Origin of the sequence: Streptomyces sp. NPDC001890, from assembly GCF_042891445.1 — a bacterium.
Classification (GTDB): Bacteria; Actinomycetota; Actinomycetes; order Streptomycetales; family Streptomycetaceae; genus Streptomyces.
Genome location: NZ_JBIATE010000001.1, coordinates 1236175 through 1349702, shown reverse-complemented (window position 1 = coordinate 1349702; position 113528 = coordinate 1236175). Strand labels below are relative to the sequence as shown.

General features: G+C 71.9%; 106 protein-coding genes, 1 tRNA gene and 1 riboswitch (2 of these 108 only partly in view). Of the genes, 51 read left to right on the top strand and 56 right to left on the bottom strand.

The genetic code is table 11. The annotated features are described in order from the left end of the window. Window positions 1-690 carry the start of an FHA domain-containing protein gene (locus ACFYY1_RS05975; RefSeq protein ID WP_388581360.1) on the bottom strand. The gene continues 1878 nt to the left of window position 1, outside the view, so only the first 690 of its 2568 coding nucleotides appear in the window; its start codon is at window positions 688-690; its stop codon lies off the left edge, out of view. Between the two features lie 421 nt (window positions 691-1111). Between ACFYY1_RS05975 and serB the strand changes: the two genes are divergently transcribed. Beyond that, window positions 1112-2398 carry a phosphoserine phosphatase SerB gene (gene serB, locus ACFYY1_RS05970; protein ID WP_388581357.1) on the top strand — a complete coding sequence of 429 codons (1287 nt, stop codon included), beginning with the start codon at window positions 1112-1114 and terminating at the stop codon, window positions 2396-2398. A 146-nt stretch (window positions 2399-2544) separates the two neighbouring features. Here the strand turns inward: serB and ACFYY1_RS05965 are convergent, their stop codons facing one another. The 4 genes from ACFYY1_RS05965 to ACFYY1_RS05950 all read right to left on the bottom strand — a co-directional run bounded on the left by ACFYY1_RS05965 (window position 2545) and on the right by ACFYY1_RS05950 (window position 4968). Beyond that, a complete protein-coding gene (locus ACFYY1_RS05965; protein WP_388581354.1) occupies window positions 2545-3063 on the bottom strand; it encodes a SixA phosphatase family protein in 519 nt (172 codons plus the stop codon). A gap of 74 nt (window positions 3064-3137) precedes the next feature. Then, complete coding sequence (locus ACFYY1_RS05960; protein WP_388581351.1) at window positions 3138-3344, bottom strand: hypothetical protein; 207 nt, start codon at window positions 3342-3344, stop codon at window positions 3138-3140. A 170-nt stretch (window positions 3345-3514) separates the two neighbouring features. Beyond that, window positions 3515-3625, bottom strand: a complete 111-nt coding sequence (locus ACFYY1_RS05955) for an SGM_5486 family transporter-associated protein (protein WP_323185911.1) — start codon at window positions 3623-3625, stop codon at window positions 3515-3517. A gap of 26 nt (window positions 3626-3651) precedes the next feature. After that, entirely contained in the window at window positions 3652-4968 is a 1317-nt protein-coding gene (locus ACFYY1_RS05950) for a CynX/NimT family MFS transporter (protein WP_388581349.1), read from the bottom strand. A 181-nt stretch (window positions 4969-5149) separates the two neighbouring features. Here ACFYY1_RS05950 and ACFYY1_RS05945 point away from each other — a divergent pair, with 181 nt between their 5' ends. Continuing rightward, window positions 5150-5824 (top strand): FadR/GntR family transcriptional regulator, encoded by a 675-nt coding sequence (locus ACFYY1_RS05945; protein ID WP_388581346.1) that lies wholly within the window; start codon window positions 5150-5152, stop codon window positions 5822-5824. 94 nt (window positions 5825-5918) lie between these two features. On the opposite strand, the gene ACFYY1_RS05940 is transcribed toward ACFYY1_RS05945, so the two are convergent. From ACFYY1_RS05940 to fabG, 3 genes are all read right to left on the bottom strand, one after another. Continuing rightward, window positions 5919-6296: a hypothetical protein gene (locus tag ACFYY1_RS05940; protein ID WP_388581343.1), complete on the bottom strand. Its 378-nt coding sequence runs from the start codon at window positions 6294-6296 to the stop codon at window positions 5919-5921. 167 nt (window positions 6297-6463) lie between these two features. After that, window positions 6464-7231: an enoyl-ACP reductase FabI gene (gene fabI, locus ACFYY1_RS05935; RefSeq protein WP_388581341.1), complete on the bottom strand. Its 768-nt coding sequence runs from the start codon at window positions 7229-7231 to the stop codon at window positions 6464-6466. A gap of 5 nt (window positions 7232-7236) precedes the next feature. Then, window positions 7237-7956 (bottom strand): 3-oxoacyl-[acyl-carrier-protein] reductase, encoded by a 720-nt coding sequence (fabG, locus tag ACFYY1_RS05930; protein ID WP_259931067.1) that lies wholly within the window; start codon window positions 7954-7956, stop codon window positions 7237-7239. A 231-nt stretch (window positions 7957-8187) separates the two neighbouring features. Between fabG and ACFYY1_RS05925 the strand changes: the two genes are divergently transcribed. The 3 genes from ACFYY1_RS05925 (at window position 8188) to tyrS (ending at window position 12543) form a co-directional block, all read left to right on the top strand. Then, a complete protein-coding gene (locus ACFYY1_RS05925; protein ID WP_388581338.1) occupies window positions 8188-9711 on the top strand; it encodes a TldD/PmbA family protein in 1524 nt (507 codons plus the stop codon). Window positions 9712-9817: 106 nt separating this feature from the next. Continuing rightward, window positions 9818-11212: a metallopeptidase TldD-related protein gene (locus tag ACFYY1_RS05920; RefSeq protein WP_388581335.1), complete on the top strand. Its 1395-nt coding sequence runs from the start codon at window positions 9818-9820 to the stop codon at window positions 11210-11212. Between the two features lie 65 nt (window positions 11213-11277). After that, window positions 11278-12543, top strand: a complete 1266-nt coding sequence (gene tyrS / locus ACFYY1_RS05915) for a tyrosine--tRNA ligase (RefSeq protein ID WP_388581332.1) — start codon at window positions 11278-11280, stop codon at window positions 12541-12543. Between the two features lie 75 nt (window positions 12544-12618). On the opposite strand, the gene ACFYY1_RS05910 is transcribed toward tyrS, so the two are convergent. Further along, window positions 12619-12894 carry a GlsB/YeaQ/YmgE family stress response membrane protein gene (locus tag ACFYY1_RS05910; RefSeq protein WP_388581329.1) on the bottom strand — a complete coding sequence of 92 codons (276 nt, stop codon included), beginning with the start codon at window positions 12892-12894 and terminating at the stop codon, window positions 12619-12621. 247 nt (window positions 12895-13141) lie between these two features. Between ACFYY1_RS05910 and ACFYY1_RS05905 the strand changes: the two genes are divergently transcribed. Then, entirely contained in the window at window positions 13142-13507 is a 366-nt protein-coding gene (locus tag ACFYY1_RS05905) for a DUF3099 domain-containing protein (protein ID WP_388581326.1), read from the top strand. Between the two features lie 239 nt (window positions 13508-13746). Continuing rightward, window positions 13747-14010 carry a hypothetical protein gene (locus ACFYY1_RS05900; RefSeq protein ID WP_388581323.1) on the top strand — a complete coding sequence of 88 codons (264 nt, stop codon included), beginning with the start codon at window positions 13747-13749 and terminating at the stop codon, window positions 14008-14010. Between the two features lie 8 nt (window positions 14011-14018). Here ACFYY1_RS05900 and moaA read toward each other — a convergent pair whose 3' ends face one another. The 3 genes from moaA to ACFYY1_RS05885 all read right to left on the bottom strand — a co-directional run bounded on the left by moaA (window position 14019) and on the right by ACFYY1_RS05885 (window position 17266). Beyond that, entirely contained in the window at window positions 14019-15008 is a 990-nt protein-coding gene (moaA, locus tag ACFYY1_RS05895) for a GTP 3',8-cyclase MoaA (RefSeq protein ID WP_388581320.1), read from the bottom strand. Window positions 15009-15263: 255 nt separating this feature from the next. Then, window positions 15264-16904, bottom strand: coding sequence for a cation acetate symporter (locus ACFYY1_RS05890; RefSeq protein ID WP_388581317.1), 1641 nt, complete (start codon window positions 16902-16904; stop codon window positions 15264-15266). Then, window positions 16901-17266, bottom strand: a complete 366-nt coding sequence (locus ACFYY1_RS05885) for a DUF485 domain-containing protein (RefSeq protein ID WP_388581315.1) — start codon at window positions 17264-17266, stop codon at window positions 16901-16903. The genes ACFYY1_RS05890 and ACFYY1_RS05885 overlap by 4 nt, the downstream gene beginning before the upstream one ends. Window positions 17267-17556: 290 nt before the next feature. Here ACFYY1_RS05885 and ACFYY1_RS05880 point away from each other — a divergent pair, with 290 nt between their 5' ends. Then, window positions 17557-19092: a S8 family serine peptidase gene (locus tag ACFYY1_RS05880; protein ID WP_388581312.1), complete on the top strand. Its 1536-nt coding sequence runs from the start codon at window positions 17557-17559 to the stop codon at window positions 19090-19092. 84 nt (window positions 19093-19176) lie between these two features. Beyond that, window positions 19177-20709 (top strand): CoA transferase, encoded by a 1533-nt coding sequence (locus ACFYY1_RS05875; RefSeq protein WP_388581310.1) that lies wholly within the window; start codon window positions 19177-19179, stop codon window positions 20707-20709. On the opposite strand, the gene ACFYY1_RS05870 is transcribed toward ACFYY1_RS05875, so the two are convergent. Genes ACFYY1_RS05870 through ACFYY1_RS05860 form a run of 3 tightly spaced genes read right to left on the bottom strand, consistent with a single transcriptional unit; the run spans window position 20699 to window position 23328 of the window. Next, window positions 20699-21742 (bottom strand): zinc-dependent alcohol dehydrogenase family protein, encoded by a 1044-nt coding sequence (locus tag ACFYY1_RS05870; RefSeq protein WP_388581307.1) that lies wholly within the window; start codon window positions 21740-21742, stop codon window positions 20699-20701. The genes ACFYY1_RS05875 and ACFYY1_RS05870 overlap by 11 nt on opposite strands. 21 nt (window positions 21743-21763) lie before the next feature. Next, window positions 21764-22453 carry a lysoplasmalogenase gene (locus tag ACFYY1_RS05865; protein WP_388581306.1) on the bottom strand — a complete coding sequence of 230 codons (690 nt, stop codon included), beginning with the start codon at window positions 22451-22453 and terminating at the stop codon, window positions 21764-21766. Further along, window positions 22450-23328 carry a sterol desaturase family protein gene (locus ACFYY1_RS05860; RefSeq protein WP_388581304.1) on the bottom strand — a complete coding sequence of 293 codons (879 nt, stop codon included), beginning with the start codon at window positions 23326-23328 and terminating at the stop codon, window positions 22450-22452. The genes ACFYY1_RS05865 and ACFYY1_RS05860 overlap by 4 nt, the downstream gene beginning before the upstream one ends. A gap of 149 nt (window positions 23329-23477) precedes the next feature. Between ACFYY1_RS05860 and ACFYY1_RS05855 the strand changes: the two genes are divergently transcribed. Continuing rightward, entirely contained in the window at window positions 23478-26573 is a 3096-nt protein-coding gene (locus ACFYY1_RS05855; RefSeq protein ID WP_388581303.1) for an NACHT domain-containing protein, read from the top strand. Between the two features lie 5 nt (window positions 26574-26578). Here the strand turns inward: ACFYY1_RS05855 and ACFYY1_RS05850 are convergent, their stop codons facing one another. The 8 genes from ACFYY1_RS05850 to ACFYY1_RS05815 all read right to left on the bottom strand — a co-directional run bounded on the left by ACFYY1_RS05850 (window position 26579) and on the right by ACFYY1_RS05815 (window position 37725). Further along, the gene (locus ACFYY1_RS05850) at window positions 26579-27292 is read right to left on the bottom strand and encodes a VIT family protein (protein ID WP_388581300.1); all 714 of its coding nucleotides are present in this window, start codon (window positions 27290-27292) and stop codon (window positions 26579-26581) included. 51 nt (window positions 27293-27343) lie between these two features. Then, window positions 27344-27958 carry a hypothetical protein gene (locus ACFYY1_RS05845; protein ID WP_388581297.1) on the bottom strand — a complete coding sequence of 205 codons (615 nt, stop codon included), beginning with the start codon at window positions 27956-27958 and terminating at the stop codon, window positions 27344-27346. After that, window positions 27955-28263, bottom strand: a complete 309-nt coding sequence (locus ACFYY1_RS05840) for a hypothetical protein (RefSeq protein WP_388581294.1) — start codon at window positions 28261-28263, stop codon at window positions 27955-27957. The genes ACFYY1_RS05845 and ACFYY1_RS05840 overlap by 4 nt, the downstream gene beginning before the upstream one ends. Then, a complete protein-coding gene (locus tag ACFYY1_RS05835) occupies window positions 28260-33437 on the bottom strand; it encodes a caspase family protein (RefSeq protein WP_388581291.1) in 5178 nt (1725 codons plus the stop codon). The genes ACFYY1_RS05840 and ACFYY1_RS05835 overlap by 4 nt, the downstream gene beginning before the upstream one ends. Window positions 33438-33526: 89 nt before the next feature. Next, window positions 33527-34756, bottom strand: coding sequence for an amidohydrolase family protein (locus ACFYY1_RS05830; RefSeq protein ID WP_388581288.1), 1230 nt, complete (start codon window positions 34754-34756; stop codon window positions 33527-33529). Next, on the bottom strand, window positions 34756-36033 hold the full coding sequence (locus ACFYY1_RS05825; RefSeq protein ID WP_388581285.1) for an amidohydrolase family protein: 1278 nt from the start codon (window positions 36031-36033) through the stop codon (window positions 34756-34758). Before ACFYY1_RS05825 ends, ACFYY1_RS05830 begins: the two co-directional genes overlap by 1 nt. 10 nt (window positions 36034-36043) lie before the next feature. Next, window positions 36044-36928 carry an SDR family NAD(P)-dependent oxidoreductase gene (locus ACFYY1_RS05820; protein WP_388581283.1) on the bottom strand — a complete coding sequence of 295 codons (885 nt, stop codon included), beginning with the start codon at window positions 36926-36928 and terminating at the stop codon, window positions 36044-36046. Beyond that, window positions 36925-37725, bottom strand: coding sequence for an acetoacetate decarboxylase family protein (locus tag ACFYY1_RS05815; RefSeq protein WP_388581280.1), 801 nt, complete (start codon window positions 37723-37725; stop codon window positions 36925-36927). The genes ACFYY1_RS05820 and ACFYY1_RS05815 overlap by 4 nt, the downstream gene beginning before the upstream one ends. A gap of 126 nt (window positions 37726-37851) precedes the next feature. On the opposite strand from ACFYY1_RS05815, the gene ACFYY1_RS05810 reads away from it, so the two are divergent. From ACFYY1_RS05810 to ACFYY1_RS05785, 6 genes are all read left to right on the top strand, one after another. Continuing rightward, window positions 37852-38523 carry a TetR/AcrR family transcriptional regulator gene (locus ACFYY1_RS05810; RefSeq protein ID WP_388581277.1) on the top strand — a complete coding sequence of 224 codons (672 nt, stop codon included), beginning with the start codon at window positions 37852-37854 and terminating at the stop codon, window positions 38521-38523. 29 nt (window positions 38524-38552) lie between these two features. Further along, window positions 38553-39551, top strand: a complete 999-nt coding sequence (locus ACFYY1_RS05805; protein ID WP_388581275.1) for a DEDDh family exonuclease — start codon at window positions 38553-38555, stop codon at window positions 39549-39551. 63 nt (window positions 39552-39614) lie between these two features. Further along, complete coding sequence (locus ACFYY1_RS05800; RefSeq protein WP_388581272.1) at window positions 39615-39848, top strand: hypothetical protein; 234 nt, start codon at window positions 39615-39617, stop codon at window positions 39846-39848. Between the two features lie 68 nt (window positions 39849-39916). After that, window positions 39917-40729: an SURF1 family protein gene (locus tag ACFYY1_RS05795; RefSeq protein WP_388581269.1), complete on the top strand. Its 813-nt coding sequence runs from the start codon at window positions 39917-39919 to the stop codon at window positions 40727-40729. Between the two features lie 97 nt (window positions 40730-40826). Further along, entirely contained in the window at window positions 40827-42626 is a 1800-nt protein-coding gene (locus ACFYY1_RS05790) for a glycoside hydrolase family 15 protein (RefSeq protein ID WP_388581267.1), read from the top strand. A 5-nt stretch (window positions 42627-42631) separates the two neighbouring features. Further along, window positions 42632-43387, top strand: coding sequence for an SDR family oxidoreductase (locus tag ACFYY1_RS05785; RefSeq protein ID WP_388581265.1), 756 nt, complete (start codon window positions 42632-42634; stop codon window positions 43385-43387). A gap of 36 nt (window positions 43388-43423) precedes the next feature. On the opposite strand, the gene amaP is transcribed toward ACFYY1_RS05785, so the two are convergent. From amaP to ACFYY1_RS05760, 5 genes are read right to left on the bottom strand one after another with little or no spacing between them, the layout of a single operon-like run. Next, window positions 43424-44002, bottom strand: coding sequence for an alkaline shock response membrane anchor protein AmaP (gene amaP / locus ACFYY1_RS05780; protein WP_388581540.1), 579 nt, complete (start codon window positions 44000-44002; stop codon window positions 43424-43426). A 5-nt stretch (window positions 44003-44007) separates the two neighbouring features. Beyond that, entirely contained in the window at window positions 44008-44694 is a 687-nt protein-coding gene (locus ACFYY1_RS05775; protein WP_388581262.1) for a DUF6286 domain-containing protein, read from the bottom strand. Then, window positions 44691-45053: a hypothetical protein gene (locus tag ACFYY1_RS05770; protein ID WP_388581259.1), complete on the bottom strand. Its 363-nt coding sequence runs from the start codon at window positions 45051-45053 to the stop codon at window positions 44691-44693. Before ACFYY1_RS05770 ends, ACFYY1_RS05775 begins: the two co-directional genes overlap by 4 nt. Continuing rightward, window positions 45050-45241, bottom strand: coding sequence for a hypothetical protein (locus tag ACFYY1_RS05765; RefSeq protein ID WP_351255172.1), 192 nt, complete (start codon window positions 45239-45241; stop codon window positions 45050-45052). Before ACFYY1_RS05765 ends, ACFYY1_RS05770 begins: the two co-directional genes overlap by 4 nt. A 32-nt stretch (window positions 45242-45273) precedes the next feature. After that, a complete protein-coding gene (locus ACFYY1_RS05760; RefSeq protein ID WP_388581256.1) occupies window positions 45274-45747 on the bottom strand; it encodes an Asp23/Gls24 family envelope stress response protein in 474 nt (157 codons plus the stop codon). A 92-nt stretch (window positions 45748-45839) separates the two neighbouring features. Between ACFYY1_RS05760 and ACFYY1_RS05755 the strand changes: the two genes are divergently transcribed. After that, complete coding sequence (locus ACFYY1_RS05755) at window positions 45840-46541, top strand: hypothetical protein (protein WP_388581253.1); 702 nt, start codon at window positions 45840-45842, stop codon at window positions 46539-46541. Between the two features lie 179 nt (window positions 46542-46720). Here the strand turns inward: ACFYY1_RS05755 and ACFYY1_RS05750 are convergent, their stop codons facing one another. From ACFYY1_RS05750 to ACFYY1_RS05740, 3 genes are all read right to left on the bottom strand, one after another. Further along, window positions 46721-47512 (bottom strand): enoyl-CoA hydratase/isomerase family protein, encoded by a 792-nt coding sequence (locus ACFYY1_RS05750; protein WP_388581251.1) that lies wholly within the window; start codon window positions 47510-47512, stop codon window positions 46721-46723. Between the two features lie 150 nt (window positions 47513-47662). Continuing rightward, window positions 47663-47884, bottom strand: a complete 222-nt coding sequence (locus tag ACFYY1_RS05745; protein WP_018518904.1) for a helix-turn-helix domain-containing protein — start codon at window positions 47882-47884, stop codon at window positions 47663-47665. A 341-nt stretch (window positions 47885-48225) separates the two neighbouring features. Beyond that, window positions 48226-49824: an ABC-F family ATP-binding cassette domain-containing protein gene (locus ACFYY1_RS05740; protein WP_388581248.1), complete on the bottom strand. Its 1599-nt coding sequence runs from the start codon at window positions 49822-49824 to the stop codon at window positions 48226-48228. Between the two features lie 276 nt (window positions 49825-50100). Between ACFYY1_RS05740 and ACFYY1_RS05735 the strand changes: the two genes are divergently transcribed. Continuing rightward, the gene (locus ACFYY1_RS05735; RefSeq protein ID WP_388581245.1) at window positions 50101-50991 is read left to right on the top strand and encodes a neutral zinc metallopeptidase; all 891 of its coding nucleotides are present in this window, start codon (window positions 50101-50103) and stop codon (window positions 50989-50991) included. Between the two features lie 112 nt (window positions 50992-51103). Next, window positions 51104-51517, top strand: a complete 414-nt coding sequence (locus ACFYY1_RS05730; RefSeq protein ID WP_388581242.1) for a VOC family protein — start codon at window positions 51104-51106, stop codon at window positions 51515-51517. Between the two features lie 43 nt (window positions 51518-51560). On the opposite strand, the gene ACFYY1_RS05725 is transcribed toward ACFYY1_RS05730, so the two are convergent. From ACFYY1_RS05725 to ACFYY1_RS05715, 3 genes are all read right to left on the bottom strand, one after another. Further along, window positions 51561-52871, bottom strand: coding sequence for a hypothetical protein (locus ACFYY1_RS05725; protein WP_388581538.1), 1311 nt, complete (start codon window positions 52869-52871; stop codon window positions 51561-51563). A 184-nt stretch (window positions 52872-53055) separates the two neighbouring features. Further along, a complete protein-coding gene (locus tag ACFYY1_RS05720; protein WP_388581239.1) occupies window positions 53056-54183 on the bottom strand; it encodes an alpha/beta hydrolase in 1128 nt (375 codons plus the stop codon). Between the two features lie 51 nt (window positions 54184-54234). After that, the gene (locus ACFYY1_RS05715) at window positions 54235-54924 is read right to left on the bottom strand and encodes a class II aldolase/adducin family protein (RefSeq protein WP_388581236.1); all 690 of its coding nucleotides are present in this window, start codon (window positions 54922-54924) and stop codon (window positions 54235-54237) included. A 255-nt stretch (window positions 54925-55179) separates the two neighbouring features. On the opposite strand from ACFYY1_RS05715, the gene ACFYY1_RS05710 reads away from it, so the two are divergent. The 7 genes from ACFYY1_RS05710 to ACFYY1_RS05680 all read left to right on the top strand — a co-directional run bounded on the left by ACFYY1_RS05710 (window position 55180) and on the right by ACFYY1_RS05680 (window position 63749). Then, window positions 55180-56451, top strand: a complete 1272-nt coding sequence (locus tag ACFYY1_RS05710) for an anion permease (protein ID WP_388581233.1) — start codon at window positions 55180-55182, stop codon at window positions 56449-56451. Between the two features lie 34 nt (window positions 56452-56485). Further along, the gene (locus ACFYY1_RS05705; RefSeq protein ID WP_124718378.1) at window positions 56486-56716 is read left to right on the top strand and encodes a hypothetical protein; all 231 of its coding nucleotides are present in this window, start codon (window positions 56486-56488) and stop codon (window positions 56714-56716) included. A gap of 151 nt (window positions 56717-56867) precedes the next feature. Next, a riboswitch (cobalamin riboswitch) is annotated at window positions 56868-56999 on the top strand. Window positions 57000-57143: 144 nt separating this feature from the next. After that, window positions 57144-58157 (top strand): cobalamin biosynthesis protein, encoded by a 1014-nt coding sequence (locus tag ACFYY1_RS05700; RefSeq protein WP_388581230.1) that lies wholly within the window; start codon window positions 57144-57146, stop codon window positions 58155-58157. Then, window positions 58154-59689 (top strand): cobyric acid synthase, encoded by a 1536-nt coding sequence (locus ACFYY1_RS05695; protein ID WP_388581227.1) that lies wholly within the window; start codon window positions 58154-58156, stop codon window positions 59687-59689. The genes ACFYY1_RS05700 and ACFYY1_RS05695 overlap by 4 nt, the downstream gene beginning before the upstream one ends. Before the next feature lie 58 nt (window positions 59690-59747). Then, on the top strand, window positions 59748-61766 hold the full coding sequence (locus tag ACFYY1_RS05690) for a putative cobaltochelatase (protein ID WP_388581224.1): 2019 nt from the start codon (window positions 59748-59750) through the stop codon (window positions 61764-61766). Further along, window positions 61766-62365, top strand: a complete 600-nt coding sequence (gene cobO, locus ACFYY1_RS05685) for a cob(I)yrinic acid a,c-diamide adenosyltransferase (RefSeq protein ID WP_388581221.1) — start codon at window positions 61766-61768, stop codon at window positions 62363-62365. The genes ACFYY1_RS05690 and cobO overlap by 1 nt, the downstream gene beginning before the upstream one ends. Before the next feature lie 10 nt (window positions 62366-62375). Beyond that, on the top strand, window positions 62376-63749 hold the full coding sequence (locus ACFYY1_RS05680) for a cobyrinate a,c-diamide synthase (protein WP_388581218.1): 1374 nt from the start codon (window positions 62376-62378) through the stop codon (window positions 63747-63749). Between the two features lie 14 nt (window positions 63750-63763). Here the strand turns inward: ACFYY1_RS05680 and ACFYY1_RS05675 are convergent, their stop codons facing one another. After that, window positions 63764-64486 (bottom strand): ZIP family metal transporter, encoded by a 723-nt coding sequence (locus tag ACFYY1_RS05675; protein WP_388581215.1) that lies wholly within the window; start codon window positions 64484-64486, stop codon window positions 63764-63766. 172 nt (window positions 64487-64658) lie between these two features. On the opposite strand from ACFYY1_RS05675, the gene cobC reads away from it, so the two are divergent. Then, on the top strand, window positions 64659-66356 hold the full coding sequence (gene cobC / locus ACFYY1_RS05670; RefSeq protein ID WP_388581212.1) for an Rv2231c family pyridoxal phosphate-dependent protein CobC: 1698 nt from the start codon (window positions 64659-64661) through the stop codon (window positions 66354-66356). A gap of 59 nt (window positions 66357-66415) precedes the next feature. Here the strand turns inward: cobC and ACFYY1_RS05665 are convergent, their stop codons facing one another. Together ACFYY1_RS05665 and ACFYY1_RS05660 are read right to left on the bottom strand one after the other, a co-directional pair. Next, a complete protein-coding gene (locus ACFYY1_RS05665) occupies window positions 66416-67519 on the bottom strand; it encodes an SCO1860 family LAETG-anchored protein (protein ID WP_388581209.1) in 1104 nt (367 codons plus the stop codon). Between the two features lie 324 nt (window positions 67520-67843). Next, complete coding sequence (locus ACFYY1_RS05660; protein ID WP_388581536.1) at window positions 67844-68920, bottom strand: amidohydrolase family protein; 1077 nt, start codon at window positions 68918-68920, stop codon at window positions 67844-67846. A gap of 146 nt (window positions 68921-69066) precedes the next feature. Here ACFYY1_RS05660 and ACFYY1_RS05655 point away from each other — a divergent pair, with 146 nt between their 5' ends. The 8 genes from ACFYY1_RS05655 (at window position 69067) to ACFYY1_RS05620 (ending at window position 77145) form a co-directional block, all read left to right on the top strand. Beyond that, window positions 69067-70173 carry a pyridoxal-phosphate-dependent aminotransferase family protein gene (locus ACFYY1_RS05655; RefSeq protein ID WP_388581207.1) on the top strand — a complete coding sequence of 369 codons (1107 nt, stop codon included), beginning with the start codon at window positions 69067-69069 and terminating at the stop codon, window positions 70171-70173. Window positions 70174-70523: 350 nt separating this feature from the next. Then, complete coding sequence (gene ectA / locus ACFYY1_RS05650) at window positions 70524-71054, top strand: diaminobutyrate acetyltransferase (protein WP_388581204.1); 531 nt, start codon at window positions 70524-70526, stop codon at window positions 71052-71054. A 45-nt stretch (window positions 71055-71099) separates the two neighbouring features. After that, window positions 71100-72368 (top strand): diaminobutyrate--2-oxoglutarate transaminase, encoded by a 1269-nt coding sequence (ectB, locus tag ACFYY1_RS05645; RefSeq protein ID WP_388581201.1) that lies wholly within the window; start codon window positions 71100-71102, stop codon window positions 72366-72368. Window positions 72369-72435: 67 nt separating this feature from the next. Beyond that, window positions 72436-72834 (top strand): ectoine synthase, encoded by a 399-nt coding sequence (locus ACFYY1_RS05640; RefSeq protein ID WP_093539722.1) that lies wholly within the window; start codon window positions 72436-72438, stop codon window positions 72832-72834. 3 nt (window positions 72835-72837) lie between these two features. Further along, window positions 72838-73731: an ectoine hydroxylase gene (gene thpD / locus ACFYY1_RS05635; RefSeq protein WP_388581198.1), complete on the top strand. Its 894-nt coding sequence runs from the start codon at window positions 72838-72840 to the stop codon at window positions 73729-73731. 128 nt (window positions 73732-73859) lie between these two features. Further along, the gene (locus tag ACFYY1_RS05630; RefSeq protein ID WP_388581195.1) at window positions 73860-74885 is read left to right on the top strand and encodes a VOC family protein; all 1026 of its coding nucleotides are present in this window, start codon (window positions 73860-73862) and stop codon (window positions 74883-74885) included. 212 nt (window positions 74886-75097) lie between these two features. Further along, window positions 75098-75856 (top strand): GntR family transcriptional regulator, encoded by a 759-nt coding sequence (locus ACFYY1_RS05625; protein ID WP_388581192.1) that lies wholly within the window; start codon window positions 75098-75100, stop codon window positions 75854-75856. 50 nt (window positions 75857-75906) lie between these two features. Further along, window positions 75907-77145 carry an MFS transporter gene (locus ACFYY1_RS05620; protein ID WP_388581189.1) on the top strand — a complete coding sequence of 413 codons (1239 nt, stop codon included), beginning with the start codon at window positions 75907-75909 and terminating at the stop codon, window positions 77143-77145. 402 nt (window positions 77146-77547) lie between these two features. On the opposite strand, the gene ACFYY1_RS05615 is transcribed toward ACFYY1_RS05620, so the two are convergent. Next, window positions 77548-78624, bottom strand: a complete 1077-nt coding sequence (locus ACFYY1_RS05615) for an alkene reductase (RefSeq protein ID WP_388581186.1) — start codon at window positions 78622-78624, stop codon at window positions 77548-77550. 147 nt (window positions 78625-78771) lie between these two features. Here ACFYY1_RS05615 and ACFYY1_RS05610 point away from each other — a divergent pair, with 147 nt between their 5' ends. After that, complete coding sequence (locus ACFYY1_RS05610) at window positions 78772-79293, top strand: MarR family winged helix-turn-helix transcriptional regulator (protein ID WP_388581184.1); 522 nt, start codon at window positions 78772-78774, stop codon at window positions 79291-79293. 16 nt (window positions 79294-79309) lie between these two features. Here ACFYY1_RS05610 and ACFYY1_RS05605 read toward each other — a convergent pair whose 3' ends face one another. The 5 genes from ACFYY1_RS05605 to ACFYY1_RS05585 form a co-directional block, all read right to left on the bottom strand. Beyond that, entirely contained in the window at window positions 79310-80371 is a 1062-nt protein-coding gene (locus tag ACFYY1_RS05605; RefSeq protein ID WP_388581182.1) for an aminotransferase class V-fold PLP-dependent enzyme, read from the bottom strand. Window positions 80372-80499: 128 nt separating this feature from the next. Then, window positions 80500-81219: a DsbA family oxidoreductase gene (locus tag ACFYY1_RS05600; protein WP_388581179.1), complete on the bottom strand. Its 720-nt coding sequence runs from the start codon at window positions 81217-81219 to the stop codon at window positions 80500-80502. 516 nt (window positions 81220-81735) lie between these two features. Continuing rightward, the gene (locus ACFYY1_RS05595) at window positions 81736-82251 is read right to left on the bottom strand and encodes a hypothetical protein (RefSeq protein WP_388581176.1); all 516 of its coding nucleotides are present in this window, start codon (window positions 82249-82251) and stop codon (window positions 81736-81738) included. After that, the gene (locus ACFYY1_RS05590) at window positions 82251-82862 is read right to left on the bottom strand and encodes a DUF1349 domain-containing protein (protein WP_388581173.1); all 612 of its coding nucleotides are present in this window, start codon (window positions 82860-82862) and stop codon (window positions 82251-82253) included. The genes ACFYY1_RS05595 and ACFYY1_RS05590 overlap by 1 nt, the downstream gene beginning before the upstream one ends. Next, a complete protein-coding gene (locus ACFYY1_RS05585; protein ID WP_388581170.1) occupies window positions 82859-84379 on the bottom strand; it encodes an aldehyde dehydrogenase (NADP(+)) in 1521 nt (506 codons plus the stop codon). The genes ACFYY1_RS05590 and ACFYY1_RS05585 overlap by 4 nt, the downstream gene beginning before the upstream one ends. 219 nt (window positions 84380-84598) lie before the next feature. Between ACFYY1_RS05585 and ACFYY1_RS05580 the strand changes: the two genes are divergently transcribed. The 7 genes from ACFYY1_RS05580 to ACFYY1_RS05550 all read left to right on the top strand — a co-directional run bounded on the left by ACFYY1_RS05580 (window position 84599) and on the right by ACFYY1_RS05550 (window position 91806). Then, window positions 84599-85369, top strand: coding sequence for an IclR family transcriptional regulator (locus ACFYY1_RS05580; protein WP_388581167.1), 771 nt, complete (start codon window positions 84599-84601; stop codon window positions 85367-85369). Between the two features lie 2 nt (window positions 85370-85371). Further along, window positions 85372-85845, top strand: coding sequence for a GNAT family N-acetyltransferase (locus ACFYY1_RS05575; protein WP_388581164.1), 474 nt, complete (start codon window positions 85372-85374; stop codon window positions 85843-85845). A 90-nt stretch (window positions 85846-85935) separates the two neighbouring features. After that, window positions 85936-86979 (top strand): hypothetical protein, encoded by a 1044-nt coding sequence (locus ACFYY1_RS05570; RefSeq protein ID WP_388581162.1) that lies wholly within the window; start codon window positions 85936-85938, stop codon window positions 86977-86979. Then, window positions 86976-88232 (top strand): sensor histidine kinase, encoded by a 1257-nt coding sequence (locus tag ACFYY1_RS05565; RefSeq protein WP_388581159.1) that lies wholly within the window; start codon window positions 86976-86978, stop codon window positions 88230-88232. Before ACFYY1_RS05570 ends, ACFYY1_RS05565 begins: the two co-directional genes overlap by 4 nt. Beyond that, window positions 88229-88900 carry a response regulator gene (locus ACFYY1_RS05560; protein WP_388581156.1) on the top strand — a complete coding sequence of 224 codons (672 nt, stop codon included), beginning with the start codon at window positions 88229-88231 and terminating at the stop codon, window positions 88898-88900. Before ACFYY1_RS05565 ends, ACFYY1_RS05560 begins: the two co-directional genes overlap by 4 nt. A gap of 64 nt (window positions 88901-88964) precedes the next feature. After that, entirely contained in the window at window positions 88965-90416 is a 1452-nt protein-coding gene (locus ACFYY1_RS05555; protein ID WP_388581153.1) for a peptidoglycan D,D-transpeptidase FtsI family protein, read from the top strand. Window positions 90417-90573: 157 nt separating this feature from the next. Further along, window positions 90574-91806, top strand: a complete 1233-nt coding sequence (locus ACFYY1_RS05550) for an MFS transporter (protein WP_388581533.1) — start codon at window positions 90574-90576, stop codon at window positions 91804-91806. Here ACFYY1_RS05550 and ACFYY1_RS05545 read toward each other — a convergent pair. Both ACFYY1_RS05545 and ACFYY1_RS05540 read right to left on the bottom strand, forming a co-directional pair. After that, entirely contained in the window at window positions 91789-92967 is a 1179-nt protein-coding gene (locus tag ACFYY1_RS05545) for a hypothetical protein (protein ID WP_388581150.1), read from the bottom strand. The genes ACFYY1_RS05550 and ACFYY1_RS05545 overlap by 18 nt on opposite strands. Further along, window positions 92964-93923, bottom strand: coding sequence for a 5-dehydro-4-deoxyglucarate dehydratase (locus ACFYY1_RS05540; RefSeq protein WP_388581147.1), 960 nt, complete (start codon window positions 93921-93923; stop codon window positions 92964-92966). The genes ACFYY1_RS05545 and ACFYY1_RS05540 overlap by 4 nt, the downstream gene beginning before the upstream one ends. Window positions 93924-94170: 247 nt before the next feature. Between ACFYY1_RS05540 and ACFYY1_RS05535 the strand changes: the two genes are divergently transcribed. Together ACFYY1_RS05535 and ACFYY1_RS05530 are read left to right on the top strand one after the other, a co-directional pair. After that, window positions 94171-94980, top strand: a complete 810-nt coding sequence (locus ACFYY1_RS05535; protein ID WP_388581144.1) for an NAD-dependent epimerase/dehydratase family protein — start codon at window positions 94171-94173, stop codon at window positions 94978-94980. A gap of 125 nt (window positions 94981-95105) precedes the next feature. Further along, window positions 95106-96320: a TerD family protein gene (locus ACFYY1_RS05530; protein WP_388581142.1), complete on the top strand. Its 1215-nt coding sequence runs from the start codon at window positions 95106-95108 to the stop codon at window positions 96318-96320. Between the two features lie 121 nt (window positions 96321-96441). On the opposite strand, the gene ACFYY1_RS05525 is transcribed toward ACFYY1_RS05530, so the two are convergent. From ACFYY1_RS05525 to ACFYY1_RS05505, 5 genes are all read right to left on the bottom strand, one after another. Then, window positions 96442-96672: a hypothetical protein gene (locus ACFYY1_RS05525; protein ID WP_037711258.1), complete on the bottom strand. Its 231-nt coding sequence runs from the start codon at window positions 96670-96672 to the stop codon at window positions 96442-96444. Window positions 96673-96750: 78 nt separating this feature from the next. Continuing rightward, window positions 96751-98331, bottom strand: coding sequence for a TROVE domain-containing protein (locus ACFYY1_RS05520; RefSeq protein ID WP_388581139.1), 1581 nt, complete (start codon window positions 98329-98331; stop codon window positions 96751-96753). Window positions 98332-98684: 353 nt separating this feature from the next. After that, a tRNA-Asn gene (locus ACFYY1_RS05515) sits at window positions 98685-98754 on the bottom strand. A 127-nt stretch (window positions 98755-98881) separates the two neighbouring features. Next, window positions 98882-100342 carry an alkaline phosphatase PhoX gene (locus ACFYY1_RS05510; protein WP_388581136.1) on the bottom strand — a complete coding sequence of 487 codons (1461 nt, stop codon included), beginning with the start codon at window positions 100340-100342 and terminating at the stop codon, window positions 98882-98884. Window positions 100343-100568: 226 nt separating this feature from the next. Further along, on the bottom strand, window positions 100569-102032 hold the full coding sequence (locus ACFYY1_RS05505) for a hypothetical protein (protein ID WP_388581134.1): 1464 nt from the start codon (window positions 102030-102032) through the stop codon (window positions 100569-100571). Between the two features lie 273 nt (window positions 102033-102305). Here ACFYY1_RS05505 and ACFYY1_RS05500 point away from each other — a divergent pair, with 273 nt between their 5' ends. After that, window positions 102306-104162, top strand: a complete 1857-nt coding sequence (locus tag ACFYY1_RS05500; protein WP_388581131.1) for an endonuclease/exonuclease/phosphatase family protein — start codon at window positions 102306-102308, stop codon at window positions 104160-104162. A 5-nt stretch (window positions 104163-104167) separates the two neighbouring features. Here ACFYY1_RS05500 and ACFYY1_RS05495 read toward each other — a convergent pair whose 3' ends face one another. Beyond that, on the bottom strand, window positions 104168-104881 hold the full coding sequence (locus ACFYY1_RS05495; RefSeq protein WP_388581128.1) for an antibiotic biosynthesis monooxygenase: 714 nt from the start codon (window positions 104879-104881) through the stop codon (window positions 104168-104170). A gap of 137 nt (window positions 104882-105018) precedes the next feature. On the opposite strand from ACFYY1_RS05495, the gene ACFYY1_RS05490 reads away from it, so the two are divergent. Beyond that, window positions 105019-106152: a lipid II:glycine glycyltransferase FemX gene (locus ACFYY1_RS05490; RefSeq protein WP_388581125.1), complete on the top strand. Its 1134-nt coding sequence runs from the start codon at window positions 105019-105021 to the stop codon at window positions 106150-106152. A 60-nt stretch (window positions 106153-106212) separates the two neighbouring features. Then, window positions 106213-106656, top strand: a complete 444-nt coding sequence (locus ACFYY1_RS05485) for a GNAT family N-acetyltransferase (protein ID WP_388581122.1) — start codon at window positions 106213-106215, stop codon at window positions 106654-106656. A gap of 9 nt (window positions 106657-106665) precedes the next feature. Here ACFYY1_RS05485 and ACFYY1_RS05480 read toward each other — a convergent pair whose 3' ends face one another. Then, window positions 106666-107325, bottom strand: coding sequence for a DUF4232 domain-containing protein (locus ACFYY1_RS05480; RefSeq protein ID WP_388581119.1), 660 nt, complete (start codon window positions 107323-107325; stop codon window positions 106666-106668). 153 nt (window positions 107326-107478) lie between these two features. On the opposite strand from ACFYY1_RS05480, the gene dapA reads away from it, so the two are divergent. Continuing rightward, complete coding sequence (gene dapA, locus ACFYY1_RS05475) at window positions 107479-108363, top strand: 4-hydroxy-tetrahydrodipicolinate synthase (protein WP_388581116.1); 885 nt, start codon at window positions 107479-107481, stop codon at window positions 108361-108363. Here dapA and dapD read toward each other — a convergent pair. Together dapD and ACFYY1_RS05465 are read right to left on the bottom strand one after the other, a co-directional pair. Then, window positions 108360-109349, bottom strand: coding sequence for a 2,3,4,5-tetrahydropyridine-2,6-dicarboxylate N-succinyltransferase (dapD, locus tag ACFYY1_RS05470; RefSeq protein ID WP_388581113.1), 990 nt, complete (start codon window positions 109347-109349; stop codon window positions 108360-108362). The genes dapA and dapD overlap by 4 nt on opposite strands. A gap of 88 nt (window positions 109350-109437) precedes the next feature. Further along, the gene (locus tag ACFYY1_RS05465) at window positions 109438-110667 is read right to left on the bottom strand and encodes an MFS transporter (RefSeq protein WP_388581110.1); all 1230 of its coding nucleotides are present in this window, start codon (window positions 110665-110667) and stop codon (window positions 109438-109440) included. Window positions 110668-110775: 108 nt separating this feature from the next. Here ACFYY1_RS05465 and ACFYY1_RS05460 point away from each other — a divergent pair, with 108 nt between their 5' ends. Beyond that, window positions 110776-111663, top strand: coding sequence for a winged helix-turn-helix transcriptional regulator (locus tag ACFYY1_RS05460; protein ID WP_388581107.1), 888 nt, complete (start codon window positions 110776-110778; stop codon window positions 111661-111663). Window positions 111664-111688: 25 nt separating this feature from the next. Here the strand turns inward: ACFYY1_RS05460 and ACFYY1_RS05455 are convergent, their stop codons facing one another. Both ACFYY1_RS05455 and ACFYY1_RS05450 read right to left on the bottom strand, forming a co-directional pair. After that, window positions 111689-112225 carry a TetR/AcrR family transcriptional regulator gene (locus tag ACFYY1_RS05455; RefSeq protein ID WP_388581104.1) on the bottom strand — a complete coding sequence of 179 codons (537 nt, stop codon included), beginning with the start codon at window positions 112223-112225 and terminating at the stop codon, window positions 111689-111691. After that, on the bottom strand, window positions 112225-112545 hold the full coding sequence (locus tag ACFYY1_RS05450) for a DMT family transporter (RefSeq protein ID WP_388581530.1): 321 nt from the start codon (window positions 112543-112545) through the stop codon (window positions 112225-112227). Before ACFYY1_RS05450 ends, ACFYY1_RS05455 begins: the two co-directional genes overlap by 1 nt. 187 nt (window positions 112546-112732) lie before the next feature. Here ACFYY1_RS05450 and ACFYY1_RS05445 point away from each other — a divergent pair, with 187 nt between their 5' ends. Next, on the top strand, window positions 112733-113528 hold the 5' portion of the coding sequence (locus ACFYY1_RS05445; RefSeq protein ID WP_388581101.1) for a hypothetical protein. The gene runs 233 nt beyond the window's last position; 796 of the gene's 1029 nt are visible here — the first part of the coding sequence; it begins with the start codon at window positions 112733-112735; its stop codon lies beyond the right edge, outside the window.

Here is a 113528-nt window from a genome sequence, read left to right as displayed (position 1 = left end):
GGGGGTCGCGTGGAATTCGGCGTGGTGGCGCGAGACCTGGAGGTCGGAGACGACCAGTTCGTTCTCCAGCGCACGACCGATGCGCATGACGCGGCCGAGGGCCAGCTGGTGGAACGTGGTCGGGCTGCGGTCTCCGTACACCGGCGGAGCCCCCGCGGCTCCGCCCGCGCCGGGCGTCCTCGCCATGCCCTGCTGCTGCGGGACATGCGGTTGTACGGGCTGCTGCGGCGGCACTCCCTGGGGTGCCTGCTGCGGCCAGCCCTGCTGCGGCTGGGCGGGGGCCTGCTGGCCGGGCCAGCCGGCGCCGCCCTGCTGGGGCTGCTGGGGCTGCTGGACCGGTGCCTGCTGGGCACCCGCGCCCTGCCCGCTGTACACATCGGCACCCGCCGTGGCGGTGAGGCTCAGCCGCGGGCCGTCAGTGGCGTTACCCAGGTGCACGACGGAGCCGGGGCCGATCTCCAGCTGCTGGATCCGGCTGCCCTGCGCATAGGTGCCGTTGGTGCTGCCGTGGTCCTCGATGAACCAACTCCGGCCATTCCAGCTGATCGTGGCGTGCCGCCACGACACCCTGGCGTCGTCGATCGTCAGGTCGCCCTGCGGGTCGCGCCCGAGGGTGTACGACCTGGACGGATCGAGCGTCCAGGTCCTGCCATTCAATTCCAGTACGAGTTCCGGCACTCCGCGCCCCACTAGTTGTCCCCCGAGTCGCCCCCGTCACAGGGGGCCTAGGGATGCTGAACATCGTGAGGAACTATTCCAGGAGCAGTCCCCGATACGAAAGTCGGGCGGGGTGAAGACCCTGCCGAGACCTGCATCGTTACGGTGCCGACACGAATCCGGGCGGCGGCGCGCGGCCAAAGGGAGCAGGGCGCGGCAAGCGGCCCGAGTACGTACGAATCATCGGCGACCGGGGCATCCCGGTCACCCCTGCCCACCGCGTCCCGGCGGCCCCCCGGGTCCGCCGCACCCCCTCCGCGACCACTGGCTGGATCCGGACGCGCGCGGTCCGTCACCGCGGGCGTGCGCCGGGCCGGGTACGGGTCCGCCGCGCTGTCCGGTCCTCGGGACGGGCGCCCGGAGCCCCGGCGCGGACCGATACGGTGGAAGCACCATGAGCGCATCTCAGCCACCTCGGTCCTCTTCGTCTCCTGAGTCCCCTGAGTCCCCCGGGTCCCGCAGTGAGCCCCCCGAGTCCTCTCGGGGCGCCGACACTCCCACCCTTCTCGTGAAGATCTTCGGGAAGGACCGGCCCGGTATCACCGCCGGGCTCTTCGACACCCTCGCCGCCTACTCGGTCGATGTCGTCGACATCGAGCAGGTCGTCACCCGTGGCCGCATCGTCCTGTGCGTACTGGTCACCGCCCCGACCGCGGGCGGCACCACCGAGGGCGACCTGCGGGCGACCGTGCACAGCTGGGCCGAATCGCTGAAGCTCCAGGCCGAGATCATCTCCGGTACCGGTGACAACCGGCCGCGTGGCCACGGGCGTTCCCATGTGACGGTGCTCGGGCACCCGCTGACCGCGGAGTCGACCGCCGCCATAGCGGCCAGGATCACTTCCACCGGCGGCAACATCGACCGTATCTTCCGGCTCGCGAAGTACCCGGTCACGGCGGTCGAGTTCGCGGTGTCCGGCGCCGCGACCGAGGAGCTGCGGACCGCGCTGGCCACGGAGTCCGCCGGAATCGGTGTCGATGTCGCGGTGGTGTCGGCCGGGCTGAGCCGCCGGGCGCAGCGGCTGGTCGTCATGGACGTCGACTCGACGCTCATCCAGGACGAGGTCATCGAGCTCTTCGCCGCCCACGCGGGCTGCGAGGACAAGGTCGCCGAGGTGACCGAGCAGGCGATGCGCGGTGAGCTCGACTTCGAGCAGTCGCTGCACGCGCGGGTGGCGCTGCTGGCCGGGCTCGATGTGTCGGTGGTGGACAAGGTGCGCTCCGAGGTACGGCTGACACCGGGCGCGCGCACCCTGATCCGTACGCTGAAGCGGCTCGGCTACCAAGTCGGCGTGGTCTCGGGCGGGTTCACGCAGGTCACCGACGATCTGAAGGAACGGCTCGGGCTCGACTTCGCCTCTGCCAACACCTTGGAAGTGGTCGACGGAAAGCTCACGGGACGGGTCGTCGGCGACATCGTCGACCGGGCCGGCAAGGCCCGGCTGCTGCGCAGTTTCGCCGAGCAGGCCGGGGTGCCGCTGGCCCAGACCGTCGCGATCGGTGACGGCGCGAATGACCTGGACATGCTGAACACCGCCGGGCTCGGGGTGGCCTTCAACGCCAAGCCGGTGGTCCGCGAGGCGGCGCACACCGCGGTGAACGTGCCGTTCCTGGACACCGTGCTGTATCTGCTCGGCATCACCCGCGAGGAGGTCGAGGCCGCCGACGGTCTCGTCGACTGACGCCGTCCGGCACGATCGCGGGCGTGTCCGGCACGATCGGCACGGTCGCGCGTACGGAGCAGGGCCCCGGTGCTTACGCATCCGGGGCCCTGCTCCGTACGACGCGGTACCAGTCGTTGTCCGGTCAGCTGCGGTCCAGTCGTTGCTCAGTCGTTGGGCGTCCAGTACTCGACCAGCTTGCCCACGCCGTGCTCCACGCCCTTCCAGGAGCCGGAGAACTCGACGACGGCGAAGGCGGCGGTGGGAAAGCCACCGCGGGTCATCCGGGCCAGGGCGTCGCCCTCGGACGATTCCGAGAGCGCGTCGGCGATCGCGTGCATGCCGGGGTTGTGGCCGACGACCAGGAGGTTGTGCACGTCGTCGGGGGTCTCGTTGATCAGCGCGATGAGCTCGCCGAGGGACGCCTCGTACAGCCGGTCCTCGTACACGGTCCTGGGGCGCTGCGGCATCTCGTGGACGGCCAGCTTCCACGTCTCGCGCGTCCGGGCCGCGGTGGAGCAGAGGGCCAGATCGAGGACGATCCCGGAGTCGACGAGTCTGCGGCCCGCGACGGGGGCATCCTTGCGGCCCCGCTCCGCGAGCGGTCGCTCGTGGTCGGAGTCCTGCGACCATTCCGCCTTTGCATGCCTGAGAAGGACGATCCTGCGAGGTGTATCGACGCTCATACACCTCAGCTTCGCATGAAATGTGCCGCCCGGCGCAGGGTGTTGATGGGCTTCCACGGGGCGCGCGGGCGAGGTCAGCCGGTCACCAGGGCCGTGATTCGCGCGAGCAACCGGCTGATCGCCGGGTCGGCGGTCGCGGCGTGCGCCTCGCCGGATCCCATGATCAGCAGCAGCAGTGCGGCGAACGCGATCGCGGGCAGCGCGATGGCCCACCACGGCAGCCTGACCTCGACGCTGCCCGTGGCCGGGTGGGTGGTCGGGGTGTGCGTTCGGGCCGGCATGTCCGCCTCCGTGGGTCTTCGGTACCGATACCGAAAAGCTACGGATCCGGGGCCGCCGGCCCCATCCGGCGACCCACCCACTTCACCCTGAGCCCTGCCCCCTAGGGGATGGTGGTGCCAGCCCTACCATCGAGGGCCGGCGGCCGCGCGGCTCGGCGCCCGGCTCGGGCTCAGGGGGACGCGATCGAGGCGATCACTGCGACGATCACGGTGATCAGCAGCATCGCGCCGAGCACGGCGAGGAGCTTCTTCTGACCGTTCTGGGGATTCGGGTCGAGCACAGGAGACATGGGACCAGTCTCGCACTTCAGCATTCGTCCTCGATGGTCCGGTCCCGCCCGGCCAGGATTCCGACCGCCATCTGCGGCACCATGAGGCCCGCCATCAGCGCGATCGGCAGCTCCCAGCCGCCGCTGTGCTGGTAGAGCACACCGATCAGCAGCGGTCCCGGGATCGAGATCAGATACCCGACGGACTGTGCGAACGCGGACAGCCGGACCACTCCCGCGCCGGTGCGGGACCGCATGCCGATCATGGTCAGGGCGAGCGGGAAGGAGCAGTTCGAGATGCCCAGGAGCACCGCCCAGGCCCAGGCCCCGCCGGACGGCGCGAGGTAGAGGCCCGCGTAGCCGATGAGGCCGCAGCTGCCGAGGAAGACGACGATCGCGCCCTGGTTCTTCATCCGGGTCGCGACCCCCGGGATGACGAAGGCGAGCGGCACGCCCATCGCCATGGTCACGGCGAGCAGCACACCCGCCGTACCGGCCGAGACCCCGGCGTCGCGGAAGATCTGCGGCATCCAGCCCATGGTGATGTACGCGGCCGTGGCCTGCAGCCCGAAGAAGCAGGCGAGGGCCCAGGCGGTACGGCTGCGCGTGATCTTCAAAGTGGGGGCGCCCGGCTGCTGGGCGGCCTGCTGCGCAGGGGCGCCGCGCCGGTCCCGTACCACCGGGATCCAGGGCACGATCGCGGCGGCGGAGAGCACGGCCCAGACGCCGAGCCCCAGCCGCCAGCTGCCGCCCATCGCGCTGGTCATGGGCACGGTGACCGCGGCGGCGAGCGAGGTGCCCAGGGCCAGGGCCATCGAGTAGAGCCCGGTCATGGAGCCCACCCGGTCCGGGAACCAGCGCTTGACGATCACCGGCATCAGGACGTTGCTGACGGCGATCCCCATGAGGGCGAGGGCGCTCGCGGCGAGGAAGCCGGCCGTACCGCCGACGAGCGGCCGTATGACCAGACCGGCGGTGATGGCGGTCATGCCGGCGCAGACCACCGCGCCCGGACCGAAGCGGCGGGCCAGGCGCGGCGCCATGATGCCGAAGATCGCGAAGCAGAGGGGCGGTACGGAGGTCAGCACACCGGCGACGCTGCCGCTCATGTGCAGCCCGTCGCTGACCTCTTCGAGGAGGGCGCCGAGGCTGGTGATGGCGGGGCGGAGGTTGAGCGCGGTGAGGACCAGCCCGACGACGACCAGCCGGAGGAGCCAGGGCGAGGCCCCGTCGGCGGCGGGTGCCGTCCGGGGGGCCTGCGGGATTTGTGCGGTTGTTGGGGTTTTCGTAGGGCCGTCCACCGTGGCGGCGGGGGTCAGGGTCCGGGTCTGGGGCCGGGTCTCGTCGTCGGGCATGAGGCCCATCATAGAATCATGGGATGATTGATTGTCCAATCAGCCGGGAGCCCTTCTGAGACGATTCGCCCCAGGCACCGCAACCGAACCCCCGGGCGACTCCCGTCCCCGTCACCGCCCTCGCCACCCCCTCATCTCCCGCCTCCCCTCATCACCACCAGCAACCCGACCAAGGAGCACCATGACGCTGACGTCTCCGCGGCGTTCGGCCCTCGCCGACCAGGTGATTGCCCAGCTCAGGAATCAGATCACCTCGGGCGAGTGGCCCGTGGGTTCCCGCATTCCCACCGAGCCCGAGCTGGTGGAGCAGCTGGGGGTGGCCCGCAACACCGTCAGGGAGGCCGTGCGCGCCCTCGCGCACAACGGCCTGCTCGACATCCGGCAGGGTTCGGGCACCTATGTCGTCGCCACCAGCGAGCTGGCCGGGGTGATGCACCGCCGCTTCGCCTCCGCCGATCCGCGCCATGTCGCCGAGCTGCGGTCCACCCTGGAGTCGTCGGCGGCGAGGCTCGCCGCCGCCCGGCGCACCGAGCGGGATCTGAAGCAGCTGGACGCGCTGATGGCGCGCCGGGAGGAGACCTGGGCCGCGGGTGACGCCGAGGCGTTCGTCGAGGCGGACGCGACGCTGCACCTGGCGGTGGTCGCCGCCTCGCACAACGACGTGCTGACCGGGCTCTACGCCGATCTGGGCGATCTGCTGCGCGACTATCTCCGGGGCGACATCGGTCAGGAGCTGCGGCCGGAGAACCACATGGACCACGGCCGGCTGGTCGAGGCGATCCGGGCGGGTGACGGGGAGGCGGCGGCGGCCGAGGCCGCGAGCCACGCGCTGAGCTGTCTGGTCGACCAGGTCTGAGACCTGGATGCGTGGGCTGTCCGGCGGGCAGGGTCTGGGGGCCTGAATGCGCGGGACTGTCCGGTGGACCGGGCCCCATGCCCGTCCGGCGGCCCTAGACCGCGTCCTGCACCTGGTGCGTGACCCAGGCCGAGCCGACTTCCTTCCAGCAGCGGTCGTCGATCCGCACGGTCCGTCCGGGGCCCACGTCGACCGGGATGGCGTCGGCGTCTATGTCCCACCAGCGGCGGCATTCGGTGTGCAGCTGTACGCGGTCGGTGGAGGGGTACGGGTTGTGGCAGTAGGCGACGACCCGGGAGCCCCGGACCGTCGTACGGCATTCGGCTCCGGCGGGGTCGGGGGTGGGAGCGGCGGGGGTGGGCGCCCCGGCTCCCATCCGCCCCGCCACGGATATCCCCACCGGGGCGGCGAGTCCGGCGACGGCTATGGCGGCCGCCAGCAGGGCGCAGGTCCGGCGGCGTACGGCGCGCACGGCGACCTCCTCCCCGTAGCCTGACCCGAAGTCCGGTTCACCACATTCTGCGGTGGATCGACCGTCTTTTCGACTTGAGCGGGCCGGAGCCGGGCCCTTACACGACACAGCCGCGTACCGCCTGTTCCCAGGCGATACGCGGCTGTGTCAGGGCCCGTCGTGCTCGATCAGGCACCCATGATGTGCACGCCGCCGTCGACGTGGATGATCTCGCCCGTGGTCTTCGGGAAGAAGTCCGAGAGCAGCGCGACGATGGCACGGCCGGCCGGCTCCGGGTCCGTCATGTCCCAGGACAGCGGGGAGCGGGTGTTCCACACGTCCGCGAGGTCGGTGAAGCCCGGGATGGACTTCGCGGCCATGGACTTGAGCGGACCGGCGGAGACCAGGTTGCAGCGGATGTCGTCCTTGCCCAGGTCCCGGGCGAGGTAGCGGGAGGTGGCCTCCAGCGCGGCCTTGGCCGGGCCCATCCAGTCGTACTGCGGCCAGGCGAACTGCGCGTCGAAGGTGAGGCCGACGACCGAGCCGCCGTCGCTCATCAGCGGCTTGCAGGCCATGGCGAGCGACTTCAGCGAGAACGCCGAGACGTGCATCGCGGTGGCGACCGACTCGAACGGGGTGTTGAGGAAGTTGCCGCCGAGCGCGTCCTGCGGCGCGAAGCCGATGGAGTGGACGACGCCGTCGAGCGAACCGAGCTCGTCCTTCACCAGACCGGCGAGCCGGTCCAGGTGCTCGGTGTTGGTCACGTCCAGCTCGATGACCTTGGCCGGCTTGGGCAGCTTCCTGGCGATGCGCTCCGTCAGCGTGGGCCGCGGGAAGGCGGTCAGGATGACTTCGGCGCCCTGCTCCTGGGCCACCTTCGCGGCATGGAAAGCGATGGACGACTCCATCAGCACACCTGTGATGAGGATGCGCTTGCCGTCGAGAATTCCGCTCATGGTGATCAGTGACCCATGCCCAATCCGCCGTCAACGGGGATGACGGCTCCAGTGATGTACGACGCGTCGTCGGAGGCGAGGAAGCGCACCGCGGCGGCGATCTCCTCGGGCTGTGCGTAGCGGCCGAGCGGCACCTGGGACACGATGCCCTTGCGCTGCTCCTCGGTGAGCACCTGCGTCATGTCGGTGTCGACGAAACCGGGTGCGACGACGTTGAAAGTGATGTTCCGCGAACCGAGTTCACGGGCCAGCGACCGGGCGAAGCCGACCAGACCCGCCTTGGACGCGGCGTAGTTCGCCTGCCCGGCCGAGCCGAGCAGTCCGACCACGGAGGAGATGAGGACGACGCGGCCCTTCTTGGCGCGCAGCATGCCGCGGTTGGCGCGCTTGACGACCCGGAAGGTGCCGGTGAGGTTGGTGTCGACGACGGACGTGAAGTCGTCCTCGGACATCCGCATCAGCAACTGGTCCTTGGTGATACCGGCGTTGGCGACCAGCACCTCGACGGGACCGTGCTTCTCCTCGATCTCCTTGTAGGCCTGCTCCACCTGTTCGGCGTCGGTGATGTCGCAACGGACCGCGAGGACACCGGCCTCGGTGAGCACAGCGGGCGGCTCGCCGGAGCGGTAGGTGATCGCGACCTTGTCGCCGTTGTCGGCGAAAGCGCGGGCGATGGCGAGGCCGATGCCCCGGTTTCCTCCGGTGACGAGAACCGAGCGGCTCATCGGATCACCCTTTCCCTAGCGGTCTGGTACATCGAAAACCTATCGGTACCAGGAGCTCCGCGAGCAATCGCCCCCTGACAGCGCCGCCCCCCGGGCACTGTGGGGTTCCTACAGACGGCCGCCCGTCGAACCGCGCCCGGTCCGGGCCGCGTCGGGCGGCATCCGGTATCCCCGGCACGGTCACCGTCCGGCGTGGTTCACTGCCGTGGTGTATCGAGAAGGGAATCCCCTGTGCCCCATGAGGTAGATCAGTCGTTCCTGGCCCTGCCGCTGCGGGCCCTCGCCGACGCGGCGCTCGCCCGCGCGCGTGCGCTGGGTGCCGTGCACGCCGATTTCCGTCTGGAGCGGGTGCGCAGCGCGTCCTGGCGGCTGCGGGACGCCCGGCCCTCCGGGTCCTCGGACACCACCGATCTCGGCTACGCGGTGCGGGTGGTGCACGGCGGGGCGTGGGGGTTCGCGTCCGGGGTGGACCTGACGATGGACGCCGCGGCGAAGGTGGCCTCGCAGGCCGTCGCCATGGCGAAGCTGTCGGCGAAGGTGATCGCGGCGGCCGGCTCGGACGAGCGGGTCGAGCTGGCGGACGAGCCGGTGCACGGCGAGCGGACCTGGGTGTCGGCGTACGACATCGATCCGTTCGAGGTGCCGGACGAGGAGAAGGCGGGGCTGCTCGCCGAGTGGAGCGGCCGGCTCCTGGGCGCCGAGGGCGTCGCGCATGTGGACGCCTCACTGATGACCGTTCACGAGAACAAGTTCTATGCGGACACGGCGGGCACCGTCACCACCCAGCAGCGGGTGCGGCTGCATCCGGAGCTCACCGCGGTCGCCGTGGACGGCACGACCGGCGAGTTCGACTCGATGCGGACGATCGCCCCGCCGGTGGGCCGCGGCTGGGAGTACCTGACCGGGACCGGCTGGGACTGGGACGACGAGCTGGCACGGATCCCCGGGCTGCTGGCCGAGAAGATGCGGGCGCCGAGCGTCGAGGCGGGAACGTACGACCTGGTCGTCGACCCGTCCAACCTCTGGCTGACCATCCACGAGTCGATCGGCCACGCCACCGAGCTGGACCGGGCGCTGGGGTACGAGGCGGCGTACGCCGGGACCTCGTTCGCCACCTTCGACCAGCTGGGGAAGCTGACGTACGGCTCCCCCGTGATGAATGTGACCGGTGACCGCACCGCCGAGCACGGGCTCGCGACCATCGGGTACGACGACGAGGGCGTCGAGGCGCAGTCCTGGGACCTGGTCAAGGACGGGACGCTGGTCGGGTACCAGCTGGACCGGCGGATCGCGAAGCTGACCGGTCTCGGCCGTTCCAACGGCTGCGCGTACGCGGACTCTCCGGGCCATGTCCCCGTCCAGCGGATGGCCAATGTGTCGCTGCGGCCGGATCCGGGCGGGCTGTCCACGGAGGACCTGATCGGCGGGGTGGAGCGCGGTATCTATGTGGTCGGCGACCGGTCGTGGTCGATCGACATGCAAAGGTACAACTTTCAATTTACCGGGCAGCGCTTCTTCCGGATCGAGAACGGCAGGCTGGCCGGGCAGCTGCGCGACGTCGCGTACCAGGCCACGACGACGGACTTCTGGGGCTCGATGGAGAAGGTCGGCGGCCCGCAGACCTATGTCCTGGGCGGCGCCTTCAACTGCGGCAAGGCCCAGCCGGGCCAGGTCGCGGCCGTCTCGCACGGCTGCCCCTCCGCCCTCTTCCGAGGCGTGAACATCCTCAACACGACGCAGGAGGCCGGACGATGAGCGGTCACCACGGAACCGGCTGGGGGCCCGGCCCGCGGCGCAGCCGCAATCGGATGCAGTGTCCCCCGGGGCAGCACAGTCTCAACACGACGCAGGAGGCCGGACGATGAGCCGCGTCAGCAAGCCGCACGAGATCGTCGAGCGGGCGCTCGAACTGTCCACCGCCGACGGCTGCGTGGTCATCGCCGACGAGGAGTCGTCCGCGAACCTGCGCTGGGCCGGCAACGCGCTCACGACGAACGGGGTGACGCGGGGACGGACCCTGACCGTCATCGCGACCGTCGACGGTGCGCAGGGCACCGCGTCCGGTGTGGTGTCGCGCTCCGCGGTCACCGCCGACGACCTGGAGCCGCTGGTGCGGGCCGCCGAGGCCGCGGCACGTGGGGCCGGTCCGGCGGAGGACGCGCAGCCGCTGGTCACCGGGGTGCCCGAGTCGCCCGACTTCACGGACGCACCGGCCGAGACCGGCTCGGACGTCTTCGCCGAGTTCGCCCCGGCGCTCGGCGACGCCTTCGCCCGCGCCCGCTCCGGCGGCCGTGAGCTGTACGGCTTCGCCAACCACGAGCTGACCTCGACCTACCTCGGTACGTCGACGGGGCTGCGGCTGCGCCACGACCAGCCGACCGGCACCCTGGAGCTCAACGCCAAGTCCCCGGACCGCACCCGTTCGTCCTGGGCCGGCCGTTCGACGCGCGACTTCAAGGACGTCGACCCGGCCGAGCTGGACGCGGAGCTGGCGCAGCGGCTGCGCTGGGCACAGCGCCGTGTCGAGCTGCCCGCCGGGCGGTACGAGACGTTGCTGCCGCCGACCGCCGTCGCCGACCTGCTGATCTACCAGCTGTGGTCCTCGGCCGCGCGGGACGCCGCGGAGGGCCGGACGGTGTTCTCCAAGCCGGGCGGCGGGACGAGGATCGGCGAGCAGCTCTCCGGGCTGCCGCTGACACTCCGCAGCGACCCGAACGCACCGGGCCTGGAGTCGGCCCCGTTCGTGATCGCCCACGCCTCCGGGGACAGCGCCTCCGTCTTCGACAACGGCCTGCCGCTGGCCCCGACCGACTGGATCCGGGACGGCAGGCTCGACCACCTGACGACCACCCGGCACACGGCGGGGCTGACCGGGCAGCCGGTCGCGCCGGCCATCGACAACCTGGTGCTGGAGGCCGGCGGTGAGCGGTCGCTGGAGGAGATGGTGGCCGCGACGACCGGGCGCGGGCTGCTGCTGACCTGCATGTGGTACATCCGCGAGGTCGATCCGGCCACCCTGCTGCTGACCGGGCTGACCCGTGACGGGGTGTATCTCGTCGAGGACGGCGAGGTCGTCGGCGAGGTGAACAACTTCCGGTTCAACGAGTCGCCGGTGGACCTGTTGTCGCGGGCCACGGAGGCGGGCCGTACGGAGAAGACACTGCCGCGCGAGTGGGGCGACTGGTTCACCCGGGCCGCGATGCCCGCGCTGCGGATCCCGGACTTCAACATGAGCTCGGTGAGTCCGGGCGTCTGACCCGCCTAGACTGAGCGGGAAAGCCATTACCCGTACCCGTACGCACCACGAGGAGACACGGAACCGTGACGGACATCGTCGACGAGCTGAAGTGGCGTGGGCTGTTCGCCCAGTCCACTGACGAGGACGCACTGCGCAAGGCTCTCGCGGACGGTCCCGTCACCTTCTATTGCGGCTACGACCCCACCGCGGCGAGTCTGCACGTCGGCCATCTGGTACAGGTGCTCACCATGCGCCGGCTCCAGCAGGCCGGTCTGCGTCCGCTCGCCCTGGTGGGCGGGGCCACCGGTCAGATCGGTGACCCCCGGCCGACCGCGGAGCGCACGCTGAACGACCCGGAGACGATCGCCGGCTGGGTGACGCGGCTGCGGTCCCAGATCGAGCCGTTCCTGTCCTTCGAGGGCGAGAACGCGGCGGTCATGGTGAACAACCTGGACTGGACCTCGGGCATGTCCGCGATCGAGTTCCTCCGGGACATCGGCAAGCACTTCCGGGTCAACAAGATGCTGACCAAGGAGTCCATCGCCCGGCGGCTGGAGTCCGACGAGGGCATCAGCTACACCGAGTTCAGCTACCAGCTGCTCCAGAGCATGGACTTCCTGGAGCTGTACCGGCGCTACGGCTGCACCCTCCAGCAGGGCGGCAGCGACCAGTGGGGCAACCTCACCGCCGGCCTCGACCTGATCCACCGCCTGGAGCCGGGCGCCGAGGTGCACGCGCTGGCGACGCCGCTGATGACGAAGGCGGACGGGACCAAGTTCGGCAAGTCCGAGAGCGGGGCCGTCTGGCTCGACCCGACGATGACGACGCCGTACGCCTTCTACCAGTTCTGGCTGAACGCGGACGACCGGGACATCTCCCGGTACATGCGCATCCTCAGCTTCCTCAGCCCCGCGGAGCTGGAGGAGCTGGAGAAGGTCACCGAGGAGCGTCCGCAGGCCCGGACGGCGCAGCGCGCGCTGGCCGAGGAGCTGACGACGCTGGTGCACGGCGCCGATCAGTGCGCCGCGGTCATCGCGGCGTCGAAGGCGCTCTTCGGCCAGGGTGAGCTCGGCGAGCTGGACGAGGCGACGCTGAGCGCCGCGCTGTCCGAGGTGCCGCACGCGCGGGTCACCGAGCTCGGCCCGCTGGTGGACCTCCTGGTGGAGGTCGGCCTGGCGCCGAGCAAGTCGGGCGCCCGCCGCACGGTGAAGGAGGGCGGTGCGTACGTGAACAACGTCAAGGTCTCGGACGGCGAGAGCGCGCCGGCCCGCGAGGAGCTGCTGCACGGGCGCTGGCTGGTGCTGCGCCGCGGCAAGAAGAACCTTGCCGCCGTCGAGGTCACCGGCTGATCCCGGACGCACAGGCGACTCGGCCGGACACGCGTCACGCGTGTCCGGCCGAGTCGCGTTCGGGTGCCCGGTGGGTCAGGTCCTCTGTTTGGGGCGGCGGATCGAGGCCCACAGCATGTCGCCGACGCCGACGACGACCACCGCCCCGATCAGTTGGAACAGGTGGCGGATCCAGTCGATGCCCTTGGTGTCGTTGACACCGATCCAGGTGGCGACGGAGTTGCCGAGGACGCTGCCGATGATGCCGAAGATGATCGTCAGCCAGAGCGGGATGTTCTGTTTGCCCGGCAGGATCGCCTTCGCGATCAGACCGAGCACCAGACCCACGATGATTGCCCACAACCAGCCCATGTCGCCTCCTCGTGCGACGGATGTCGCGCATGTGGGCCCAGTCTCGGCCCGTGGGGCGTACGCCGCATGCCGGAGGGGCCCGTACGTGCGGCACGGATACCGATATGTACGAACAGGGTGTGCCCCGGTCTCGAAGCCGCCGGGCGCCGGGCGTACCGTGGTTCCGGTCCGGTCCGGGGAGCGTCCGGTGCGGGAATGAGGTGTCCCCCGGCCCGTCAGGCGCTGGGGGAAGGGTGATGGAGACGTGATGCGAAAGCAGAGCGGCGGTGAGGTCTTCCGGATCACGGGGGCCCGGCAGGGGCTCGCGGACGATGTGCGCGGCAGGCAGCGACGCTATGTGATCTCGATGTCCGTGCGGACGGTCTCGGTGATCCTGGCCGCGGTGCTGTGGAACGTCGAGCGCTACGTCGCGATCGTGGCGCTCGCGCTCGGGGTGCTGCTTCCCTACGTGGCCGTGGTCATCGCCAACGCGGGCCGGGAGAACACCCCTTCGCTGCCGTCCACCTTCGTACCGGCGCCGATGCGGCCGGTGCTCGACGCGGCGCCGGTGGCCGGTGGAACGGAACCCGGTCCGGAGGCCGGCGGGGTGCGCCGCGGCGGGGAATCGGCCTGAGCCCGGTTGGGTGCGCACTGCACCCGAGGCTCAAGAAAACCTCAGATCAATCGTGAAGTTACGGTGCACCGCACCCCGGTCTGCGTGACATACTTCGTAGGCGCTCCGCATCCCCCGTCGGAGCGACGGACCGACGCCGGGCAGCTCCCCCCGTGGCTGCTCGGCGTCGTTTTTTCTGTGGTCGCTGCCGCCCTCCGGGCGACGACGGCGGTTCGACGACAGGCCCTAGGGTTGAGTCCGTGAACTCCCCTGAAACCGCGCCCGACAGCGCCGCCGCCGCTCCCATCTGTTCCGCCAAGGGCTGCCGGGCCGCTGCCGTATGGGTGCTCGCCTGGAACAATCCCAAGCTGCACACCCCGGAGCGCCGCAAGACCTGGCTGGCCTGCGAGGAGCACCGGGAGCACCTCTCCTCGTTCCTGGACGTCAGGAGTTTCCTCAAGGAGGTCGTGACGCTCGCGGAGTGGGAGTCGCGCGCCGACGACCCGGGCCGGGGCCGCGGCTGACGAGCCCGTCAGCCGCCGATCGCCGACATGGGCCGGTCCGGCTGGAGGAAGGACGGGTCGTCCAGACCGGATCCGGCCTTTTTTCCCCACATCGCGAGTGTCCAGATCCGGGCGATCTCCTCGTCCGGCGCGTCCGAGCGCAGGGCGCCGCGCAGGTCGGTCTCCTCGCGGGCGAAGAGGCAGGTGCGCACCTGGCCGTCGGCGGTGAGCCGGGTGCGGTCGCAGGCCCGGCAGAAGGGGCGGGTGACGGAGGCGATGACGCCGACCCGGTGGGGGCCGCCGTCGACGGTCCAGCGCTCGGCGGGGGCGGAGCCGCGCTCCCCGGTGCTCTCCTCGGTGAGGGTGAAGCGGGTGCGCAGCGACCGAAGTATGTCGCCTGCCGTGATCATGCCGTCGCGCTTCCAGCCGTGCTGGGCGTCGAGCGGCATCTGCTCGATGAAGCGGAGCTCGTACCCGTGCTCGACGGCCCAGGCGAGGAGCTCGGGGGCCTCGTCGTCGTTGAGCCCCGGCATCAGGACGGTGTTGACCTTGACCGGGGTGAGCCCGGCTGCGCGGGCGGCTTCGAGACCGGCCAGCACGTCGTGGTGGCGGTCGCGGCGGGTGAGGGTCTTGAAGACGTCGGGGCGCAGGGTGTCCAGCGATACGTTGACCCGGTCGAGACCCGCGGCCTTGAGTGCGGCGGCGGTGCGCTGCAGACCGATGCCGTTGGTGGTGAGCGACATCCTGGGGCGGGGGGCCAGGCCGGCGCACCGCTCGACGATGGAGACGAGCCCGGGGCGCAGCAGCGGCTCCCCGCCGGTGAAGCGGACCTCCGTGATGCCGAGCCGGGTGACGGCGATGTCGATCAGGCGGACGATCTCGTCGTCGGTGAGGAGGTCGGGCTTGGCCAGCCATTGCAGGCCCTCTTCCGGCATGCAGTACGTGCACCGCAGGTTGCACCGGTCGGTCAGCGAGACACGCAGGTCGGTGGCTACCCGGTCGTAGGTGTCGATGAGCATGTGGGCCCCCTCCCGCGATTGTTTCCCGGCGCCGATTCCGCTCTCCGTACGGCCCTTCCGGCTGACTCCTCCGAGACTACGCGAGAGCTGTGACATCGGCGGGGCCCGTTTGACACGAGGTGCGGCGCGGCCGTGTCGTAGGACCCTACGACACGGCCGCGGAGCGGGAGGGGGACCCGGGGCGCGGCCAGGGCCTCTCGTCCGGGTCGGGCCGGGCTCGCGGGGCCTGGTCCGATCCGGTCGGAGGACCCTCGCTCAGTGCGCTCCGACGCCGGTGAGGGACTTGACCTCCAGTTCGGCGTACTTGCCCTTGTCCGGCTCCTCCTTCGAGAGGAGGGAGCCGATCCAGCCGAGCAGGAAGCCCAGCGGGATGGAGATCAGGCCGGGGTTCTCCAGCGGGAACCAGGCGAAGTCGACGCCCTTGAACATCGACGTCTTCGGGTTGCCGGAGACGACCGGTGAGAACAGCACCAGGATCACCGAGGTCGCCAGACCGCCGTAGATCGACCAGAGCGCGCCCTGGGTGGTGAACCGCTTCCAGAAGAGGCTGTAGAGGATGGTCGGCAGGTTGGCGGAGGCGGCGACGGCGAACGCCAGCGCGACCAGTCCGGCGACGTTCATGTCGCGGGCGAAGGCACCCAGGGCGATCGCGACCGCGCCGATGAGGACGGTGGCCCAGCGGGCCGCCCGCATCTCCTCCTTCTCGGTGGCCTTCCCCTTGCGGATGACGTTGGCGTAGATGTCGTGCGCGAAGGAGGACGAGGAGGCGAGGGTGAGGCCCGCGACGACGGCGAGGATGGTGGCGAAGGCCACGGCCGAGATCACGGCGAGCAGCACGGCGCCGCCGGTGGTGCCGACCCCGCCGAGGTATTCGGCGAGCTGCGGTGCGGCGGCGTTGCCGGCCGGGTTCTTCGCCTTGATCTCGTCGGGACCGATGAGGGCCGCGGCACCGAAGCCCAGAGCGATCGTCATCAGGTAGAAGGCGCCGATGATGCCGATGGCCCAGTTGACCGACTTACGGGCGGCCTTGGCGGTCGGCACCGTGTAGAAGCGGATCAGGATGTGCGGCAGGCCGGCGGTGCCGAGGACCAGGGCGATGCCGAGCGAGAGGAAGTCCAGCTTCGAGGTGCCGGTGGCACCGTACTTGAGGCCCGGCTCCAGGAACGCCGCACCCTGGCCGCTCTTCTCGGCGGCCGTGCCCAGCAGGTCGGAGATGTTGAAGTCGAACTTCAGCAGCACCAGGAAGGTCATCAGGAGGGCGCCGGCGATGAGCAGTACGGCCTTGACCATCTGGACCCAGGTGGTGCCCTTCATGCCGCCGATGGTGACGTACACGATCATCAGTACGCCGACGAGGGCGACGATGAGGATCTTGCCCGCGTCGCTGGTGATGCCGAGGAGCAGGGAGACCAGGACGCCCGCGCCCGCCATCTGGGCCAGCAGGTAGAAGATGGAGACGACGATGGTGGAGACGCCGGAGGCGGTGCGGACGGGGCGCTGGCGCATCCGGTAGGCGAGGACGTCGCCCATCGTGTAGCGGCCCGAGTTGCGCAGCGGTTCGGCGACCAGGAGCAGGGCGACGAGCCAGGCGACGAGGAAGCCGATGGAGTACAGGAAGCCGTCGTAGCCGAAGAGGGCGATGGCGCCGGCGATGCCGAGGAAGGACGCGGCGGACATGTAGTCGCCGGAGACCGCGAGTCCGTTCTGGAAGGCGGTGAACTGGCGGCCGCCCGCGTAGAAGTCGGCGGCGCTCCTGGTCTGCCGTCCGGCCCAGACGGTGATGCCCAGGGTCGCGGCGACGAACACGGCGAAGAGCGTGATGATCAGCGGCCGGTGCTCGGTGGTCGAGGAGGCGGCCAGCTGGACGGCGGTGTGCGAGTGGTACGCGGCGCTCATGCGTCGGCCTCCATACGGGACTTGATGGCCTCGGCCTTCGGGTCGAGCTTCGCGGCCGCGTGCCGCGAGTAGAACCAGGCGATGAGGAAGGTGGTGACGAACTGGGCGAGGCCGAAGACGAAGGCCACGTTGATGTTGCTGTAGACCTTGGTGCCCATGAAGCCGCCCGCGTAGTTGGACAGCAGCACGTAGAGCAAGTACCAGAGGACGAACGCGATGGTCAGCGGAAAGGCGAACGAGCGGTAGGAATGGCGCAGTTCACCGAACTCCCCGCTCTCCTGCATCTCGATGAAGTCCTCGGTGGTGGGCTGGGCAGGGCGGGTGTCCGTACTGGCCTTGGGCGGGGATGCATCGGTAGCCACGGAATCTCCTCGCGACGCGGGTGCGGTGGTGTCGGTGACGGTGGATCTCACTGGGAACGCTGGGTGCCGGGGGTGTCGGTGCACCTCCCCCGACAACGGCACGGAGTGCGCGGCGAAGCGGTTCATCCCGGCTCCGTACTTCTCCCAGACGCCGTTTCGCATCCGTCCGGCCGAACCCGGTCCCGCGAACTCATTGAACAGCGGGGATGATCAGCGATAACTTCCTGGTCATGTACGCGACTGGATGCGCCCCGTGTCCGGTCGCTTGGCACGGATGATGTGGAGACCCCATGGCTCATCTGGGTTCCAGACGGACGCGCGCACTGTCGTTGCCCGTCGGATTGGCACTCACGGCCTCGCTCGGCTTCCTGCCGACGGCGGCCGCCTCTGCCGCACCCCTGGACGCGCAGCCCACTGCTGCGGTGTCGACGGACGGCCCGAAGCTCTCGTACGTGGTCAACACGCGGGGCGGCCACGGGACCGTCAAGCAGGTGAAGAAGGCGATAGCCGCGGCCGGCGGCACGGTGGTGGTCGCCTACGAGCAGATAGGCGTCATCGTCGTCCACTCGCAGAACCCGGACTTCGCGCAGTCGATCCGCCGGGTCAAGGGTGTCGATTCGGCCGGGGCCACCCGCACCAACCCGATCGTTCCCCAGGCCACCACGGACACCGGGGTCGAGCAGCCGCTCACCGCCGCGCAGGCGGAGGCCGCGTCGGCCGAGGCGACGGGCGACCAGGATCCGATGGAGCCCCTGCAGTGGGATCTGCCCGCCATCAAGGCGGACCAGGCGCACAAGCTGACGCTCGGCAGCAGCAAGGTCACGGTCGCGGTCATCGACACGGGCGTCGACGACACCCACCCGGACCTGGCACCGAACTTCGACCGCGGGGCGTCGGCGAGCTGCGTCTCCGGGGCGCCGGACACCACGGACGGGGCCTGGCGCTCGGCGCCGACCGAGAGCAACCACGGCACGCATGTCGCGGGCACCATCGCCGCCGCGAAGAACGGCGTCGGGGTGACGGGGGTCGCCCCGGGCGTCAAGGTCGCCGGTATCAAGGTGGCGAACCCGGACGGCTTCTTCTACACCGAGTCGATCGTCTGCGGCTTCGTCTGGGCCGCCGAGCACGGTGTCGATGTCACCAACAACAGCTATTACACCGACCCGTGGATGTTCAACTGCAAGAACGACCCGGACCAGGGCGCCCTGGTCGAGGCCGTCGCGCGCGCCACGCGGTACGCGGAGAGCAAGGGCACGGTCAACATCGCCTCGGCCGGCAACAGCAGGTTCGACCTGGCCTCCGACGCGATCGAGGACACCACCAGCCCGAACGACACCTCGGCCGTCACCCGGACGATCAACCCGAGTGAGTGCCTCGACATCCCGGTGCAGCTGCCGGGCGTCGTGACGGTCTCCGCGACCGGTGCCAAGGGCCTGAAGGCCTCGTACTCGAACTACGGGAACGGCGTCATCGACGTCGCGGCCCCGGGCGGCGACTCCACGGTCTACCAGACGCCCGCCCCGCCGGCCACGAGCGGCCTGATCCTGTCCACGCTGCCGGACGGCAAGTACGGCTACAAGGCCGGTACCTCGATGGCCTCCCCGCATGTCGCGGGTGTCGCGGCCCTGATCAAGTCGACGCACCCGCACGCCTCGGCGGCCGCGGTGAAGGCGCTGCTGAGCGCCGAGGCCGACGCCACCGCGTGCGGTGCCCCGTACGACATCGACGGTGACGGCAAGATCGACGCCGTCTGCGAGGGCGGCAAGAACCGCAACGGCTTCTACGGCGCCGGTGTGGTGAACGCGCTGAACGCGGTCCGCTGGTAGTCGGAACGCGGCGCGACGGAAGGGCCGGCCGGAGTCTCCGGCCGGCCCTTCCCGCTCGGTGGCACTCAGTGCCATAGTGCGGGGATGAACCACGCACCCCTGTCCGGCACGGAGCAGGCCTGGGCGGCGCTCGGCGGCGACCCCGCGCTCCTCGCGCGCATCGGGTCTTCTGCGCAGCCCAGTTCCTCCGAGCATCTCAGTTCTTCTGCGCGCCTCGGTTCTCCCGAGGACCTCGGTTCTTCAGAGGACCTCGATGCGTGCGGCTCCGACAGGCTGCTTCCCGCCCGGCTGCCCGTCATGGAGCTGGCCCGTTCCGCCGTCGCGGTCTGTTCGCTGGCCGCCGCCGAGCTGGCCGCGCGCCGCACCGGGGGCCCCGTGCCACGGGTCCGCATCGACGACGGCGCGGTGGCCACGGCGTTCACCAGCGAGCGCCATCTGCGGATCGACGGGCGCGCGGCGACCACGTTCGCCCCGCTGTCCCGGTTCTGGCGCACGGCCGACGGCTGGGTGCGCACGCACGCCAACTACCCGCACCACCGGGCCCGGCTGCTCGCCACGCTGGGGCTGCCCGCCGACACCCCCGACGACACCGCCGTGGACACCGCCGCCGCCTCGTTCGCCGGGCGCCCGAGCGACGAGATCGAGCGGACGGTGTACGCGGCGGGCGGCCTGGCCGTGGCCGCCCGTACGCCCGGTCAGTGGGCGGCCGATCCTCGGGGTGCGGCGCTCGCGGGCACACCGCTGGTGGGCAGGGGCCGCATCGACGGTGCGCCGGTGCGCCGGACGGCGGCGCTCACCGGTGAACCGCTGCTGCCCGCCGCCGGGTTGCGCGTGCTGGACCTCACCCGGGTCATCGCGGGGCCGGTCGCCACCCGTACGCTCGCGCTGCTCGGCGCGGACGTCCTGCGGATCGACGCCCCGCAACTGCCGGAGAGCCCGGACGCGCACAGCGACACCGGTTTCGGGAAGCGGTCGGTGGAGCTGGATCTCGCCGGCCGCTCCGGCCGGGCGGCCTTCGAGGAGCTGCTGGCCGACGCGGACGTGGTCGTCGTCGGCTACCGGCCCGGTTCGGTCGAGCGGTTCGGGCTGACGCCCCGGTCCCTGGCCGCGCGCAGACCGGGGCTGGTGATCGGGCGGCTCTCGGCCTGGGGACACGGTCCGTGGGCGCGGCAGCGCGGCTTCGACAGCCTGGTCCAGGTGGCCACCGGCATCGCCTCCGTCGAGGCCGTCGGGCCCGAGGGCCGGCCCGGGGCGCTGCCCGCCCAGGCGCTCGACCACGGCACCGGCTATCTGCTGGCCGCGGCCGTGCTGCGGGCGCTGACCGAGCAGCACGACGAGGGCGGCTCCCGGCTGGTCACGCTCTCGCTGGCCCGCACCGCCGCCTGGCTGCTCGACGGACTCCCGGCCCGCCGGGAGCCGAACGCGGACACGGCTGCGGCTGCGGACACGGCTGCGGATCCGTCGTACGACCCGGAGAAGTGGCTCACGGAGACGGACGGCCCGCTGGGCCGGCTGCGGCACGCGCTGCCGCCGGTCGCCTTCGACGGCGCCCCCGCCGACTGGTCGCGCCCGCCCGGCCCGCTGGGGGCGGACGCGACCGCCTGGCTCACGGCTTGATGAGCACCTTCAGCGCCGTGCGCTCGTCCATCGCCTTGTAGCCGACCGGGACGTCTTCGAGGCCGATGGTCAGGTCGAAGACGGGCGAGGGGTCGATCGTGCCGGCCAGGATGTCGGGGAGCAGCTCCGGAATGTACGTGCGCACGGGGGCGACGCCGCCGCGCAGGGCGATGTTCCGGTCGAACATGACGCCGAGGTCCAGTCCGGTGCCGCTGCCGTGCGGCACGCCGACGTAGCCGATGGAGCCGCCGTCGCGGGTGATCCCGACCGCGGTGCGCATCGACTGTTCGGTGCCGACGGCCTCGATCACGGCGTGTGCGCCCTCGCCGCCGAGCAGTTCCCGTACGGCCTCGACGGCCGCCTCGCCACGTTCGGCGACGACGTCGGTGGCGCCGAAGGTGCGGGCGATGTCCGTGCGGGCCCGGTGGCGGCCGAGCGCGATGATCCGCTCGGCGCCGAGCCGCTTGGCGGCCATGACGCCGCAGAGCCCGACCGCCCCGTCACCGACGACCGCGACCGTGGAGCCCGGCTTCACGCCCGCGCCGACGGCGGCGTGGTGTCCGGTGCCGAGCACGTCGGACAGGGCGAGGAGCGAGGTGAGCAGGTGGTCGTCGGCGGCCGCGGCGGCGGGGAGCTTGATCAGCGTGCCGTCGGCGAACGGGACGCGCACGGCCTCGCCCTGCCCACCGTCGGAACCGACCGAGCCCCAGAACCCGCCCCGCGGGCAGGAGGTCGTCAGCCCCTCGGCGCAGTAGGCGCAGGTGCCGTCGGACCAGACGAACGGGGCGACGACCAGGTCACCGACGGCGAAGCCGGCCACCTCGGAGCCCGCCTCCTCGACGATCCCGAGGAACTCGTGCCCGATGCGCTGGCCCGGCTGCCGGGCCGACTCGCCCCGGTACGCCCACAGGTCGCTGCCGCAGATGCAGGCCCGCAGGACCCGCAGCACCACATCGGTGGGCTGCTGGACCGTGGGGTCGGGGACCTCCTGCACGCGTATGTCGTGGGGGGCGTGGATGACGGTGGCGCGCATGCGTGGGGGTCCTTGCCGTTCTCAGCTGCTGGTACTCCGTTCACGGTACGCCCCGGCGGTGACACCGCCCCATTTCGGCCCCGGTGCGAGCACGCCGACGGTCAGCAGGAACTGCGCCGCGATGTAGGTGAGCATGATCCAGAAGTCGGGGGCGGGCAGCTGTGGCCAGTCCGCGATGCCGGTGGCGATCAGCGCGTCGGAGAGCAGGAAGAGCGCCCCGCCGGTGGCCGCGTACCGGCCGAGGGTGCCGGCCCGGAACGCCATCGCCGTGAGCAGCACGCTGTAGCCGGTCACCGGGATCCGCAGATCCGCGGGCAGCCCGTCCCAGAGCAGCGCGACGAAGACGGTCAGGACGACGGCGTACGCGATCCCGGCGGGCAGCGAACCGCGCGCCCGTCCGAAGAGCCACAGGTAGCAGACGTGCCCCGCGGCGAAGGAGCCCATCCCGACGAGGAAGGCGGCATCGGAGTCGGCCAGCAGGAACGTGTCGCCGCCCCAGCCGAACAGCAGCGCCGCGACGAGCAGCCGGGGCCCGCGCCGGGCGGCGGCGTACCCCGCCAGCAGCGGCATCAGCAGCGGCTTGGCGACCAGGTGGGCGGCCGGGACATCGGCGAGCAGGCCGACGAGGTCGACGGCCGAGGCCACGAGGAAGGCGATGAACAGCGGGCGTACGAGGCGCTCCCGCCGGTCCGGTACGACGTCCGCGCTCATCCGGCACTCTCCTGGGCGGGGGCGGCCTTGCGGGCCGCCGTTCCGGCCGGCTGCCAGCCGGGTCCGCGGAAGATCCGCCCGGCCCGCTCGCTCCAGCTGCCCGCCGAGCGCAGGTCACGGGCGATGGCGGCGTACTCGTGGGTGGCGACGCGGAGCGGATTGAAGGTGTCGATGTTCTTGGTGAGCCCGAACACGGGCCGCTCGGTCTCTGCGGTGAAGGATCCGAAGAGCCGGTCCCACAGGATCAGGATGCCGCCGAAGTTCCGGTCCAGGTAGCCGCCCTGCGAGGCGTGGTGCACCCGGTGGTGGGAGGGCGTGTTCAGTACGTACTCGAAGGGCCTGGGGAGCTTGTCGATGCGCTCCGTGTGCACCCAGAACTGGTAGACGAGGTTCGCCGACGAGCAGAAGGCGAGCGCCGCCGGATGGACTCCGCACGCGATCATCGGCAGGTAGAACGGCCAGACGGTCAGCGAGGTCCAGGGCTGGCGCAGCGCGGTGGAGAGGTTGAACTTCCGGCTGGAGTGGTGGACCACGTGGCAGGCCCAGAGGATCCGGATGACGTGGTGGCCGCGGTGCGACCAGTAGTAGAAGAAGTCCTGCGCGAGCAGCATCAGCAGGACGGTCCACCACAGCACGGGGACGCGGAGCGGGGTCAGTTCGTAGACCGCGGTGTAGATCGCGACGATGGGCACTTTCCACAGCAGGTCGAAGACCAGGCTGCCCAGCCCCATGGTGATGCTGGTGACGGCGTCCTTCGCCTCGTACCCGGCGGCGTCCTCGTCGGGGTGGAAGCGGTGCAGGGCCATTTCCAGAACAGTGAGCAGGACAAAGGCCGGTATGGACCAGAGCACTACATCGGGCAGGTTCGTCGGCATGCCTGCACCGTAGAGCCGCAGGTCGGCCCGGCACCAGACGTAGTTACCAACAAGTATGCGAGACGCGGTGTCAGCAGTCTTTGGTGACTTCTGCCAACAGTCACGTCGTACGATCCCTGCACCGAGCTTTCCCGGGGGAAGGAACCGCCGTGCAGGGGCTGGAAGTTGCGCTGGTACGACTGGCGACGACGGTGATCGGCACGGTGACCAGGTCACTGGTCACGCCGAGGCCCGGCGCGGGCCTCGTCCCGGATCCGGTGCGCCCGCTCCCCCGCCCGGCGAAGCCGGACCGGCTGGCGCGGGTGCTCGGCGGCCGGCTGGCCCAGTCGTACGCCGGGCTGCCGGAGCACGAGCGGCTGGCCGCCGTGGACGCGGTGCGGGACACCTTCGTGGCGGCGGGCGAGCTGACGGCGGACCGGCTGTTCGCCGTGGACCTGGATCCGGAGCGGCTGGCCGCCGAGCTGCCGCCGCCCGCCGCGGGGCTGTCGGAGCGTGCGGCCGGGCTGTACGGGGAGCTGCTCGGCCGGTGCTGCGCGCATGTCGTGGAGCAGCTGACCGCCGAACCGTCCTTCGCGGCGCGCGCGGCGGTGGAGCAGACCCGCGCGGCGGAGCGGACGCGGGAGCTGGTGGAGGACGTACGGGAACGGGTCGGCCCGCGCCCGGACGCGGCAGCCCTGGACTTCGAGCGGCGGTACGCGCAGTTCATGGCGGCGACGCACTGCCGGATGGGCCTGTTCGGGCTGACGCTCGGGCGGTCGGCGGCCGAGTGGCCGCTGGAGACCGCCTACATCAGCCTGTCGGTGAGCGGGAACGGTGCCCGGCAGGACTGGCTGGAACACCCGGCCACGGTGACGGTCTCCATCGAGCAGGCACTGTCCGGGACGGACCGGCTGCTGCTGCGGGGGCCGGCCGGCTCGGGCAAGAGCACGCTGGTGCAGTGGCTCGCGGTGAACGCCGCCCGCCGTACCTTCGGCACCGACCTGATGGACTGGAACCGCTGTGTGCCGTTCGTCCTGCGGCTGCGCGCCTTCACCTCGCACGAGGCTCTGCCCACGCCCGAGGAGTTCCTGCGCGCGGCCGGCGTCCCCCTGCACGGGGCGGCACCGGCCGGCTGGGTGGACGGTCTGCTGGCCTCGGGACGGGGCCTGGTGCTGGTGGACGGGGTCGACGAGGTCCCGGCGCGGCTGCGCCGGCGTACCGAGAAGTGGCTGAAGGACCTGATCACGGCGTACCCGGAGTCCCGGTACGTGGTGACGACCAGGCCGTCCGCCGTTCCGGAGAGCTGGCTGTCCGGCATCGGCTTCGAGGCGCACTCGCTGCTGTCGATGAACCAGAAGGACATCCGCTCGTTCCTCGGCCACTGGCACACCGCCGCCCGGTCCGAGTGCCTCTCCGCCGAGCAGCGCGAGCAGCTCGACGGATACGAGGCCTCGCTGCGGCGCGCGGTGGGAACCCGCCGCGACCTGGGGCGGCTCGCGACGAACCCACTGATGTGCGCCCTGCTGTGCGCGCTGAACCGGGACCGGCGGATGCAGCTGCCCCGTGCCCGCAAGGAGCTGTACGACGCCGCGCTGGACATGCTGCTCGTGCGGCGCGACACGGAGCGCGAGATCGTCGGGGTCGAGGGCGTCGACCTGACCCGGGAGGAACAGACGGCGCTGCTGCAACGGCTGGCGTACTGGCTGATCCGCAACGGACAGGCCGAGGCGGACCGCGACGAGGCGCTGGCCATGGTGGCCGAGTGGCTGACGGCGATGACCCAGGTGCGCGGGACCGCCGAGGAGGTCTTCTCCCACCTCCTGATCAGGAGCGGCCTGCTGCGCGAACCCGCGCCGGGGGCGGTGGGGTTCGTGCACCGGACGTTCCAGGACTACCTGGGTGCCAAGGCGGCGGTGGAGGCCCGCGACTTCGGCGTCCTGGTCAAGCACGCGCACGACGACCAGTGGCACGACGTGGTGCAGATGGCGGTGGGCCACGCCCGCGCCGACGAACGGGCCCGGCTGCTACGCCAGTTGCTGAAGCGGGCGGGCCAGACCCGCAAGCACCGGCACCGGCTGGTGCTGCTGGCGGCGGCGAGCCTGGAACACGCGCCGGAGCTGGATCCGGCGGTGCGTGCCGAGGTCCAGGAGCGGACGGCGGAGCTGGTTCCCCCGCGCAGCAAGGCGGAGGCGGAGGCGCTGGCCGAGGTCGGCGAACTGGTCCTCGGCCTGCTGCCGGGGCCGGAGGAGGTGGAGGGCGAGTACGCGGCGGGGTACGTGGTGAGGACGGCCGCTCTGGTGGGCGGTGACGCGGCGTACGAAGTGGTCAAGGGGTACCGGGACGACGAGCGGACGTGGGTGGCAGCCGAGTTGTCCGACGCGTGGGGCTCGTTCGACGCCGACGACTACGCCCGGGAGGTACTCGCGGCGAGGGCCTGGGACAAGGTCGGCGTGTCCGTGGAGAACGCCGACCAGATGGCGGCCCTGCGGTACGTGCCCGAAGCACCAGGGATCATCTTGCGGGGCAGCCACCCCGACCTGTCCCCGCTGACTGCCCGCCCCGGGACGGAGGCACTCTTCGTCTACGACAACAAGGACCTGACCGACATCTCCCCGATGGCCTCGATGCGATCACTCACGGAGGTGGGTCTCAGCCTGTGCCCCGGGGTCCGTGATCTGAGCCCGCTGGCGGACCTCCCGCTGGACTGGCTCTCCTTGGTCCGACTGCATCCCGATGTGCCGAAGGAACAGCTTGAGCCGCTCACGAACGTCCGCAGTTTCCACCTGGGCCATGTCTTTCCCGTCAGCGACATCGGTGAACTGGCCCTGGGCCAGGGGCTCAGAACGCTGAGCCTCACCCGGGATCTCGAAGGCATGGGCCTGGAGGGCGTGGAGCGATGGACCGAGCTGGCGGAGCTCAGCCTGCAAAGCTGGCGGCACCTGCAGTACGTGTGCCGCACCCCGTTCTTCCAACGACTCGACCAGCTCACTCTTCGCCTGCAGAACATCCCGGACCCGGCCGTCCTGGCCGGCCTCACCGGCCTGAGAACGCTCACCCTCAATCGCTGCCGGCTCCCGGGCGGGCTGGCGCCCTTGCGGGACCTGCCCGCTCTGACGCGCGTACGTCTGTACGCCCCGAACGACGAGGAACCGCTCGACCTGACCCCCCTGGCCGGTCTCGGCCGGCTCACGATCACCCTCGGCAGCGAGACTCCGGCCATCGGCACCGAGCTCTTCCCGCCCGGGCGGATCATGCGGGTCGCGTAGAGCCCTCAGACCCCCACCGCCCCCAGCAAATGCCCCGCCCCATAGGTCACCGCCATCGCCAGCGCTCCCCCGGCCATGTTCCGCAGCACCGCCGGCCCCACCCGCGCCTCGCCCAGCCGGGCGCTCCACCAGCCGGTGAGGGCCAGCGCGGCCAGTACCGACAGCACGGTCACCAGGAGCCGCAGCGACGACGGGGGCAGCACGATCGCCAGCAGCGGCAGCAGCGCGCCGACCGTGAACGCCAGGAAGCTCGCGCCCGCCGCGTGCCACGGGTTCGTCAGCTCGTCCGGGTCGATGCCCAGCTCCACCACCGCGTGGGCGCGCAGCGCATCGCGTTCGGTGAGCTGGAGGGCCGCGTCCCGGGCGACTTCGTGGCTCAGGCCCTTGCCCTCCAACAGGCCGGTCAGCTCGACCAGTTCCGCCTCGGGGGCCTCCTTCAGCTCCTGCTTCTCCGTCGCCAGCGCGGCCATCTCCGAATCGCGCTGGGTGGAGACTGACACGTACTCGCCCGCCGCCATCGACATGGAGCCGGCCAGCAGCCCCGCCAGGCCGGCGGTGAGCAGGGTGCCCCGGTCGGCCGTGGCACCGGCCACGCCGACGACCAGGCCCGCGGTGGAGACCACCCCGTCGTTGGCACCGAGGACCGCGGCACGCAGCCAGTTCAGCCGCGTGCCGAGGCCGTTGCCGTGCGGTTCGTGGTGCGCCTGGGTATCCGTCACCCCGGGATGGTCTCACTCCGCCCGGTCACCGGACGCGTACCGACACCACGCTCAGCACCGTGGTGTCGGCGTGAGCGACCGGACATCACCTGCCGGTATGCGTCGCAGCTTCCCCTTGCCGCCCGTCCTGACGGTCACCGCGTCGCCGTTGCTCAGCACCAGTTCGCCGCAGGTGATGCCGACGGGTGTGGAGACCAGGACCTTCGGCCCGGCCGGCTTCTCGTCCTTGGCCGCTTCGGCCGGTACGACCCAGGAGACCGCGATGGCCGCCACGATCGCGGACAGCCCGACGACCGAGCAGCGCCGGGCCGTGATCAGCACGTCCTGAGTGTGCTCGACCTCGTCCATCACGGCGGACATCAGCTTGTCCCCGCTCAGCCACATGCGCTGCCCGAGCTGACCGTGCGCGGCACGCACCGCGACGAGCGCCCCGGTGAGCAGCAGGGCGAACGCCAGGACGAGGAGCGCCGCCGTCGTCCAGCGCCATACCGCGGGCATGCCCGCGACGCTTTCGCGCCCCTTGAGGACGAAGACGACACCGACGAGCCCCGTCAATGCCGTGAGTCCGTTCCGCCAGCCCTCGGCCTGCTTCCGTACGGCGGTGAGCTGTTCGAGCTGGAGCTGCTGGCCGAGCTGCGCGAACCTCTTCCTCGTCAGATCGGTCACGGCACCGGCACGTCCCAGAACGCGCCGCAGCCGGTGTCCGGCGACTCGGACGGCCGGTCCGGATGCGGGAATCCGCACTGGCAGTAGACCAGAATGCTGCCGGTGAGCCGCTCCGGCGCGCGCCGGCGGCCCTTGTACGGGCCGAGCACGCCGTACGCCACCCGGAACACACTGCTCGCGTGGCAGTTCGGGCAGGGGCCGGTGACCGTGTACCAGCGCCCGTCGGCGGAGCGCACGACGGTGGGGCTGCCGGCCGGTGCAAGCTCCTGTTCCCGGAACGGTGTCAGATCGTGGGCCGGGGTCATCCGGTGCTCCTCTCGTGCTCCGCCGCGCGGTACGGCTGCGCGGGCGGTGTCGGTGCGGGGACGTCGGGGTACGTGTCGGGCACTTCCAGACCGAACACTTCCGCGTACAGCCTGAGGCGCTCGACGACCTCGGCGGTGGTCCATTCGAGCTCACGTGCGCTGACGGCGATCCGCTCACCGGACACCGGGCCGCCGAGTGCCGGGGCGCGGCCGGTGTACTCCTCGGTGAGCAGGATCAGATCCTGCCACAGCGGGATCTCGGAGAACTCCGGTCGCTCGACGAGCAGTTCGACCCCGAAGGGACGGTAGAGCGCGAGCCGGTCCCAGGCCCGGTCCATCGGCCAGCCGAAGCGCGCGGCGACCCGCAGGAGATCGATCGGGCCGACCGGCCGGTCGCCGGCCAGATCGTCGAGGAACATCGCCGTGTCGTGCGGCGTCGGACGCCACCGCGCCCACTCCGCGGTGGCCATGTCGTCCTGGGGCGTCCACGGGCTGCCGAGCACGGCGAACCGGCTCAGCTCCCGCACGCTGTCGCCGAGCGTGCCCTCCCTGCTCCGGGCGTGCTCCACCAATTTGCGCACATCGGGCCCCGGGAGCCATTCCGGCCCGTCCGCCACCGCGGCGCAACTGGCCTCGAAATCTGCCATGGTGACGCGGGCGTCGACGAGTTGCGCGGGCAGCGGGCTGGTCTCCGGCTCCATGCCCAGCAGTGGTCCCAGTTCGGAGAACTTCGCGTACACCGAGCCGAGCGGGAGTTGGCACGCAGCGGCCACCAGCAGTGCGTAGGCGGAGTCCAGGCAGGTCGGGCCGCCCGCGCTCCTGAGCCACTTCACACCCCACGACCACGGCATCAGCAGGCTCATGTCCTCCTGGGGAACGGTGAGCCAGCGACCGACGAACTCCCCGGCCCTGTCGTCCACCAGCCCGGACTCCGCCAGGTTCGTCAGACTTGCGACGATTTCGGCCGTGCCTGCCTGGGACCTGCGCACATTGACAGCGATTTCGGAGAGCGGCGCGAGATAGGGGGGTGGGATCTCCCGTCCGCTGCACACCTCGAAGGACTCGGCAGGGATGGTCGGATCCTCCAGCAGCTCGGCCTCCAATTTACTGAAGACCCTGTCCTTCAGGCCACCCGGTTCAGGAAGCTGCATTTCTCTCGATTTGAACCACGGAGCGAAACGCTCGTACACCTCGCCTACGGTTTCCGATTCCACAGAAGAAGCCCTGGCCCAAGTCCGCAGAGCCGGACCACGCTTTTTCCAGAATCGCTGCCCGAATGCGACACCCACCTCCTCGAATGTCAGGGGCGATTTGCCCTCGGGAGCGACCTCTACCAACTCGTCGTCGGTCGAGATCCCGAGCCATTCGTATCGAGTCACCACATTTTTGTACTCTTCCCAAGAAAACATCTCGTCGCCTTCGGCCCGCCACCCCATTTCGATAAACTTCGGGTGGCGGGATAGGATCGAAATTTCTCGACGAGTCGCGACCGAATGCTCAGGAACGTCTTCGAGATCAACACCCAACGGGTCCAAAGGAAATCCTAGTGAGATGAGCCGCTTGGCCCGCACCAGCGACTCACGCCAAGAAAGATCCCCCTGCACCGAGAAGCGCCTCAGCACATACAGAACATCACCGAACGGTCGACTCTCGTCCTCGTCCACCTTCGCCCACAGCCGGACCAGCGGTGTGCCGAATCCCTCTCGACTCTCCGTGAGCAATGCACAATCCACCGAGTCGAGTTCCGTGCCGTGCGCGACTTCGGGATCGGGAACAGAAGGGACTCGAACACCGGCAATCGCGTACCGCCGCAATCGGCGCAGTAGTTCCGCGAATGTCAGAGGGCGATCCCCGTTCCGTGACACCATCGCCTCTTCGAAGTGAACTCTTTCCCCGAAACGAAAGGCGGCCATCCGACTCTCCCAGAAAACCGGCTGCGGGTACCCTGCCAGCGAGTCCGGCACCGGCGCGTCGGCCCATTTGCTGCCCACCGGGATACGGACAGAATGCAGGACAGCAACCCGCCACGCCAGCAGTCCGGGTGTGACCCACTCAAGGATCTCCCTCAGATAGCTGGGGAGCGTCCCGTTTCTGAGCATAAAGATGTCCATCGGAATGCATCCGACTTTACGCAGTGGAACTTCCGCACCCCGATCCCAGCCACTCGTACTGACTAGCAGCGCATCGTCATCGAGAAGTCTGGTGACCAGCAGTTCCGCACTGCCGAAGTCGCTGATCGCGAAGTTCCACAGCCACTCCACGGTGAACCACGGAGGAAGCTCCATGCGCCGAGCCAATTCACGGACGTGATTCGTCATCCATTTTTTGTCGAACTTCAGGATCTGGGTCCTGCTGGTGTTCAGATCGGGAGAATGAGTCTCCCTGAGGTCCACGACGCAACCGTACGGAACCGCATCCGAAGACGAATAGTTCCCCGCATACCCGGATGACCTGCTCGGCGCCTCTTCGCGGCTGTTCGTCGGCGTCCAGATGCCGTCGACGAGCAGGCAGCCCTGCCCGGGAACCCACCACACATGCTGACCAGCCCTTACCGGCCCCGATGCCTCCCCGTCGTAGTAGAGGACGTCCTTCTCCCACTCCTTGACCACGGCACCGCTGCGCTCCACCCGCATGGTGTAGTCGCAGAGCCATACCCGCTTGGCCAGTTCGTTCGCCACGTCGATCGCGTCGCCGTTGAGATAGAGCCGCACCCGGGTCCCGCCGCCCGGCTGGGCGGCGTCGCTCTCCTTGATACGGAAGAGGCTTCCGCTCGACGCGATGTCCACCCGCAGCCCGCGGCTGGATTCCGGGCGGCCGAACTCGTCCGTGACCCGGGTCCAGATGCTGATCTCGTCGGCCAGCATGAAGTAGCTGAACACACCGATCCCGAAGCGGCTGTTCGGATAGACCCTGAGGTCCTTGTCCACCGCGCGCCAGCGGGCCTGTTCCCTGCGGTACTCCCTGGACTGCTCGAACCGGCGGCCCGCACGCGAGAAGGTGCTGCGCAGCGCGGCCTGGCCCATTCCCACGCCGTTGTCCTCGCACTCCACGTACGGGCGGCCGAACTCGTCGACACCTTGCCGGAAGACGATCTCGCCGTCCCAGCCCTGCCGGATGCCTTCCTTCCGCTCGCCGTACCGCACCCGTGCGTCGCGGTAGCGGCAGGCGTCGAGGGCGTTCTGGTAGAGCTCGCGCAGGGCCAGGTTCCGGTCGCCGTACAGCTGGGAGCCCATGAGGAGTTCACGCATCTCGTCCTCGGCGAGGCTGAAACGCATGAGCGGCAGTCCGTAGGCGTCGCCGCGGCCCGCGGCGTCGTACTGAGGACGCAGTTTGCGGCAGGTCACACGTTCGGGGAGGTAGGTGAGAGGGCCTCCGGTCTCGCCCGGCACGAGGTGCTGCTTGATGTGCTGCACGGCGTCGTCGGCCCAGCCGGTCAGCGTCTCCAGTGCGGCGTGCACCGCGGGGTGCGGGCACGGCAGGTCCAGGTCGAGCGAGTTCCCGAGGCGGTCCCTGGACCAGCGCAGCTCCTGGACACCGGCTACCGCCTGGGCGGGGACGAGGCCGTCGGTGACCCCGATGTTGTCCACCAGGACGCCCGGCATGTCGCGGAGGTCTCCACCGAGGAGGCCCGCGAGGCCGATCAGCCAGGACAGTTCACGCGGCCGCCACCGTTCGGCGGGGCCGTTGCGCGGCAGGACCTGCTCCGGGCGCTGCGGCCCCTCGGCGGGTTCGCGCTCCCCGGTGTACGGCTGCGACGGCACCACGGCGGTCTGGCGGCAGACCCGCATCAGCCCGTCCATGAGTTCCGCGGACCGGGCGGACGCGTCACCGGTGCCGAGCAGGGCGGTGGCGAGCGGGGCGAGCAGGCCCGGTGCGTAGGTGTCCCAGAGCTCCTCGCGCCCCGCGACATGGCGGTGCATCAGCCAGGCGGCGACGGCCCCGGCCTCCTCCTTCGCGCCCCGGCCCGCCAGTTCGCGCCCCTTGCGCCAGATCAGCGGGTGCGCGGCGAAGGTGTGTTCGAGGTCGATCCGGGCCTCGACGCGCCCCGGTTCGCCCGCCGCCGGTTCGAGCTGGAAGGGACGGGCGACCGTCGCAGCCTTGACGCCCATCGCGTAGACGGCCTCGCGGACGAACGGCGCGGCCATGAGCACGGCGAGCTCCGACGGGTCCAGCAGCGGACCGCCGTGGGTCACCGACGGGGCCAGCAGCGCCCGCAGTCCGCTCGTCAGCACCCGTACCGGGAAGCCGTCGTCGGCCCAGGGGTCGGGGTTCTCGGTCAGTGACTGCGCCCGCAGCTTGGCGCAGTCCAGGACCAGCTTCTCCAGGGCCTGCTGGAGTTGGCCCCTGCGGTCCTCGCCGCACTGGACGGCCGCCCAGAGCTCCGGGTCCCGGATCGCGACGGACCACTCCTCCTGGAGCGTCTTCCCGGTGCAGAGTTCGGTGCGGGCGATCGCCTCGGGGCCGCTCGGCGCGTAGTGCACGGTGGGGCGTTGCTCGTGCTGGGCGGTCCGCGCGAATTCGGCGGTTCTGCGGACGGTGTGGGAGATGACCTCGCTGACGGTCCGCGGGGAGGTGTCCGAGGCCAGGGCGTCCGCGAGGGCCCGGGTGAAGTGGCTGCCCAGGGAGTCGTCCGAGCCGCACGTCTGGCCTGCCGCACAGCCGAAGACGACGGCCACCCGGTCCCGCCACGCCGGAAAGTTGGTCGCGGGCCCGCCGAAGGAGCCCTCACCGTCCGGTTGTTGCGCATCGCGGCAGGCGTCGACGGTGAGCAGGACCGTGCCGGCCTTGCAGCCCTTGAGCAGCGTCGTCAGATCAAGACCGATCAAGCCGGCGGCGTCGACATGCGGCGGATCGGTCGACCAGTTGAGCTGGGCCTCCGAGGGCACGAGGTAGTCGGCGCCGTCGACGGAGAGTCCATGGCCGGTGAAGTGGATCAGTACGGTGCCGTCCTCGGGTGCCGTGCAGCAGACCCGGCTGATGGCGCTGACGATCCGGGAGCGCAGGGCAGGCCGGTCCGGGGAGAGCCCCAGCGTCTCGACGCTGTATCCGGACGAACGCAGCGCGGCATCCATCAGCTCGATGTCCCGCTGCACGGGTTGCGTCAAGTCATCGAAGTGATCGCTCAGTTCGTACTGCGGCACAGCGATGAGCAGTGCCTGCCTGCTGATCCCCACGGCCGTCGCCTCCCCCCGTCGGGCCTGATCGGTGCAGATCACCATGCCACAGGTGAACGGCGGCCCGGACGGGGTTCGACGACTGCGGTTCACCAGACGCGTACCGACCCTCCCCGTGCGAAGGCGGGGCTGGTCGCGCCTTCCGGGATCTCCTTCAGCGGTTCGGCGATCTCCTCGACCGTCGGGCCGACCTCGGCCGCGATGCGGTCGAGCGCCGCCAGGTCGAAGCCGTAGACGCGGGCGGCGTTGCCGCCGGTCATCGTCGCGACCTCGTCGGGCGGTACCCCCGCGTACGCGATCCGCAGGGCCTCCCGTGTGTACGGGGCGGTGCCCTCGTCGTGCGGGTAGTCGCTGCCCCACATGATCTTGTCGAGGCCGATCCGGTCGCGCAGCGGCACCTCGTGGGGGCGCATGAAGCTGGCGCCCACGTAGCAGTTGTCGCGCCAGACCTCGCTGGGGCTCGCGCCCATCGCGGCGGCCAGGCCCGCACCGAACCTGGATTCGGCGGTGGTCGCCCGGGTCGCCGCCGCGACCAGGCGGCCGTGGTAGTAGTCGAGCATCTCGACGACGCCCGGGATCCAGCCGGAGCCCTGCTCGGTGAGGACCAGTTTGAGTCCGGGGTGGCGGCGGAAGGCCCCGCCGAAGACCAGGTGCCACAGCGCCCGGTGGGAGAACCAGGTCGTCTCCACCATGAAGACGGCGCGGGCCGCCGGTTCGTCGCCGAGCGGCGGGGAGGCCGAGCCGCCGTGGTGGTTCACCGGTACGTCCAGCTCCGCGCAGACCGCCCACAGCGGGTCGTACGCCTGCGAGTACAGCTCCGGGACGCCCGAGCCCGGCGGTGCACCGGGCAGCAGGATGCCGCCGGTGAGGCCCGCCTCCTTGGTGCGGCGGACCTCGCGGACCGCTTCCGCCGGGTCGTTGAGGAGGATCTGTGCCACGCCCGCGCGCCGGCCCGGTGCCTGCGCGCAGAAGTCGGCGAGCCAGCGGTTGTGGGCGCGCAGGCCGGCCCAGCGCTGTTCGTACTCCTGCCGGGAGGGCGCGGGGGCCATCAGGGAGGCGGAGGGGAAGAAGGGCGGGATGGTGTTCGGGAACACCACTTCCGCGACGATGCCGTCGGCCTCCAGCTCGGCGAGGCGGCGCTGCGAGTTCCAGTTGCGGTCGGCGGTTTCGGCGACCAGGTCCTCGTACGGGTTGACGTAGGCCGCCGCCCAGGCGTCGAAGTCGTCGTGGTGCTTCGACTCCAGGTAGGGCCGGTAGTCCAGGAGGTCGGCGCCGGCGTGGCAGTCGGCGGAGATGACGGTGTAGCGCTCGCGGGGCATCAGCCGGCCCCCAGGACCGGGAAGTCGTGGCCGGTCAGCCAGTGCCGGCCGGTCTCGCGCGAGCGCGCCCAGGACGCCTCGACCGCCGCCTGGTCGGTGCTCTGGCCCAGGTCGGCCGGGGTGGGGCCGATGCGTTCGGCGATCGGGGCGAGCTTCGCCGTGTCGAAGCCGAACACCTCGGCCGCGGCGAGACCCAGCATGCGGCGGGTCTCGGCGACGGGGATGTCGTGGAAGGTGTCGCGCAGCCACTGGGCGGTGTTCGGCCAGGTGCCCTCGGGGTGCGGGAAGTCGCTGCCCCACAGAATGTTGTCGACGCCGATCTCGTACCGCTGGGCGAGTTCGCGGCGCTTGGTGTTCGTGGCGCAGACGAAGACCTGGCGGTCGAGGTACTCGTGCGGGGGCCGCTTCAGCTCGGCGAACGGGGAGAGTTTCTTGCCGCCGTGGGCGCCGAGGTAGAGCCGGTCCATGAACCAGAGGAGGTTCGGCAGCCACCAGCAGCCGGACTCGGCGACGCCGAACCTCAGCCCGGGGTGGCGTTCGAAGGCGCCCGACCAGAGCAGGAACCAGAGCGGGCGGGACGGCCACCAGGTGACCTCGGAGACGTAGATCCCGAGGTGGTCGCCGTACTCGTGGCGCGGGGCCGCGCCGGAGTGCGTGACCACCGGCATCCCCGTCTCGGCGGCGGCCGCCCACACGGGGTCGTAACGGCGGTCGTGGTAGGGCGCCTTGTCCACCCACATGGAGGGGATCATCAGCGCGCCGAGGCCGGACTCCTTGGCGCGGTGGACCTCCGCGACGACCCGGTCGACCTCGCCGGTCACGGGCAGCAGGGCGACCCCGCAGTGGCGTTCGGGGTTCTGCGAGACGAAGTCGGCGAGCCAGCGGTTGTGGGCCTGCGCGCCCGCCATGCCCAGCTCGGGGTCCTGGTCGCCGGAGAGGCCGAGACCGACGCCGAAGGGCGCGGCGGTGCGGCTGTCGACGGCGTCCGCGTCGGGGAAGACAACCTCGGCCGCCACCCCGTCGCCGTCGAGTTCCTTCAGGCGCCTGCTGGCGTCCCAACCGCCCTTCAGTCCCTCCTCGTTGTCGTGGAACCACTTGTCGGCGAAGGCCTCGTTGCGCACGCCGAGGCGGGTCATCTCCTCGCGGCGGCGGTCGCGCCCGGCGAGGAAGCCGTCGAAGTCCCGGTGGAAGCGGGGGTCGAGATAGGGCCGGTACTCCTCCGTGGGCAGACCGGCGTGGCAGTCGGAGGAGATGATCAGGTACGGGTCGTCGGTCATCGCTCGCTCCTCAGTCGAGTATGAAACTCTCCAGGTACGACGGGTTGGCCCGCTCCAGCATCGACTGCGACCTGGCGCGGATCTGCCGGTCGCTGTGCTCGCTGTCCGGCAGCATCCAGAAGCGGTCGGCGCGTATCCCGTCCACGACGGTCGCCGCGACGTCCTCCACCGGGGTGAACTCCACCTCGTGGCCCGCCGCCCGCATCGCGGACTCCCACTGGCCGAGGCTGCGGTACGGGGTCCTGCGCGGGTGTTCCTTGGCGTACCGCTCCGGCCGGTTGCGGTGCGACTCCCACAGCCCGGTACGGAGCATGTGCGGGCCGGGGAAGAGCACCGAGGCGCCGACCGCGACGCCCTCCGCCTTCAGATGTGCGTACAGCGACTCGGTCATCGTGACGACGGCGGACTTGGTGACCGCGTACACGGAGGCGGTCGGCAGCGGGGCGATCCCGCCGTCACCGGAGGAGGTGTTGACGACGTGGCCGGGGGCGCCGTCCGCGATCATGCGCGGCACGAACGCCTGGATGCCGTGGAAGACACCCCAGACGTTGACGGCGAACGCCCATTTCCAGTCGTTCGGTTCGTGGTCCCACATCCGGCCCTCGGCCCCGGAGCCGACACCGGCGTTGTTGCACAGCACGTGCACGGCGCCGAAGGTGTCGTACGCGGCTTCGGCCAGGGCCTGGACGGAGTCGCGTTCACCGACGTCGACGGCCCTGGCCAGTACCCGCGCACCGTCCTGGCGCAGTTCGCCCGCCGCCTTGTCGAGCGCGTCCTCCTCCACGTCGGCGAGGACCACCTTCAGCCCCTCGGCGGCGAACCTGCGTGCCATCGCGAGGCCGATGCCGCTCGCGGCGCCGGTGACGACGGCGACCTGCCCCTCCTCCAGCCTCATCGGGCGCTCCCTTCCGGCGGGCCGTCGTGGATCTGCTGCGGGTCGTCGTAGCGCTGGTGGATGTACGGCAGCAGGGCCTTCGCGCTCACCCGTTCCACGGCCCTGCCCCGCTGGTCGCTGGTCTTCTCGCCGATGGTGAGTTCGACCAGCCGCCGTACGGGGAGGTCGGCGACCGGGTCGTACACCGACTCGCGCAGCACCACGTCGCCCGAGAGGCGTTCCAGGCGGCGGACCTTCTCGTGGCGGGTGCAGTGGATCAGCACGGGGTCGGAGTCGAAGCCCTCGCCGTCCACAGCGGGCAGGAACTTGAAGTAGAAGTCGAGTTTGCCGGCCGGTTCGGGCAGGGGCAGCGGGCCGCTCACCGCGCCGCGCACCTCGACGAACTCGATGCCGTGCCGGGCGAGCGCGGCCCGGACGACGAGGCCGTCGCGTTCGACGGTCACCTCGCCGAGCTTCTTCGGTTCGCCGAACACCTCGCGGCCGCCGGTCAGCGCCCGTTCATGGGTCATCGGCATGACGAGCGGATACCAGCCCTCGTGGCCGTCGTGGACTGCGGCGACCGCGACGGAGCCGGCGCCGAGCGGGTAGCCGGGAAGTTCGACCGTGCTGATACTGGCCCGGACGAGCGGGCGCCCGGCCGGTTCGAGGGGCGGCGGCAGGACGGCCGCCACCGCTTCGGGGTCGCTCTCCCAGAGGGCCACCACACCGGTGGACCAGATGTCGGGGAGCTGGGAGCGGGCCGTGCGGGCCGCCGCGATCTCGGCCTCGGTGCGCGCGCCGTACCGTACGCGTGCCATGTCGTACCACCCTTCTCGGTCGTCCGTGGATCGGTCTCCGTGCCGGGTTCTGTAACACAGTTACACCGATGCCGATGAAGGGTAAATAGGCATGCACGTAACGGAGTTCGAGAACCAAGGAGCGTTGTGGCGCGATCGTCGCTGACCCGCGAAGAGGTCCTGGACACGGCCGCCGCCCTGGTGAGGCGGCACGGGCCGCAGGCCCTCACCATGCGCGCCCTCGCCACGGAGCTGGGCACCGCGGTCACGTCGATCTACTGGCACGTCGGCAACCGTGAATCGCTGCTGGACGCCCTCGTCGAGCGCACCGTGCGCGAGATGGGCACCCTCGGCCCGGCCGGCCGGACCCCGGCGGCCCGCATCGTCTCCGTCGCCCGTGGCCTGCGCCGCGAGCTGCGGGCCAGACCGCATCTGATCGCGATGGTCCACGAACGGGGGCTCACCGAGCGGATGTTCCTCCCCGCGCAACAGGCCCTCGTCCACGAGGTGCACGCCGCGGGGCTGCGCGGGGCGCGGGCGGCGGCGGCGGTGCGGGCGGTGCAGTTCCAGACCGTCGGCTTCCTGCTCGTGGAACGCAACCGGGAGCGGTCCCCCGTCCAGTCCCCCGGCGAGGGCGATCTGTGGGCCGCGTCCACCGCGGACGACGACCCGGCGCTGGCCCGTGCGCTGGCCCGGCCCGCCGACCCGGACCGGCTGTTCGCGGATTCCGTACGGGCCCTGGTGGAGGGGCTGCTGGCGGGCCCCGGGCAGCGGGGGCCGGGGCCCGGCACCGGGGCCCGGGGGCGAACGGCCGAATAGGAGACTGTCAGTGGCGGCCCGTATTCTCTGTGACCATGCTCGACGACCGCCAGACCGCAGCACCGTGGCCGACCGCCTACCCCCAGGGGTACGCGGTCGTCGACGTGGAGACCACCGGACTCGCACGGGACGACCGGATAGTGTCCGCCGCCGTCTACCGTCTGGACGCGCAGGGCGATGTCGAGGACCACTGGTACACCCTCGTCAACCCCGAGCGCGATCCCGGCCCGGTCTGGATCCACGGCCTGACCAGTGAGGTGCTCGAAGGCGCCCCGCTGTTCCCGGAGATCGCCGCGCAGCTCTCCGAGCGGCTCGCGGGCCGCGTCCTCGTCGCGCACAACGCGGCCTTCGACTGGTCGATGCTGGCCCGGGAGTACGCACGGGCCTCGGTCGTCGCCCCCGTCGAGCAGCGGCTGTGCACCATCGCGCTCGCCAAGGAGCTGCGGCTGCCGCTGCCCAACCACAAGCTGGCGTCGCTGGCCGCGCACTTCGGCGTCGTGCAGCAGCACGCCCACCACGCCCTGGACGACGCCCGGGTGCTGGCCGAGGCGTTCCGGCCGAGCCTGCACGCGGCGGCGCGGGACGGGGTGCGGCTGCCGCTGCTGGAGTGCCGGCCGCTGACCGAGTGGTCGGACTCCCCGGTCACACCGAGGATCGGCTATCAGGCTTCGTACGGTCAGACCAGCTGGCGCCCCTCGCGCAAGCGCCCGGCGTGCCCGTATCCGAACCCCGGGCGGTACCAGAAGGACAAACCTCTCATGCAGGGCATGCGGGTGGCCTTCTCCGGGGACACCTCCGTCGACCGCGAGCTGCTGGAGGACCGGGCCGTGGAGGCCGGGCTCCATGTGGCGACCAGCGTCTCCCGGCTGACCAGTCTGCTGGTCACCAACGACCCGGACGCGGCGACGTCGAAGACCGTCAAGGCGAAGTCGTTCGGCACACCGATCCTGGACGAGAGCGCCTTCACCCATCTGCTGCGCGACGTGGCACCCGCCGGCGCCCAGGTGCCCGCGCCGTCATCGGAGTGAACCGGCGGCGACTCGCCCGCCCACGCTCGCCCGCCGCCGCCCCCGCGTCCCACCCTGTGGCGCATGGCACGTTGTGAGGTTTGCGGAAACGACTACGGCATGTCGTTCGAGGTGCACGCGCAGGGCGCGATCCACGTCTTCGACTGCTTCTCCTGCGCCATCCACCGCATGGCGCCCATCTGTGAGCACTGCCGGGTCCAGATCATCGGCCAGGGTGTCGAGGTCGACGGGCACTGGTTCTGCGGCGGGCACTGCGCCCGCGCCGAGGGGAAGGTGGGCATCATCGACAAAGTCTGAAGCGCGGTCGTGTCCCCTTCCCCGACCCCTGCGCGTCGCACCCCACGGCACAGTTGTACGGTCGTGGGGTGTACCGCTTCCTGTTGACCCGGCAGTGGCTGATCCTCGCCCTCCTCGCCCTCGTCCTGATGCCCACCATGGTCGAGCTGGGTTTCTGGCAGCTGCACCGGCATGAGCACAAGGTCGCGCAGAACTCCCTGATCTCCCGCAATCTCAAGGCGGAACCGGTTCCGGTCGCCTCGCTCACCGCTCCGGGTCACACGGTCCCGCGCTCCGACTACTGGCGCACGGTGACCGCCACGGGTACATACGACACCGCGCACCAGGTGGTCGTGCGCCGCAGGACCTCCACCGACGGCCGGATCGGTGTCCATGTGCTGATCCCGCTCGACCTCAAGGGCGGCGGCACGGTCCTGGTCAACCGCGGCTGGGTGCCCTCCGCCGCGAGCCAGCAGGCCTTCCCCGACGTACCGGCCGTGCCCGGCGGCGAGGTGACCGTCACCGGACGCCTCAAGGCCGACGAGACGACCGGCGCCAGCGGCATCAAGGACATCTCGGACCTCCCGGACCGCCAGGTGATGCTGATCAGCAGCACCCAGGAGGCCAAGAGGCTCTCCCGGCCGGTGCTCGGCGGCTACATCGAGCAGACCGCGCCCGAGCCCGTCGGCGACTCCCCGGAACTGATCGAGGCCCCCGACGACGGCTCGATCGGCCCGCACATGGCGTACGCCGTGCAGTGGTGGCTCTTCGCCGCCGGTGTCCCGGTCGGGTACGTGGTGCTGGCGCGCCGGGAGAAGCGCGACCGGGCACAGGCGGCGAAGGCCGCTGCCGGGGAGCAGCAGCCCGCCGAGCCGGAGAAGCCGGAACCCGCCACGGCCTGACACCGTTTCCGCCGGATGCGGGCCGGACATACCGGCCGGGTGACCCACGCCGCCCGGATCTGCTTAACGGGGCCCCGGTTCGGGAACACGCCAGAACGTGACCCCACGCATCGAGGACTACGCCCTCATCGGCGATCTCCAGACAGCCGCCCTGGTCGGCAGAAACGGTTCTGTCGACTGGCTCTGTCTGCCCCGCTTCGACTCGGGAGCCTGCTTCGCCGCCCTGCTCGGCGACGAGGACAACGGCCACTGGCGGATCGCCCCGAAGGGTGCGGAGACCTGTACCCGGCGCGGCTACGCGGGTGAGTCCCTCGTCCTGGAGACGGTCTGGGAGACCCGCACCGGGACGGTCAAGGTCATCGACTTCATGCCGCAGCGCGATCAGGAACCCGACGTCATGCGGATCGTCGAGTGCGTCAGCGGCACCGTCGAGATGAGCTCCGTGATCCGGCTGCGCTTCGACTTCGGCTCGGTCGTGCCCTGGGTGCGCCGCTCGCAGGGGCACCGGGTGGCGGTCGCGGGGCCGGACTCGGCCTGGCTGCGCAGCGAGCCGCCGGTCAAGACCTGGGGTCAGCAGTTCTCCACCTGCTCGTCGTTCACCGTCTCCGCGGGCGAGAAGGTGGCGTTCGTACTGACCTGGCATCCCTCGCACTCGCCCCGCCCCGAGCTGGTCGACCCGTACGCGGCGCTGGAGAGCACTCTGTCCGACTGGGCCGAGTGGTCCGCCCGGTGCAAGTACCGGGGCCCTTACCGGGAAGCGGTGATCCGCTCGCTGATCACGCTGAAGGCGCTGACCTTCGGCCCGACCGGCGGCATCGTGGCGGCGCCCACCACCTCGCTGCCGGAGGAGATCGGGGGCGTCCGGAACTGGGACTACCGTTTCTGCTGGCTGCGGGACTCCACGCTGACCCTCGGCGCCCTGATCTCGGCCGGCTACCTGGAGGAGGCCGCCGCCTGGCGGGACTGGCTGCTGCGGGCGGTCGCCGGGGACCCGGCCGACCTCCAGATCATGTACGGGCTCGCGGGAGAACGCAGACTGCCCGAGGCGGAGCTGCCGTGGCTGCGCGGATACGAGAGCTCCTCCCCGGTCCGGATCGGCAACGCCGCGGTCCGTCAGCGTCAGCTCGATGTGTACGGGGAGGTCATCGACTCCTTGCGGCTGGCCCGTGAGGCGGGTCTCGACGACAAGCCGCACGCCTGGAGTCTGCAGCTCAGCCTGCTCGGCTTCCTGGAGTCCACCTGGCGGGAGCCGGACGAGGGGCTGTGGGAGATCCGCGGCCAGCGCCGTCACTTCGTGCACTCCAAGGTGATGGCCTGGGTCGCGGCCGACCGTGCCGTGCGCACCCTGGAGAACAACCCCGCACTGGCCGGCGACGCCGAGCGGTGGCGGGCGATGCGGGACGCCGTGCACCGGGAGGTCTGCGAGAAGGGGTACGACCCGGAACGGAACACCTTCACCCAGTCCTACGGCTCACGGAACCTGGACGCCGCGACCCTGCTGATCCCCCGGACCGGTTTTCTGCCGCCGGACGATCCCCGGGTGATCGGTACGGTCGACGCGGTCCGGGCCGAGCTGGGCCGGGACTGCCTGGTCCGCCGCTACAGCACGGACGGCGGCTCGATCGACGGACTGCCCGGCAGCGAGGGGGCCTTCCTGGCGTGCTCGTTCTGGCTGGCCGACGCCCTGCGCCTGACCGGGCGCACCGAGGAGGCCCGGGATCTCTTCGAACGGCTCCTGGCGCTCCGTAACGACGTGGGGCTGCTCGCCGAGGAGTACGACACCGTCGGCCGCCGCCAGCTGGGCAACTTCCCGCAGGCGTTCAGCCACATCGGCCTCGTGGGCACCGCCATGGCACTGGCCGGGGAGGACACGCTGGAACCCGACGGGGCAGGATAGGGGCCATGGATCTTGGACTGAAGGACCGCGTGTACATCGTCACCGGAGCGACCCGGGGGCTCGGCAACGCCACGGCGCGGGTGCTCACCGACGACGGGGCGAGGGTGATCGTCACCGGCCGGGACGCACAGCGCGCCGAGGCGGCCGCCGCCGACCTGGGGCCGGACGCGGTCGGCCTCGCCGCCGACAACGCCGACCCCGCGTCCGCGCGGCGTCTGGTGGACGAGGCGCACGAACGGTTCGGCCGGCTGGACGGCATTCTCATCAGCGTCGGCGGGCCGGCCCCCGGTTTCCTCGCCGACAACACCGACGAGCAGTGGCAGTCGGCCTTCGAGTCGGTGTTCCTGGGCGCGGTACGGCTGGCCAGGGCCGCGGCGGCCGTGCTCGGCGAGGGCGGTGTGATCGGCTTCGTGCTCTCCGGCTCCGTGTACGAGCCGATCCCCGGGCTGACCGTCTCCAACGGGCTCCGTCCCGGCCTGGCCGGTTTCGCCAAGTCGCTGGCGGACGAGCTCGGTCCGCGCGGCATCCGGGTGGTGGGCGTGCTGCCGTCCCGGATCGACACGGACCGGGTGCGTGAGCTGGATGCCCTCTCGGGCGACGCGGAGGCCGCCCGGACGGCCAACGAGGCGCAGATCCCGCTGCGGCGCTACGGCACCCCGGAGGAGTTCGGCCGGACCGCGGCGTTCCTGCTCTCCCCCGCGGCCTCGTATCTGACGGGCATCATGGTGCCGGTCGACGGCGGCTCCCGGCACGGCTTCTGAACCGGAGCCCGGCCCCGGTCGCGGCGGCAGCGGCGGTCAGCTCACCCGTTCCGCACGGTGCCTGACCGCCCTCAGCCGCACCTCGGCCGGCAGCTCGGCCAGCCCCGCCGAGTCCCGCGCATGGGCCAGCGCCTCGTCGGTGAGGCGGCCGAGCGCCTCGTCCGGCGCCGCGTGCGGTTCCATCAGCAGGCGGATCCTGGCATGCGGCGAGCTGCGCCGGCCGGTCAGCGCGACCTGGGCGCGGGCCACCCCGTCCAGCGTTCCCGCCTCACCGGCGAGCACCCCTTCCAGGGCCCGGCCCCGCAGCAGCGCCCCCTCGCCGTCCCCGCTGTCCACCAGCACCTCGGCAAGGCGGGCGCGGCGCAGCTGGGCCAGCAGCCACCACAGGGCGAGGACGACCACGACGGCGAGGACGGCGATCACCGCCGGCCACCACCAGCCCTGGTCGCGCCAGCGGTTCCGGTCGGCCGCGCTGATGAGCACGTCGCCCTTGCCGTACCAGGGCCACCAGGACGGCACGGCGAGGCCGAGACCAGCGGCGAGCACCGCGCCGCCGCCGCAGATCAGTACCAGCCCGGCGAGGCCGAGCAGTGCCCGGTTGACGGTCCTGAGCAACGGGCTCACCCCTTCTTCGTGGGCCGGCGGACATGGACGGACAGGCTCGGTGGCCGGGCCAGCCCGAGTTCCCTCATGCCGGTCCCGAGCACGGTGTCCAGATCGGCCCGTACGTCGTCGAGTTCCCGGAAGTGCGAGACGGCGCGCACCACCGCCCGGCCCCGGCCCATCCGGACCCGTACCGACTGCACTCCGGACACCTCGACGGCCCGGTCGCGCAGGACCAGTGCGGCCGCGGACCGGTCGAGTGCGGCCCGTACGGCGGGACGGTCGCGGCGCATGGGCAGCAGGGCGCGGAGTCCGGGGGTGACGGCGAGCACGAGGAGCCAGAAGCCGATGGCCACGGCGAGCGCGGCGGCGGCGAGCAGCCAGGCGTTCTCCAGGGGGCGCTCGGCGAGCTGGTCGGCCAGCGCCCGGCGCCACCGCATCGCCGGGCGGTCGGCCCGCACCGCGGCCACGTCGTAGAGCAGCAGCCCGCTGCCGCCGAGGACCACGAGCGCGAGGAGCGTCGCGGGGATCCGGCGCGCCGACCAGAAGCGGCCCGCCCCAGCGGCGTCCTCCTGCCGCGCGGGCTCGGGGTCGTACGCGGCCGACGAGGCGGACTGGTCGAGTTCGAGCACGTCCCCCTGCTCGGCGGCGCCGTCGGCGGGCGGCCGTCCGGTGCGGTGCTCCGGTTCGTGGGGCTCGGTCACTGGATCCTCCCCTGTGCCGCGGCGCCGGCTCCTGTCGGATGCAGGCGCTCGACCTGTACGGCCACCTCGGGCACTTCCATTCCCGCCAACGCTTTCACCCGTTCGGCGACATGGCGACGCACCCCGCCGCACTGGCGGCCGATGTCGCAGGGATATCCGAGCTCCAGGCTCACCCGCACCCGGGCGGCGCCCCGGTGCACCGTGACCGTGGCGCGCGGTGCGCCACCCTGTTCCGGCGGCTCGTCGATCGCCTCCTTCGCCGCCTGCGCGGCGATCTTCGCGACCACCCGGTCGGCGATCCGGGTCTCCCCGCGCTCACCGGCGGCGATCCGGTCCTTCACCCCCGACAACGCCGTCACCGCCGTCGGTCGCCGCGCTCGCGACTGCGGAAGAAGTCGCCGAGCTCCAGGTCACCCTCCAGGAGACGGCCGGCGACGAAGCCCACCGCTCCCAGGGCGGCCACCAGCAGGAAGGCCCCGAACCCGCCGAAGTACCCGGCGAATGCGAGCGCCATGCCGGCCACCATGCCGACCACAGCCATGCTCATCGTGCGCTCCTCAACTGCCTTGCGCCGGAGGTCTAATGGAGACGTGACTCGGACTGGTCCTCTTCGTCGGCCTCGTCGGGCAGCTTCACGTCGCTCACCGCGATGTTGACCTCGACGACCTCCAGCCCGGTCATCCGCTCGACCGCGGCGACCACGTTCTCCCGTACGTCACGGGCGACGTCGGAGATCGAGACGCCGTATTCGACGACGATCTCCAGGTCGAGCGCGGTCTGGGACTCCCCGACCTCCGCCTTCACTCCGCGGGTGACGGACTTGCCGCCGCCGGGCACCCGGTCGCGCACGGCTCCGAAGGTGCGCGAGAAACCACTGCCCATGGCGTGGACGCCGACCACGTCGCGGGTCGCCATTCCCGCGATCTTCTCGACCACACCGTCGGCGATGGTCGTCCGGCCACGGGTGGCGGGGGCGCCCCCGCCACGCCTGGTGATCTGGGTCGATTCCTTGTCGGGGCTCTCCGGGCGGTTCCGCTGAGTGGTGTCGGTCATCGCCATTTTTCCCTTCTGGGCAGGTTGGACCTCTTTGCCCACATTAGGTGTGCTTGCCCCGTCTCGCGCCGTGAATGCGGCAGGCTGGGGCAATGACGACGGCTGACGACCCGCGCAGGGCGGACGGATGGACAGCGGCGGTCCGGCAGCGGCTCGGTCTCGGTCGGCTGCTTCCGCTGGGCGGTCCGGCGGACGGGGCCTGGATCTCCGAGCGGGCCGCGGTCGCGGTGCTGCGCGGGGCGGTGGCGGTGGCGGGTCCCGGCCCCGTGCTCGGGGAGCTCAGGATCTCGGTGGCCGATCCGGACGGGGCGCCCCTGGCGGAGGTGGAGGCGCCGCCGAGCGCGCTGCGGCCGGGTCCGCTGCGGATCGAGGCGGCGATGTCGGCCGTGTCCGGTCAGCCCCTGCCTGCCGCGGCCGAGGCGCTGCGCGCGGCGCTGCTGACGGCGGCCGGACAGCGCCTGGGCCTGGTGGTTGCCGCGGTGGACGTCCGGGTGACGGAGCTGCTCGACACGGCACCGGAACGACCGGCTCCCGCCCCGGCCGAGGTGCGCCCTGCACCGGCGGAGGGGGTCGCGGGGACCGCGGCTGCGGGCGTCCCCGGCGTGGTGACGCCGACCCGGGCGCTGGGCCATGCGGTGCACGCGCGGCCGGGCCATGTGCGGGTCGAGCTGGCGACGGCCTCGGACCACCGGGCGCTCGACGTGGCCCGTGCGGTGCGGGGCGCCGTGGCCGCGGCGGTGGAGGGGCACCCTTCGGTCGCGGTGCTGGTCACGGCGGTGGTGGAGCAGGGCTGAGCGCGGGGCGGGGCACGACCGTGGCGGAACAGGGCACGACCGTGGCGGAACAGAGACGAGCGCGGGGCGGGGCCGGGGTCCGGGCCCGCCCGTGAGCGCGGCACGGAGGCGCTGACCGGCCGCGCCGATGATGGGAGTGCCCGGCCCCGCGACGCCGCCCCGTGACCGGCCGGCCGGTCTCAGTCGGTGATGCCCGCCAGATCGCGCAGCCGGCGGCCCTGCGCGGCGCGTTCGGCGACGCGCTGCTCCTCGTAACCACGGGAGACGGCACCGCTCAGCAGCGCCTTGGTCTCCACGACGGCGTCGCGCGGGGCGGCCAGCAGCGCGCCGGCCAGATCGCGGGCCGCGGCGTCCAGCTCACCGGCCGGAACGACGAGGTTGGCCAGGCCGGTGCGCTCGGCCTCCTCGGCGTGCACGAAGCGGCCCGTGGCACAGATTTCGAGCGCACGGGCGTACCCCACCAGGTTCACCAAGGGGTGCGTACCGGTGAGGTCGGGCACCAGACCGAGGCTGGTCTCACGCATGGCGAACTGCACGTCCTCGGCGACGATCCGCAGATCGCAGGCGAGGGCGAGCTGGAAGCCGGCACCGATCGCATGCCCCTGGACGGCCGCGATCGACACGATGTCGTTGCGGCGCCACCAGGTGAACGCCTCCTGGTACTCGGCGATGGTCGCGTCGAGCCCGGCCTCCGAACCACGCGCCATGTCGAGGAAGGACGGCTCGCCGTCGAACCCCTCGGGGGTGAACGCCTGCCGGTCGAGTCCCGCGGAGAAGGACTTGCCCTCGCCGCGGAGCACGACGACCCGCACGCTGCCGGGCAGTGCCCGTCCGGCCTCCGTCAACGCCCGCCACAGAGCGGGGGACTGAGCGTTGCGCTTGGCCGGATTGGTGAGGGTCACCGTGGCGACCGCGTCGTCGACGGTGAGTCGTACGCCGTCCTTGTCGAGCACAGAGTCGAGCGAGGTCATGGGGCGCCTCCGGATCGGTTCAGTCAACGTGAAGAGCTAAGTGACTGAACAGTAACCACCCGGACGGCATCGCTGCCGACCGGGTGGCCACCACCGAAATCCGGTGAGCCCCGGGGCGGGCCGCACGGCCTGCCCCTCGACCCCGGGGCGTCAGGCCGTGGCGGCCTTCTTGCCCCGCGTCGCTCCGCCGCGTCCCCGCAGCGTGACTCCGGACTCACTGAGCATCCGGTGGACGAATCCGTAGGAGCGGCCGGTCTCTTCGGCCAACGCCCGGATGCTCGCACCGGAGTCGTACTTCTTCTTCAGGTCTGCCGCGAGCTTGTCGCGCGCGGCGCCGGTAACCCGGCTGCCCTTCTTCAGAGTCTCGGCCACCCGTGCCTCCTCATGGGAAGTGCGCTCTGGACTCTCATGATCACCCCTCACGAGCTTCCTGGCCACCCATTCGGCAAGGTCCGTACGAGCGGGTTCCCGGCCGGGGAACGGGCCGACACGACCGGAATTTCGCATTCCGCCGGGCTGTGGCGACAGGCGGGCCGAGGCCCTGAACCGAACCGGCAGGTCAGGGCCACACGGGGTGCACGGCCGCCATACGGGTGCGCCCGGCAGGTATCTGCCGGGCGTCGCGCCAGGGTACGAGACGCACTCACGCAGATGATGGATCACGCGTAGGCCGAATGATCCAGACGGAGTGGATCAGACGGCGGCGACCCGGATCAGGCCAGTGCGACCAGGTCCTGGTAGTCCGCGCCCCACAGGTCCTCGACGCCGTCGGGCAGCAGGATGATGCGCTCCGGCTGGAGCGCCTCGACCGCGCCCTCGTCGTGCGTGACGAGGACGACGGCGCCCTTGTACGTGCGCAGCGCGCCGAGGATCTCCTCGCGGCTGGCCGGGTCGAGGTTGTTGGTCGGCTCGTCCAGCAGCAGCACATTGGCGGAGGAGACCACCAGGGTGGCCAGGGCGAGACGGGTCTTCTCACCGCCGGAGAGGACACCGGCGGGCTTGTCGACGTCGTCGCCGGAGAAGAGGAAGGAGCCCAGCGTCTTGCGGACCTCGACGAGGTCGAGATCGGGCGCCGCGGAGCGCATGTTCTCCAGGACGGAACGGTCCGGGTCGAGGGTCTCATGCTCCTGGGCGTAGTAGCCGAGCTTGAGACCGTGGCCCTCGATCACCTCGCCGGTGTCGGGCTTCTCGGCGCCGCCGAGAAGCCGCAGCAGTGTGGTCTTGCCCGCGCCGTTGAGGCCGAGGATGACGACCCGGGAGCCCTTGTCGATGGCGAGGTCCACATCGGTGAAGATTTCGAGCGAGCCGTACGACTTGGACAGGCCCTCCGCCATCAGCGGGGTCTTGCCGCACGGTGCGGGCTCGGGGAAGCGGAGCTTGGCGACCTTGTCGGAGACCCGGACGGCCTCCAGACCGGACAGCAGCCGCTCGGCGCGCTTGGCCATGTTCTGCGCGGCGACGGTCTTGGTGGCCTTCGCGCGCATCTTGTCGGCCTGCGAGTTGAGGGCCGCGGCCTTCTTCTCGGCGTTCTGCCGCTCGCGCTTGCGGCGCTTCTCGTCGGCCTCGCGCTGCTGCTGGTAGAGCTTCCAGCCCATGTTGTAGATGTCGATCTGGGCGCGGTTGGCGTCGAGGTAGAAGACCTTGTTGACGACCGTCTCGACCAGCTCGACGTCGTGGGAGATCACGATGAAGCCGCCGCGGTAGGTCTTGAGGTAGTCGCGCAGCCAGACGATCGAGTCGGCGTCGAGGTGGTTGGTCGGCTCGTCGAGCAGCAGGATGTCGGCGTCCGAGAAGAGGATGCGGGCCAGCTCGACGCGGCGGCGCTGACCACCGGAGAGCGTATGGAGCGGCTGTCCGAGCACCCGGTCGGGCAGGCTGAGCGCGGCGGCGATGGTGGCGGCCTCGGCCTCGGCGGCGTAACCGCCCTTGGTGAGGAACTCCGTCTCCAGGCGCTCGTACTTCTTCATCGCCTTCTCGCGGGTGGCGCCCTTGCCGGTCGCCATCCGCTCCTCGTTCTCCCGCATCTTGCGCAGGATCTCGTCGAGGCCGCGGGCGGAGAGGATGCGGTCGCGGGCCAGCACGTCGAGGTCGCCGGTGCGGGGGTCCTGCGGGAGGTAGCCCACCTCGCCGGAGCGGGCGATGGTGCCGCCGACGGGGTTGCCCTCGCCCGCGAGGCACTTGGTGAGCGTGGTCTTGCCCGCTCCGTTGCGGCCGACGAGGCCGACGCGGTCGCCCTTGGCGATACGGAAGGAGGCGGACTCGATGAGGATGCGGGCGCCGGCACGCAGCTCGATGCCGGAAGCGGTGATCACGGTAAAACTCCAGGGCGGTTCGGACGGCTGACGGGACGAGGGCGGAGGTGTCTCGACGCCGCTAATGCACAAGGAGAATTGCCATACGGGCCATTCTACTGGCGGTGTGCAACTGCTTTTCCGCATGCGTCCACGGCACCGGCCGGACGGTCGCCCCGCGCCACCGTCCCACCCCACCGCGCAATGAAAAAGGGCATAGCGGTGTGAACTATCCGATACTCGGCGAAGGTGCGGAGGCGATGGGAGCACCGCGGCCGGAGCGGAGGGTGGTGCCCCATGCAGTTCGACGACGACGCCGACCTGGACACGTCCGAGGTCCAGGACGTGCGCGGCAGCCGGATCCCGGGCGGCAGGGCCACCGTGGGCGGCGGCATCGCCGGCCTCATCGCGCTGATCCTGGGGCTGTTCTTCGGGGTCGGCCCGGAGCAGCTCGGCCTGTCGGACGGCGGTCCGGACACGACGCCGACCGCGTCGACGGCGGCACAGGTGCAACAGTCCTGCCGGACCGGGCAGGACGCGAACACCAGGGACGACTGCCGGACCGTGGCCGTGGTCAACAGCGTGCAGGACTTCTGGCAACAGGAGTTCCAGCGGCGCCGGGGCACGTACACGCCGTCGCGCACCGTCCTGTTCAGCGACCGGATCGGCACCGCGTGCGGCTCCGCGACCTCGGCGGTCGGGCCGTTCTACTGTCCGGGCGACCGGCAGGTCTACCTGGACCTGGGGTTCTTCGACGAACTGCGGACCAAGTTCGGCGCCGGCGGCGGCCCGTTCGCCCAGGCCTATGTCGTCGCCCATGAGTACGGACACCATGTACAGGACCTGATGGGGACGCTGGAACGGTCCCAGGACGGCCGGACCGGCGAGAACAGCAACGCGGTCCGGGTGGAGCTCCAGGCGGACTGCTACGCCGGGGTCTGGGCGCACCACGCGACGACCACGCCGGACGAGTCGACCGGGCGGCCGCTGATCACCTCGCTGACGCAGGCGGACATCCGGGACGGGCTCGACGCGGCGGCCGCGGTCGGCGACGACCGGATCCAGGAGAAGTTCCAGGGCCGCGTCACGCCGGAGTCCTGGACGCACGGCTCGGCCGCGCAGCGCCAGCAGTGGTTCACCACCGGCTTCCGCAGCGGCGACATGGCCGACTGCAACACCTTCCGCTGAGCCCGGAGCCGGACCGCACGGCCGCCGCGCCGGGCCGTTGTCGGTGGCGGATGGAAGACTGAGACGCAGATCACAGAACCGGGTCACGGGAGTACGAAAAGGGGTGAGCGTCATGGCAGGCGCACCGGCCGGCGTTCCGACGATCTATCCGACGATTCTGTACGACGACGCGAAGGCCGCGATCAGGACCTTGACCCAGGGCCTCGGCTTCACCGAGGAAGCGGTGTACGAGGGCGAGGGCGGCCAGGTGCTCCATGCCGAGCTGTCCTGCGGCAACGGCAGGGTGATGCTGGGCTCCAAGGGCCGCGAGGGCGTCTTCGCCAAGGCGATGCAGGGCGCGGGCCCCGCCGGTGTCTACGTCGTGGTCGACGAGGTCGACGCGCACCATGCCAGGGCGGTGGAGCACGGGGTGGAGATCCTGATGCCGCCCACCGATCAGGACTACGGCTCGCGCGACTACATGGCGCGGGACGCCGAGGGCAATGTGTGGAGCTTCGGGACGTACGCACCGGGGTCGGCGGACTGACGGCCGGACCGGCCCCGGGGCGGGGCCCGTCCGGCGCGGGGTGTCAGGCGCCGCCGGTGTGCACCTGGAACGCGGCCCGGCGCACCGCCTTGGCCAGCGCCGGGTCCGGGTGCGCGGCGGCCAGGGCCACCAGCACCTGCACGGTGCGCGGATGGCCGACGGCCCGGACCTCGTCCAGCAGGGCCGGCACCGTGCCCTGGACGGCCGAGTCGAGATGGCGGACCAGCAGCCCGGTCTCGCCGTGGTCGGCGACGGCCGCCGCGGTGTCGACCCAGAGCCAGGTGGCCTCCTCCCGGCTGAGGACGTCCTGGGCGTCCTCGGGGTCGGTTCCGTCGTACTCGGCCAGCCAGAGCAGTGCGTAGGGGCGCAGCGAGGGGTCGGCGACGACGGAGCGCACCTCGGGTTCGGCCGGGGCGCCGACGACCCGGAGCGCCTCGAAGGCGAGCCCGCGCAGGAGCGCGTCCTCGCCGCGGGCAACGGCGATGAGTTCGGCGACGGCGCTGCCGACGGGACGGGCGGCCAGCCAGGCCCGGTACTCGTCGCGGGCCGGGCCGGGGGTGAGCCGGGCGCAGCCCAGCAGCATGTCGGCGGCGGACTGCTCGATGTTCCCGGCCGGGCTCTGGGCCGCGACGCAGATCTGTTCCAGCTTGACCCAGACCGCCCAGTTGCCGAGCGGGGTGAGGGTGGCGTGGCCGGTGCCGAGGGTCAGCGCCCCGACGGCGGCCAGTCCCTCCAGGGCCCAGTCGAGCAGGAGCGCCACCAGGGCGGCGGGGTGCGCGGCCGGTGCGGTGTCGGCCGGTGCGGGCAGCGGCCGGGGTCCGTAGGGCACCTCGCAGCGCTCCTCGCGCAGTTCCGCGACGCGCTGGCCGAGCAGGTCCAGCAGGGCGGGCACGGTGACCGGGCCGGCCGAGAGCTGGAGGAGGGAGAGGACCTGCGGCACGGCCTCGACGGCCTCGGCGACCGCGGTGGACTCGATGTCCGCGGGCGCCGGGTGGACGAGCGACCAGGCGTCGAAGAGCGCCACCCAGCCGCGGAGCACGGCGGAGTCGTCTCGGTCCCAGGCGCGCAGCCGCCAGCCGGGGCGTGCGGTGTCGCCGTGCAGTTCGACGAGGCCGGCGAGCCTGGCGCGGTCCCAGCCGGAGCGCACCTGGGCCGGGGACAGTTCCAGAGCGGTCGCGGCCCGTTGGAGTGCCTGGGCGGCGAGCGGTGGTGCGCCGGGGATCGCGCCGTCGGCCGCCCAGCGGGCGATCCGTACGGCGTCGGCGAGGGCCGTCCTGGCCTGCCGGGCCAGTTCCGACCGGGGCGGAGTGCCCTCCGGTGGGCGGGGTGCCGGCCTGGTGCGCCGGGTGGTCACGGCCTTGCGGGCGGTCGCAAGGGGTCGCGGGCGGACAAGTCGCAGCCTGGAGTCGCGCGGGTTACGGGACGTCACGGGAGCAGTCTTGCCCCTGACGGCCCGAAAGCCCAAACGGAACCCGAATTCCCGGTGGAGGGGCTGGTGGACGGGGCCCTGGACCAATCGGCCGAACCCGCGCATCACCTCACATCAGGGGCGTGAGGAAGCGGCGCAGGGTCTCTTCGTAGTGGTCCGGATCGGCATTCCACATTGCCGCATGCGGAGCCTGCGGTACGGCGTGCAGGGCGATCAGCTCCGGGCGACGGGCGGCGAGGTCGCGGGAGGGCTGCCAGGGGGCGAGCCGGTCGTCGGGGCCGTGGAAGATCAGGGTCGGGGCGCGCAGTGCCGGGGCGAGGGAGCCGTCGAGCAGCCGGGCGCCGCGCAGTCCGGTCTGCCCCTCGGCGGCGCGGACGGCGAGCGGCAGCAGGGCTGCCGGGACGCCGCGGGCGAGGGCCAGGGCGCGCAGCGTGGTGGCCCAGTCCAGCACCGGGGAGTCCAGGACGAGGCCGCAGATCCGGTCGCGCAGCGCGGAGTTGACGGCCGCGAGCAGCGCCATGGAGGCGCCGGTGGACCAGCCGTGCAGGATGACCTTCTCGGCTCCGTACCGCACGGCGAAGCGGATCGCGGCGTCCAGGTCGCGCCATTCGGATTCGCCGAGATGAGCGAGGCCGTCGGGGGACCTCGGGGCTCCGGCGTCGCCGCGGTAGGCCAGGTCGAGCACGGGCAGCCGCAGGCCGTGCAGGAACCTCATGACGTTCATGGGGTGTTCCCGGGTGGTGCCGATGCCGTGCACGGTGATGACCCAGGTGTCGCGGGGGCCGGGCAGGAACCAGGCGGGCAGGGTGCCGAGTTCGCCGGGGATCTCGACGTCCCGGTGGTCCAGGCCGAGGGCCGAGGACGGGTCGCCGCTGTGCAGCTGCGGGGTGACCCGGACCTTGGCACCGGTCTCCAGGCTGCCGCGGTCGACGCGTTCCAGTCTGCGGACGACGGTGTCGGGGGCGTGATGGGCGTGCTCGATCACCGGGCCGACCACGGCGTGGACGTCCTTGCCCGTCAGTCCGTACGTGCCGGGCCGCAGGGCGGTGAAGGAGCGGGTCAGGGTGACCTGCCCGGCCGCCGTGGCGTGGACGGTGAGTCTGCGGTCGGCGGGGAGGGGTCGTCCGGACGGCGCCCTGAGGGCGGCGTCGCTGGCGTACCGGCCGGCCGCGACCGCTGCCGCACCGACGCCGAGGATCGTGGTGACGGCTGCTGCCGTAACTGTTGCCGGGCGCACCGCTTCAGTGTCGTGGCGGGTGCGGGACCCTGCCAGCGGGCGGGGCGGCCCCTACGCCGTCCGGTGGACCGGACCGGCCGGTCGGCCCGGTTGTCCGTACGCCTTCAGCGCCTCCTGCACATCCTGCAGCTGCTCCGGGGAGAGCAGGCTCGGGCCGCGTCCGGGGACGGAGCTCGCGGCGAGCCAGAGCCTGCAGAGCCATTCCAGCTGGGCGGTCCGGTCGTAGGCCTGGTCCAGGGTGGCTCCGTAGGTGACGGTTCCATGGTTCTGGAGCAGGCAGCCGGTGCGGTCGCGCAGGGCGGCGAGCATGTTCACGGCCAGTTCCTCGGTGCCGTAGCGCGCGTAGGGGGCGACGCGGACGGGGCCGCCCAGCATGGCGGCGGCGTAGTGGACCGGGGGGACCCCGGGAACCAGTGTCGAGACGGCGGTGGCGTGCACCGCGTGGGTGTGCACGACGGCGGCCGCGTCGGTGTTCCGGTAGACCGCGAGGTGGAGGGGCAGTTCGCTGGTCGGGGCGAGTTCGCCGAGCACGCGGTTGCCCTCCGGATCGACGCCGACGGCGTCCTCGGGGCCCAGCCGGTCGTACGGCACCCCGCTCGGCGTGACCAGGATGGTGTCGCCGACCCGTGCCGACACGTTGCCCGAGGTCCCGACGACGAGGCCCTCGGCCGCCGTCCGCCGGGCGGTGGCGACGACGCCGTCCCAGGCCCGTCCGATCGCGTCCCGCTGCTGATCGCTCATGCGCCGATCCTGTCAGCCCCGAGGGCGAACGGGTATGCGATCGGCCACAGTGACGCCCCGCCGCAAGCCGCCGTCCCGCCCCTCCGGAAGCCCCCGTCACTCCTTGCCGCACGGCCCGGACACTCCCCCGCCGGCAATAAGCGGAATACTCTGGCTCCAGTTTGGAACACCACAGCGACCTGCCCAGTTCACCTTCCGTTCACCCAGGTTGCCTACGGTCCACGTGCCAATGACGTCGAACGATTGCCTGGGTAAATGGAACACATCACGCTGCTACTCGCGATTGTGATCGTGACAGCTCTAGTGTTCGATTTCACGAACGGTTTCCATGACACCGCGAACGCGATGGCGACCACCATCTCGACCGGTGCACTCAGACCGAAGACAGCGGTGGCCATGTCCGCCGTTCTCAATCTCGTCGGCGCGTTCCTGTCGGTGGAGGTCGCCAAGACGATCTCCGGCGGGATCATCAACGAGGACGGGCTGCGGACAGAAGTCATCTTCGCGGCACTCGTCGGCGCCATTCTGTGGAACCTGCTGACCTGGCTGGTCGGACTGCCGTCCAGCTCCTCGCACGCCCTGTTCGGCGGTCTGATCGGCGCGGCCGTGATGTCGGCCGGCTGGTCGTCCGTCAACGGCGGCACCGTCGTCACCAAGGTGCTGCTCCCCGCGGTCGCCGCCCCGATCGTCGCCGGTCTGGCCGCGCTGCTGGCCACCAGGCTGACGTACCGGATCGGCGGCAAGGTCCGCAACGACGCCCAGGAGAAGGCCACCGCCAAGGGTTACCGGGCCGGCCAGATCGCCTCGGCCGGACTGGTCTCGCTCGCCCACGGCACCAACGACGCGCAGAAGACCATGGGCATCATCACCCTGGCCCTGGTCACCGGCGGCGTCCTGAACCCGGGCGCCAACCCGCCGGTCTGGGTCATCGTCTGCGCCGGTACGGCCATCGCGCTCGGCACCTACCTGGGCGGCTGGCGCATCATCCGCACCATGGGCAGCGGGCTCACCGACCTCAAGCCGCCGCAGGGCTTCGCCGCCCAGACCAGCGCGGCCACGGTCATCCTGGCCTCCTCGCACCTCGGCTTCTCGCTCTCCACCACCCAGTCCTGCTCCGGCGCCGTGATGGGCGCGGGCCTCGGCCGGCAGGGCGGTGTGGTCCGCTGGTCCACCGCCACCCGGATGTTCGTCGCCTGGGGTCTGACCCTGCCGGCCGCCGGTCTGGTCGGGGCGGGCGCGGAGCTCCTCACCAAGCAGGGCACCTGGGGTGTCGTGGTCGTCGCGGCGCTGCTGGTCGCGGGCTCCGGTGCCATCTGGCTGGTGTCGCGCCGCAAGCCGGTCGGCCACGGCGACGTCGCCCCGTCGGACGGCGACGCCGAGCCCGCGGGCGTCGTCACCCAGGCCATCGCCGCCGTCAGCCCGCCGCCCACCGCGGCCGCGGCCCAGACGCCGGACCTGAACCTCACGACCACCATTCCGGCCCCGGCCGGAACCACCCAGGACCCGGCGCGACCCGCCACCGTCTGAGCCGTCCGACAGGCCGGCCGTCTAAGGAATCAGCATGAACATCGACTGGGCAGCCCTCGGCTCCGTATTCGGCGTCTCCCTCGTTGTCACCGTCGCGCTGGTGGGCCTCTTCACCCTGGGCATCGTCGGCCTCTCCAAGCAGCCGGAACCGGCGGCGCAGGGCGGCTCCGGCGGCTCGCTGCTGCTGGCCCGCGCCGGCGCGTACGTCTGCTTCGGGCTGTGCGCGGCGGCCGTCGCGTACGGGATCTATCTGATCGTCGCCTGAGCAGCTCCCGCGCACGCTCCCCCGTCGGGCCGGACACCATGTGTGTCCGGCCCGATGTGCGTCTCAGCACACTGCGCCGCCGCAGGTCAACGGCAGGTTGACGGGCGTTCGCAGAGCGTGGTGGACTGCCGGAGCCAATTACGGCGACAGCAGAGGAAGCCGGTGCGAATCCGGCGCGGTCCCGCCACTGTCACCGGGGAGCGGTCCCCCACACCGGAAGTCACGGCTCGCGCGAGCGGGCTGGAAGGCCGGGGGAACCGCGGATCCGGGAGCCAGGAGACTCTTGTCGCCGGTCACGTCGAACCAGGGCGCGGACCCTGAGTGAGGACATATCGCCATGCCCGGCTGCCGTGCGTCCGCTGTCCCGGTGCTCTCACCGAGAGCCTCCTGTACGAAGGTCCGCCGAGGCGCGAGCGCCGGCTGAGCCGTGCGAGCCGACCGCATCTTCGCGTACGGCGCCACGGCCGGTCTGATCGGCGACCTGCTGCTCGGTGACCCCCGCAGGGGACACCCGGTCGCCGCCTTCGGGCGGGCCGCGGCGGGCGTCGAGCGCCGTCTGTGGCGCGATCACCGCGGCTGGGGCGCGCTGCACACCCTCGTCTGCGCCGGAGGCGCAGCGGGTGGTGCCGCGCTGCTCACCCGTGCCGTGCGCCGCAGTCCCGCCGCCTCCGTGGCGCTGACCGCCGCCGCCACCTGGTCCGTCGTCGGCGGTACGTCCCTGGGGCGCGAGGCGCGGGCCATCGGCTCCGCCCTGGCCGCCGGTGACATCGAGCTGGCCCGGGAGCGGCTGCCGCATCTGTGCGGACGCGACCCGCACTCCCTGGACGGACCGCAGATCGCCCGCGCCGTGGTGGAGTCCGTGGCGGAGAACACCTCGGACGCCGTGGTCGGCGCCCTGGTGTGGGGTGCGCTGGCCGGGGTTCCCGGGCTGGCCGGATTCCGGGCCGCGAACACCCTCGACGCCATGGTCGGGCACCGCTCGCCCCGGCACCTGCGCTACGGCTGGGCCTCGGCCCGCCTCGACGACCTCGCGGGCTGGCCGGGCGCCCGGCTCACGGCCCTGCTCGCCGTGGCCGCCGGGGGGCGCCCGCGTGGCGCGGTCCGCGCCTGGCGGGCCGATGCCGCGAAGCACCCGAGCCCCAACGCGGGCCCGGTGGAGGCCTCGTTCGCGGGTGCGCTCGGCGTACGGCTCGGCGGCACCCTCGCCTACGGCGGCCGGGTGGAGCACCGCCCCGTGCTCAACGGGGAGACGGGCCGGGCGGTGGAGACCGCGGACATCGAGCGCGCGGTACGGCTGTCGCGCCGGGTGAGTGCGCTGGCGCTCGGCGTGTGCGTGGCGGGACGGCTCGGCGCGGCCCTCGCCGCACGGCGGATCGCGGGTCGCCGCAGCACGACGAGGAACGGCACGGGACCTCGCCCCACAGGACGGAGCAACGCATGAGCGGCGGACTGCTGGTCGCCGGAACCACCTCCGACGCGGGCAAGAGCGTCGTCACGGCAGGGATCTGCCGCTGGCTCGTGCGCCGGGGCGTGAAGGTGGCGCCCTTCAAGGCGCAGAACATGTCGCTCAACTCGTTCGTCACCCGGGAGGGCGCCGAGATCGGGCGCGCCCAGGCCATGCAGGCCCAGGCCGCCCGCGTCGAACCGAGCGCGCTGATGAACCCGGTCCTGCTCAAGCCCGGCAGCGACCGCTCCAGCCAGGTCGTCCTGATGGGGAAGCCGGTCGGCGAGATGAGCGCCCGCGGCTACCACGGGGGCAGGCAGGAGGCGCTGCTCTCCACGGTCGTGGACTGCCTGGAGCAGCTCCGGGGCACGTACGACGCGGTGATCTGCGAGGGGGCGGGCAGCCCGGCCGAGATCAATCTGCGGCGCACGGACATCGTGAACATGGGCATCGCGCGGGCGGCGCGCTTCCCGGTGGTGGTGGTCGGCGACATCGACCGCGGCGGGGTCTTCGCCTCGTTCTTCGGTACGACGGCGCTGCTCGCCGCCGAGGACCAGTCGCTGATCGCCGGCTATCTCGTCAACAAGTTCCGCGGCGACGTCTCGCTGCTGGAGCCGGGCCTGGAGATGCTGCGGGACCTCACCGGCCGGCCGACGTACGGTGTGCTGCCCTTCGCCCACGGCCTCGGCATCGACGAGGAGGACGGGCTGCGGGTGTCGCTGCGCGGAGCCGTGCGCGAGTCGGTCGTCGCGCCGCCGCACGGCGAGGACGTGCTGCGCGTCGCGGTGTGCGCGGTGCCGCTGATGTCGAACTTCACCGATGTCGACGCGCTGGCCGCCGAGCCCGGCGTCGTCGTCAGGTTCGTGGACCGCGCCGAGGAACTGTCCGACGCGGACCTGGTCGTCGTGCCCGGCACCCGCGGCACCGTGAAGGCGCTGGCCTGGCTGCGCGAGCGCGGCCTCGCCGACGCGCTGGTGCGGCGCGCGGCCGAGGGCCGGCCGGTCCTCGGCATCTGCGGCGGCTTCCAGGTCCTCGGCGAGCACATCGAGGACGAGGTCGAGTCGCGGGCCGGACAGGTGGCGGGCCTCGGCCTGCTCCCCGTACGCATCCGCTTCGACCGCGAGAAGACCCTGGCCCGGCCCGTCGGCGAGGCGCTCGGCGCGCCGGTCGAGGGATACGAGATCCACCACGGCGTGGCGGACGTGCGGGGCGGTGAGGCGTTCCTGGACGGCTGCCGGGTCGGCTCCGTGTGGGGCACCCACTGGCACGGCTCGCTGGAGAGCGACGCGTTCCGCCGCCGCTTCCTGGCCGAGGTCGCGCGGGCCGCCGGCCGGCGTTTCGTCCCCGCTCCGGACACCTGTTTCGCGACGCTGCGCGAGGAGCAGCTCGACCGCCTCGGCGATCTCGTCGAGGAGCACGCGGACACCGACGCGTTGCTGCGGCTCATCGAGTCGGGCGCGCCGGTGGGGCTTCCCTTCATCGCTCCGGGAGCCCCCGCCGCCCCCGCGGCTCCGGGCGGCCGCCGGTGAACAGCGTGTCCCGAGACCGCCTTCTTCATGCCCATTCACCCGCAGGAGGGATCGCCCCGTGAGCACGCATTTCCCGTTCACCGCCGTCGTCGGGCAGCAGGACCTGCAACTCGCCCTGCTCCTCAACTCCGTCGCACCGAACATCGGCGGCGTCCTCGTGCGCGGGGAGAAGGGCACCGCCAAGAGCACCGCCGTGCGCGCGCTCTCGGCGCTGCTGCCGGACGTGGACGTCGTCTCCGGCTGCCGCTTCTCCTGCGACCCCGCGTCGCCCGACCCGGCGTGTCCGGACGGCCCCCACGAGGCCGGGACCGGTGTGTCGCGCGATGCCCGGATGGTGGAGCTGCCGGTCGGCGCGTCCGAGGACCGGCTCGTCGGGGCGCTCGACATCGAGCGGGCGCTCGCGGAGGGCGTGAAGGCGTTCGAGCCGGGCCTGCTCGCCGACGCGCATCGCGGGATCCTCTACGTCGACGAGGTCAACCTGCTCCACGACCACCTCGTGGACCTGCTGCTGGACGCGGCGGCGATGGGTGCCTCGTACGTGGAGCGCGAGGGCGTCTCCGTACGGCACGCGGCGCGTTTCCTGCTCGTGGGGACGATGAACCCCGAGGAGGGCGAGCTGCGGCCGCAGCTGCTCGACCGTTTCGGGCTGACCGTGGAGGTCGCCGCGTCCCGGGAGACCGATCAGCGGGTCGAGGTCGTGCGGCGGCGGCTCGCGTTCGACGACGACCCGGCGGCGTTCGCCGCCCGGTGGGCCGACGAGGAGGACGCGTTGCGGGCGAGGATCGTCGCCGCGCGCGCCCTGCTGCCCGGAGTGCGGCTCGGCGACGCGGCGTTGCGGCAGATCGCGGCCACCTGCGCGGCCTTCGAGGTCGACGGGATGCGCGCGGACATCGTGATGGCACGGACGGCCACCGCGCTGGCCGCCTGGGCGGGGCGCGAGGACGTGCTCGCCGAGGACGTGCGGCAGGCCGCCCTGCTCGCCCTCCCCCACCGGCGCCGGCGCAATCCGTTCGACGCGCCGGGCCTCGACGAGGACAAGCTCGACGACACGCTGGAGCAGAACGGCGGCGAGGACGACGACCCGGACCCGGACGGCCCGGGTGGCGGCGGCCGTCCTCCGCGGGGCGACGGCCCCGACACGCCGCCGGACCCCGGGGGCGAGTCCGGCGACACTCCCGCTCCGTCCGTCCCCGGACAGGGCCGGGAACAAGGGCAGGGGCAGTCCTCCGGGGGCGGTGAGCGGCAGCCGGTGGGCGCCACCGAGCCGTTCCGCACGAAGATGCTGAGCGTTCCCGGGCTGGGCGAGGGCGCGGCGGGGCGGCGCTCCCGGGCCCGTACCGAGCACGGGCGTACGACCGGCGCGCGGCGTCCGCAGGGTGCCCTGACCAAGCTGCATCTGGCGGCGACCGTGCAGGCCGCCGCCCCGCACCAGCGGACGCGGGGCCGGTCCGGGCGCGGGCTCGTGGTCCGGCGGGACGATCTGCGGCAGGCGGTCCGGGAGGGGCGCGAGGGGAACCTGGTGCTCTTCGTGGTGGACGCCTCCGGGTCGATGGCCGCCCGGCAGCGGATGGCCGCGGTCAAGGGCGCTGTCCTCTCGTTGCTGCTGGACGCGTACCAGCGGCGGGACAAGGTCGGGCTGATCACCTTCCGGGGCAGGGACGCCGAGGTGGCGCTGCCGCCGACGTCGTCGGTGGACGCCGCGGCGGCGCGGCTCGAACTGCTGCCGACCGGTGGGCGCACCCCGCTCGCGGCCGGGCTGCTCAAGGCCCACGAGGTCCTGCGGGTGGAGCGGTTGCGCGATCCGTCGCGGCGGCCGCTGCTGGTCGTGGTGACCGACGGGCGGGCGACCGGGGGGCCCGATCCGGTGGCGCTGGCCGCCCGGGCGGCGCGGCTGCACGAGGCGGAGGGCGTCGCGTCCGTCGTCGTGGACTGCGAGTCGGGGCCGGTACGGCTCGGCCTCGCGGGAAGCCTCGCGCGCGATCTCGGGGGCAGCGCCGTCACGCTCGACGAACTGCGGGCCGAGGCGATCGCCGGGCTCGTCAAGGACGTTCAGGAAACCAACAGGAGGGCCGCGTAATGCCGCAGGGACAGCCGACCACCGTGCCCGACGACGGGCTCACGACCCGTCAGCGCCGCAATCGTCCGCTGCTGATGGTGCACACCGGCATCGGCAAGGGGAAGTCGACGGCGGCCTTCGGGCTCGCGCTGCGCGCCTGGAATCAGGGGTGGCCGATCGGCGTCTTCCAGTTCGTCAAGTCGGCGAAGTGGAAGGTCGGCGAGGAGAACGCGCTGAAGGTCCTCGGGGCCAGCGGCGAGGGCGGGTCCGTCGTCTGGAACAAGATGGGCGAGGGCTGGTCGTGGGTGCAGCGCGACGGCCAGCTGGACAACGAGGAGGCGGCGCGCGAGGGCTGGGAGCAGGTCAAGCGCGACCTGGCCGCCGAGACGTACCGGCTGTACGTCCTCGACGAGTTCGCGTACCCGATGCACTGGGGGTGGGTCGACACCGACGAGGTGGTCGAGGTGCTGCGCGAGCGCCCCGGTGCGCAGCACGTGGTCATCACCGGGCGCAACGCGCCGCAGAAGCTGCTGGACGCCGCCGATCTGGTGACCGAGATGTCGAAGGTCAAGCACCCGATGGACGCCGGTCAGAAGGGTCAGCGGGGCATCGAATGGTGAGGCACCGGCAGTGAACATTCCTCGTCTGGTGATCGCCGCTCCCTCGTCGGGCAGCGGCAAGACCACCGTCGCCACGGGGCTGATGGCGGCCTTCGCGGGGCGCGGTCTCGCCGTGTCCCCGCACAAGGTCGGGCCCGACTACATCGATCCCGGGTACCACACGCTGGCCACCGGCCGGCCCGGACGCAATCTCGACGCGTACATGTGCGGCCCCGACCGGGTCGCCCCGCTGTTCGCGCACGGGGCGCGGGGGTGCGACCTGGCGGTGGTCGAGGGCGTGATGGGGCTGTACGACGGTGCGTCGGGGCAGGGCGAACTGGCGTCGACCGCCCAGGTGGCGAAGCTTTTGCGGGCGCCCGTGGTGCTGGTCGTCGACGCGTCGTCGCAGTCGCGTTCGGTGGCCGCGCTGGTGCACGGCTTCGCCTCGTGGGATCCGCAGGTGCGGCTCGGCGGGGTGATCCTGAACAAGGTCGGCTCCCAGCGGCACGAGGCGCTGCTGCGGGACGCGCTGGAGGAGTCCGGTCTGCCGGTGCTCGGGGTGCTGCACCGGGCCGAGCAGGTGGCCGTGCCCTCGCGCCATCTGGGTCTGGTGCCGGTGGCCGAGCGGCGCGGCGACGCGGTGGGCGCGGTCGAGGCGATGCGGGAGCAGGTGGTGGCGGGGTGCGATCTGGCGGCGCTGATGGCTCTGGCCCGGTCCGCGCCCGCGCTGCCGGGCGAGGTGTGGGACGCGGCGGCGGAGATCGGCGGCTGCGGCGGGCCCGTGGAGCTGTCCGCCCCCGCCGGGCGCCCGGTCGTGGCGGTGGCCTCGGGCGCCGCGTTCACCTTCTCGTACGCCGAGCACACCGAGCTGCTCACCGCCGCCGGGGCCGAGGTCGTGCCGTTCGATCCGTTGCGGGACGAGGCGCTGCCCGAGGGCACCGGGGGGCTGGTCATAGGCGGGGGCTTCCCGGAGGTGTACGCGGGTGAGCTGTCCGCCAACGCGGCGCTGCGCGGGGCCGTCGCCGGGCTGGCGGAGTCCGGGGCTCCGGTGTCCGCGGAGTGTGCCGGGCTGCTGTATCTGGCGCGTTCGCTCGACGGGCTGCCGATGTGCGGGGTGCTCGATGCCGAGGCCCGGATGTCGAAGCGGCTGACGCTCGGTTACCGGGAGGCCGTGGCGGTCTCCGACAGCGTGCTGGCGGCCCCCGGCACCCGGGTGCGCGGGCACGAGTTCCACCGCACCGTGCTGGAGCCGGGTGCCGGGGCCGATCCGGCGTGGGGCATGCACCAGCCGGAACGGCGGGTCGAGGGGTACGTGCAGCGGGGGGTGCACGCGAGCTATCTGCATACGCACTGGGCCTCGGCGCCCGGCATGGCGCGCCGGTTCGTCGAGCGGTGCCGGGGGTGAGGCGCGTGCGGCACTCAGTCCGCGATGCCCACCACGAGCCAGATGAAGCCCACCCCGGCCACGGTGCACAGCAGCGTGGAGCGGGCCGGGTGCCGGTGGTGCGCCTCGGGCAGGATCTCGGCGGCGGCGAGGTAGAGCAGCGCGCCGCCGAAGAAGCCGAGGTAGCAGCCGAGGAGTTCCGCCGGAAGGGTGAACAGGAGCGTCGTCGCGGCGCCCACGATCGGCGCCAGCGCGTCCGCGAACAGCATGATCATGGCCTTGCGGCGTTCGTTCCCGTACAGGCTGGTGATCGTGTACGTGTTGAAGCCGTCGGCGAAGTCGTGCGTGATGACGGCGAGCGCGACGGCGGCTCCCATGCCGGCGCCCACCTGGAAGGCCGCGCCGAGCGCGACGCCGTCCATCAGGCTGTGGCCGACCATCGCCGCCGCTGCCGTGAGCCCGACCTGCGGCACCCGTTCCTCGCCCGCGCCATGTGCCGCCTGGCGTACCGCGAGCAGCCGCTCCACGAGGTGGGCGAGGAGAAAGCCGCCGACGAACAGCAGCAGGGCGGCCGGGACGCCGAAGACGGGTTCGCCCGCGGCCTCGATCGCCTCCGGCAGCAGATCCAGGCCGACCACCCCGAGCATCAGCCCGCCGGCGAAGCCGAGCACCAGGTGACGGCGGTCGGTGACGCGCTGGGCGACCCAACCGCCTGCCAGGGTCATCAGGAACGCGCCGAGCGCGACGAACACCGCCATGCGCTCTTGCTAGCCGATCGACCCCGGTGCGCGCATCTCAGCGCGCCCGCGCCCGTGCGCTCCTTTTGGACCGCGCACTCGCTGTGAACCGCACACTCCTTGCGATCCGTGCGTTCCTTGTGAACCGTGCGCTCCTTGTGAACCGCGCACTCCTGTGAAGGGAAACCGCTCCATGTCCGAAGCCGTCGCCGCGGCCGGCGCGCCCGGCGCGTCGCTCGCCGTCGGGGTCGGCGCGTCCAGGGGCGCACCGGCCGACGAGATCCTCGGGCTGATCCGGGACACCCTGCGCGAGGCCGGGCTCTCGCCAACGGGCATCGCGGAGTTGGTGACCGTGGACGCCAAGGCGGACGAGCCGGGCATCGTCGCGGCGGCCGCGGTGCTCGGCGTACCGCTGCGGACGTACCCGGCCGGGGAATTGGCCCGGATAGAGGTGCCCGGTCCGTCCGGCGCGCCGCTCACCGCCGTCGGGACGCCGTCGGTCGCGGAGGCAGCCGCGCTCGCGGCGGGGGGTGAGCTCCTGGTGCCCAAGCGGAAGTCGGCCCCGCGGGGGCGGGCGGCGATGGCGACCTGCGCGGTGGTACGCCGCGGTCCGCCCGTCCCGGCGGCCGGCGCCCTCCCGACGCCGGACGTACCTCCCGGTCCCGGCCGTTGCGTGAAGCCCGGTGCCGGGCGCATAGTCGTTCTGCCGTACTCAGAGGATGAACCGGGACGGCCGCGGCAGCCGGCCCCCGTCCCCACGACGACGGCCATCACCACCATCACCCCCACGGCGGTCATGCACACTCCCATCGAAAGTCCCGACGCGACAGGCGCGGGCGCGCACGATCTGCGGCACCACGGTGACGCGGAAGTACGGGGACGGGACCGGGATCTGACCGATCTCGCCGTCAACGTACGGGCCGGTACTCCCCCGGCCTGGCTGAGGGAACGGATAGCCGGGTCGCTGGGCTCGCTCGCCGCCTACCCGGACGGCCGGGCCGCTCGGGCGGCGGTCGCGGACCGGCACGGGCTGCCCCAGGAGCGGGTGCTGCTCACGGCGGGTGCGGCCGAGGCGTTCGTGCTGATCGCACGGGCGCTGCCGGTCTGCCGTCCCGTCGTGGTCCATCCGCAGTTCACCGAGCCGGAGGCGGCGCTGCGCGCGGCCGGGCACGAGGTGGGCCGGGTGCTGCTGCGGGCCGAGGACGGATTCCGACTGGACCCGTCGGCGGTGCCCGAGGACGCGGATCTGGTGGTGGTCGGCAATCCGACCAACCCCACGTCGGTGCTGCATCCGTCGGCAATGGTGGAGCAACTGGCCCGTCCCGGCCGGACGCTGGTGGTCGACGAGGCGTTCATGGACGCGGTGCCGGGCGAGCGCGAGAGCCTGTGCGGGCGTACGGACGTCCCGGGGCTGGTCGTACTGCGGAGCCTCACCAAGACCTGGGGGCTCGCGGGGCTGCGGATCGGTTACGTGCTGGCCGAGCCCGGCATCGTCCGCGCGCTGGAGGAGACCCAGCCGCTGTGGCCGGTGTCGGCCCCGGCGCTGACCGCCGCCGAGGCGTGCATGGAGCCGCGGGCCCTGGCCGAGGCGGCGGCGGCCGCGGAGCGGATCGCGGTGGACCGGGCCCATCTGGTGGCGGGGCTGAGGGAGTTCACCGAGGTGCGGGTGGCGGAGCCGGCCGAGGCGCCGTTCGTCCTGGTGCGGCTGGAGCGCGCCGCCGAGGTACGGGAGCGGTTGCGGCTGCTGGGGTTCGCGGCGCGGCGCGGAGACACGTTCCCCGGGCTCGGTCCCGAGTGGCTGCGGCTGGCCGTGCGCGACCGTGTCACGACGAATCGTTTCCTCCAGGCGTTCGACCAGGCGCTGCAGACGCTGGGCGCGTCGGTGCGCTGACGGGACAGCCGGTGGGAGACTCGCACCGGCTGCCCCGCTCGGGCGCCCTGCGGACCGGGTCAGCTACGGGCGCGCCGCCTGGCCACGACCACCGCCCCGGCGCCCGCCGCCAGCAGTACGGCCGCGCCGCCCGCGAGGTACGGAGTGGTGGAGCTGCTGCCCGTCTCCGCGAGGTTCGATTCGGTGGCTGATCCGTTGCCGGTGCCGGTCTGGGGCTTCACGCCGCCGCCGCTGGTGCCACTGCTTCCGCTGTTGCCTCCGTCACCGGACCCGCCGCCGGTCGAACCGCCGTTGCCCGAACCACCGCCGTTCGAACCACCGCCGTTCGATCCGCCGCCGGTCGAACCGCCGTTGCCGGACCCGCCGTCACTGGACCCGCCGTTGCTCGAACCTCCGTTGCTGGAACCTCCGTTGCTCGTACCGCCGTTGTTGCCGCCGCCCGGTACGGTCGGCTTCGGCGTCTCGCAGGTCGCCTCGGCGAGCGTGATCTCGCCCTGCACATCGGCGACGTTCAGCTTGAGCGGGTTGACGGAGACCTTCAGCTGCAACGCGGTCGCCGCGGCGGTGCGCGAGGTGGTGCGCGTCTTCGAGAGGTCGAGGGTCACCTCGCCGACGGCCGGGACCGCGACCCTCGTGGTGCCGCCCGCGGTGAGGTCGATGCGCTTGCCGAGGACCGACACGTGTCCCAGCACGTTCGACTCGGCGACCGGCTTCCTGCCCACCTCGCAGACAGCCCTGGACGTGACCTTCTCCACCTCGATCAGCGAGAGCAGCGGCAGTCCGGGCACATGCACCCGGGCCTTGGCCACATTGCTGTAGCCCTCCGCCCGGTGCTTGTCGGCGGTCGCGTTCGCGGTGGCCACATCGGCGGCGAGCACGTTGACCGGCCGGCCGCCCTCCACACCGTCGAGCCGCACGCTGAGCGCGGTCTCCTTGGCGCCGGCGGGTGCCTGCACCTCGTTGAGCGTGGCCTTGAGCGGCACGTCGACCGTCTTGTTCAGGAGCGAGACGTCGAGTGCGGTACGGAGCACGACCGCGCTCGCCTTCCCGCCACCGGTGGTCGTGGTGGCCGCGGGGGCGGCCTGCGCCGGGGCGGCGACCAGCAGGGCGACGGGAGCGGCTGCGACCGCCAGGGCGGCCAGGCGGAAGGTGTTGCTGTTCAAGGTGGTGGAACCCCCACAAGAGACATGGAGCCACCGGTGCCGTCCAATGGGGGACATCGAGAGCTCCGGTGGCCTCGACCCCGAAATCTTTACGCACGGAGGGTGAACTGGCGGACACCTGACGTGAGTTCACCCCAAAGGGGGGTTTCCGCGCCTGTATTCGAATATCTCGGTACGTTCGTTCCTCCGGGTCACCCGATCCACCGAGCGCGCACCGCACCGGAGCCGACTGCGCCGGGGTGCGCGCGAAAGTGCTTCAACGACAGTGCCGGGATTCGGTAACTGCCGGTCAACACGGCGCACCCCGTCGCGGGGCCGGCGGACTCAGCCGATCACCCGCCCGTTCAGCACCACCCGCCGCGGCGCCGCGAGTACCCGTACGTCCGCCCTCGGGTCCTCGTCGTACACCACCAGGTCCGCCGGGGCGCCCTCCTCCAGCACCGGCCGCCCCAGCCACCGGCGCGCGCCCCAGGTCGTCGCGGACAGCGCGTCCAGGGCCGGGATGCCCGCCTTCACCAGCTCGGCGACCTCGTCCGCCACCAGCCCGTGGGCGAGCACACCGCCCGCGTCGGTGCCGACGAAGACCGGGACCCCGGCGTCGTACGCCGCGCGCACCGTGTCGTAGCGCCGCTCGTGCAGCCGCCGCATATGGGCGGACCAGCGGGGGAACTTGGCCTCGCCGCCCGCCGCGAGCGAGGGGAAGGTGGCGATGTTGACCAGGGTGGGGACGATCGCCACACCGCGCTCGGCGAACAGCGGAATGGTGTCCTCGGTGAGTCCGGTGGCGTGCTCGACGCAGTCGATCCCGGCCTCCACGAGATCGCGCAGCGAGTCCTCGGCGAAGCAGTGCGCGGTGACCCGGGCGCCGAGCCGGTGCGCCTCGGCGATGGCCGCCTCGACGGCCTCGCGCGGCCAGAGGGCCGTCAGATCGCCCACCTCCCGGTCGATCCAGTCGCCGACCAGCTTCACCCAGCCGTCACCGCGGCGCGCCTCCTGGGCGACGTACGCGACCAGCTCGTCGGGCTCGATCTCGTGGGCGTAGTTCCGGGTGTACCTGCGGGGCCTGGCGATGTGCCGGCCGGCCCTGATGATCTTCGGCAGGTCCTCGCGGTCGTCGATCCACCGGGTGTCGGCCGGCGACCCCGCGTCCCGCAGCAGCAGCGCGCCCGCCTCCCGGTCGGCGAGGGCCTGCTTCTCACTGGTCGCCGCGTCCACGGCGCCGTGGTGGTCGAGCCCGACGTGGCAGTGGGCGTCCACCAGACCGGGCAGCACCCAGCCGGTGACCGTCACCGCCCCGTCCGCACCGGCCGGCCGGCCGTACGAGATCCGCCCGTCGACCACCCAGAGCTCGTCCCGGACGTCGTCGGGGCCGACGAGCACCCGCCCCTTCACGTGCAGCACCTGAGATGCCTTGTGATCACTCATGGGCAGCACTGTACGAGTGGGCGGCACTGTACGAGGCGGCGCGCGGGGCCTCGGTACGCTTCGACGGAAGCACCGACCGTACGCGGCACCGCGCACCGACCCGATCCGAAGAGAGCACCACCGTGACGCACCCCTTCCTCGACCTCGCCCCGCTCACCGCCGCGCACTTCGCGGCCATCGAGAAGCGGGTGGCCGGCCTCCTCGCCACCGAGCAGGACGTCGTCATCATGCAGGGCGAGGCGCTGCTCCCCCTCGAAGGCTGCATCCGGGGCGGCGCCCGGCCCGGCTCGACCGCGCTGAACGTCGTCACCGGGCCGTACGGGCAGACCTTCGGGAACTGGCTGCGGGACTGCGGCGCCAATGTGGTCGATCTCGCGGTCCCCTTCCACACGGCGGTCACCGCCGACCAGGTCGCGCGGGCGCTGTCCGAGCACCCGGAGATCGACTTCGTCTCCCTGGTCCACGCGGAGGCGGCGACCGGCAACACCAATCCGGTCGCCGAGATCGGTGAGGTGGTCCGTTCGCACGGGGCGCTGTTCATGCTGGACGCCGTCGCCTCGGTGGGTGCCGAGCCGCTGCTGCCGGACGTGTGGGGCGTCGACCTCTGCGTGATCGGCGCGCAGAAGGCGATGGGCGGCCCGGCCGGGGTGTCGGCGGTGTCGGTGAGCGAGCGCGCCTGGGAGCGGATCGCCGCCAACCCCGAGGCTCCGCGCCGCTCCTACCTCTCGCTGCTGGACTGGAAGGAGCGCTGGATCGACGGCGGCCGCAAGGCCCTGCTGCACGCCCCCGCCCAGCTGGAGATGCTGGCGCTGGAGGCATGTGTGGAGCGCATCGAGACCGAGGGCCTGGACGCGCTGATGGACCGTCACGCCGCGGCCGCCGCGGCGACGCGCGCGGGTGCGGTGGCGCTCGGCGGCGGCCTCTCGCCGTACGTGCACGAGGCCGCGGAGGCGGCGCCGGTCGCGACGACGCTGCGTGCCCCCGAAGGGGTCGACGCCGCCGGGCTGGTCGCACGGGCGCTCGCGGCCGACCCCGCGCTGCCGCTGATCGCGGGCGGGGGCGCGCTGTCCAAGGAGATGATCCGGGTCAATCACTACGGTGTGGATGCGACGCGGGGCGCGGTGCTGTCCTCGCTCGCGGCTCTGGGGGCGGCGCTGGCCGACGCGGGCCGGCAGGTCGACTTCGAAGCTGCCCGCAAGGCCGTTTCGGAAACCTGGCCGAGCGAATAAATCCGGGCCGGACCAAATATTTCCCGAATACCGGACCCGAATGCGGGGAGCTGCTTTATTCAGAGCAGCTCCCCGCATTCTTCTGCCCGGTTTCCCGGACCCTAAACACCCGAGTTTCCGGAGACTCCGAGCGGGCACGAACCACACAATTCCGTCGCGTCGCCGGAGAGTTACAACCATGTGACCTACTCCACAACGCGACCGTTATGCCGGATAAATAGCACCCAAAACAACAGAAAAAGCAGCCCGCTCGCGCCGGGGCACGCGCCCGCGTGATAACACAGAGGGCTATCCCGCCCAACCCCTCGCGTCGATGCAATTTGGAAATTTGCTGGGTAAATTCAATTTGCATGACCGCCGCACCAGCAGATTTTGCAAGTGCCCGAAACGAATTCATCACCATCGACACCCCACGAGTGGAGGACGGGGCCGCGATCTGGCGCATCGCCCGCGACTCCGAGGTCCTGGACCTCAACTCCTCGTACAGCTACCTGCTGTGGTGCCGTGACTTCACCGCGACCTCCGTGGTCGCCCGGGGCGAGAGCGGCGAACCCGTCGCCTTCGTGACGGGGTACCTCCGGCCTGACCGTCCCGGAACGCTCGTCGTCTGGCAGGTGGCCGTCGACCACGCCCACCGCGGGGCGGGGCTCGCCGGAAAGCTGCTGGACGCGCTGACCTCCCGGGTCGCCGCCGCACAGGGCCTGGCCTCGGTCGAGACGACCGTCACCCCGGACAACACCGCGTCGGACCGGCTGTTCACCTCGTACGCACAGCGCCACGACGTGGCCCTGGACCGCGAGGTGCTCTTCGACGGCGGGCTGTTCCCCGAGGGGAACCACCTGCCCGAAGTCCTTTACCGCATCGGCCCGTTCCACGCCTGAGCCTCCTGGCGCCCTCACCCCCCTCTCTCAAGCAGGAGATCCCCTGTGACCATCACCCCGCCCGCGCTGAGTGTCTTCGAGACCCTGGAGTCGGAGGTACGGAGCTACTGCCGCGGCTGGCCCGCCGTGTTCGACCGTGCGCAGGGCACCCGGCTGACCGACGAGGACGGCCACAGCTACCTCGACTTCTTCGCCGGCGCGGGGTCGCTCAACTACGGCCACAACAACCCGGTGCTGAAACGTGCGCTGATCGACTACATCGAGCGCGACGGCATCACCCACGGCCTGGACATGGCCACCACGGCCAAGCGGACCTTCCTGGAGTCCTTCCAGAACACCGTGCTGCGCCCGCGCGACCTCCCGTACAAGGTGATGTTCCCCGGGCCGACGGGCACCAACGCGGTCGAGGCGGCGCTGAAGCTGGCCCGCAAGGTGAAGGGGCGCGAGTCCATCGTGTCCTTCACCAACGCCTTCCACGGCATGTCGCTCGGCTCGCTCGCCGTCACCGGCAACGCCTTCAAGCGGGCCGGCGCCGGCATCCCGCTCGTGCACGGCACCCCGATGCCGTTCGACAACTACCTCGACGGCAAGGTGCCCGACTTCCTCTGGTTCGAACGGCTCCTGGAGGACCAGGGCTCCGGGCTCAACAAGCCCGCCGCCGTGATCGTCGAGACGGTGCAGGGCGAGGGCGGCATCAATGTGGCGCGCCCCGAGTGGCTGCGGGCGCTGGCCGATCTGTGCCGGCGCCGCGACATGCTCCTGATCGTCGACGACATCCAGATGGGCTGCGGACGCACCGGGTCGTTCTTCTCGTTCGAGGAGGCCGGCATCGTCCCCGACATCGTGACCCTGTCGAAGTCCATCAGCGGCTACGGACTGCCCATGTCCCTCTGCCTGTTCAACCCGGAGCTGGACATCTGGGGGCCGGGCGAGCACAACGGCACCTTCCGCGGCAACAACCCGGCGTTCGTCACGGCCGCCGCCGCGCTGGACGCCTACTGGGCGGACGGCCAGACGGAGAAGCAGACCCTGGTCCGGGGTGAGCAGATCGAGCAGGCGCTGCTCGCGATCTGCGACGAGCACTCCGCGCTCGGCGCGCGGTACCGGGGCCGCGGCCTGGTCTGGGGCGTGGAGTTCACGGACGAGGCGCGCGCCGCCGCGATCTGCGCCCGCGCCTTCGAACTGGGGCTGCTGGTGGAGACCTCCGGCCCGCGCAGCGAGGTCGTGAAGCTGCTGCCGCCGCTGATCATCACCCCCGACGAGCTGGACGAGGGCCTGCGCACGCTGGCCCGCGCGGTCCGCGACACCGTCTGATTCCGGCCCCGCCCCGGAGCGGGTCCGACGAGAAGCACCACCGCAGAGAGAAAGGTACCGACCCACCGTGATCGTCCGATCGTTCAGCGACATCGAGAACACCGACCGGCATGTGAAGGCCGCTTCCGGCACCTGGGAGAGCAAGCGCATCGTGCTCGCGCAGGAGAAGGTGGGCTTCTCCCTCCACGAGACCACGATGTACGCGGGCACCGAGACGTCGATGTGGTACGCGAACCACATCGAGGCCGTCCTGTGTGTCGAGGGCGAGGCCGAACTCACCAACGACGAGACCGGCGAGAAGCACTGGATCACCCCCGGCACGATGTATCTGCTGAACGGCCACGAGCACCACACCATGCGGCCGAAGACCGACTTCCGCTGCGTCTGCGTCTTCAACCCGCCGGTCACCGGGCGGGAGGAGCACGACGAGAACGGTGTCTATCCGCTGCTGACCGAGGAGGGCTGAACCATGACCACCGCCGGACGCACCGACCTCTACCCCACGCGCGGCACCGCCGAGATGACCACCCCCCGCCAGGACCCGGTGATCTGGTCCCCGCCCGGCACCCCCGGCCCGGTGGCCGTGCGGGACCTCCAGGGCTTCGAGCGCGACGGCTTCCTCACCGTCGACCAGCTGATCACCCCCGAAGAGGTCGCCGCCTGCCACTCCGAACTCGAACGGCTGATCGCCGATCCGGCGGTGCGGGCCGACGAGCGCTCGATCATCGAGCCGAAGTCGCAGAAGGTACGGTCGGTCTTCGAGGTCCACCGGATCAGCGAGGTCTTCGCCCGGCTGGTCGAGGACGAGCGGGTGGTGGGCCGGGCCCGGCAGATCCTCGGCTCGGACGTGTACGTCCACCAGTCCCGGATCAACGTCAAGCCGGGCTTCGGCGCCTCGGGGTTCTACTGGCACTCGGACTTCGAGACCTGGCACGCCGAGGACGGGCTGCCGAACATGCGGGCGGTGTCCGTTTCGATCGCGCTGACGGAGAATCACGACACCAACGGCGGGCTGATGATCATGCCCGGTTCGCACAAGTCGTTCCTCGGCTGCGCGGGCGAGACGCCCAGGGACAACTACAAGAAGTCCCTGAAGATGCAGGACGCCGGAACCCCGTCCGACGAGGCCCTGACGAAGCTGGCCGACCGGCACGGCATCAAGCTCTTCACGGGCCGGGCGGGTTCGGCGACCTGGTTCGACTGCAACTGCATGCACGGCTCGGGCGACAACATCACCCCGTACCCGCGCAGCAATGTCTTCATCGTCTTCAACAGCGTGGAGAACGCCGCCGAGGAGCCGTTCGCGGCACCGGCGCGGCGTCCGGAGTTCATCGGGGCGAGGGACTTCACCCCGGTGCGATGAGGTGACCCGCGGGAGGGGCGTCATCCGCGCCGACGCCCCTCCCGCGCCTCCGCGCCTTCCGCGCCTCCCGCGCCTCCCGCGCCGAAATCGCTGGACCGGCACGGCGGTCGGCGGCGAGGGTGGGCCCCATGACCTCACTCGTACGTCACATCACCATCGACTGCTCCGACGCCTACGGACTCGCCCGCTTCTGGTCCGAGGTGCTCGACGCCCCGCTCTCCGACGAGGACGCCCCCGGTGACCCCGAGGCGCTCGTCGAGGCTCCCGGCGCCGCGCTGCTCTTCATCCAGGTACCGGAGCCCAGGAACGGCAAGAACCGCGTCCACCTGGACATCCAGCCGCAGGACCGGACCCGCGACGAGGAGGTCGAGCGACTGCTCGGTCTGGGCGCCACGCTCGTCGCCGACCACCGCAAACCGAACGGGCGGGGCTGGGCGACGCTCGGCGACCCCGAGGGCAACGAGTTCTGCGTCGAGTGCGGTGCGGCGGAACGGGCGGCCCTGACCGGGACCCGGCTGCCGGTCACGGCGGACGACGTGACCACCGCGGTACGTCTCGCGATCGACACGCTCCGGGACTCCCCGGTGGACAAGTGGCACTCCCCGGCAGGGTCGTTGGAGTGGACCTGCTGGGAGACCGCCGAGCATCTGAGCGACGACCTCTTCAGCTACGCGGCCCAACTGGGGCCGCAGCGGCCGTCGGTGGACGCGTACGTCCCGTACCGCTGGAGCGCCGACCGCGAGGGCGGTCCGGCGAACGCGGTCTTCGCGGACCGGTCGGCCACAACCGCCGGGCTGCTCCTGACGCTGGAGGCCTGCGGCGCGCTGCTCGCCTCGATGGTGCGGACGACTCCGCCCGAGGTCCGCTCGTACCACTCCTACGGGGTGTCCGACCCGGAGGGCTTCGCCGCGATGGGCATCGTGGAGACCCTGGTGCACACGCATGACATCGCCGCGAGCCTGGGGGCCGGCTGGACCCCGCCCGCCGGCCTCTGCGACCGGGTGCTGGCCCGGCTGTTCCCGGACGCCCCGAAGGACGCCGACCGGTGGGCCGTGCTGCTCTGGGCCACCGGACGCGGCGAGCTGCCCGGCCACCCCCGCGTCACCTCGTGGAAGTGGCGCAGCGCGCCGCTGGACGAGTCCGGCCAGGAGTAGCGCGGGCCGGGGCCGGGCGGGGGCTCCGGTAATGGTCCGACCTCGTGGGGGCGTGCCAGGGTGCCCGGTCGGCCGGACTGCGGGTCGGGGCGGTCTGCTTGCCGGGCGCCGAGCGTATTTCTACTCCAGCAGCTTTCTCCGGGTGCAGTAGCTTGCCAACGCCCACTGGGAACGGCCAGCTGCCGCAGAGCAGAACGACCGGAGGATCACGCATGCCCCGAGAAGCTCCGTACCTCGCAGTAGCCGAGGTCCTGCGCGCACGGATTCTCGCAGGAGAGTGGCGGATCGGCGAGCGCCTGCCGTCCCGGGCACGGCTCTCCGAGGAGTACGGGGTCGGGCGCAACGTCATGCAGCGGGCCATGGACCGTCTGATCAACGACGGTCTCCTCGAAGGACGCGCCGGCTCGGGCACCTACGTCCGCACTCCGCGCGAACGCCTGCGGCTGGTCCGCTCGCTCCACCGGGACCGCGGTTTCGGCTGCTCCCCCAACGCCGGAGCGGGGCAACGGGGCGACGCCGACTCCTGGGACTCGCACAGCGAGGTGCGCGTCCCTGCCCCTGAAGAAGTCGCCGTGCGGCTCGGCATCGGGCCTGGCGACCTCTGCGTGCACACGCATTACGAGTTCCTCGCCGGCGGGCAGCCCGTCCAGCTCTCCGAATCGTGGGAGCCGATGGCCATCACGGCCGGAACTCCGATCGTGCTGCCCGAGATGGGTCCCCTGGCCGGAAAGGGGGTGGTCGAGCGCATGCGGTCCATCGGCGTGGTCGTCTCGACCGTGGTGGAGGTTCCGCGCCCGGCCCGTGCCACCCAGGTACAGGCGAACCTGCTGGGAATCAGCGTGGGGGACCTCGTGCTCCAGATCGAGCGCACCATCCACGACACCGGCGGCCGCCCGGTGGAGACCGCCGACCTGGTCATTCCTGACGTACGTCGGGAAGTGGTCTACGAGTTCGGAGTCGACCGTCCGTAGCCGTTGAAGCCGACGGCGCTCATCTCACTTCTGACAGCAGGGGGACACGCATGTCAAAAACCTCCCGGCTCGGACTCCTGCGCGACCGGGACTTCGGGCGTTTGTTCGCTGCCACCGCGCTCGGACAGCTGGGCGACCGCATCATCTTCCTGGCCCTGCCTCTGGTTGCCGTCATGGCACTGAATGCCGATGAGTTCCAGGTCGGACTGCTGGCCGCGATGACCACCGCGGGCTCGCTCCTGGTCGGGCTGCCGGCGGGCGCGTGGGTGGACCGCATGCGGAAGCGATCGGTATTGATCAGCACTGATCTCGTGCGCGCGCTGGTCCTGCTGACGATACCTGTCGCGTGGTGGGCCGGCCTTCTCACCATCTGGTGGCTCTGCACGGTCGCCCTGCTCCATGGAGTGCTGACGGTCTTCTTCGATGTCGCGTACGTCAGCTATCTCCCGCACTTGGTGGGCCGCGGCAATCTCGTGGAAGGAAACTCGAAACTTTCGGCAATACGCTCGGTGACCAGTATCAGCGGACCGGCGGCGGCAGGGCCGCTGGTCGGCCTGGTCGGAGCCCCCGCGACCCTCTTGGTGAGTTCGGCCGGAATGGCTGTGTCGGGGCTGCTCGCGCTCACCATCCGCAGACGCGAACCGAAGCCGGAGCCGAGTGGAAAGCCTCAACTGCGTCGGGAGATCAAGGAGGGGATCGGGTTCGTCCTCGAACACCCCGCCCTCCGCGCGATCATGCTGGGAGATTCGATATTCAACCTGTTTCTGGTCATGTATCAAACCATGTTGCTGATCTTCCTGGAACGGGAGATGGGTCTCCAGCCCTTCGGTATCGGCCTCGTTCTGTCCGGGATGGGTTGTGGTGCCCTGCTCGGAGCGCTGACGGCAACCACGGCCTCGAAGTGGATCGGGCAGGGTCGGGTCATCTGGCTCGCGGCACTGGTCACCTGTCCGTCGAGCGTCCTCATGCCGTTGGCGCGACCGGGCTGGAGCCTGTGTGCGGCTGCGATCGGACTTGCGGCTCTTTCGCTGGGCGGAGTCGTTCGTGTGGTGGCTCAATCGAGCTTCCAACAGGCCCTGACACCGGACCGGCTTCTCGGCCGGATGAGCGCGACAACCCGATTCGTGTCCTGGGGCGGCATTCCTGTCGGCGGTCTCCTGGGCGGAGCCTCGGGTACCGCGTTCGGGGCGACAAGCACCTTGTGGATCGGTGCGGCGGGTATGACGCTGAGCGTTCTCCCCGGTTTTCTGTCGCCGCTGCGGACCATGCGCGAAGTGCCCGCCGAGTGAGTGAGCCCCGCGGGGAGTCGGGGAATCCTCGCGGGGCCCGGATCACTTCCGACTGGCCTTCACCTCGTCGCGCACCGCGCGAACAGACCGAATCGCTGTGATCATCTTTTGGGAAAGCGCAGGGACCTGGTCGAAGAGGTGTCCCACAACAGTGAAAACCCCAACGACCGCAGCCGTCCCTACAGTCACCCAGCCCGCCAGTTCCATGTCGCTCCCTTCGGAGTGGATCGGCAAAGGCGTCCGGGCTCCGCGCCCGCGCCCCGATCCGCGGTGTGCGACGTCCGGCCCTTCAGTGCCGTCCCCTCTTCATGAACTACACGGTTCCTCGGGCGACTTGAGTGTATCCGTCGGCGCCCGAAGGATCCCTTCGGGCGCCCGCGAGCGGCGTGGTCCGAACGGGAGTCAGACCCGGGCGTCGTCCAGCGCCGGGTAGTCGACGTAGCCCTTCGCGTCGCCGCCGAAGAAGGTCGACGGGTCCGGGGTGTTGAACGGGCCGCCGGCCTTCAGCCGGGCCGGCAGGTCCGGGTTGGCTATGAACAGGGCGCCGTACGCGATGATGTCGGCGATCCCGTCGTCGACCAGCGAGTGGTCGTCCGGGCCGGTCGGGCCGTCCGTCAGCGCGTTGAGGACGAACGTGCCGGAGAACTGCTTGCGCAGCGCGAGGGTCAGCTCGCGGATCTCCACCGCCTCCAGGACGTGCAGATAGGCGAGGCCGAGCGGGTCGATCTCCCGCACCAGCGCGGTGTAGACGGCCGCCGGCGCGGGCTCGTCGATGTCGTTGTACGGGTTTCCCGGCGAGATCCGCAGCCCGGTCCGCTCCGCGCCGATCTCGGCGGCGACGGCCTTGACCACCTCGACGGCGAACCGGATGCGGGCCTCCTCGGAGCCGCCCCACTCGTCGTCGCGCAGGTTGGTGTTGGGGGCGAGGAACTGGTGGATGAGGTAGCCGTTGGCACCGTGCAGCTCGACCCCGTCGAAACCGGCGTCGACCGCGTTGCGGGCGGCCGTCGCGAAGTCGGCGATGGTCCGGCTGACCTCGTCACCGGTCAGTTCGCGCGGGGTGATGAAGTCCTTCATGCCCGTGCCGGTGAAGAGCCGGCCGGCCGGCCTGACCGCTGACGCGCTGACCGGGGTCAGACCGCCCGGCAGCACGTCCGGGTGGCCGATCCGGCCCGCGTGCATCAGCTGGGCGAAGATCCGGCCGCCCGCCGCGTGCACCGCGTCGGTGACCTTGCGCCAGGACGCGACCTGTTCCGCGCCGTGCAGCCCCGGGGTGGAGGGGTAGCCCTGGCCCACCACCGACGGCTGGACGCCCTCCGTGATGATGAGGCCCGCCGAGGCGCGCTGGGTGTAGTACTGGGCGACGAGATCCGTGGCGGTGCCGCCCTCACCGGCCCGGCTGCGGGTCATCGGAGCCATCGCGATGCGGTTGGCGAGCCGGGTGCCGGACAGGTCGATCGGGTCGAACGCGGTGGTCATCGGGGCTCCCTGGGCATTTATGTGGTCGGCCAACTATCCGTACCGGCGCCACTGTAACCCATTACTTGGCCGACCAATGTAAAGTGGGCGGAAAGCCGCCGGAACCCGGTACCGGAGCCGGGCCGGGGCGTCGCCCGAGGAGCTCCCATGAAGGCCGGATCAGCCGGACCCGCAGACCCCGCCTGTCCGGGCCCGCCGAGCGCGGCCCTCGGCGGGCCCGTCAGCCACGCCCTCTCCCGGGTCGCCCGGCTGCACCGGACCGCCGCGGGCAGACTGCTCAAGGGGCTCGGGCTCTATCCGGGCCAGGAGTTCCTGATGATGTGCCTGTGGGACGCCGGTGCGGTGCGCCAGGCCGAGCTGATCAAGGCCGTCGACCTCGACCCCTCCACCGTCACCAAGATGCTCCAGCGGCTCGAACAGAGCGGGCACGTGTGCCGCCGCCCCGACCCGGACGACCGCCGGGCCGTCCTGGTCGAGGCCACCGACGACAGCTGCGCGCTGCACTCCGACGTCCAGCGGGCCTGGGTGGAGCTGGAGGATCGCACCCTCGCCGGTCTCGAACCCTCCGAACGCGAGGAGCTGACCCGGCTGCTCGCCAAGGTCGAGGCGAACCTCTGCCGAGAGGCCGGGGAGGCCGGGGAAGCCGGGAACTGCCCCGGACCCGGCTGATCCCCGGCAGGCGGCGTCAGCCGGCGAGCACGTCCAGGGCCCGGTCCACATCGGCCTCCGTGTTGTACAGGTGGAAGGCCGCGCGCAGGCTCCCCGCCCGGTTCGAGACCACCACGCCGGCCCGCGCGAGTTCCGGCTCCCGCGCGCCGAGTCCGGGCACGGCCACGATCGCCGACTCCCCCGGCACCGCCTCGTGCCCCAGCCCGGCCAGCCCCGCCCGCATCCGGGCCGCGAGCCCGGTGGCGCGGGCGTGGACGGCTTCCACACCGACCTCGTTCAGCAGCGCGAGGGACTGCTCGGCACCGTGGTACGAGAGGAAGGCGGGCGGTTCGTCGTAGCGGCGCGCGGTCCGGGAGAGCGGCCCGACCGGGCCGTACGTGCTGTTCCAGGGGTCCTCGGCGGCGTACATGCCGGCGAAGACCGGCGGCAGGGTCCGCTGCGCCTCCTCGGTGACGGTGAGGAACGACGCGCCGCGCGGGCAGAGCAGGAACTTGAAGCCGCCGGTGACGGTGTAGTCGTACTCCCCGGCGTCCAGCGGCAGCCAGCCGGCCGACTGGGTGGCGTCCAGCAGCGTCCGGGCACCGTGGGCGCCGGCCGCCGCCCGTACCGCCTTCAGGTCGGCGATCCGGCCATTGGACGACTGCACGGAGGAGAGGGCGACGAGCGCGGTGTCCGGCCCCACCGCGTCGGCCAGCCGGTCCAGCGGGGCGTAGCGCGTCCGGAGGTCGCCGCGGACCGCGAAGGGGCTGACGACGGAGCTGAACTCGCCCTCCGGCGCCAGGACTTCGGCCCCCGGCGGCAGCGAGGCGGCGATCAGCCCGACGTGCACGGAGACCGAACTGCCGACGGCGACCCGGTCGGCGTCGATCCCGCAGAGCCGGGCGAAGCCGGACCGGGCCGCTTCCACCGCTTCGAAGTCGCCGGAGTCGGCCCGGCTGCCGGAGCCGACCGCCTCGGCGAGCGCCCGCACCGCCGCCACGGTCCGCCGGGGCAGCAGCCCGCAGGTCGAGGTGTTGAGGTAGGTCGTCCTCGGTGCGAACTCGGCGTTCACCGCACGGCTGAGCGAAGTAGTCTCCATGCGCCCAGCCTGCGGCCCCCTCACCTCCTGGTCAATCACGAAGAGTTGAGGGGAACACCCAAGCAGTGCTCATGCGTGCCGCCGGCGTGACCGTGGCCCGGCGGCTCCGCACGGAGCAGCGACGGGGCTCAGGCGTTGCCACCGGCCTGCGGGACCTCGCAGGCGCCGTCGGCGTCGCACACCGCGGCGTCCTGGCCGATCGTGGTGAGCGGGCGGTCCTTCCACGCCTGCTCCAGCGCCTGGGCGAAGACCTCGGCGGGCTGGCCGCCGGAGATGCCGTAGCGGCGGTCGAGCACGAAGAACGGCACCGCGTTGGCGCCCAGCTCGGACGCCTCCCGCTCGTCGGCCCGCACCTCGGCCGCGTACGCCTCCGGGTCGGCGAGCACGGCCCGCGCCTCGTCGGCGTCGAGCCCGGCCTCGACGGCGAGCTCGACCAGTACGGCGGCGTCGAAGACGGACCGCTCCTCGGCGAAGTTCGCCCGGTAGGCGAGGCTCAGCAGCTCGTCCTGGCGGCCGCGGGCCTTGGCCAGGTGGAGCAGCCGGTGGATGTCGAAGGTGTTGCCGTGGTCACGGCCCTCGGTGAGGTAGCCGAGCCCCTCGGCCCGCGCGTTGGCCGCGACGTTCGCCTCCATGGCCTGCGCCTCTTCGCGGGTGCGCCCGTACTTCTGCGCCAGCATGTCGACGACCTGAGCGGTGTCGCCCTTGGCCCGGCCGGGGTCGAGCTCGAAGGACCGGTGCACGACCTCGACCTGGTCGCGGTGGGCGAAGCCCGCCAGGCCCTTCTCGAAGCGGGCCTTCCCGATGTAGCACCAGGGGCAGGCGATGTCGCTCCAGATCTCGACGCGCATGTCTCTTCTACTCTCCGTGTCCTCGTACGTACCGCTCAGGGCGCGGAGCCACCCTCCGCTCCCGTGCACAACACGGGAGCGGACTTCCTCATTCCCCGGCTGCCGCGGCGCGGGGACGCGCCGGCAGCCCGTCGGAGGAGGACCGACCGGCGCCACCACTGGTGGGGGTCATCGCAGCCGCGTAGGATCCGGTCGGTCTTGGCCTTCAAGTCGCTTGAGCTGCCGCGCACTTCGGGCAGGAACGGTCACACATCGCATAGGGGGACCGAGTTGTGGGTTCAGCACTCCCGACCATCATTGTCGTGTTCTTTCTCGTCGCGCTGGCGGCATGGATCATCTCCGCGGTGGTGGGCGGCCGGAAGAACAACGGTGGCGGCGGAGGCGGCAGCTGACTCCTTGAGACGGTGCCCCCTGTCCCTGCGGTGAGCCGGGTACGCGCTGCCCACGCCGCAGGCCGGTGGAAGACCGGAAGACCGGGTACGCCCGATGGGACGCCGTTCGCAGCGAACGTCCAGGTCACTCTCCGTCGTCGAGCTCCACGATCGGCCGGTCGGCGACCACGGCGGCCAGGATCATCGGCGCGTCGCCGTCGCACTGGTTGAGGGAGACCGCGACCCACCGGCCGTCCACCGGCCCCCACACCCTCAGGTCCCCGAGACAGTCCGCGTCGCACAGCGCCCGGTACAGCGGCGGCAGGGGCTCACCCGCGAGGTCGCGGAAGACCGGCACCCGCATGCCCGCCGTCCGGTGCGCGCCCCACCGGCGGTCCAGCTCGCCCACGAGCTCGGCGAGATGCCCGGCGGCGGCCTCCTCGGCCTCCTCCCACTCGCGTTCGTACACGCCCACGAGGTCGCCGCTCTCCCAGAGCGGCACGATCCGGAAGCCCTCGCCGGCGGTCGCGGACCACTCCCCGGTGTCCGGCTCCCCCTCGCCGGCCGTCGGGCCCGTGGCGGGCACGGGACCGGCGAGCAGTGCCTCGATGTCGGACACCGCACGGCCGGTCCCGAAGGTCTCCCCGCTCCGGGCGGTCATCAGCTCCCGTCCCGCAGGTCGTCCGGGCCCGTCGGGCGGAACGCGATCCGGTCGAAGGACGCCTCGCAGCCCTCGCCCGTCGGCGACTGGACCAGGAAGCCGACCGAGGCGTCGGCCGCGTGTTCCGGCTCGCCGAGGGCGAAGACGCGGACGAAGGTCCACTTCTCGCCGTCGGTGGAGGCGTGGAAGGCGAACGCGTTGCCCGTGCGGCTCAGGCGCAGCCAGCAGCTGTCGCCGTCCACCGTGAAGGAGTTGGCGTCGTCGGAGTGGCCGCGGGTGACGACCGTGCAGACGGTGGGGCGGTCCGGGGAGAGTTCCAGGCAGATCTTGGCCCACTCCCGCTCCCCGACGTGGAGGTAGAGCACCCCGGCGTCGAAGGCGGCCTCGAAGCCGACCCGCACCCGGGCGATCAGCTGGAAGTCGCCCCGGGGCGCGGGGCCGAGCAGGCGGGGGGCGTCGCTCGCGGAGTCCAGGGCCTCGCCGCCCGGCCGTACGAAGCGGTCCTGGCGGGCGCCCGCGCGGCCGGTCAGGGTGCCGTTCTCGTACGTCCAGTCACCGCCGGGGCCGAACGGGACGAGTTCGAAGGGGAGTTCGGGGAGGTGCGGGGTCATGCGCGGCGTCCGTCCACCCGCCGCGGAAGGCCCTGGGGGTTGTCCTCGCGGAGCTCCGGCGGGAGCAGGGCCTCGGGGGTGGTCTGGTAGGTGACCGGGCGCAGCCAGCGTTCGATCGCGGTGGCGCCGACCGAGGTGGAGGTGGAGGTGGAGGACGGGTAGGGGCCGCCGTGGTGCTGGGCGGGGGCCACCGCGACGCCGGTCGGCCAGCCGTTGACGAGGACCCGGCCGGCCAGCGGGGTGAGCGCCGCGAGCAGTGCGGGGGCGTCGGCGTCGGCGCCGTCCGTGGCGGTCTGGAGGGTGGCGGTGAGGTTGCCGGGGAGCCGGGAGAGCACGGCGGTGATCTCGTCGTGGGAGGTGTAGCGGGCGACGACGGTGACGGGGCCGAAGCACTCGTCGAGCAGTTCGTCGTGCGGGCCCTCGGCGGCCAGGAGGTGCGCCGGCACGGTGAGGAAGCCGGCCGAGACGGTGTGGTCGCCGCCCGCGCCGGGGGTGACCGGGGCCTGGACATCGGGGAGTGCGGCCCGCTTCCGTACGCCCGCGAGGAAGGCGTCACGCATCCGGTGGTCGAGCAGGACCGCGGCCTCGGTGTCGCTGACCGCGGCGGTCAGGGACTCCAGCAGCCGGTCGCCCGCCTCGCCGGCCGGGGCCAGGACGAAGCCGGGCTTGGTGCAGAACTGGCCCGCGCCCATGGTCATCGAGGCGCCGAGCCCGGCGCCGATCTCCTCGGCGCGCTCGGCGGCGGCCGCCCCGGTGACGACGACGGGGTTGAGGGAGCCCAGTTCGCCGTGGAAGGGGATGGGGCGGGGACGGGCCGCCGCGGCGTCGAACAGGGCGCGGCCGCCGCGTACCGAACCGGTGAACCCGGCGGCGGAGACCAGCGGGTGACCGATCAGCTCGACGCCGGCGTCGAAGCCGTGCACCAGGGTCAGCACGTCCTCGGGCAGACCGGCCTTGGCCGCCGCCCTGCGCAGTACGGAGGCGCACAGTTCGGAGGTGGCCGGGTGGTCGGGGTGCGCCTTGACGACGACGGGGCAGCCGGCCGCCAGCGCGCTCGCGGTGTCGCCGCCGGGAACGGAGAAGGCGAGCGGGAAGTTGCTGGCCGCGTAGACGGCGACGACGCCGAGCGGGATCTTGTAGCGGCGCAGGTCGGGCCAGGGCGGGGTCCGGTCGGCGTCCGCGTGGTCGATGTGGATGTCGAGGAAGGCGCCCTCGTCGACGACCTCCGCGAAGGCCCTCAACTGGGCAGCGGTGCGGGCGAGTTCACCGGTCAGCCGGGCCGGTCCCAGCGCGGTCTCGGCGTCGGCCGCCTCGATGACGTGCTCCCCGGCCTCGGTGAGCAGGTCGGCCGCGATGCGCAGGAAGGCGGCGCGCACGGTGCGGTCGGCGAGCGATTCGCGTACCGCGTGGGCGGCCCGGACCGCACGGTCGACCTCCTCCGCTGTAGCCTCCACCGCAACCTGCTCGCGCGGGTTCCCGGTGCGGGGGTCGACGCTCCAGACTGGTGCTGCTGCCACCGTGATTCCTTCCGCTCCACTGCCGCACATGTCAGAAGTTGTTCGGTATTCTGAACAGAGTTCCTGATCGTGAATATGCGGCGACTCTATTTCCGGGCGTTCAATGTTGGCAAGAAGCCACCGGGTTCCGGAAGTCGCCCGGTTCGAGCACTTGTCGGGTGCAAGTCGGGTGCAGGAAGTCTCAGGGTTTCACACGTGGGCTGGAAAGGGCGTAGGGCGATGTCGGTAGCCGAATCTGGTGGGGCACAGGTCAAGTCCGCCGTACGGACGGTGGAACTGCTCGAATACTTCGCGGGGCGGCCCGGCATGCATTCGCTCGCCGCGGTGCAGGAGGCCGTCGGCTACCCCAAGTCCAGCCTGTACATGCTGCTGCGCACCCTGGTGGAGCTGGGCTGGGTGGAGACCGACGCGACGGGCACGCGGTACGGGATCGGCGTACGGGCCCTGCTGGTGGGCACCTCGTACATCGACGGCGACGAGGTCGTCGCGGCCGCCCGGCCCACCCTGGACCGGCTCTCCGACGACACCACGGAGACCATCCACCTGGCCCGGCTCGACGGGACGAACGTGGTGTACCTCGCCACCCGGCAGTCCCAGCACTATCTGCGCCCCTTCACCCGCGTCGGCCGCCGGCTGCCCGCCCACTCCACCTCGCTCGGCAAGGCGCTGCTGGCCACCCACAGCGACGAGCAGGTCCGCAAGCTGCTCCCCGAGACGCTGCCCGCGCTGACCGAGCACACCATCACCGACCGCGAGAAGCTCATCGAGGAACTGCACACCATCCGCGAACAGGGCTACGCGGTGGACCGCGAGGAGAACACCCTCGGGCTGCGATGCTTCGGCGTCGCCGTCCCGTACCGCACCCCCGCCCGCGACGCGATCAGCTGCTCGGTGCCGGTCGCCCGGCTCACGCCCGCGCACGAACAGATGGTGAAGGACGCGCTGTTCGACGCCCGGGACCGCCTCACGCTCGCCACCCGGAGGCTCTGACCGTGCGCGTCGCCCTTCGCGAGGTCCGGGCGGACGACCTGCCCCTGTTCTTCGCGTTCATGTCCGACCCGGAATCGGTCAGGACGGCCGCCTTCACCAGCGAGGACCCCACCGACCGGCATGCCTTCGACGCCCACTGGCAGCGCATCCTGGCCGACGGCTCCATCGTGATGCGCACGGTGCTCGCGGACGGGACGGTGATCGGCAACGCAGGGGTGTACGGACCCCCGGGCGACCGCCAGGTCACCTACTGGATCGACCGGGCTCTGTGGGGCCGCGGGCTGGCCACCGCCGCGCTGTCGGCGCTGCTCGACGCCGTGCCCGAACGCCCGCTGCACGCACGGGCGGCGGCCGACAACGCCGGTTCGCGCCGGGTGCTGGAGAAGTGCGGGTTCACCGTCACCGGCAGGGACCACGGGTACGCCCACGCCCGTGGCGAGGAGACCGACGAGCTGCTGTTCACCCTGCGGGGATGACCCGGCGGCGGTCCGTCTCCGCCGCGCGGCGGAGGCGGATCGTCACGGGGCACGACGTGCCGGAGCGGCCCGCGCGGAAGTCTGGGCGTCATGACACGGACACCACTCGCCGCGTCCGCCGCCGCACAGCGGCCGACGGGCACCCGCATCGCACTGCGCATCCTCACGATCGTCTCCACCCTGCCGTACATCGCGCTCAAGACCGCCTGGGTCGCGGGCAGTCGCATCGGCATCCCGGACGACAGCCCGCTGCTCGACGACCGCACCACGATGATCGTCACCAACTCCGTCACGATCCTGCTGGACAGCGCCGTCGTGTTCCTCGCCCTGCTCTTCACCCAGGCCTGGGGACGGCGGGTGCCCGCCCGGCTGCTCGTCCTGCCCATGTGGGTGGCGTCCGGGCTGCTGCTGCCGATCATGACCGGGTACCCGCTGCACATGATGGTCGGCCTGGCCGACGGAACGGACACCGGGGGCGGGAGCAACGAGCCCTCCTTCCTGGACGGTTGGGTCTTCGGCGTCGTCTACGGCGGCTTCATCCTCCAGGGCCTCGGCATCGGCGCCCTCTTCGCGCTGTACGCCCAGGGCCGCTGGGGCCGGCTGTGGAAGGGCACGCTGAGGGACCTCCGGCCGGGCCCGACCGGGCCCGCCCTGCGGACCACCGCGGTCCTCGCCTCGCTGCTCGCGATCGCACCGGCCGTCACGCATCTGCTGTGGGCCACCGGTTCGGCCGCGGGGCTCAACGAGGGCAAGGCCGCGGACCGGAACGACATCTACTACGTCATGGAGTCGCTCAACACGCTCTTCGCCGTCGCCGCGGCCGCCGGTGTGCTGCTGCTCGCCTTCCGCCGCCGCTCCCCGCTCCCCCTGGCCGTGCCGCTCGCCCTGGCCTGGGGCGGCTCCGGGGCATCGGCCTGCTGGGGCGGCTGGATGAGCCTCGCCGCCCTGACCGGGACCGGGAACGCCTCCGAACAGCCCACCCCGGCCATGATGTTGATCTACGGTGTCCAGATGCTGCTCGGAGCACTGGTGGTCACTCTCGGCGCGTACTTCTTCTCGGAACGCGCGGCCGTCCGGCTGCCCGGCTTTGCCGGGACGGCACCGGACGCACGGCCCGCCGGCGCCCGCGCGTGACGCTGCTGTTCGGGCGGCGGGCCCGGCGGCGCTGGCTGCACCTGATCATCGGTGGTGCGCTGCTGACGCCGTACTTCCTGGCGGCGCTGGTGGTCGTCGGCCGGCTCCGCCCGGACCTCCCCGGCCCCTTCTCGTCCGTCTCCCACCAGCTCATCGCGTTCGCCTGCGCCCTGCCCATGGCCGCGGTCACCGCGCTCCTCGCGCCGGCCCGGCCGCTCTCGGTGGCCGCTGCCCGTGCCCTGTGCGGCGTCCCCGGCGACCGGCCGCTCGCCGACGGGCCCGCCGGGACCTGGCAGGCGCGGGTGCGCACGGCGGGCTGGTACACCCTGCATCTGGGGCTCGGTGGCGTCGTCAGCGGTCTGACGCTGACCATGCCCCCGCTCGCCGGGACGATCATGGCGCTGCCGTTCTCCCGGCCGCTGCGCGAATCGCGGACCTTCGGTCTGCCCGAGGCGATGGACCGGCCGTGGATTCTCGCCCTGCTTCCCTTCGCCGGACTGGCGATCCTGGTGGCCGTGGTCTGCTGCGCGGCGTCGGCCGGGGTGCTGCTGGCGGGCCGGGCACCGGTACTGCTGGGCCCGACGCCCCAGGACCGGCTGGCCGCGGCCGAACGCAGGGCGGCCGATCTGGCGGTGCGCAACCGGCTCGCCCGGGAGCTGCACGACTCGGTCGGCCACGCGCTGAGCGCCGTCACCCTCCAGGCGGGCGCGGCCCGCAGGGTCCTGGACAGCGACCCGGAGTTCGTCCGCGAGGCGCTGACCGCGATCGAGGAGACCACCCGGCGCACGGTCGGTGAACTCGACTCCGTGCTAGGCCTGTTGCGCAGCGGCGAGGAGCCGGGTGCGGCCGCGGCGACCGGCCCGGAGCTCGACGCGCTGGACGGACTGCTGGAGCACTGCGGGGTCCTCGTCTCCTGTGTGGTGCGGGGCGACACCGGCACGGTCCCGGCGGCCGTTTCGAGGGAGGCGTACCGGATCGTGCAGGAGGGGCTGAGCAACGCGCTGCGGCACGGCGGGCGCGGGGTGCCGGTGGAGCTGCGGATCACGGTGCGGGCGGCGGAGCTGGCGGTCACCCTGGACAGTCCGCTGCCGGAGCGGGCCGCGGCGGTGCGGCCCGGGGGCGGGCGGGGGCTGCGCGGCATCGCCGAGCGGGCCGTGTTGCTGGGCGGCCGCGCGGAGGCCGGACCGCACGACGGCGGGTGGCGGCTGGCCGCCCGCCTCCCCCTGCGTACGAACGGACAGGAGAGCCGATGAGCGCGACGGTGCGGGTGGTCCTCGCCGACGACGAGCGCATGGTGCGTACCGCGCTGCGCGTCATCCTGGACGCGGAACCCGGTCTGGAGGTCGTCGGCGAGGCGGCGACCGGCGCGGAGGCGGTGTCCGTGGTGCGGGAGCTGCGCCCCGATGTGGTGCTGATGGACGTGCGGATGCCGGAGACCGACGGCATCCGGGCCACCGAGCAGATCCTCGGCACGCTCGAACGCCCCCCGAGGATCGTCGTCGTCACCACTTTCGAGAACGACTCCTACGTGTACGACGCGCTGGTCGCCGGGGCGGCCGGCTTCCTGCTGAAGCGGGTGGCGGCCGAGGACCTCGTGCGGGCGGTGCGGCTGGTCGCCCGCAGCGACACACTGCTGTTCCCGTCGGCGGTAAGGGCGCTCGCGGCCGAGCACCGCAGGCGTGCGGCCGAGCTCCCGCGGTGGGCGTCCCGGCTCACCGACCGGGAGGCCGAGGCACTGCGGCTGATGGCGGCGGGGCTGACCAACGCGGAGATCGCCGACCGCCTCGGCGTGGGGCCCGCGACCGCGAAGACACATGTGGCGGCGGTACTCGCGAAGACCGGGGCGCAGAACCGCACCCAGGCCGTGATCGCGGCGTACGAGTCCGGTTTCATCGCTCCGGGGCACGCTGGTCCGGTATGAGAAACCGGTGAGAATCGGCGCATTCAGGAACGGTGCGTGGCGCCCCGCTCGTCGTCCGGGCGGGATGAACAGAACAATCAGGCGAACCTCGGTCTTCTGCCTGCTGCTGGTTCTCGCCCTGATGGGGCGGGCGACCTGGTTGCAGGCGTACCAGGCGAAGGCGCTCTCGGAGAACGAACACAACCGGCGGAACACCATCGCGCAGTACGCGCAGCCGCTCGGCGACATCATCGTGGCCGGTGACCCGGTCACCGGATCGAAGAGGACGGAGGGCGGTGACCTCGCGTACAAACGCACCTACACCCAGGGCGAGCTCTACTCGGCCGTCACCGGCTACAGCTCGCAGGCGTACGGCGCCACGCAGCTCGAAGGGATCTACAGCCAGGTGCTGGACGGCACCGACGACCGGCTGAAGAACCCGCTGGACGCGTTGACGCGCAAGCAGGCGGCACCGGGCAACGTCCTGACGACCATCGACCCGGACGTGCAGAAGGCCGCGTACGAGGCGCTCGGCGACGACAAGGGGGCGGCGGTCGCGATCGACCCGAAGACCGGCCGCATCCTGGGCATGGTCTCCACTCCCTCGTACGACCCGTCGAAGATCAGCGGGACGACGGACGGCGAGGCCTGGCAGAAGCTGCTCGACGACGAGGACAAGCCGATGGTCAACCGTGCGCTGCGGCAGCCGCTGGCGCCCGGTTCGACGTTCAAGCTGGTGGTGGCGGCCGCGGCGCTGGAGGACGGGCTGTACGGCTCGGTCGACGAGCGCACCGAAAGCCCCAATCCGTACACCCTGCCCGGCACCAGCACCGTCCTGAGCAACGAGAACCCCTCGGCGCCCTGCGAGAACGCCACGCTGCGCACCGCGCTCCAGTACTCCTGCAACAACGTCTTCGCGAAGGCCGCCGTCGACCTCGGCCAGGACAAGGTCAGGGCGATGGCGGAGAAGTTCGGCTTCAACACCGACAAGCTCGATGTGCCGGTACGGGCGTCCGCGAGCGTCTACCCGTCCGGCATGGACCGTCCGCAGACGGCGCTCACCGGTATCGGCCAGTTCGAGGTCACCGCGACGCCGTTGCAGATGGCCATGGTCTCGGCCACCCTCGCCAACGGCGGCGAACTCGCCGCACCGCACATGGTGTCCGCCGTGACCGACTCCAAGGACAACCCGCTCCAGGAGTTCGCGGACGGGGACACCGAACGGGTCGTCTCCGAGTCCACCGCCGAGCAGCTGCGCAGCGCCATGGTGACCGTCGTCGAGGAGGGCACCGGCACCAACGCCCGGATCGCCGGGGCCGAGGTGGGCGGGAAGACCGGCACCGCGCAGAACGGCGTGGGCAACAGCAAGAGCCCGTACGCCTGGTTCACCTCGTACGCGAAGGACGCGTCCAGCGGCAAGGAGGTCGCGGTCGCCGTGGTCGTCGAGGACTCGGGCGCGGCGCGCTCCGAGGTCAGCGGCAACGGTCTGGCGGCGCCGATCGCCCAGAAGATGATGAAGGCGGCGCTGGCGGACTGACTCCGCCCGGCCGTGCGGCATCTTCCCTAGGCCGGGCGGGGGGAGGTCTCCCCCCGCCCGAGCCGCGATAGGGCATCCTCCCGATGCCGCCGGGCCCCCTCGGTCAGCAGCCTTGTCCCATGACGAAGGCGCTGGTCGGGAGGGTGCGGTGGGCAAGGTGACGGGGTCGGCGACGGTGCGGGTGCTGCGGGACCGTACGGCGGGGCTGTTCCTGGTGGCGGTCGTCGTCTCGGGTTTCGGGACCTCCGCGATGTGGCTCGCGGCCGGGGTCTGGGTCAAGTCGCTGACCGGGTCGGACAGTCTGGCGGCGCTCGCCGTGTTCGCCATGTGGCTGCCGGTGCTGGTCGGGCCGGCGCTCGGCACGATCGCCGACCGGCTCCCGGGGAAGAAGCTTCTCGTCGGGTCGAATCTCGTCATGGCGGCGTTGCTCGCCTCGCTGACGACGGTCGATTCGACGGGCGGCATCTGGCTCCTGTTCGCCGTGCTCGTCCTGTACGGGGCGAGTTTCGTGCTGATGGACGCGGCCGAGTCGGCGCTGGTCGCCGGGGCCGTCGACGCCCGGCTGCTGGGTGATTTCAACGGGCTGCGGATGATGGCGGGCGAGGGCATGAAGCTGCTGGCGCCGCTGGTGGGTGCCGGGCTGTACGCGCGGTTCGGGGGCGGGGCGGTGGCGTTGCTGGACGCGGCGTCGTTCGTGCTGGCGGCCGGGGTCTGCGCGCTGCTGCCGGCCCCGGTGCGGGCCGCGGCGGCCCGCACCGGCCGGCGGGGCGAACTCACCGCGGGCGTACGGCAGGTGTGGGGTTCGCCGGTGCTGCGGCCGCTGGTGCTGGCGGGATCGGTGACGATGCTGTGCGCGGGGCTCAACGGGGCCGCGCTCTACGCCGTCGTGGACGACTCCCTGGGGCGCTCCCCCACGTACGCGGGTGTGCTGTACGCGGTGCAGGGCGCCGGGTCCGTCGCGGTCGGGCTGCTGGCCGGCCCGCTGCTGCGGCGGCTGCCGGAGCGGGTGTTCACGGCGGCCGGGATCGCGCTGTTCGCGGTCGCCGTGGGGGCGCGGGCGCTGCCGTACGACGCGGTGGCGCTGGCGGCGAGCGCGGCCGTCGGGGTCGGGCTGCCGTGTGTGCTGATCGCCGCGATGACGGCGGTGCAGCGGGAGACCCCGCCGGCGGTGCTGGGCCGCACCGCCGCGACCGCCAACACGCTGCTGATGGTGCCGAACGCGGTGGCCCTGGCGCTCGGCGCGGGTCTGATCGCGCTGGTGGACGTCCGGGTGCTGCTGCCGCTGGTCGGCGCGGTGGCGCTGGCGACCGCGGCCCTGCTGGTGAAGGGCCGGCGGGGAAGGCTGACGGGCTCCCCCACCGGCCCGGCTCATTCATCCGCCGAGGCGTGAGAGCGCTCCGGCGACGGCGCGGAGGTCGGGGACCGAGGCCAGTCCCGCATGGTACAGCCGCAGCTGGCCGGCGCCGTGCGACGCGGCGTGCGCGGCGTCCCGCTCCAGCGTGGCGGGGCTGCCGCCCATCCCCGTGACCACCGAGAAGTTGGCCGCGAGCACCCCGGCACGGCCGGCGAACGGGCCGAGCACGGCCTCGCGCGCCGCGTCGCCGCCGGTGCAGGGCAGCACCACACCGTCGGCCACGGAGAGGATGTGCTCCGGGTCGACACCGACGTTCGCGCCGGTGCGGTGGGGCTCGGGGTCGGCGTGCAGCAGCACCTGGAACCCCGGCCCGGCCGCCGCCCGCACGGCGGCGACCGCCGATTCCTGGAGCGTACGGGCGACCTTGCCGCGCCACCGGAGGGTGGCGTCGGTGAGCTCGGCGCCGAGGAGCTTCTCGATGCCCGCCCGGCCGGTCTCCGGGGAGCCGGCACCGGCCCAGACCGGTTCCAGCGCAGCGCGTACGGCCGCGGCCAGGCCGTCGGGGTCCAGGCCGTGTCCGGCGTAGCCGGTCCGGCAGTCGGGGCAGAAGCAGAGCGACATCAGATACTGCGCCGCGTCCCCGAGACCGACGCCCGCGATCTTGTCGTGGGCGTGCAGATGCGCGAAGCCGTACCAGCCGCAGGACTCCAGCTCGGTGCCGCGCGCACCGCCGCGCACCGCGGCCTCCGCCGCCAGGGTGGTCAGGTACGCGCGGACCCCGGCCCCGGCGATGCACGGCGCCCAGGGGTAGCGGTCGCCGTACGCGTTGACCACACAGGTGTCCGGGTGTTCGGCGCCCAGCCGGGAGTTGTGCGCCAGGACCACCCAGGTGTGGACCTCCAGACCGGCGGCGGCGAGGGCCTCGGCGGCCTCGGCGAACGGATCGTCCGAGGCCACCCAGGACTGCTCGTAGGGGCGCAGACGGCGCCCCGCCCACCGGGTGGCGTCCGGCGGGTAGAGCACCGCGGCGTGCTCGGCGGTGACGATGCGGTGTCCGGGATGGCGCGGGGTCAGCGCCCGGGTGGAGTGGTAGGCGGCGGCGAGCGTCACCTGCTGGACCCCCAGGTCCGCGACGCGGGCGGCCGCGTCCGGGTCGCCGATCACGTCCCAGGGGTAGAGGAAGGCCGAGGTCTTCACCCGCGCCGCTCCTGCCCGTACTTCTCCAGCAGGGCCCGGCCGCGTGCGATGATCGCGGCGAGCTCCTCGATGTGGGCGGCGGGCGGCTCGGTGAGCGGGGTGCGGACCTCGCCGACGTCCAGGCCGCCCAGCCGGACCCCGGCCTTGACGAGCGAGACGGCGTAGCCGCGGCCCTTGGCGCGCAGCTCGACGAGCGGCCGGTAGAAGTGGTCGAGGAGCGCGCCCGTCAGTTCGTCGTCGCCGGTCTCCAGCGCACGGTAGAAGGCCAGCGCGATGTCGGGCGCGAAGGCGAAGACGGCGGAGGAGTAGAGGGCGACGCCGATGCCCCGGTAGGCCGGGCCGGTGAGTTCGGCGGTGGGCAGTCCGTTGAAGTACAGGAAGTCCCGGCCCGGCAGTTCGGTGCGTACGGCGCTGACGATGCGCTGCATCAGGTCGAGGTCGCCGTAGCCGTCCTTGAGGCCGATGACGCCGGGCGTGCCGGCCAGTGCGACGACGGTGGCGGGGGTGAAGACGGCGTTGTCGCGCTGGTAGACGATCGTCTCCAGGGAGGTGGCGGCGGCGAGCGCGGTGTAGTGGCCCAGCAGCCCCTCCTGGTCGGCGACGACGAGGTACGGGGGCATGGCGAGGAGCCCGTCCGCGCCCGCTTCCTCGGCGAGCCGCGCGTACTGGATCGCGAGCGCCGTGCCGTACCCGGCCCCCGCGACGACGGGCACCTCTCCGGCGGTCTCCTCGACGGCCGCGGCGACGACGCTGCGGAACTCCTGGGGCGTGAGCGCGTGGAACTCACCGGTGCCGCAGCAGGCGAAGACCGCCGCCGCACCGGCGTCGACACCGGCGCGCACATGCGCGCGGAAGGCGTCGAGGTCGACGGCGCCGTCCGGTCCGTACGCGGTGACGGGGAAGAAGAGCGGCCCGGCGACACGGCCGAGTCGGGCGGCAAGAGGGGCTGAGGTCACTGGCGCTCCCTGAGCGGGTTCAGGCGTGCACAACTATGATCGACGTCCATATTCATGAACGCTCACACGCTAAGGCAGCCGCCCGGCGCAGGTCAAGGAGGGGAACACCCCCGACAGCCGCCCCGAACGGCGGAGCCTGCGGCTCCGCCGTAGCGGCGCACCACCCCGCCCGCACACTTGACTCCGCACCCCGGGACTTCTTAGCTAGTCCACGCATATGAATGCCGTCCATGGAGGAGATCCGCGCATGCCCGCTCCCCGCACCGTCCTGCTCACCGGCGCCGCCGGCGGCCTCGGCACCCTGATGCGCGGGCTCCTGCCCGCGTACGGCTACGGGCTCCGCCTCCTGGACGTCGTCCCCGTCGAGGGCGAGCCGGACGCGATCGCCGCCGACCTCGGTGACCGGGAGGCGCTGCGCGAGGCCGTGCGGGGCGTCGACGCGATCGTCCATCTCGCGGGCATCTCGCTGGAAGCCTCCTTCGACAAGATCCTCAGGGCGAACATCGAGGGCACGTACAACCTCTACGAGGCCGCCCGCGAGGAGGGCGTGCGGCGCATCGTGTTCGCCTCCTCCAACCATGTGCTCGGCTACACCTCGCGCCCGCTGCCCGGCGACCCGCTGATCCCCGTCGGCGCCCCGCGCCGCCCCGACACCTTCTACGGCCTGTCCAAGTCGTTCGGGGAGGACCTCGCCCAGCTGTACTGGGACCGGCACGGGATGGAGACCGTCTCGGTGCGCATCGGCTCCTGCTTCCCCGAGCCGACCTCGGTACGGATGCTCTCGGTCTGGATGAGCCCCGCGGACGGCGCCCGGCTCTTCCACGCCGCGCTCACCGCCGAGGACGTGGGGCACACCGTCGTGCACGGCTCGTCCGACAACACCCGGCTGTGGTGGGACCTGACGACGGCCCGCGCACTGGGGTACGAGCCGCAGGACGACTCCGAGCCGTACGCGGCCCGGCTCATCGCCGAGCAGGGCGAACTGGACCCGGACAACCCCGACCACGCCCACCTCGGCGGCCACTTCTGCACCAACCCACCCATCTGGCCGCGCTGACGGCCGACGGAGCGGGGCGAAGGCGCGCGGCACGGCGGGGGCGAGCGACACGGCGGAGGCAAAAGGTGCAGGACAAAGGCAAAAGGTAAGGGAACGGCAAAGCGAGGTCGTTCGTTACCCCGAGCATGACCGCTATGACCCCCGGCTCGAACATCCCTCTCTCCGCCGCCCGCGTGGCAGTGGACGTCTCCGCACCGGTGCGGCTCGACGTTTCGGGCCTGCTGCTCACCACAGACGGCAAGGTGCGCTCCGACGACGACTTCATCTTCTACAACCAGCCCAACGGCCCCGGTGTGACCTACCGCTCCGGCGGCGGCACCGCACCGGACGCGATCGTGGTGGACACCACCGCGGTCCCGCCCGGCATCGAGAAGATCGTCGTCACGGCGAGCCCGGACGCTGCGGGCCAGACCTTCCAGGGCATCGAGCCCACCGCGACCGTGCGCAACGCCGACGACGGCAGCGCGCTCGCCACGTTCACCCCGCCCCGGCTGGGCGCCGAGACGGCGCTCGTGGTCATCGAGGTCTACCTCCGCAACGGCGCCTGGAAGGCCCGCGCGGTCGGCCAGGGCTACGCGAACGGGCTGGCCGGCATCGCCACGGACTTCGGCGTCTCGGTCGAGGAGGAGCCCACCCCGGCGCCCGTGGCGCCCGTGGCGCCTCCTGCGCCCGTGGCCGCCCCGGTCGACCCCCGGATCGCCGCACCCCCGGTCCCCCCGGCCCCGCCGGCCCCCCCGGCCCCGGCGCCCGCAGCCGCCACCGGAAAGATCAACCTCGACAAGGGGCGGGTCAGCCTCCAGAAGAACCAGACGGTCTCCCTGGTCAAGGGCGGCCGGCCACTGCTCTCCCAGGTCAAGATGGGTCTCGGCTGGGAGCCCGCGTTCCGGGGCAAGGACATCGACCTCGATGCCTCCGTCATCGCCTACGGTCCCAACCGGAACCACCTGGACAGCTGCTACTTCGGCAAGCTCTCCATCCTGAACGGCGCGATCAAGCACTCCGGCGACAACCTCACGGGCGAGGGCGCGGGTGACGACGAGGTGATCGTCGTGGACCTGGGCCGGATCCCTGCGGAGGCGACCGGCCTGGTCTTCACGGTCAATTCGTTCACCGGCCAGAAATTCACCGAGGTCGCCAAGGCCTACTGCCGGCTGATCGACGCGACCACCGGCGAGGAGCTGGTCCGCTTCGACCTGACCGGCGCCGAGCCGCAGACCGGCGTGATGATGGCCAAGCTGATCAAGCAGTTCTCCGGCGAGTGGGAGATGACGGCGATGGGCGACTTCGTGAAGTCGCGCACCGTCCGCGGCATGGTGAAGCCCGCCGCCCAGGCGCTGTAGTGCGGCGACGGGCTCCGGAAACGGATTCAGGGGCACCTGTCGGCTGCAGGTGCCCCTGAATACGGAGAGCGTGACGGGGGGGAAAGGAACGGACGCGCCGCGCGCGTGCTCGCCGCCTCTCTCAGAGCTTGGTCAGCTTGGAGTACGGGCTCAGGATCCTCCCCTGTCGCCCCGAGAAGTCGATGAGTACCGCGTCGTTGTCGCCCTCGACCGCGAGGACGCGGCCGAGTCCGAACTGATCGTGCGACACCCTGTCGCCCACATCGAACAATTCGACCGGTGGGGCCGCCTGGGCCGGGCGGTTGAAGGGACTGGAGGGCAGGTGGCGCCGGGATCCGGCTGACTGTTTCATTACCTTGAGTATGCGCCCTGGGAACGCCCGACGCCATGCCCGTTCACCGCAGGGGCCCCACTGATACCGGATTCGTGATCAGCGGATCCAGGGCCAGTCCGCGTCCCGGCCCGCTTCCAGCAGCGGCACCATGCGGAACGCGGCGTCCGAAAGACCCCCGAAGGTGTGGCGCATCCCATCGCCCGAAGGGGCATGTCCGACCCGGTACCCGGCCAGGTTCCAGGTGTAGACGGGCACGGTGGCGGGCACCGCCGCGGTGGCGTCCGCGGCGTACGAGAACGACGCCTGCTCGTCGGTGACGATCAGCACCCGGTCATGGCCCCGGTAGTGCCGGCGCACCGCCGCCTCGGTGTTGGTGCCGCCGAGGTCGCCGAAGCGCTCCAGGACCTTCAGCACGGATTCGCTCCGGCGATATGTCACCGGTGCGCTGTCCGTCCCGAATTGCACCAGATCGGCATCGGCTGCCCGCAGTGCCAGCGCCGTGCCGAAGATCGCGGCCGCGTCGGCCCGGTTGAGCTGCGAGCGGTCCGAGAGCGGCGACCACATCGAGCCCGAGCGGTCGACCAGGACCAGCGTCCGCCCCGGCAGGGCGGGCACGTTGTCCAGCGAGTGGCCGAGCGCCTGCTCCAGCGGGTGGGCCCAGCGCAGCGAGGGCGCGTGCTGGTAGGCGGCGAGGTAGCGGAACGGGAACTGCTGGGACGCGGCGACCTCGGCCGGGTCGCAGATCCGCTCCGCCACCCGCGCGGCGACCTCGTCCGAGACGCCCGCCTCGTCGAAGTTGCGCAGATTGCGGATGAGCGCCATCGCGCCCATCGACGGGATCATCGCCTCCCAGGCGGTGGCGTCCATCGGCCCCTGCAGCCAGCCCGCCAGGGCCTCCCAGGTCATGCCCGCGGCGGCCAGCCGGTCCGCCCCGCCGGCGCTCTCGACCACGGCCCGGCGCTCCCCGACGGGCAGCTCCATCAGCGCGCGGTGAGCGTTCAGGACCCGGTCCGAGACCGGCACCACGGCCGCCTCGGGGTGATGGCGGCGGTCGAGGGCGTACCGGAACAGCTCGCCCTGCCACGGCTTCTGCGGGTCGGGCGAGGCGTGCACCAGGTTCAGGATGTCGCCGAAGCGGTAGCCCTTGGACACGGTGTCGTACTTCAGCAGCGACCTGCCGTTGTAGAGCCGGCGCACGGCATCGGCGATGCCGCGCTTGACCGGCTTGGGCACGGCCCGGCCGTAGCGGGAGGTCCAGTACCCGAGGAGTTCCCCGGGCTCGTCGGCGCGCAGCAGGACGGAGTCGACGACCTGGCGGTTGGTCGGCCCGTCCTCGGCGCCCGCGTCCAGCCGCGCCTTCACGTACTCGGCGGCGCCGACGATCGAGGCGGTACGCATCCGGCCGTCGCGGCGCAGCCAGTGCAGCAGGCCGGCGGTCCACTCGGGATCGCCCACGGCGAGCACCCGCACCAGTTCGGCGAAGCGCTCGTCGCGCTGCTCGCCGTCCTCGTAGAAAGTCTGCTGCGAAACGAAATTGGCGACCGCGAGCAGGAAGAGTTCGGAGCGGTTGTCGCGCAGATGTCCCCGGCCGCCCTGGTGGGTCGGCGCGGTGCGCCCGGTCGTCCGTACGGGCGAGGTGGCGCGGGGCCTGGTGGTGCGGGTGTTGAAGCGTGCCATGAGAATTCCCCCGAATTCACTGGGGGAAGGCACAGCGGAGAAGGGTGCCCGAGATCAAAGTCGGCGACGGGCTCACTGATGCTCTACCAGCTGAGCTACCGGCCGTGGCCGGGCGGGACTCGAACCCGCAACCCTCAGTTCAATGGAAGTATCCGTCGCCTGCGCACCGGGCACCCCCCGGCGTCTGTGCCTCCCGAGATCAGAGTCGGCGGCGGCGGGTTCGTGAGAGGAAGTAGCCGCAGCCTGCGCACCGGGAGGTGCGATGCAGTCGTGCTGATGAAGTTGTGGTGCCCAGAGTTCAAGGTCGGCGGAACCGACGAAGGTGCTCTGCCGACTGAGCTACACCGGAACGGATCCGGTGGCGGGACTCGAACCCGCGACATCCCCATTAACAGTGGAAGTAGGTCCTGCCTGCGCACCTGGGCACGGACAGGACTCTAGAGGGATGCCCGGCCGGCGCGCGAGGCAATTACGCGCGCCGGCCGGAAGGGGCGCCGGTGAAGAGTCTCCGGCGCCAGGACGCCCTTGCCGGAGATCCGGCGACGGTCCGTCAGCGGCGGTTCGGCTGGCGCTTCCACGGGCCGGTGATGGCGACCATGATGCCCGGCGTCTGGATGTTGGCGTACAGCGTCCTGCCGTCGGGCGAGAACGTGACGCCGGTGAACTCGCTGTACTCCGGCTCCTCCTCGCTGCCGATGTTCAGGTCGTTGCGCGCGATGGGGTAGGTGCGGCCGCTCTCGGTCGCGCCGAAGAGGTGCTGGACGCCTTCGCCGTCCTCGGCGATGACCAGGCCGCCGTACGGCGAGACGGTGATGTTGTCCGGGCCGTCGAACGCGCCGTCCTTCGACGGATCGGCGTTCACGCCGAGGAGCACCTTCAGCGTCAGGGTGCGGCGCTTGGGGTCGTAGAACCAGACCTGGCCGTCGTGCTGGACCGGGCTCTCGGAGCGGGCGAACGAGGAGACGATGTAGGCGCCGCCGTCGCCCCACCACATGCCTTCGAGCTTGCGGGCCCGGGTGACCTCACCGTCCGCGAACTGCTTGCGCACCGAGACGGACTTGGCGTCACGGTCGGGCACGTCGACCCAGTCCACGCCGTACACCGTGCCGGTCTTCGTGGCGCGGGACAGGTCGTCGACGAACTTGCCGTTGCTGTCGAAGCACTTGGTGGCCTGGAGGACACCGGCGTCGTCGGCGAGCGTGCGCAGCTTGCCGCGGCCGTGCCGGAAGCCGTGCGGCGGGACCCAGCGGTAGAGCAGCCCGTTGGGGCCCGAGGCGTCCTCGGTCAGGTAGGCGTGGCCCTGCTTGGGGTCGATGACGACGGCCTCGTGGGCGTACCGGCCGAACGCCTTGATCGGGCGCGGGTCGCGGTTGGCGCGCCGGTCGTACGGGTCGACCTCGAAGACGTAGCCGTGGTCCTTGAGCAGGCCGTTCTTGCCGGCCTTGTCCTCGGTCTCCTCGCAGGTGAGCCAGGTGCCCCACGGGGTGGCGCCACCGGCGCAGTTGGTGGAGGTACCGGCGATGCCGACCCACTCGGCGGTACGGCCGTCGCGGCGGGTCTCCACGACGGTGCAGCCGCCGGCCGCGACCGGGTCGTAGACGAGGCCCTCGGTGAGCGGCACCGGGTGCTCCCAGCCGGCCCGGGTACCGCTGAGCTCGTGGTTGTTGACGAGCAGGGTGACGCCGCGCGGGCCCTCGAAGGTGGCCGTGCCGTCGTGGTTGGAGGGAGTGAACTCGCCGCTCTCCAGCTTGGTGACCCCGCAGTGGGTGATGACCTGGTACGAGAAGCCGGCGGGGAGCGCGAGTATGCCCTCGGGGTCGGCGACCAGCGGCCCGTAGCCGGGCTCGCGGTCGTGGCCGTGGCCGTGGTCGTGGCCGTCGTGGCCGTGCTGCGGGTCCCCGGCGGCGAGGGCGCCCGGCGCGGTGGCCAGTGCGGCGACGGTACCGGTCAGCGCGATGCCTGCACCGGTGAGGGCGGACTGCTTGGTGAATTCCCTGCGCGTGATGGGCATCACGTACTCCTGGGGCAACTGGGCGGGTTGTTGGCGCGCCCACAGTCGCGCCCTTGCGCCAACGCCAGTTGAACTGCGGGCGACGCCGAGGGGCATCCTTCCTGTGCAGTTGGCCTGAAGGGATGTCCCGAAGTCGCCGTCCGCCCCGGACCCGGCCGCTCGTGCCGCCCGTGCCGCACCCGGCCGAGTCCGGTCCCCCGCCCCATGCCGTACCCGGCCGGAGGTGTCAGGCCCCCTTGCGCGACCGGGCCTTGAACGCCGCCTTGCGGGCCTCCTTGGCCTTCTTCTTGTCGCTGTGCAGCCGCCCCATCGCTTCGAGGACGTCGGCGGTCGCCGGGTGCACCACCCGCCACGCCTCGTCGAAGAAGCCGCTGTGCTGACCCGCCAGGCCCTCGACCAGGCCCTGGAGCTCGTCCAGGTCTCCGTCGGTCTCCAGCTGGGCCGCGATCGTGTCGATGGCGAGCCAGAAGATCATCGGCTCCGGCGGCGCGGGGACGTCGGCGGCGCCCAGTTCCGCGAGCCAGACCCGGGCGAGGCCGCCCAGCTCGGGGTCGTCCAGCACCGCGCGCACCGCGGGCTCCGCCTCCGGGCCGACCAGGGCGAGGGCCTGCTGGCAGTGCAGCCGGCGCAGCGGTGCCTGCTGGTCCGTGCCGCGGGACGCCGCCAGGAGTTCGGCCGCCGCGCCGTCCGCGCCGCCGCGCCGCGCGAGCCACAGCTCGACCTCGCTGCGGGCCGCCGCCTCGGGGTAGTACGCGACCCCGCCGAGCAGCGCGTCGGCGCCCTTGTCCGCGAAGTCGCCGATCGCCGGGGCGTCCACCCCGGCCTCCAGCATCCGGCTCCGCAGACCGTAGAGGCCGAGGGGGGTCAGCTTCACCATTCCGTACCGGGTGACGTCCTCGTCGTCGGCCGGCGGGGCGGTGTCCTCGCCCTCCTCGACCAGCAACGCCTCGTCCACCGGGCGGTACTCGACGATGCCGATGGGTTCGAGGACCCGGAACTGGTCGTCCAGGCGCATCATCGCCTCGGACACCTGCTCAAGGATGTCGTCGGTGGGTTCGCCCATGTCGTCGGGGACGATCACCGACGCGGCGAGGGCGGGCAGCGGTACGGGGACCGGGTCCGTGCCGCCGTGGCCGTCCCCGACGGTGAGCAGGTACAGATTGCCGAGGACCCCGTCGAGGAACTCCGCCTCGATCTCCGGGTCCCAGTCCAGGGATTCGAAGTCGATCGAGCCGTCCTCGCCGACGAGATCGGCGAGGTCGTCGAAGACGGGCGCGGTGGCGTCGGCGTGGACGGCCTCCAGACCGTCGAGCCAGATCGACAGGACGTCCTTCGGCGAACCACCGGTGACGAGCGCCAGGGCCTCACCGGCGGTCGCGGTCCCCTCCGCGTCGGGTCCGGCGTCCTCGCCGGGGTCCTCGACGTCGACGAGCCCCGCGTCGACCGCGAGCCGCCACGCCTCGCTCGCCTCCGCCGCCCCGTCCTCGTCGGCCGCCAGGCCGATGTGCTCGGCCGCCGCGGGCAGTTGGGCGTCGACGAGCTCGCCACCGGCGCCGACCCGGGTCTCCGGGCCCGCCCAGCGGGCGAGCCGGACGGCGCGGGCGAGCAGCGGCGCGGCGAGCGCGTCCCGAGCCAGCTCGGCCTCGGTGCGCAGCCGTACGGGCGGCAGGGTGGGGCGCTCTGCGGACATCTGGTGGTTCTCCTCGGGGACGTACGGATCGGGCGTACCGGGCGTGCGGAACGGCGTTCCGGGCGTGCGGACCGGCGTACCGGACGTACGGACCGGGCATGCTGCACGTACGGATCGGGCGGCCCAAGCGTAGACGCATTTCGCCCCATGCCGCCCGGTTCATGCGACGGACAGCGGCAGTACACCCGGCAGACCTTGACAACCCCCTTGCGCACACAAGAGATTGACGCGCGTAGATCTCCGTCCCGACCCTCGATACCCCCGGAGCCCGTGATGCCTGCCGCATCGTCCAGAACCACCGCTGTCTCCGCCGTAGTCACCGCCGCCCTCGCCGCCGGACTGCTCACCGGCGCCGCGACCACCTCCGCGTCCGCCACCACCGCCGACCTGCCCGTGGACGGCCAGGTCCGGATCCACGACATCCAGGGGTCCACCCGGATATCCCCGCTCGTCGGCCAGCAGGTCGCCGACGTGGCGGGCATCGTCACGGGTGTGCGGACGTACGGTACGAAGGGCTTCTGGTTCCAGGACCCGGCCCCCGACGCCGACCCCGCCACCAGCGAGGGCGTCTTCGTCTACACCGGCTCCGCGCCCACCGTCGCGGTCGGTGACGCGGTCACCGTCTCCGGCACGGTCACCGAGTACGTCCCGGGCGGCCTCGACTCCGGCAACCAGTCGCTGACCGAGATCAGCAGGCCCACCGTCACGGTGGTCTCCTCCGGCAACGCCCTGCCCGCGCCGGTGCGCGTCTCGGAGCGCTCGGTCCCCTCCCGGTACACCCCCGCGGGCGACCCCGCCGCCGGCGGCTCCATCAACGCGCTGCCCCTGCGGCCGTCCCGCTACGCCCTCGACTACTACGAGTCGGTCGAAGGCATGAACATCAGCGTCGGCACCTCGCGGGTGGTCGGCGCCACCGACGCGCACGCCGAGCTGTGGGTGACGGTGAAGCCGCGCGAGAACGACGCCCGCCGCGGCGGCACCGTCTACGGCTCGTACGGCTCGCAGAACACCGGCCGGCTCCAGATCCAGTCGCTGGTGCCGCTGGCCCAGCAGCCCTTCCCCAAGGCCGACGTGGGCGATGTGCTGACCGGCACGACCGAGGGCCCGCTCGACTTCAACCAGTACGGCGGCTACACGCTGACCGCCCGCACCATGGGCACCGTCACCGGTGAGGGCCTGCGCCGGGAGACCACCCGCGAGCAGCGCGACGGCGAGCTGGCCGTGGCGACGTACAACGTCGAGAACCTCGACCCCGGCGACCCGCAGGAGAAGTTCGACGCGCTCGCCGCCGCGGTCGTCGACAACCTCGCCTCGCCCGACATCGTGGCGCTGGAGGAGATCCAGGACAACAACGGCGCGAAGAGCGACGGCACGGTCGCCGCCGATGCGACGGTGAAGAAGTTCACCGACGCGATCGTGGCGGCGGGCGGCCCGGCGTACGACTGGCGCTCCATCGACCCGCAGGACAAGAAGGACGGCGGCGAGCCCGGCGGCAACATCCGTCAGGTGTTCCTCTTCAACCCGGAGCGGGTCTCGTTCACCGACCGGGCCGGCGGCGACGCGACGACGGCGACCGAGGTCGCCCGGGAGCGGGGCCGCGCCGCCCTGACCCTCTCCCCCGGCCGGATCGACCCGGCGAACCCGGCGTGGGAGAACAGCCGCAAGCCGCTCGTCGGTGAGTTCGGCTTCCGCGGCCGTACGGTCTTCGTCGTCGCCAACCATTTCGCGTCGAAGGGCGGCGACGAGTCGATCTTCTCGGAGCACCAGCCGCCGTCCCGTTCCTCGGAGGTCCAGCGGCACGCGCAGGGCGCGGTGGTCAACACCTTCGTCAAGAAGCTGCTGAGCGTCCAGAAGAACGCGGACGTCCTGGTCGTCGGTGACATCAACGACTTCGAGTTCTCCGGCACGGCCGAGGCGCTGACCGCCGGGGGCGCGCTGTACCCGGCGATCAAGTCCCTGCCGCGCTCGGAGCGTTACAGCTACGTCTACCAGGGCAACAGCCAGGTTCTCGACCAGATCCTGACCAGCCCGTCGATCGACGACTTCCAGTACGACAGCGTGCACATCAACGCCGAGTTCGCCGATCAGAACAGCGACCACGACCCGCAGGTGCTCCGCTTCCGCCCGTAGCGGCCCTACGCGCCCGCGCTCGGCCGGATGCTGAGCGCGGGCGTGTACCGGTGGACCCCGCCGCCGCTCACCCCCGGGTACGACCGCACCCGTTCCCACTGCGGCGTGCCCGACCCGATCCCGGCCCCGGGCGCGGCCAGCGCGTCGATGTGGGCGGCCGCGCTCTCCCATTCGGCGTAGTTGAGCACCCGGGTCCCGTCGGTGCTCACATGGAAGTGCCCGGAGATGCCGCCCGGGGCGGGCGCCGGGTCGGTGCCCAGTGCCTCGAACACGGTGTCCACCCAGTCCCGTTGCCGCGCCTTGTCCGCACCGTCGAACTCCACGTCGACGATCACGACGCAGCCCGGCTCCCGGCCGTCGCCCTCCCGGGGCGGCGTGGAACGGTAGAGCTCCAGGGTGTGCAGCCCGAGCCGCCGGATGTCCGGCACGGCGGCGTCGATGTCCGCGTTGCGCTCGTCCCTGCCGTGCCGGAAGAAGTCCTGGTACGCCTGTTCACCACTCCACTGGCTGTAGTGGAAGAGGGTCCTGCCGTCCTCACCGGCGTGGACGGTGTACGAAAGAAGTCCCGGATGCGGCCAGTCCCGGCTCTCCCACGCCTCGCGGATGGCCTCGACCGTCCGCCGCATGCGTTCCGGGGTGCCGGTGTCCCAGGTGCTCGCCTTGACGAGTCCTGCGTCGTTACGGGCAAGATCGGGACCGGATTCGAATCGCACGCTCATGACGGGACCTTTCTGGCGGGCGCACCGGGGTGGCACGCCGTTGCGGACCACCCTGATACGTCAAGTCCGCTTGAGGTCAACAGCACGCCCCGTCGACACCGTCGGACCCACCGACAGCACAACGAACGGAGTACCCCATGGCACCGCACCTTCGGACGATCGGCCGCGAGGAGCATCTGGCGTTCGTCGCGAGCCGGCCGGCCGTGAGCCATATGCAGGTTCCGTCGTGGGGCGACGTGAAGCCCGACTGGCGTGCGGAGAGCATCGGCTGGTTCGACCGCGACGGCGCGGGCCGGGAGCGGATCGTCGGGGCCGGGCTCGTGCTGTACCGGCCGATCCCCCGGGTGAAGCGCTATCTGGCCTATCTGCCGGAGGGCCCGGTCATCGACTGGCACGACGGCGGTCTGCGTGAGTGGCTGGATCCGATGCTGGCGCATCTGAAGGCGCAGGGCGCGTTCTCGGTGCGGATGGGTCCGCCGGTGGTCGCCCGGCGCTGGGACGCCCGGACGGTGAAGGACGCCATCGCCGACCCGGCCGCCGGCCGGCTGCGCGACGTGGAGCCGGACGCGCGGGAGCCGCGGGCCGACGAGGTGGTGAAGCAGCTGAGCGGGCTGGGCTGGCGGCGCGGCGAGGAGGAGAGCGAGGACGGTTTCAGCGCGGGGCAGCCCCGGTACGTCTTCCAGGTCCCGTTCGCCGGACTGTCCCTGGAGGAGATCCGGGGCAATCTGAACCAGCAGTGGCGGCGCAACATCAAGAAGGCGGAGAAGGCGGGCGTCAAGGTCGTCGAGGGCGACTACGAGGACCTCCCGGCCTTCTACGAGCTGTACCGCGAGACGGCCGGGCGCGACCGCTTCATCCCCCGTCCGCTCGGCTACTTCCAGCGGATGTGGACCGCGCTGCGGGCCGAGGACCCCGACCGGATGCGGCTCTACCTCGCCCGGTACGAGGGCGAGACGCTCTCCGCCGCGACGATGCTGACCGTCGGGAACCACGTCTGGTACTCCTACGGCGCCTCGACCGGCCGGCTGCGCGAGGTCCAGCCCAGCAACGCCATCCAGTGGCGCATGATGAGCGACGCGCACGAGCGGGGCGCGGCCGTCTACGACCTGCGCGGCATCACCGACACCCTGGACGAGAGCAACCATCTGGTGGGCCTGCTGCGCTTCAAGGTCGGTACCGGCGGCCGGGCCGCCGAGTACATCGGCGAGTGGGACTACCCGCTCAACAAGGTGCTCCACAAGGCGTTCAGCCTCTACATGGCGCGCCGCTGACCTTGCCGGGCCGGTGGGCCGGGCGCCGGGTGCTCCGGCGCCCGTGCCAGACTCCGGAGCATGATCCTGCGCACCGCCACCCGCGCCGACCTGCCCGCCGTCCTCGCCCTGCTCGCCGACGAGGAACAGGTCGTCGATCCGGCCTCGGTCGTGGTCGACGACGCGTACGAGCGGGCCTTCGCCGCCATCGGGAGCGACCCGCGCAACGAGATGCTGGTGCTGGTGGACGGCGACACCGTGCTGGGCTGTGCGCAGGCGACGTACATACCGGGGCTGGGCCGGGGCGGCGCGGAGCGGGTGCTGATCGAGGCGGTACGGGTCAGGGCCGACCGGCGGGGCGGCGGGCTGGGCCGGGAGCTGATGGAGCAGGTGGTGGACCGGGCCCGGCTGCGCGGGTGCGGACTGGTGCAGCTGACCAGCGGCAAGCGGCGCGCGGACGCGCACCGGTTCTACGAGTCGCTGGGCTTCGCCCGCAGCCACGAGGGCTTCAAGCTCGCCCTGTGAGCCGAGGCATCAGCGCCACGCGGTCATGTTGAGCTCGTCGAGCAGCCGTACGTCGCTGCCCTTGAGCGGGAAGGTGCGCCCCTCCAGTCCGGGCGCCGGGGCGATCTCCAGGGCGTCGCCCTCGATGAGGTCGCCGCCGGTCGGGGTGGAGACCCAGGCCAGGAGCGAGCGCACGGTCCGGCCCGGCTTCAGCATGACCTCCTTCGGCCCGTGGTCGGTGCCCATGTAGGAGGAGCCGGGGTTCACCGGGACGGGCAGCGGGTCGCCGGCCTCGTCCAGGGCCCGGACGGACGGGTAGCCGTGGACCCGGTACGGCTTGCTGCCGCAGTTGGTGAGGGTGAGTCCGACGGCCCGGTGGCCGAGCGCCGCCTCCACCTCGCCCATGCCGACGACGACCCCGGAGGACGGGCAGCCGGCCGGGACGGTGGGTGTGGGCGCGGGCCCCTGCGCGCCCGGCCGGCCTGAGACCTCGACGGAGACGCTGGGGAACGGCGTCGGCAGCTCGTCGGCGTGCACCCGGTACGGATCGCTGGGCGTCGGCTCCGGCTCGCCCTCGCCCGCCGGCACGAGGAACCCGGCGCATCCGGAGAGCGTCAGGCCCAGCACCCCGGCCAGCAGCCCGGCCGCCAGCGGCCGTCTCCCGGTCCCCGCCCACGTCAGTCCTCGCATGCTCACGCACCCACCCCGGTATCGGCCTGCCGTACAGTCGTTCGATCATGCCAGACCCGTGGGCGCGGACCCGCGACTGTTCAGCGCTGCTTGCCGTTCACCCCAAGCAGATCTAAGTGGACCTTCACGGTCGGCTCGTCCGACACTTCGGGGATGACCGCATCAGTGACCCCCTTCGGCCGTGCGCTCTGCGCGATGATCACGCCGTTCACCGACTCCGGCGAGCTGGACCCGGACGCGGCCGGGAAGCATGCCGCCGCCCTGGTCGCCGACGGCTGCGACGGGCTGGTGCTCAGCGGCACCACCGGCGAGTCCCCGACCACCACCGACGCCGAGAAGACCGCGCTGCTGCGGGCGGTCCGGGCGGCGGTCGGCGACGGTGTGCCGATCGTCGCCGGGGTCGGCAGCGCGGACACCCGGCATACGGTCTCCCTCGCCCGGCAGGCCGAAGAGGCGGGCGCGGACGGCCTGTTGGTGGTGACGCCGTACTACAGCAGGCCGCCGCAGCCCGCCGTCGAGGCGCACTTCCGGCGCGTCGCCGACGCGAGTGGCCTTCCGCTGATGCTGTACGACATCCCCGGCCGCACCGGCACCCGCATCGAGCCGGAGACCCTGCTGCGGCTCGCGGAGCACCCGCGCATCGTGGCCGTGAAGGACTGCGCGTACGACCTGCTGGGGTCCACGAAGGTGATCGGCGCGACCTCGCTGGCGTACTACTCGGGCTGCGAGGAGCTGAATCTGCCGTTGTACGCGGTGGGCGCGGCGGGCTATGTCAGCACCGTCGCCAATGTGGCGCCCCGTGCGCTGCGGGCGGTCCTGGACGCGTTCGACGCCGGGGACACCGCGCGGGCCGCCCGGCTCAACCGCCTGGTCCTCCCGCTCACCGAGGCGATGATGGCCTCCGGGCTGCCCGGCACGGTCACCGCGAAGGCGCTGCTCGACGCCGGACCGGTCCGTGAACCGCTGCAGCCCGCCGGGCGCGGGGCGACCGACGGGCTGCGGAGGGCTTACGGGGAACTGCTCGCCGCCATGGACTAGTTGTGGCTGTGCAGGATGTCGTTGAGGCCGTCCCAGACCGCGTTGTTCGGGCGGGCCTCGACGGCGCCGGTGACCGAGTTGCGGCGGAAGAGGATGTGCGAGGCGCCGGAGAGCTCACGGGCCTTGACGATCTGGCCGTCCGGCAGCGTGATGCGGGTGCCGGCCGTGACGTAGAGCCCGGCCTCGACGACGCACTCGTCGCCGAGCGCGATTCCGACGCCGGCCTCGGCGCCGATCAGGCAGCGCTCACCGATGACGATGCGCTCCTTGCCGCCGCCGGAGAGGGTGCCCATGGTGGAGGCGCCGCCGCCGATGTCGGAGCCGTTGCCGACGACGACACCGGCGGAGATGCGGCCCTCGACCATCGAGGTGCCGAGGGTGCCCGCGTTGAAGTTGACGAAGCCCTCGTGCATGACGGTCGTACCGGCGGCGAGGTGCGCACCGAGCCTGACCCGGTCGGCGTCGGCGATCCGGACGCCCTTCGGCGCGACGTAGTCCGTCATCCGGGGGAACTTGTCGACCGAGGTGACCTGGAGGTGCAGGCCCTCGGCGCGGGCGTTCAGCCGCACCCGCTCCACGTCGTCGACGGCGACCGGGCCGAGCGAGGTCCAGGCGACGTTGGCCAGGAGGCCGAAGAGCCCGTCCAGGTTCTGGCCGTGCGGCTGGACGAGGCGGTGCGAGAGGAGGTGCAGGCGCAGGTACGCGTCGTGGGCGTCCAGCGGCTTGTCGTCGAGCGTGGCGATGACCGTACGTACGGCGACGACCTCGACACCGCGGCGGGCGTCCACGCCGATGGCCTTGCCGGCGCCCTCGCCGAGGAGGTTGACGGCCTGGTCGGGGGTGAGCCGCTCGGTTCCGGCCGGGCCCGGCTCGGCGGTGAGTTCGGGGGCGGGGAACCAGGTGTCGAGAACGGAACCGTCGCCGGCGATGGTGGCGAGGCCGGCGGCGACGGCGCCGGTGGTGCGAGCAGGAGTCGTGTCGGTCATGACACGAAACCTAACCGGCGAGGCACCACCGGGGCCAACCGGTCTCGCCGGATGGGCAGGTCCGGCCCGGGAACCCGGACCTGCCAGGTCAGCCGGGCCGTGTCTGCCGTTCGGGCACCGGTACTGCGGCCGCCTCGCGCACCGGTCCCCGCAGCCGCCGCGCCGCCAGCACCGCCGCCCCCGCGCCGCAGGCCAGCACCGCGCAGGCGGGCCAGAGCAGTCCGGGCGCGTGGGCGTAGAGCGCACCGCCGAGCGGCGGCGCCAGTACCTGGCCGCTGATGGAGGCGCCCGCGTACAGGCTCTGGAAGCGGCCCTGTGCGTGGTCCGGGGCCTGGTCGGCGACGTAGGCCGTCGCGGTGGTCTTGTAGAGGATCTCGCCGGCGGTCAGTGACGCCATCATGGTGACGGCGAACAGCGCCCCGGCGCCGGGGATCAGCACCGCGTAGCCGAGACCCACCAGCAGCAGCCCGGTGCCCACGATGGACAGCGGCGCCCGGCGGCGCAGCACGTGGGCGGCGGGGAGTTCCAGCAGCAGGATGATGCCGCCGTTGACGGCCAGCAACCAGCCGTAGAACTGGTCGCCGTGGCCGTGTTCGGCGAGGAAGACGGGCAGGGTCGAGTACTGCTGCCGGTAGACGAGGTCGACGCAGAGGATCGCGGCGAGCAGGACCAGCAAGGCGGGCCTGGCCCGCAGCTCCCGCCACAGGCCCGGCGCACCGGGGTCACGTTCCGGCCGGGCGTGCGCGGCGGCGTGCGCGGGGAGCACCGCCGCCGCGTACCCGGCGAAGAGCAGGGTCCCCAGGCCGTCGGCGACGAACAGCCAGCCGTACGAGAAGTGGGCGGCGATCAGCGCGCCGAGCGGCGGGCCGACGGCGAACGAGGCGTTGCCCGCGGCCCGTACCAGGGCGAAGCTCTGGCGCCTGCCGCCCGCGGGGACCGAGACCGCGACGAGCGCGGCGTTGGCGGCGCGCACCACGCCCGCCGCGTACTGCGCGAGCGGCAGCACCCCGTACATCGCCGCGACCGGGAGGACCGGCAGGGCGGCCAGCGCCGCGCCGCTGACCAGGGCACCGGTCAGCAGCATCCGGCGGTGGCCGTAGTGGTCGCCGAACCAGCCGCCGGTGAAGTTCCCCGCGACCAGGCCGATGCCGCCGATGCCCGCGACGACTCCGGCCTGCGGGACGCTCAGTCCGCGCGGGCCGGTCAGATAGACGAAGAGGTAGATGAAGGTGAAGCTGACGACCCCGTTGAGGAAGGAACCGAAGGCCAGCAGCCGCACGGTGCGCGGCACGTCCCGCACGACCCCGGAAAAGCTCATCCCCAGCACCCTCCCCAGTAAGTTCTTTTTGGGAACTGACTATGGCATCGTGGTTTCCTGCAGGTCAATCCAGTGAGCGGCGAATACGGGAGACAGACGGAGGAGCCGATGCCCCAGCGCACCAGCCTGGCCGACGCCGACTGCGCGATCGCCCAGGCGCTCGACGTCGTGGGCGACTGGTGGACCCTGCTGATCGTGCGGGACACGGCGCGCGGGGTGCACCGCTTCGACGCGCTCCAGCAGGAGCTGGGCGTGTCCCGCAAGGTGCTGACCGAGCGGCTGCGGCTGCTGGTCGACGCGGGGGTGCTCTCCCGGGAGCCGTACCAGGACCGGCCGCCCCGGTACGAGTACCGCCTCACCCCGCGTGGACGCGCGCTGCTGCCCGTGCTGATCGCGCTCCAGGACTGGGGCGACACCTGGGTACTGGGAGAAGGGGAAGTGATGGCGACGACCGCGGAGGCCTCGAAGGAGGCGGCCCGGGTGCACGCCCTGGTGGGCACCCGCCTGCCCGAGCTGCGGCTGCTGGACCTCGACGGCGCGCCACGCGACCCGGTCGCCGGCACCCCGTACACCGTCCTGTACTTCTTCCCCGGCGCCTACTCGCGCCGGGACGCCTATCCGCCGGGCTGGGCCGAGATCCCGGGCGCGAGCGGCTGCACGCTCGAATCGTGCACGTACCGCGACCAGTTGGCCGAGTTCACCGCGGCGGGCGCGACCGTACAGGGGGTCTCCACCCAGCGCCCGGACGAGCAGCGGGCCTTCGCGGACGCGGAACGGCTGCGGTTCCCGCTGCTGTCCGACGCGGAGCTGGAGCTGACGGCGGCGCTGCGCCTGCCCACCTTCCGCGCGGGCGGCATCAGCCGGCTGAAGCGGCTGACGCTCGTGGTGGACCGCGACCGCACGGTCCGCGAGGCGCTGTATCCGATCACCGACATCGAGGCGAGCGTCCGGGCGGCCCTGGCGGCGGTACGGAACGGGGGCCCGTCCGGCGCGTGAGGGATGCGCGGGGACGGCGGAGCCGTCAGCCGGCGATCCGCCGCAGCATCTCCCGCGCGTACGCCTCGTCGTACTCGCCGCCGGTGAGCAGCACCTGCAGGCAGATCCCGTCCATCAGCGCGATCAGCGCCCGCGCGGTGGCCGGATCGGTGCGCCGGGACAGCAGCTCGGCGGTGTTGTCCGTCCACTCGGCGGCGACGGGCCGCAGCGCGGGCCTGCGGAGCGCGGCGAGATACAGCTCGTACTCCAGCTCGGCCCGCCCGCGCCCGCCGGAGAAGTACTCCCCCAGCAGCCGGGCCAGCTCCTCGGCGAGGTCGCCCGCCGGATCGGCCAGCGCCTCGCTCTCCCGCATGACCTCGGCGAAGTTCTCGTTCGACCGGCGCAGCGCGGCGGTCAACAGCTCGTCCAGCGAGGCGAAGTGATACGTCGTCGAGCCGAGCGGCACATCGGCCTCGGCGGCGACGGAGCGGTGGCTCAGCCCCGCGATGCCCTTGGCGCCGACCACCCTGATCGCGGCATCGATGATGCGGTCGCGCCGCTCGGGGTCGTAGCGGCGCACCATCAGTGGGCCCCGCCCAGGTTCAGCACCACCACTCCGGCGATCACCAGCGCTATGCCCGCCAGTTTGACCGGGCTGCCGGACTCGCCCATGAAGAGGATGCCGATGGCGGCGACCGCCGCGGTGCCGATCCCGGCCCAGATCGCGTAGGCGGTGCCCACCGACAGCGTCTTCAGCGTCCGGGCGAGCAGCCCGAAGGCCACGAGGTATCCCACGACGGTGATCAGCGAGGGCCAGAGCCGGGTGAAGCCCTCGCTGTACTTCATGGCCGTCGTGCCGGCCACCTCCGCCGCGATCGCCGCGGCCAGCAGTCCGTATCCCATGTGTACGAGTGTACGCATCGCTGCCCGAACGACGGTACGAGCGCTTTCGGCCAGCGGGGACGCTACGGTGTCCCGACCAGCACACCGGACAACGACACATGACGGAGCAGCAGTGGCGCAGGACGCAGGGTGGGGCGGCGGAGCACCGTACGGAGGGCCCCCGGGTCCGCCGGGATGGGGCGGCTGGATGCCACCGCCGAAGCCCGGGGCGATACCGCTGGCGCCCCTGAAGCTCGGGGACATACTCGGCGGCGCCTTCAGCACGATGGGGCGCTACTGGAAGCAGCTGTTCGGCATCGGCGCGGCCGTGTACGGCGGGGCCGTGGTGATCGTGGCCGCCACGGCCCTGATCGGGTACTCCGCGGTCAGCGACCACCTGCGCACGGTCATCTCGCTCAGCGCCGAGGAGGACCCGACGTCCTCCGACATGGTGCCGATCGTGATCGCCTTCGGTGTCGTCTGGCTGGTCGCCATGATCGCCTTCGCGGTCGGTACGGCCATGATGTACGCGACCGTGCCCGCGATCCTGCAGGAGGCGGTGCTGGGCAGGCCGACCACCTTCTCCTTCATCTGGCGCCGGGCCTGGGCCCGCGTGCCGGCGGTGTTCGGAACGGTGGTCCTGACCTTCCTGGTCGCGATGGTCCCGATGGTGCTCATGGTGGTCGGCTTCTTCGCGTTGATCATCGGCTCCATCACGCTGGAGTACGGGGGCAACCTGGCGCTGTGGACCGCGCTCGGCTTCCTGGGCGCCCTGGCCACCGCCCCGCTCGCGATCTGGCTCTGGGTGAAGTTCTGCCTGGCGCCCTCGGCCGTGGTGTTCGAGGGCCAGTCCCCGGTGGCCGCCCTGCGCCGCTCCTCGCAGCTGGTGCGCGGCGACTGGTGGCGGATCTTCGGGATCACCCTGCTGGCCATCGGCATGGCCTACGTCGCGAGCTACCTCGTCCAGATCCCGTTCTCGTTCCTCGGCATGTTCACCGGCATCC

Coding starts and splice junctions, on each gene's coding strand:
- serB (WP_388581357.1), top strand. CDS start 1,112: ATGAGCGCATCTCAGCCACCTCGGTCCTCTTCGTCTCCTGAGTCCCCT.
- ACFYY1_RS05965 (WP_388581354.1), bottom strand. CDS start 3,063: ATGAGCGTCGATACACCTCGCAGGATCGTCCTTCTCAGGCATGCAAAG.
- ACFYY1_RS05960 (WP_388581351.1), bottom strand. CDS start 3,344: ATGCCGGCCCGAACGCACACCCCGACCACCCACCCGGCCACGGGCAGC.
- ACFYY1_RS05950 (WP_388581349.1), bottom strand. CDS start 4,968: ATGCCCGACGACGAGACCCGGCCCCAGACCCGGACCCTGACCCCCGCC.
- ACFYY1_RS05945 (WP_388581346.1), top strand. CDS start 5,150: ATGACGCTGACGTCTCCGCGGCGTTCGGCCCTCGCCGACCAGGTGATT.
- fabI (WP_388581341.1), bottom strand. CDS start 7,231: ATGAGCGGAATTCTCGACGGCAAGCGCATCCTCATCACAGGTGTGCTG.
- fabG (WP_259931067.1), bottom strand. CDS start 7,956: ATGAGCCGCTCGGTTCTCGTCACCGGAGGAAACCGGGGCATCGGCCTC.
- ACFYY1_RS05920 (WP_388581335.1), top strand. CDS start 9,818: ATGAGCCGCGTCAGCAAGCCGCACGAGATCGTCGAGCGGGCGCTCGAA.
- ACFYY1_RS05910 (WP_388581329.1), bottom strand. CDS start 12,894: ATGGGCTGGTTGTGGGCAATCATCGTGGGTCTGGTGCTCGGTCTGATC.
- ACFYY1_RS05905 (WP_388581326.1), top strand. CDS start 13,142: ATGCGAAAGCAGAGCGGCGGTGAGGTCTTCCGGATCACGGGGGCCCGG.
- moaA (WP_388581320.1), bottom strand. CDS start 15,008: ATGCTCATCGACACCTACGACCGGGTAGCCACCGACCTGCGTGTCTCG.
- ACFYY1_RS05890 (WP_388581317.1), bottom strand. CDS start 16,904: ATGAGCGCCGCGTACCACTCGCACACCGCCGTCCAGCTGGCCGCCTCC.
- ACFYY1_RS05880 (WP_388581312.1), top strand. CDS start 17,557: ATGGCTCATCTGGGTTCCAGACGGACGCGCGCACTGTCGTTGCCCGTC.
- ACFYY1_RS05875 (WP_388581310.1), top strand. CDS start 19,177: ATGAACCACGCACCCCTGTCCGGCACGGAGCAGGCCTGGGCGGCGCTC.
- ACFYY1_RS05870 (WP_388581307.1), bottom strand. CDS start 21,742: ATGCGCGCCACCGTCATCCACGCCCCCCACGACATACGCGTGCAGGAG.
- ACFYY1_RS05865 (WP_388581306.1), bottom strand. CDS start 22,453: ATGAGCGCGGACGTCGTACCGGACCGGCGGGAGCGCCTCGTACGCCCG.
- ACFYY1_RS05860 (WP_388581304.1), bottom strand. CDS start 23,328: ATGCCGACGAACCTGCCCGATGTAGTGCTCTGGTCCATACCGGCCTTT.
- ACFYY1_RS05840 (WP_388581294.1), bottom strand. CDS start 28,263: ATGACCCCGGCCCACGATCTGACACCGTTCCGGGAACAGGAGCTTGCA.
- ACFYY1_RS05830 (WP_388581288.1), bottom strand. CDS start 34,756: ATGCCCCGCGAGCGCTACACCGTCATCTCCGCCGACTGCCACGCCGGC.
- ACFYY1_RS05825 (WP_388581285.1), bottom strand. CDS start 36,033: ATGACCGACGACCCGTACCTGATCATCTCCTCCGACTGCCACGCCGGT.
- ACFYY1_RS05820 (WP_388581283.1), bottom strand. CDS start 36,928: ATGAGGCTGGAGGAGGGGCAGGTCGCCGTCGTCACCGGCGCCGCGAGC.
- ACFYY1_RS05815 (WP_388581280.1), bottom strand. CDS start 37,725: ATGGCACGCGTACGGTACGGCGCGCGCACCGAGGCCGAGATCGCGGCG.
- ACFYY1_RS05800 (WP_388581272.1), top strand. CDS start 39,615: ATGGCACGTTGTGAGGTTTGCGGAAACGACTACGGCATGTCGTTCGAG.
- ACFYY1_RS05785 (WP_388581265.1), top strand. CDS start 42,632: ATGGATCTTGGACTGAAGGACCGCGTGTACATCGTCACCGGAGCGACC.
- ACFYY1_RS05765 (WP_351255172.1), bottom strand. CDS start 45,241: ATGAGCATGGCTGTGGTCGGCATGGTGGCCGGCATGGCGCTCGCATTC.
- ACFYY1_RS05760 (WP_388581256.1), bottom strand. CDS start 45,747: ATGACCGACACCACTCAGCGGAACCGCCCGGAGAGCCCCGACAAGGAA.
- ACFYY1_RS05755 (WP_388581253.1), top strand. CDS start 45,840: ATGACGACGGCTGACGACCCGCGCAGGGCGGACGGATGGACAGCGGCG.
- ACFYY1_RS05750 (WP_388581251.1), bottom strand. CDS start 47,512: ATGACCTCGCTCGACTCTGTGCTCGACAAGGACGGCGTACGACTCACC.
- ACFYY1_RS05735 (WP_388581245.1), top strand. CDS start 50,101: ATGCAGTTCGACGACGACGCCGACCTGGACACGTCCGAGGTCCAGGAC.
- ACFYY1_RS05730 (WP_388581242.1), top strand. CDS start 51,104: ATGGCAGGCGCACCGGCCGGCGTTCCGACGATCTATCCGACGATTCTG.
- ACFYY1_RS05715 (WP_388581236.1), bottom strand. CDS start 54,924: ATGAGCGATCAGCAGCGGGACGCGATCGGACGGGCCTGGGACGGCGTC.
- ACFYY1_RS05710 (WP_388581233.1), top strand. CDS start 55,180: ATGGAACACATCACGCTGCTACTCGCGATTGTGATCGTGACAGCTCTA.
- ACFYY1_RS05705 (WP_124718378.1), top strand. CDS start 56,486: ATGAACATCGACTGGGCAGCCCTCGGCTCCGTATTCGGCGTCTCCCTC.
- ACFYY1_RS05695 (WP_388581227.1), top strand. CDS start 58,154: ATGAGCGGCGGACTGCTGGTCGCCGGAACCACCTCCGACGCGGGCAAG.
- cobO (WP_388581221.1), top strand. CDS start 61,766: ATGCCGCAGGGACAGCCGACCACCGTGCCCGACGACGGGCTCACGACC.
- ACFYY1_RS05675 (WP_388581215.1), bottom strand. CDS start 64,486: ATGGCGGTGTTCGTCGCGCTCGGCGCGTTCCTGATGACCCTGGCAGGC.
- cobC (WP_388581212.1), top strand. CDS start 64,659: ATGTCCGAAGCCGTCGCCGCGGCCGGCGCGCCCGGCGCGTCGCTCGCC.
- ectA (WP_388581204.1), top strand. CDS start 70,524: ATGACCGCCGCACCAGCAGATTTTGCAAGTGCCCGAAACGAATTCATC.
- thpD (WP_388581198.1), top strand. CDS start 72,838: ATGACCACCGCCGGACGCACCGACCTCTACCCCACGCGCGGCACCGCC.
- ACFYY1_RS05630 (WP_388581195.1), top strand. CDS start 73,860: ATGACCTCACTCGTACGTCACATCACCATCGACTGCTCCGACGCCTAC.
- ACFYY1_RS05625 (WP_388581192.1), top strand. CDS start 75,098: ATGCCCCGAGAAGCTCCGTACCTCGCAGTAGCCGAGGTCCTGCGCGCA.
- ACFYY1_RS05620 (WP_388581189.1), top strand. CDS start 75,907: ATGTCAAAAACCTCCCGGCTCGGACTCCTGCGCGACCGGGACTTCGGG.
- ACFYY1_RS05615 (WP_388581186.1), bottom strand. CDS start 78,624: ATGACCACCGCGTTCGACCCGATCGACCTGTCCGGCACCCGGCTCGCC.
- ACFYY1_RS05610 (WP_388581184.1), top strand. CDS start 78,772: ATGAAGGCCGGATCAGCCGGACCCGCAGACCCCGCCTGTCCGGGCCCG.
- ACFYY1_RS05605 (WP_388581182.1), bottom strand. CDS start 80,371: ATGGAGACTACTTCGCTCAGCCGTGCGGTGAACGCCGAGTTCGCACCG.
- ACFYY1_RS05600 (WP_388581179.1), bottom strand. CDS start 81,219: ATGCGCGTCGAGATCTGGAGCGACATCGCCTGCCCCTGGTGCTACATC.
- ACFYY1_RS05595 (WP_388581176.1), bottom strand. CDS start 82,251: ATGACCGCCCGGAGCGGGGAGACCTTCGGGACCGGCCGTGCGGTGTCC.
- ACFYY1_RS05590 (WP_388581173.1), bottom strand. CDS start 82,862: ATGACCCCGCACCTCCCCGAACTCCCCTTCGAACTCGTCCCGTTCGGC.
- ACFYY1_RS05580 (WP_388581167.1), top strand. CDS start 84,599: ATGTCGGTAGCCGAATCTGGTGGGGCACAGGTCAAGTCCGCCGTACGG.
- ACFYY1_RS05570 (WP_388581162.1), top strand. CDS start 85,936: ATGACACGGACACCACTCGCCGCGTCCGCCGCCGCACAGCGGCCGACG.
- ACFYY1_RS05560 (WP_388581156.1), top strand. CDS start 88,229: ATGAGCGCGACGGTGCGGGTGGTCCTCGCCGACGACGAGCGCATGGTG.
- ACFYY1_RS05555 (WP_388581153.1), top strand. CDS start 88,965: ATGAACAGAACAATCAGGCGAACCTCGGTCTTCTGCCTGCTGCTGGTT.
- ACFYY1_RS05535 (WP_388581144.1), top strand. CDS start 94,171: ATGCCCGCTCCCCGCACCGTCCTGCTCACCGGCGCCGCCGGCGGCCTC.
- ACFYY1_RS05530 (WP_388581142.1), top strand. CDS start 95,106: ATGACCGCTATGACCCCCGGCTCGAACATCCCTCTCTCCGCCGCCCGC.
- ACFYY1_RS05525 (WP_037711258.1), bottom strand. CDS start 96,672: ATGAAACAGTCAGCCGGATCCCGGCGCCACCTGCCCTCCAGTCCCTTC.
- ACFYY1_RS05520 (WP_388581139.1), bottom strand. CDS start 98,331: ATGGCACGCTTCAACACCCGCACCACCAGGCCCCGCGCCACCTCGCCC.
- ACFYY1_RS05510 (WP_388581136.1), bottom strand. CDS start 100,342: ATGCCCATCACGCGCAGGGAATTCACCAAGCAGTCCGCCCTCACCGGT.
- ACFYY1_RS05505 (WP_388581134.1), bottom strand. CDS start 102,032: ATGTCCGCAGAGCGCCCCACCCTGCCGCCCGTACGGCTGCGCACCGAG.
- ACFYY1_RS05500 (WP_388581131.1), top strand. CDS start 102,306: ATGCCTGCCGCATCGTCCAGAACCACCGCTGTCTCCGCCGTAGTCACC.
- ACFYY1_RS05495 (WP_388581128.1), bottom strand. CDS start 104,881: ATGAGCGTGCGATTCGAATCCGGTCCCGATCTTGCCCGTAACGACGCA.
- ACFYY1_RS05490 (WP_388581125.1), top strand. CDS start 105,019: ATGGCACCGCACCTTCGGACGATCGGCCGCGAGGAGCATCTGGCGTTC.
- ACFYY1_RS05485 (WP_388581122.1), top strand. CDS start 106,213: ATGATCCTGCGCACCGCCACCCGCGCCGACCTGCCCGCCGTCCTCGCC.
- ACFYY1_RS05480 (WP_388581119.1), bottom strand. CDS start 107,325: ATGCGAGGACTGACGTGGGCGGGGACCGGGAGACGGCCGCTGGCGGCC.
- dapA (WP_388581116.1), top strand. CDS start 107,479: ATGACCGCATCAGTGACCCCCTTCGGCCGTGCGCTCTGCGCGATGATC.
- dapD (WP_388581113.1), bottom strand. CDS start 109,349: ATGACCGACACGACTCCTGCTCGCACCACCGGCGCCGTCGCCGCCGGC.
- ACFYY1_RS05465 (WP_388581110.1), bottom strand. CDS start 110,667: ATGAGCTTTTCCGGGGTCGTGCGGGACGTGCCGCGCACCGTGCGGCTG.
- ACFYY1_RS05460 (WP_388581107.1), top strand. CDS start 110,776: ATGCCCCAGCGCACCAGCCTGGCCGACGCCGACTGCGCGATCGCCCAG.
- ACFYY1_RS05455 (WP_388581104.1), bottom strand. CDS start 112,225: ATGGTGCGCCGCTACGACCCCGAGCGGCGCGACCGCATCATCGATGCC.
- ACFYY1_RS05450 (WP_388581530.1), bottom strand. CDS start 112,545: ATGGGATACGGACTGCTGGCCGCGGCGATCGCGGCGGAGGTGGCCGGC.